Source organism: Nocardioides bruguierae (assembly GCF_023554635.1).
In the GTDB taxonomy this organism is placed as follows: domain Bacteria; phylum Actinomycetota; class Actinomycetes; order Propionibacteriales; family Nocardioidaceae; genus Nocardioides; species Nocardioides bruguierae.
Genome location: NZ_JAMJPH010000024.1, coordinates 110,495 through 202,301, shown reverse-complemented (window position 1 = coordinate 202,301; position 91,807 = coordinate 110,495). Strand labels below are relative to the sequence as shown.

Annotated in this window: 72 protein-coding genes and 1 pseudogene (1 of these 73 only partly in view); 31 read left to right on the top strand and 42 right to left on the bottom strand. The window is 73.6% G+C overall.

From position 1 onward, the window contains the following. A pseudogene (locus M8316_RS13775) lies at positions 1-284 on the top strand (IS3 family transposase); the annotation flags it as partial. Here the strand turns inward: M8316_RS13775 and M8316_RS13770 are convergent. The 3 genes from M8316_RS13770 to M8316_RS13760 form a co-directional block, all read right to left on the bottom strand. Beyond that, positions 260-892 carry a DUF6308 family protein gene (locus tag M8316_RS13770; RefSeq protein ID WP_250055437.1) on the bottom strand — a complete coding sequence of 211 codons (633 nt, stop codon included), beginning with the start codon at positions 890-892 and terminating at the stop codon, positions 260-262. The pseudogene M8316_RS13775 and the gene M8316_RS13770 sit on opposite strands and share 25 nt — an antisense overlap. A gap of 56 nt (positions 893-948) precedes the next feature. Further along, the gene (locus M8316_RS13765; protein ID WP_250055418.1) at positions 949-3,630 is read right to left on the bottom strand and encodes a hypothetical protein; all 2,682 of its coding nucleotides are present in this window, start codon (positions 3,628-3,630) and stop codon (positions 949-951) included. Positions 3,631-3,990: 360 nt separating this feature from the next. Next, positions 3,991-6,633 (bottom strand): Helicase associated domain protein, encoded by a 2,643-nt coding sequence (locus M8316_RS13760; protein ID WP_250055416.1) that lies wholly within the window; start codon positions 6,631-6,633, stop codon positions 3,991-3,993. Positions 6,634-6,838: 205 nt separating this feature from the next. On the opposite strand from M8316_RS13760, the gene M8316_RS13755 reads away from it, so the two are divergent. The 5 genes from M8316_RS13755 to M8316_RS13735 all read left to right on the top strand — a co-directional run bounded on the left by M8316_RS13755 (position 6,839) and on the right by M8316_RS13735 (position 12,966). After that, a complete protein-coding gene (locus M8316_RS13755) occupies positions 6,839-8,638 on the top strand; it encodes an ATP-dependent nuclease (RefSeq protein ID WP_250055414.1) in 1,800 nt (599 codons plus the stop codon). Positions 8,639-8,640: 2 nt separating this feature from the next. Beyond that, positions 8,641-10,113 carry a UvrD-helicase domain-containing protein gene (locus M8316_RS13750; protein ID WP_250055412.1) on the top strand — a complete coding sequence of 491 codons (1,473 nt, stop codon included), beginning with the start codon at positions 8,641-8,643 and terminating at the stop codon, positions 10,111-10,113. 614 nt (positions 10,114-10,727) lie between these two features. Then, the gene (locus M8316_RS13745; RefSeq protein WP_250055410.1) at positions 10,728-11,906 is read left to right on the top strand and encodes an MFS transporter; all 1,179 of its coding nucleotides are present in this window, start codon (positions 10,728-10,730) and stop codon (positions 11,904-11,906) included. Positions 11,907-12,009: 103 nt separating this feature from the next. After that, positions 12,010-12,327, top strand: coding sequence for a hypothetical protein (locus M8316_RS13740; protein ID WP_250055408.1), 318 nt, complete (start codon positions 12,010-12,012; stop codon positions 12,325-12,327). Positions 12,328-12,402: 75 nt separating this feature from the next. After that, positions 12,403-12,966, top strand: a complete 564-nt coding sequence (locus tag M8316_RS13735) for a cysteine hydrolase family protein (protein ID WP_250055406.1) — start codon at positions 12,403-12,405, stop codon at positions 12,964-12,966. Between the two features lie 2 nt (positions 12,967-12,968). Here the strand turns inward: M8316_RS13735 and M8316_RS13730 are convergent, their stop codons facing one another. The 4 genes from M8316_RS13730 to M8316_RS21165 all read right to left on the bottom strand — a co-directional run bounded on the left by M8316_RS13730 (position 12,969) and on the right by M8316_RS21165 (position 18,858). Further along, complete coding sequence (locus tag M8316_RS13730; RefSeq protein WP_250055404.1) at positions 12,969-14,342, bottom strand: ATP-binding protein; 1,374 nt, start codon at positions 14,340-14,342, stop codon at positions 12,969-12,971. 21 nt (positions 14,343-14,363) lie between these two features. Next, positions 14,364-15,737 carry a HupE/UreJ family protein gene (locus tag M8316_RS13725; RefSeq protein WP_250055402.1) on the bottom strand — a complete coding sequence of 458 codons (1,374 nt, stop codon included), beginning with the start codon at positions 15,735-15,737 and terminating at the stop codon, positions 14,364-14,366. Further along, positions 15,737-16,969: a DUF3500 domain-containing protein gene (locus M8316_RS13720; protein ID WP_250055401.1), complete on the bottom strand. Its 1,233-nt coding sequence runs from the start codon at positions 16,967-16,969 to the stop codon at positions 15,737-15,739. Before M8316_RS13720 ends, M8316_RS13725 begins: the two co-directional genes overlap by 1 nt. 101 nt (positions 16,970-17,070) lie before the next feature. Beyond that, positions 17,071-18,858 carry a M1 family metallopeptidase gene (locus tag M8316_RS21165; protein ID WP_250055399.1) on the bottom strand — a complete coding sequence of 596 codons (1,788 nt, stop codon included), beginning with the start codon at positions 18,856-18,858 and terminating at the stop codon, positions 17,071-17,073. Positions 18,859-18,948: 90 nt separating this feature from the next. Here M8316_RS21165 and M8316_RS13710 point away from each other — a divergent pair, with 90 nt between their 5' ends. From M8316_RS13710 to M8316_RS13700, 3 genes are all read left to right on the top strand, one after another. Beyond that, positions 18,949-20,079 carry a GTPase family protein gene (locus M8316_RS13710; protein ID WP_250055396.1) on the top strand — a complete coding sequence of 377 codons (1,131 nt, stop codon included), beginning with the start codon at positions 18,949-18,951 and terminating at the stop codon, positions 20,077-20,079. A 108-nt stretch (positions 20,080-20,187) separates the two neighbouring features. Further along, entirely contained in the window at positions 20,188-21,378 is a 1,191-nt protein-coding gene (locus tag M8316_RS13705) for a hypothetical protein (RefSeq protein ID WP_250055395.1), read from the top strand. Between the two features lie 277 nt (positions 21,379-21,655). Continuing rightward, on the top strand, positions 21,656-22,483 hold the full coding sequence (locus M8316_RS13700) for an aldo/keto reductase (protein ID WP_308196021.1): 828 nt from the start codon (positions 21,656-21,658) through the stop codon (positions 22,481-22,483). A gap of 1 nt (position 22,484) precedes the next feature. On the opposite strand, the gene M8316_RS13695 is transcribed toward M8316_RS13700, so the two are convergent. After that, positions 22,485-23,360 carry a matrixin family metalloprotease gene (locus tag M8316_RS13695; RefSeq protein ID WP_250055394.1) on the bottom strand — a complete coding sequence of 292 codons (876 nt, stop codon included), beginning with the start codon at positions 23,358-23,360 and terminating at the stop codon, positions 22,485-22,487. Between the two features lie 171 nt (positions 23,361-23,531). On the opposite strand from M8316_RS13695, the gene M8316_RS13690 reads away from it, so the two are divergent. Beyond that, positions 23,532-24,602, top strand: coding sequence for a 5'-3' exonuclease H3TH domain-containing protein (locus M8316_RS13690; protein ID WP_250055392.1), 1,071 nt, complete (start codon positions 23,532-23,534; stop codon positions 24,600-24,602). Between the two features lie 23 nt (positions 24,603-24,625). On the opposite strand, the gene M8316_RS13685 is transcribed toward M8316_RS13690, so the two are convergent. From M8316_RS13685 to M8316_RS13670, 4 genes are all read right to left on the bottom strand, one after another. After that, positions 24,626-25,465: an amidohydrolase family protein gene (locus tag M8316_RS13685; RefSeq protein ID WP_250055390.1), complete on the bottom strand. Its 840-nt coding sequence runs from the start codon at positions 25,463-25,465 to the stop codon at positions 24,626-24,628. Continuing rightward, positions 25,465-26,259, bottom strand: coding sequence for a meso-2,3-butanediol dehydrogenase (gene budC, locus M8316_RS13680; RefSeq protein ID WP_250055389.1), 795 nt, complete (start codon positions 26,257-26,259; stop codon positions 25,465-25,467). The genes M8316_RS13685 and budC overlap by 1 nt, the downstream gene beginning before the upstream one ends. Before the next feature lie 120 nt (positions 26,260-26,379). Then, entirely contained in the window at positions 26,380-27,837 is a 1,458-nt protein-coding gene (locus tag M8316_RS13675; RefSeq protein WP_250055388.1) for an MFS transporter, read from the bottom strand. A 115-nt stretch (positions 27,838-27,952) separates the two neighbouring features. Further along, positions 27,953-29,836, bottom strand: a complete 1,884-nt coding sequence (locus M8316_RS13670; protein WP_250055386.1) for a patatin-like phospholipase domain-containing protein — start codon at positions 29,834-29,836, stop codon at positions 27,953-27,955. Between the two features lie 195 nt (positions 29,837-30,031). On the opposite strand from M8316_RS13670, the gene M8316_RS13665 reads away from it, so the two are divergent. The 9 genes from M8316_RS13665 (at position 30,032) to M8316_RS13625 (ending at position 39,857) form a co-directional block, all read left to right on the top strand. Next, complete coding sequence (locus M8316_RS13665; RefSeq protein WP_250055384.1) at positions 30,032-30,259, top strand: hypothetical protein; 228 nt, start codon at positions 30,032-30,034, stop codon at positions 30,257-30,259. Between the two features lie 331 nt (positions 30,260-30,590). Continuing rightward, positions 30,591-33,620, top strand: a complete 3,030-nt coding sequence (locus M8316_RS13660; RefSeq protein ID WP_250055382.1) for an aminotransferase class III-fold pyridoxal phosphate-dependent enzyme — start codon at positions 30,591-30,593, stop codon at positions 33,618-33,620. Between the two features lie 2 nt (positions 33,621-33,622). Continuing rightward, positions 33,623-35,041: an NAD(P)/FAD-dependent oxidoreductase gene (locus M8316_RS13655; RefSeq protein ID WP_250055380.1), complete on the top strand. Its 1,419-nt coding sequence runs from the start codon at positions 33,623-33,625 to the stop codon at positions 35,039-35,041. Between the two features lie 24 nt (positions 35,042-35,065). Continuing rightward, entirely contained in the window at positions 35,066-35,878 is an 813-nt protein-coding gene (locus M8316_RS13650; RefSeq protein WP_372490178.1) for an amino acid ABC transporter ATP-binding protein, read from the top strand. 1 nt (position 35,879) lies between these two features. Then, positions 35,880-36,503, top strand: a complete 624-nt coding sequence (locus M8316_RS13645) for an amino acid ABC transporter permease (RefSeq protein ID WP_250055379.1) — start codon at positions 35,880-35,882, stop codon at positions 36,501-36,503. After that, positions 36,503-37,156, top strand: coding sequence for an amino acid ABC transporter permease (locus M8316_RS13640; protein ID WP_250055378.1), 654 nt, complete (start codon positions 36,503-36,505; stop codon positions 37,154-37,156). The genes M8316_RS13645 and M8316_RS13640 overlap by 1 nt, the downstream gene beginning before the upstream one ends. 189 nt (positions 37,157-37,345) lie before the next feature. Beyond that, on the top strand, positions 37,346-38,218 hold the full coding sequence (locus M8316_RS13635) for a substrate-binding periplasmic protein (protein WP_250055377.1): 873 nt from the start codon (positions 37,346-37,348) through the stop codon (positions 38,216-38,218). Positions 38,219-38,301: 83 nt separating this feature from the next. Beyond that, positions 38,302-38,808, top strand: coding sequence for an Lrp/AsnC family transcriptional regulator (locus tag M8316_RS13630; RefSeq protein ID WP_250055432.1), 507 nt, complete (start codon positions 38,302-38,304; stop codon positions 38,806-38,808). A 2-nt stretch (positions 38,809-38,810) separates the two neighbouring features. Further along, positions 38,811-39,857, top strand: a complete 1,047-nt coding sequence (locus tag M8316_RS13625) for a C-terminal binding protein (protein WP_250055376.1) — start codon at positions 38,811-38,813, stop codon at positions 39,855-39,857. A gap of 138 nt (positions 39,858-39,995) precedes the next feature. Here M8316_RS13625 and M8316_RS13620 read toward each other — a convergent pair whose 3' ends face one another. Next, a complete protein-coding gene (locus M8316_RS13620; protein WP_250055375.1) occupies positions 39,996-41,270 on the bottom strand; it encodes an SLC13 family permease in 1,275 nt (424 codons plus the stop codon). Positions 41,271-41,548: 278 nt separating this feature from the next. Between M8316_RS13620 and M8316_RS21160 the strand changes: the two genes are divergently transcribed. Beyond that, positions 41,549-42,913 (top strand): MBL fold metallo-hydrolase, encoded by a 1,365-nt coding sequence (locus tag M8316_RS21160; protein WP_250055374.1) that lies wholly within the window; start codon positions 41,549-41,551, stop codon positions 42,911-42,913. Between the two features lie 54 nt (positions 42,914-42,967). Continuing rightward, a complete protein-coding gene (locus M8316_RS13610) occupies positions 42,968-43,174 on the top strand; it encodes a YgaP family membrane protein (RefSeq protein WP_250055373.1) in 207 nt (68 codons plus the stop codon). A 13-nt stretch (positions 43,175-43,187) separates the two neighbouring features. On the opposite strand, the gene M8316_RS13605 is transcribed toward M8316_RS13610, so the two are convergent. Next, a complete protein-coding gene (locus M8316_RS13605) occupies positions 43,188-43,484 on the bottom strand; it encodes a hypothetical protein (protein ID WP_250055371.1) in 297 nt (98 codons plus the stop codon). A gap of 71 nt (positions 43,485-43,555) precedes the next feature. On the opposite strand from M8316_RS13605, the gene M8316_RS21155 reads away from it, so the two are divergent. Then, positions 43,556-44,530, top strand: a complete 975-nt coding sequence (locus M8316_RS21155) for a VOC family protein (RefSeq protein ID WP_250055369.1) — start codon at positions 43,556-43,558, stop codon at positions 44,528-44,530. 20 nt (positions 44,531-44,550) lie between these two features. On the opposite strand, the gene M8316_RS13595 is transcribed toward M8316_RS21155, so the two are convergent. From M8316_RS13595 to M8316_RS13565, 7 genes are all read right to left on the bottom strand, one after another. Continuing rightward, the gene (locus M8316_RS13595; RefSeq protein ID WP_250055367.1) at positions 44,551-45,918 is read right to left on the bottom strand and encodes an MFS transporter; all 1,368 of its coding nucleotides are present in this window, start codon (positions 45,916-45,918) and stop codon (positions 44,551-44,553) included. Positions 45,919-46,073: 155 nt separating this feature from the next. Continuing rightward, positions 46,074-47,993, bottom strand: coding sequence for a helix-turn-helix domain-containing protein (locus M8316_RS13590; protein ID WP_250055365.1), 1,920 nt, complete (start codon positions 47,991-47,993; stop codon positions 46,074-46,076). Between the two features lie 87 nt (positions 47,994-48,080). Beyond that, positions 48,081-49,070 (bottom strand): formylglycine-generating enzyme family protein, encoded by a 990-nt coding sequence (locus tag M8316_RS13585; RefSeq protein WP_443689935.1) that lies wholly within the window; start codon positions 49,068-49,070, stop codon positions 48,081-48,083. A gap of 64 nt (positions 49,071-49,134) precedes the next feature. Continuing rightward, the gene (locus M8316_RS13580; protein WP_250055363.1) at positions 49,135-49,605 is read right to left on the bottom strand and encodes a hypothetical protein; all 471 of its coding nucleotides are present in this window, start codon (positions 49,603-49,605) and stop codon (positions 49,135-49,137) included. An 87-nt stretch (positions 49,606-49,692) separates the two neighbouring features. Next, positions 49,693-50,091, bottom strand: coding sequence for a DUF7144 family membrane protein (locus M8316_RS13575; RefSeq protein WP_250055362.1), 399 nt, complete (start codon positions 50,089-50,091; stop codon positions 49,693-49,695). Between the two features lie 56 nt (positions 50,092-50,147). After that, on the bottom strand, positions 50,148-51,149 hold the full coding sequence (locus M8316_RS13570) for a DUF389 domain-containing protein (protein WP_250055361.1): 1,002 nt from the start codon (positions 51,147-51,149) through the stop codon (positions 50,148-50,150). Positions 51,150-51,152: 3 nt separating this feature from the next. Then, the gene (locus M8316_RS13565; protein WP_250055360.1) at positions 51,153-52,328 is read right to left on the bottom strand and encodes an AI-2E family transporter; all 1,176 of its coding nucleotides are present in this window, start codon (positions 52,326-52,328) and stop codon (positions 51,153-51,155) included. A 176-nt stretch (positions 52,329-52,504) separates the two neighbouring features. Here M8316_RS13565 and M8316_RS13560 point away from each other — a divergent pair, with 176 nt between their 5' ends. The 4 genes from M8316_RS13560 (at position 52,505) to M8316_RS13545 (ending at position 58,064) form a co-directional block, all read left to right on the top strand. Beyond that, complete coding sequence (locus M8316_RS13560; RefSeq protein ID WP_250055359.1) at positions 52,505-53,095, top strand: DUF308 domain-containing protein; 591 nt, start codon at positions 52,505-52,507, stop codon at positions 53,093-53,095. A 186-nt stretch (positions 53,096-53,281) separates the two neighbouring features. Continuing rightward, positions 53,282-55,654 carry an arylsulfatase gene (locus M8316_RS13555; RefSeq protein WP_250055358.1) on the top strand — a complete coding sequence of 791 codons (2,373 nt, stop codon included), beginning with the start codon at positions 53,282-53,284 and terminating at the stop codon, positions 55,652-55,654. Then, the gene (locus tag M8316_RS13550; RefSeq protein ID WP_250055357.1) at positions 55,651-56,388 is read left to right on the top strand and encodes a GAP family protein; all 738 of its coding nucleotides are present in this window, start codon (positions 55,651-55,653) and stop codon (positions 56,386-56,388) included. The genes M8316_RS13555 and M8316_RS13550 overlap by 4 nt, the downstream gene beginning before the upstream one ends. Positions 56,389-56,441: 53 nt before the next feature. Further along, positions 56,442-58,064, top strand: a complete 1,623-nt coding sequence (locus M8316_RS13545; protein WP_250055355.1) for a SulP family inorganic anion transporter — start codon at positions 56,442-56,444, stop codon at positions 58,062-58,064. Positions 58,065-58,248: 184 nt separating this feature from the next. Here M8316_RS13545 and M8316_RS13540 read toward each other — a convergent pair whose 3' ends face one another. The 5 genes from M8316_RS13540 to M8316_RS13520 all read right to left on the bottom strand — a co-directional run bounded on the left by M8316_RS13540 (position 58,249) and on the right by M8316_RS13520 (position 67,648). Beyond that, positions 58,249-58,629, bottom strand: a complete 381-nt coding sequence (locus M8316_RS13540; RefSeq protein ID WP_250055354.1) for an SHOCT domain-containing protein — start codon at positions 58,627-58,629, stop codon at positions 58,249-58,251. A 113-nt stretch (positions 58,630-58,742) separates the two neighbouring features. Then, a complete protein-coding gene (locus tag M8316_RS13535; RefSeq protein ID WP_250055352.1) occupies positions 58,743-61,442 on the bottom strand; it encodes a LuxR C-terminal-related transcriptional regulator in 2,700 nt (899 codons plus the stop codon). 253 nt (positions 61,443-61,695) lie between these two features. Next, positions 61,696-65,238, bottom strand: a complete 3,543-nt coding sequence (locus tag M8316_RS13530; protein WP_250055350.1) for an ATP-binding protein — start codon at positions 65,236-65,238, stop codon at positions 61,696-61,698. After that, positions 65,235-66,032, bottom strand: coding sequence for a DUF4194 domain-containing protein (locus tag M8316_RS13525; RefSeq protein ID WP_250055349.1), 798 nt, complete (start codon positions 66,030-66,032; stop codon positions 65,235-65,237). The genes M8316_RS13530 and M8316_RS13525 overlap by 4 nt, the downstream gene beginning before the upstream one ends. Next, positions 66,029-67,648 carry a DUF3375 domain-containing protein gene (locus M8316_RS13520; RefSeq protein ID WP_250055348.1) on the bottom strand — a complete coding sequence of 540 codons (1,620 nt, stop codon included), beginning with the start codon at positions 67,646-67,648 and terminating at the stop codon, positions 66,029-66,031. Before M8316_RS13520 ends, M8316_RS13525 begins: the two co-directional genes overlap by 4 nt. A 313-nt stretch (positions 67,649-67,961) precedes the next feature. On the opposite strand from M8316_RS13520, the gene M8316_RS13515 reads away from it, so the two are divergent. From M8316_RS13515 to M8316_RS13500, 4 genes are all read left to right on the top strand, one after another. Next, positions 67,962-68,258: a hypothetical protein gene (locus M8316_RS13515; RefSeq protein ID WP_250055347.1), complete on the top strand. Its 297-nt coding sequence runs from the start codon at positions 67,962-67,964 to the stop codon at positions 68,256-68,258. 63 nt (positions 68,259-68,321) lie between these two features. Continuing rightward, positions 68,322-69,128 (top strand): SDR family NAD(P)-dependent oxidoreductase, encoded by an 807-nt coding sequence (locus M8316_RS13510; RefSeq protein ID WP_250055346.1) that lies wholly within the window; start codon positions 68,322-68,324, stop codon positions 69,126-69,128. A gap of 80 nt (positions 69,129-69,208) precedes the next feature. Further along, on the top strand, positions 69,209-70,177 hold the full coding sequence (locus tag M8316_RS13505) for an aldo/keto reductase (protein WP_250055345.1): 969 nt from the start codon (positions 69,209-69,211) through the stop codon (positions 70,175-70,177). A gap of 1 nt (position 70,178) precedes the next feature. Then, on the top strand, positions 70,179-70,871 hold the full coding sequence (locus M8316_RS13500) for a DUF4396 domain-containing protein (protein ID WP_250055344.1): 693 nt from the start codon (positions 70,179-70,181) through the stop codon (positions 70,869-70,871). A gap of 60 nt (positions 70,872-70,931) precedes the next feature. Here M8316_RS13500 and M8316_RS13495 read toward each other — a convergent pair whose 3' ends face one another. Together M8316_RS13495 and M8316_RS13490 are read right to left on the bottom strand one after the other, a co-directional pair. Further along, positions 70,932-71,480, bottom strand: coding sequence for a type 1 glutamine amidotransferase domain-containing protein (locus M8316_RS13495; protein WP_250055343.1), 549 nt, complete (start codon positions 71,478-71,480; stop codon positions 70,932-70,934). Between the two features lie 90 nt (positions 71,481-71,570). Then, positions 71,571-71,840: a metal-sensitive transcriptional regulator gene (locus M8316_RS13490; RefSeq protein WP_250055341.1), complete on the bottom strand. Its 270-nt coding sequence runs from the start codon at positions 71,838-71,840 to the stop codon at positions 71,571-71,573. Positions 71,841-72,040: 200 nt separating this feature from the next. Here M8316_RS13490 and ilvD point away from each other — a divergent pair, with 200 nt between their 5' ends. Beyond that, entirely contained in the window at positions 72,041-73,891 is a 1,851-nt protein-coding gene (ilvD, locus tag M8316_RS13485) for a dihydroxy-acid dehydratase (RefSeq protein WP_250055339.1), read from the top strand. A gap of 118 nt (positions 73,892-74,009) precedes the next feature. Here the strand turns inward: ilvD and M8316_RS13480 are convergent, their stop codons facing one another. The 14 genes from M8316_RS13480 to galE form a co-directional block, all read right to left on the bottom strand. Then, positions 74,010-74,411, bottom strand: coding sequence for a pyridoxamine 5'-phosphate oxidase family protein (locus M8316_RS13480; protein WP_250055337.1), 402 nt, complete (start codon positions 74,409-74,411; stop codon positions 74,010-74,012). A gap of 176 nt (positions 74,412-74,587) precedes the next feature. After that, positions 74,588-75,397: an FAD:protein FMN transferase gene (locus M8316_RS13475; protein ID WP_308196019.1), complete on the bottom strand. Its 810-nt coding sequence runs from the start codon at positions 75,395-75,397 to the stop codon at positions 74,588-74,590. After that, positions 75,394-75,948 (bottom strand): FMN-binding protein, encoded by a 555-nt coding sequence (locus M8316_RS13470; protein ID WP_250055428.1) that lies wholly within the window; start codon positions 75,946-75,948, stop codon positions 75,394-75,396. Before M8316_RS13470 ends, M8316_RS13475 begins: the two co-directional genes overlap by 4 nt. Positions 75,949-75,953: 5 nt before the next feature. After that, positions 75,954-77,381, bottom strand: a complete 1,428-nt coding sequence (locus M8316_RS20705; RefSeq protein ID WP_250826288.1) for a ferredoxin reductase family protein — start codon at positions 77,379-77,381, stop codon at positions 75,954-75,956. Continuing rightward, positions 77,378-78,028, bottom strand: a complete 651-nt coding sequence (locus tag M8316_RS13460; RefSeq protein WP_250055335.1) for a hypothetical protein — start codon at positions 78,026-78,028, stop codon at positions 77,378-77,380. Before M8316_RS13460 ends, M8316_RS20705 begins: the two co-directional genes overlap by 4 nt. Before the next feature lie 547 nt (positions 78,029-78,575). After that, entirely contained in the window at positions 78,576-79,691 is a 1,116-nt protein-coding gene (locus tag M8316_RS13455; RefSeq protein ID WP_250055332.1) for a threonine aldolase family protein, read from the bottom strand. 41 nt (positions 79,692-79,732) lie between these two features. Beyond that, positions 79,733-82,645 (bottom strand): DEAD/DEAH box helicase family protein, encoded by a 2,913-nt coding sequence (locus M8316_RS13450; protein ID WP_250055330.1) that lies wholly within the window; start codon positions 82,643-82,645, stop codon positions 79,733-79,735. 4 nt (positions 82,646-82,649) lie between these two features. Continuing rightward, positions 82,650-85,670 (bottom strand): bifunctional [glutamine synthetase] adenylyltransferase/[glutamine synthetase]-adenylyl-L-tyrosine phosphorylase, encoded by a 3,021-nt coding sequence (locus M8316_RS13445; RefSeq protein WP_250055329.1) that lies wholly within the window; start codon positions 85,668-85,670, stop codon positions 82,650-82,652. A 2-nt stretch (positions 85,671-85,672) separates the two neighbouring features. Next, positions 85,673-86,461 (bottom strand): type 1 glutamine amidotransferase, encoded by a 789-nt coding sequence (locus tag M8316_RS13440; protein ID WP_250055327.1) that lies wholly within the window; start codon positions 86,459-86,461, stop codon positions 85,673-85,675. Further along, positions 86,461-87,801 carry a glutamine synthetase family protein gene (locus tag M8316_RS13435; RefSeq protein WP_250055325.1) on the bottom strand — a complete coding sequence of 447 codons (1,341 nt, stop codon included), beginning with the start codon at positions 87,799-87,801 and terminating at the stop codon, positions 86,461-86,463. The genes M8316_RS13440 and M8316_RS13435 overlap by 1 nt, the downstream gene beginning before the upstream one ends. Positions 87,802-87,882: 81 nt before the next feature. Further along, entirely contained in the window at positions 87,883-88,515 is a 633-nt protein-coding gene (locus tag M8316_RS13430) for a hypothetical protein (RefSeq protein WP_250055323.1), read from the bottom strand. A 129-nt stretch (positions 88,516-88,644) separates the two neighbouring features. Continuing rightward, on the bottom strand, positions 88,645-89,310 hold the full coding sequence (locus M8316_RS13425; RefSeq protein ID WP_250055321.1) for a hypothetical protein: 666 nt from the start codon (positions 89,308-89,310) through the stop codon (positions 88,645-88,647). A 110-nt stretch (positions 89,311-89,420) separates the two neighbouring features. Then, on the bottom strand, positions 89,421-91,499 hold the full coding sequence (locus M8316_RS13420) for an NAD(+) synthase (RefSeq protein WP_250055319.1): 2,079 nt from the start codon (positions 91,497-91,499) through the stop codon (positions 89,421-89,423). A 135-nt stretch (positions 91,500-91,634) separates the two neighbouring features. Beyond that, positions 91,635-91,807: the final stretch of a UDP-glucose 4-epimerase GalE gene (gene galE / locus M8316_RS13415; RefSeq protein ID WP_250055317.1), read on the bottom strand. Its footprint extends 865 nt past the window's final position; the window shows 173 of its 1,038 coding nt (coding positions 866-1,038); its start codon lies off the right edge, out of view; it ends in the stop codon at positions 91,635-91,637.

Here is a 91,807-nt window from a genome sequence, read left to right as displayed (position 1 = left end):
CGACTCCGCAACCGCGGCATCGACTCACTTCCCAGCGTTCGCACGCAGAAGACGGCAGACTGACACCACGCACCGGTGGCCCCATTTTCGACCGCCGGAACGGCTCCACTTTCGAGCGTCGTCGACAGCTCAACACCCAACGCTGGGACACCCGCGAGGACCTCCGCCTCGCGATCGTCACCTGGATCGAGACCAAGTACAACCGACGACGACGCCAACGTGCCCTCGGCAAGCTCACCCCGATCGAGTTTGAGATGATCTACACCACCGCAGAAGCGGCCTGACTACCGCAAGCACCGAGTATCAACCAGACCGGGGGCAGACCCGGGGACCGCTGGAGCTCCGCTCGCAGCGGCTCCCAGATGTTGTCGGAGCCGATGACCTTAGCGACGACAGTGTCGTACACCGGTCGGAGTCGGGGCCGCTTGCGGGCGTACAGCTTGCTCGCGATGGTCGCGCCGACCCCGGGCAGGCCCATCAGAGCCGTCCAAAGCAACCAACCCGGCCAATCAGCTGCCCATGGCTCCGTCTCGGTGGCGAGGTCGCGGTCGGGGCCAACCGCGATGAGTCGGGCGGCGAAGTGGTCGGCCCGGGTGTCGAGCAGCTCGACGGCAGCAAGCGGTGGGACCTCCACGGACAGGAACGAGACCGCGACTAGGTCATCGGCAGTGAACCGGTTGACGTCATCCGCTCGGGTGCCCGTGCTGTCCCAGGTGTCGAACCGAGCTCCTGTGAACGGCTTGTGTTCTCGGTGCAGTCCGAGCCCGTAGTAGCAGGCGAGCACACTCGCAGCCTGGTCGTGGCTGGCGGCGGCGAGCAGCTTGGCGTCTTCATGTGTTCGAGCTCTCCCATCACAGGCGTGCGGTGCCCTGCCGGTTGGTCCCAGGTACATGTTCAGCACGGACCCATTGCCGCGATGAACTGGCGGTGTCGCGTGGTGCAGCAGGCCTAGACGTCGACGTACGTCTCGGCGTGGTCGGCGGCACCGAGGTTGTTGATGAGGCGTAGCCGCGGTGTCCGGTCGGGCGCGAACGTTTCCTTTGCGATGGCGTCGGCGAGCTTGGTTCGCATCGCCTCGATGCTGCTTGCCTGCCAGGACGCCTCGGTCGAGGCCAGCACCACCTCGTCGGCCTGGAGGACGGCCGCCCAATGGAGTCGCTTGTTCGCGGCAGCCGTACGTTCAGCCGTCGAGTTGCCGATGTAGTCGCAGGTCTTCACCTCGGCGGTGAGCAAGTGACCGTCGGCGTAGGCAACGAGATCGACCTCGGCGATGGAAGTCCGAGTGCCCCGGAGGAGGAGGTTCATCTCCGCACAGTCGGCGTAGTTCCTGGCCTTCCTGGACAGGTGGTGGGCGAGTTGGGCCGGTGCGTGGCCATTGTCTCGCAGGAAGTCGCGCGCCACCTGGTGAAGATCGTAGTACCACTGCGGCTCGCCCGCTGGCGCACGCCAGACATCCAGCGTCAGGTCGTTCAGAGACCCGCACCGGGGGCAGCGGTTGACCTGAGCAACGTCGTCGACGGGCACGAAGCTGGGTGCCTCGCACATGCGACAACCAAGGATGAGCCCGCGGCGGATGATCCCGCGGGTGAGGTACGTGTCGAGCCGCTCTCGTGCCTCACGATCATGTTCGTCAAGCGTCTGCTGGCTCTTGCCGGCGGTAGCCGCGGCCGGGCAGAGGACGTCACGGACTGCGGGGAAGGTCAGGAAACCTCCGAGGCCGGTGAGGAGCACCCCGTCCCCATCCGGATACGCCTCTCTGCTGCTCTTGCCGGCCGGCGAGAAGGCGCGTGCGAGCTCAGTGAAGGCGCCGGCAAAGTCCGCCGTCATCAGCCTCCGGCTGCCCCACATCCGCTCGAGAAGCCGGGCGCGGCGGCCCGCGTCGGACCAGCCAACGTCGTATCCGACCTGGGCGGCGATGACACGGCACCACTCCTGCAAGGACAGCATGCGCAGACGGGGTCGTGCCAGTCGTTGCTCCGCGTTCGCGCCGGCTGCGACGAAGTCCCATCTGCGGCTTTCGTAGCTGACGCCGCGGTTGCCGGACCGGATCCACGTCTCGTACTTGGAGTCCTGGCTCGCAGCCAACTGCTCGCCGTCGAGGCCGCGCCCCAACGGCATGGCCGTGCCGTCGAGGCGGAGATCGACGTGCCACGCGACGTCGGATCCGACCAGTGCGGAATCTGATGAGCGCAGAGCCGGCGGGGTGGCGGTGAGGGCGACGGCCTTCTCGTCGCGAAGGACGGGAACGGTCAGGCGGGTCGAGTACTCGTCCGTCACGGCGAGGTTGAGCATCCCGCGGTCGGGAAACGGAGCCGGCAACTCGGCCCTCAGCGTGTCGGACCTGCGGCTGGCGCGCGGCGAAGCCGCACCCGGCTCGTTGTCCCGAGCGTTGCGCGCCATGATCTCGACGACCTCGTCTAGCGCCTGCGCACCCTCGGATGCCGAGGTCACAACAGCGTGGCCGAGCTGGCGCACCCGGTAGCCGAGCAGCGACAGTCGCGTCCGCGCCTTGCGGCCCACCATCCCGTCAGCCGTGGGCGACCAGGCGGAGTGGATCCAGAACGTGTTCGCGTACAACCTCTGGTAGATCAGCGCGAGGGCGAAGTCATCAGCGGTGTCGCCCACGACGACCGTGATGCGTCGGCGTGCGGAGGCATCGCCGACGGGCACCAGGGCTTGAGTCGTGCGGTCCCAGGCAGCCGGAAGGGTGCTGGCGTCGACCGCGAGCGTCAATCCATCGTGATGGTGGGCGAACCGCGCCGGCGGCTGCGGATCCACGACCCGTGAGCCGCGATCGAGGTAAGAGTAGAACCAGGCGGTGATCTCAGCCGCGTCCTTGAGGCTAGATGTCGCGGAACCGGTCGAGACCTCGAGTCCTGCCGCTGGGCTGTCCTCCATGGCGCCCTCAGCATCCACGTTGGTCAGACCAAGCGCGTCCGCTGTCTCGAGCACAGGCAGGTCAGGCTCGGCTACGGCGCCGATGAGCGCGGCGGTCCACGCACCCCACGGTCCCGCAAGGTCGGATGGCGTCGCCAGACACATGCCGTCGTCGACGCGGAAGACCGACGTCGCTGTGAGGTGCCCGCTGTCGTCGAGGTGGGTGTGGGACTCGTCAGGCTGGGACCAGGCTCGATCCCAGCGCACAAGCGTCTTGGGGTCCGGTGTCAACGGCTCGGGTTCGTGACGTCGTCGGTACACCTGACAGGCGACCGCCACCCTCCGTCTGGCTTCGGCTGTGAGCGGGTCGTCCGCGGGCGCCAGTTCGGCTGAGTCGTTGGCGTCGAACGTCTCGAGGGTGATCTTCTGGCCGTGCTGGTCGACGAACATGTCCCGCGCCTTCGGGTATGCCGTAAGGAGTTCCACCCAGCTCACCTGATGACCCACCACGTAGTCGGGGTCGTAGCTCGCCACCGCGCGCAACAGGGTCTCGGAGACGACACCGGCTTGGTGTGGCACGAGCACGAATCCCGCCCCGCCCCACAGCCGGTTCGCCCGCCACAGCGCCTTACGTGCGAAGAAGTCCCAGTGCGGCGTGTCGGCCGGGAAGACGATGGCGACCCTAGGGGCTCGAAGGCTGTAGTACGCGTCGGCGTAGTCCTGTTGTGGGCGTTCATCGGTGGGCTCGGGCACTCGGCGAGCCTAGAGGTTGCACCGAGATGCGGCCGGGAGGTCGAAACCGAGCGAGGCCGCCCCCGAGATCTTGTCGGCCCAGTGGAACAGGCTGACCGCGGCACTAGCGCCACGTCCAGTTCACGATGGCAAGCAGGTCGTTGCACCGTCGCACGAGTGAGACGCCAGCGTCTGGCGGGAACACTCTGCTGCGCGCTCCAGGAACGACTCCCGACCTCACGACTCCACGGTCCCCCGGCACGCGAGTGGGGTCAGACCGTCCGGTCCGCCACTCTCCGCGACTAGGTGACCTGCGGACCCCGCTCGGAGTGTCCGCAAATCCTTAGGGCCGTCCCGGAGTCGGTCGAGGCGAGCAAACGTTCAGGGCAGTGGGAACAGCCCCGGGTGATCGTCGAGGCCTAGCAGGGGCAGCAACCGTGCGGCCCTGTCGGCGCGCAGCGTTCCAGCCGCCAGCAGCCCGCGCTGGACCCCCAGCCACTGGCCGAGACGGTAATCGCCCTCGAGCCAGGCGCTTGGGGCGTGGCAGTGTCCGGTGCGTGCCTTGAACTGCTGCAACGCCGAGAAGCCGGCGTCCCAGGCGACGTCTCGCATGTCCCAGGCCCAGCCGGGCAAGGCCGCGAGCCTCCCTGCTCGTTCCTCGGCGAGCGCGCCCCTACGTCGGCCCTGCCGCTGGACGATGACCCAGCGTCCAAGCCGAAGGCGATCTTCCAGGTGAGGCTCGGGGACGCGTGCGTGTCCTTCGCGTTCGGTGTACCGGACCAGGGCGGCGAAGTGCTCTTCCCAGCGGGCCGCCAGCACGTCCCACGTCCAGCCCGGCAGCGCCTGCAGCCGGACCATCCGGTCTGCTGGCACCCTGCCGGCCTTGTAGTCCTGTCGATGCCGGATCACCCAGGACGCCAATGGTAGGCCCGCCTCGACGTGGTCGGTGGGAACCCGGGCGTGGCCCTCACGCGCCACGAAGCACTGCAGAGCTGCGAGGTGCCGATCCCAGGAGTCGGCGTGCGGGTCCCAGGTCCAACCCGGCAGCGCCTCGAGGCGATCGCGCCGCGTCGCCTCGAGGGTGCCGCGGGTGTGCCGGTTGCGCTGCTCCCCCACCCAGGCACCGAGGGGGAAGCTGTCGCGGACCTCGTCGCGGCGCACGGCGGCCGACCCGTGCTCGCCGACGTGCGCGGTCAGTGCCGCGACCCCCCGTTCCCAGGCGTCCTCCTGTGGCGACCACGACCACCCAGGCACCGCCTCGAGCCGCGCGACGCGGTCCGGCGCGAGCTCGTCGCGGTGGTACCTGGCCCGCTGCTGCTTCGACCAGGCATCGACGTTGATGCCGTCCTCGCGATGGTGACGCGGCGTGTAGCAACGCCCCTCCCGTGCCACGTACGCCTCGAACGCTACCGCGGCGCGTTCCCAGAAGACGTCCTTGACGGCGTCGTACGACCAGCCCGGCAGCGCCTCCAGGCGCGCCCGCTGCTCCTCGGTGATGGTGCGCCGGCCACCGCCGCTTCGCCGATGGGAGCGCACCCACACTCCTAACGGGTAGCCGTCGTCCTCGCGGTAGTGGGTCGGTACCCGGATGTGGCCCTCCCGGGCCTGGTAGGCCAACAGCCGCGTGTAGCCGACCTCCCAGGACTCCTCCACCGCATCCCACGTCCACCCCGGCAGCCCCTCAAGCATTTGCTCCCGCGTTGGCGTCATGCGTCCGCGCTGCCGCTGCGTGCGCTTACCGCTCACCCACTGACCGAGCGCGAAGCCGTCTTCGACGTGCTCGAACGGCACGTTGGCATGGCCTTCGCGCTCGATGTAGGCCAGCAGGACGGCCAGGCCGTCCTGCCATCGCTCGTGCCGGGTGAACGACACCGGCCCGGGTGCTCGCACCACCTTGCCGGGCCGCTCAGCCCGGACGTGCTCGAGCGCCTCCTCCTGGCGGCGCGGCTCGAGCTCCGCGAGGTACTCGACGGCGCCAGGCAGGTCGAGCCAGCCCAGACGCAGCAACTGCGTCAGGACCGCGTCCGTGGCCTGCTTGATGGTGGGGTCCTGCGGCACGCGCGCATCGTTCGGTGTGATGGGCCGCAGAGGCGCCTCGCGCAGACGCAGCACCCGGTAGCCCGCGTCGATGAGCAGCTGTGTCTTGCCGGCGTCGCGCTCATGCTGGACGTCGCCGTCGTGGCGGTAGCGGCCGTCGACCTCGATGACGACTGAATGCTGACGCAGCAGCAGGTCGACGTGCCGGACGACTCCGGCAACCACGACCTTGTCGTCGGCCAAGTCCAGCTCCGGGATGAGCGTCCGCAGCTCGAACGCCAGACCAACCTCGAGGATTGACCGCAGACTCTTGCGGCACATCGGGCAGGCCCGGCCACGAGTGCGGTTGGCGCCGGTGGCCTGCCACTCGTGGTCGGGGTTCTCCAGGCACCGCCACCACAGCTTCTTGCCCGTACCGGCGACCACGGCTGCCGGCGCGAGGTCCCCGTTGGCGGTCGGGTGCCACTCGGCGACGAGCTGCGGATGGTTGCTGAGCCGGTTGGTGACCGATGCTCGCTGGCCGGCGCAGAACGGGCAGCCCGTGTTGCCTCGGGCGATGCTGATCTTGCCGATGTGCAGCGGCGCTGCCTGCCACTCGTGATCGGGACCCGCCGGACACTGCCACCACACCGGGTCGGGTGAACCGCCGAGCACGCCGTCGGGCCGCAGCTCACCGTTGCGGGTGGGGTGCCACAGTGCGACACCGCCAGGGTGTCGGGCGGCGAAGCTGTTGGTCACCGACAGCTTGCGGCCGGCGCAGCACGGACAGCCGGTGAAACCTTTCTCCAGGGACTTCGAGATCGAGGACGGCCCGGCCTGCCATCGGTGGTCATCAGCCTCCTGACAACGCCAGAACCGTCGGCGGCTCGACCCGGCGCCAAGCGTGGCCGGGTCGACCCCAGAGTTCGCCTCCTCGTCCCACAGCGCCAACATGCGCGGGTTGTCAGCGACCACCCGCTCAAGTCGTCGTCTTGCCATGCTCGTCATCTCGCCACCCCCCCGGTCCATCAACGAGTTGCACCGTAGCGACCCCCGCCGACACCGAGCCCGAGCGGATGACCGCCTAATCACGTCCTCACCCCGACACCGACGCCAAACCGACGAGCCGGTCGGCGCCGTGTGATCGAATGCGACGCCACTCACAAACACCAGTCCTGGGCCGCAGCCCAGGTGAACCGAAGGAACAGCCAGCATGCAGATCCGGCGGATCGACATCGAGAACTTTCGCGGCGTGCGCGAGCTCTCCTGGAGGCTGCCGGCCGACCAGACCTTCTACGTGCTCATCGGCCCGGGAGACGCAACCAAGTCGACGATCCTGACCGCGCTCGAACGCGCCCTCAGCGACCGCTGGAACATCACTTTCACCGACACCGACTTCTACGACGCGAACATCGACACCCCGATCCGGATCCGCGTCGCGGTCACCGACCTGCCGCCCGACCTTCTCGCCATCGACGAGCTCGGACTGCACCTGGCCGGCATCGACAAGGACGGGGACTGGTCCCACGACGCGGCGGATGGTCACGACAAGTGCGTCATCGTCGAACTGCTCGTCGACGCCGACCTCGAGCCCCAGTGGACGCTGTACCGGCCCGATGCCGACGAGGGCGAGGAACAGCACACGTTGAAGACCCGGCACCGGGCCAGGTTCGGCGCATTCCGGGTCGACGAGCGTGTCGACGCGCACCTGCGCTGGTCACGGATGTCGGCACTCGGGAAGCTCACCGAGAAGAAGAGCGACACGAAGAGGACCCTCACCGAAGCAAGCCGAGCCGCTAGCAAGGCCGCGTCGAAGGCGGTCCCGGAGGACCTCCAGGAGCTCGCCGACGACATCGCCGTCGCCGTGCGGGCCATCGGAAGCGCCGAGTTCGACGACCTCAAGCCGGGACTCGACCTGTCGCTGAACAACGCGCAGGGCAACCTCGCCCTGTTCGACGGACCGGTTCCGCTCACGAACTTTGGGCTCGGTACCCGCCGGCTCGCGGGCGCGGCGACGCAGCAGCTCGCGCACGAGGACTCCACCATCCTGCTCGTCGACGAGGTTGAATACGGCCTCGAGCCGCACCGGCTCGTACACCTGCTCCGCCACCTGCAGAAGAAGGACGCGTTCGCCCAGGTGTTCGTCACCACCCACTCCCCAACCGCACTGCAGCACCTGCACCCGAACGACCTGATGATGGTCCGCTCGACCGGCGGGAAGACCGAGGTTCGGTCGCTCGGGGCCCCGGACACCCTCAAGCCGGTCATCAAGGCCAGCCCCGAAGCGTTCCTCGCACGCAGGGTCGTGCTGTGCGAGGGCAAAACCGAGTACGGCTTGCTCCTCGCTCTCCTCAACCAGTGGAACGACGAACGGGAGCGGAACGGCGCTCTTCCCGCCGCCGCCCTCGGTGTCGTCGGCGTTGAGGGAAACGGCGGGACCGGCACTGTCGCGTGGACCCGCGAGCTTCTTGCGGTCGGGTACGACGTGGTCGCGGTGCTCGACAGCGACGACGCCAGCACGAACGCGCTGGTACCCGCTGTGGTCGTGGCAGGTGGAAAGGTGGTCCAGTGGCCCGGTGACGTGTGCACCGAGCAGGCGCTGTGCGACCAGCTGGAGATCGACGGTCTCACCGCATTCGTGGCGGCAGCCGTCGCGGCCGCCGAGGATCCCGAGACTGCCGCGAGCTCTTACGCGAGTCAGTTGCAGTCCAAAGGGGCCCCAACGACCGGGGAGCCGCTAGAGGTCAAGTCGTGGCTCGACGTTGGCCTGAGCCTGACCGAGGCCCGGGGCGTCGTCGGGATGACGGCGAAGAAGTCCGGATGGTTCAAGAATGTCGACCGGGGCAAGGTTCTGGCCGAGTTCGTGCTCGGGCGACACGAGCTCCAGACCGGACCGGTCGCGACCGCCGTCGCCTCACTTCGGGAGCAGGTCTACCTGCGACACGAGACCGGCGTGGCGCACGAAGCCGAGACGGAAGCCAGGACCGCTACTGATCCCGCCGACGAGAGTTGAAAGTGAACGCCAAACTTCCTGACCTGGACCCGGCGTCAGCCGCGGCAGCCGCAGCGTTCGCGGCCGCGCTGCCGGCGTCGGTGACCCTTCCGGCCGGCGCCGGCAAGACACATCTGCTCGCGGCGACCGCCCGGCGCATCATCGACGAGGGCGGCACGGTCCTGGTCCTTACCCACACGAACGCCGGCGTGCACGCCATTCAGAGGCGCTTGCAGAAGTTCGGTGTCACCTCCAACGTCCGGGTCTCCACCCTGACGAGCTTCGCGTTTCTCCTCGCCCGCGCCTACCCGGTCCTCGGGCAGATGCGCGTGCCCGAGGTACCGAACTGGTCGGACTCGCCGGCGTACGTCACCGCGGCGCGCCGCATCGCAACCTCGAACCACATGCGAGAGGTACTCGTCGCGTCATTCACGCACATGCTTGTCGACGAGTACCAAGACTGCAGCGAAGACCAGCACGAGCTGGTGTGCGCTCTAGCCGAGGCCATCCCCGCGACTGGTGTCCTCGGCGACCCGATGCAGGCCATCTTCGGGTTCAAGGACACCAACCTGGTCACGTGGGACGCTGTCACGAATCGGTTCCCAGACCACCTCACCGACGTGAACCCGTGGCGGTGGGTCGGGCACAACGAGGCGCTCGGAGCGTGGCTTCTCGACCTGCGAACCCAGCTCGTCGCCGGTCGACAGCTCTCGTTCCATCAGCTCGACCCGGCGCTGCGCGTCAGCTACCGCAGTTCGGTCGGGAGCTACCAGGCCGTCCCCCAGGTCGTCCTGAACGGGCGGTGGCCCGCCGACGAGTCAGTCGTCGTGCTCACCGCGTTCAAGACCACCATCCGCTCGGTCGGCGGGAAGCTGAACGGCCGGTTCACGATCATGGAGGAGATCTCCGGGGACTTCATGATCAGAGCCCTCACCGAGCTCGCTGACCTCGACCTCGACGGGTATTCGGGCTGGCTGTACAAGCTGGTCAAGGACTGCACGTGCGGTCATGCGGGCCTGAACGATCCCGTGAAGAAGGGCCTCGCCAGGGGGCGGACCGTCGGGCACTTGTCCCGGCCAGGGCTCGAGCAGGCGCTTGCCGGCTTCGACGCTGCCGTGACTGAACCGTCATTCGGGACGCTCGTCGAGGCGATGGACACCGTCATGAAGTCACCCGCGCTGCGCCTTCACTCGCACGAGGCGTGGTTCGACATCCAAGCCGCGCTGGTCGGTGCCGTCGCCGCCGGGAACGACCCTTCAGCCCTCACCCAGGAGCTCGCACGGGCGCGGGACCGGATCCGGCACCAAGGGCGACGAGACCGGGGTCGTGTCGTGTCCCGCACGCTGCTGGTCAAGGGCCTGGAGTACGACCACGTCGTCATCGACAACATCGAGCGGACGACGGATGTGAACAACCTGTACGTGGCCCTCACGCGGGCCCGGAAATCCATCACCGTCATCGGCGACACCCACACCATCACGGTCACCGCGACCTGACCCGGTATGCGCGCTGGTCCGACTGCCCTTGGCTGAGGCGGCCGCGTGCAAGGCTTTGGGCGCGGACGTACTGGTAGACGCTGTGGTACGGGTGGTCGACCACCTCGGTGATGCCCTGCGGGTGACCTGTGACCTGAGTTGCTCGCGCACCTTCGTCACGTCCAAGAGCCGGCTCTGCGGCGCTCCGCCTCACCTGCGCCAGCCGAGCGATGACGCATGGCCTCTCGGTGTTCAAGGCCCCGGCGGCCGCTCCGGCCGTGCCAGCGTGACGGCTCCCAAGATTCCCCCGAGTTTCCCCCGAAACGGCTCCTCGGAGTTGTCGGTCAGATCGGTACCCCAAACAGCATTCGCGGGCATAATGTGGCTCTGACCTGCGAAGACGCTGCTGATCAAGCATTCACAAGGAACGGTTTTCGGTGCTACTACGACATCTGAGCGAAGCGAAGAGTGTCGTAGCGTTCAACGCAGCGACACCTGAGCCGACCGCCCAGGCTTGTCTCCCGAAGGCCCCCACCGCACCGCGGTGGGGGCCTCCGGCCGTTCGGGGGAACGACCGGTGCCCTGCCGCAGCCGTCAGTTCGTGGTCCTGCGTCTGACGGAGGTTGACTGCGCAGGTGCCTGACACTCACCTCGGCCCCGCCGCCACGAAGCAGAGCCGGACCGGCCGACTGCCGGGGTTGCTGGTGCTCGCCGCCGCGCAGTTCGTGGCCCTGACGACCGAGCTCCTGCCGGTGGGCCTCCTGCCCGACATCAGCGCCCGCTTCGACGTCTCCCCCGCGACCACCGGGCTCCTGGTCAGCGTCTACGCGCTCATGGTGGCTGCCTTCGCCGTCCCGCTGACCCTTCTGACCCGCCGGATCGGTGCCCGCACCCTGCTGCTGGGGACGCTGGCCGGCTACGTGGTGAGCAGCGTCCTCGTCGCCACCGCCCCGAGCTTCGCGATGGTCGCCGTCGGTCGCGCCGTGGGCGGCTTCGTGCACGCCCTGTTCTTCTCGGTCTGCATCGGGCTCGCCGCCCGCCTGGCTGCACCGGGACGGACCGGCGCCGCGCTCGCTCTCGTCTCGGCGGGCGCGTCGGCCGGGTTCGTGCTCGGCGTCCCCCTGGGCACGGCGCTCGGCCACGCCGTCGGCTGGCGGGTCACGTTCTCGGTGGTCGCCGTCCTGGCAGCCCTCCTGCTGGCACTGGCTGCCGTCGTCCTGCCGAGGGTCGAGCCGGACGCGCCGGCGGGCAGGCCCCGGGTCCTCGGTCGACGCCTGACGTCGGTGATCACGCTGAACCTGCTCTTCTTCGTGGGGCAGTACGTCCTCTACACGTACGTGAGCACGCTGCTGCTCGGCGCCGGAACCCCGGCCGCCGTCCTCGGTGCCGTCCTGCTGGTGTTCGGTGCCGCAGGGCTGGTCGGCCTGGCGATCGCGAGCCGGTTCATCGACGCCCACCTGCGGGCCACCCTGCTGGCCTGCGTCGGCGTGATCGCCACCGCGATGCTGCTCATCGGGGCGTCGTACCCGGCGCTCGTCCTCGTGCTCGTCCTCGGCCTGGCGTGGACCACCGCATTCGGGCCCGTGCCGACCCTGTTCCAGGCTGCGGCGGTGCGCACCCGCGACGTCAGCCCCGAGATGGCCGGCGCCTGGATCAACGCCACGTCCAACGGCGGGATCGCCCTGGGGGCCGCGCTGGGCGGTCTCGTCCTGGACACCAGTGACCTGCGGTGGGTGGCGGTCGTCGCAACCCTCGTCGTCGGGGTGAACGCGGCCGTGCTGGCGCTGCGACCCCAGGCGTTGCCGGTCGGCTGACGGGTCGCACGGGCCGGCGTCGGGCAGAACGCCGCACCGCCGGGGGGCGCCGGCGGCAACGCGCCTAGGCTGGGCAGCCCACCCCCGACGAGACGAGGTCATCGTGCCCGCCACCCGCTCCGCCCGGCAGAGGAAGGCCAGCGCCGAGGCCGGGCCGCTGGCCGTCGTCCGCATCGACGTGGAGCCGGACGACTCCTTCGCCTACAAGATCTCCTGCACGCAGTGCGAGGTCCCGCGCCCCGGCACCGGCACCCGTGCCTGGAGCACCCGGCGCAAGGGCGAGGACAACGGCTACATGGCGGCCATGGACCGCTGGATCTTCCACCTCAGCGGGCAGCACCCCGACGCCGAGGCGCCGTGCCTGGCCTACCTCGACCAGGCGCAGGCACGCGTGCAGGAGCGGCGCGAGGCCCGCGGCTGATCCCACGTCACACGAGCACCGCAGCGACCGAGGGTCGCTGCGGACCCGCGGGACGGGCGTCCTACGCTGCGGGACGTGAGCCTGGAGACGAACGCGGCACTGCTGGTCATCGACGTCCAGGAGGGGTTCAAGGACCCGTCCTGGGGCGAGCGCGACAACCCGGACGCCGAGGCCAACATCGGACGGCTGGTGCAGGCATGGCAGGCCTCCGACCGACCCGTGATCGTGGTCCGTCACGACTCCACCGACGCCGGGTCCACCCTGCGTCCGGGCCAGCCCGGCAACGACCTGGTGCCCGAGGTCGCGGCCATCGAGCCGGCCCTGTTCATCACCAAGGCGGTCAACTCGTGCTTCTACGGCACGCCGTCGCTGGAGGACTGGCTGCGTGAGCACGACGTGAGCCAGCTGGTGATCGTCGGCGGCACCACCAACCACTGCGTGGAGACCACCTCCCGGATGGCCGGCAACCTGGGCTTCGACACCACGCTCGCGCTCGACGCCACCTGGACCTACGACCTCGAGGGCCCCGGCGGGCTGCGCCTGAGCGCGCAGCAGCTCTCCGACGCCACCGCCGTCAACCTGCAGGGCGGGGAGTTCGCCCGCGTCCGCAGCACCGACGAGGTGCTCGCCGACCTCTGAGGTCAGCGCGTGGGGGCCGGCGGGACGGCGACGTCCGACCCGCCCTCGACCGTGAGCCGGTCCCCCATCCGCACCCGCATGGGGCACGGCGCGAACCGGCCGGCGGCCACGGCCTCGCCCTGACGGAACGACGGCGCCCGGGCGATCATCTCCGGCGGCGCGAACCCGAACAGGGTGGCGACGTCGGCGACGTCGGCCGGTGAGTTCATCCGCATCAGCATCAGGTTGTCGCACTGCGAGACGACCTGCTGGTGCACCTTCGAGGGCCGCTGCGTGGAGAGCAGGAGCCAGAGCCCGTACTTGCGGCCCTCGGCGGCGATCTGGATCAGCCGCTCCACGAGCCGCTCCTGCACCTCGCCGTGGGGTTCCGCGGGGCACACGTTGTGCGCCTCGTCGATGACGATCAGCATCGGCCGCCGCTCGTGCCGCGCGGCCCACAGGCGCTCCACCAGGTCCAGGCAGACGGCGGAGGCCTCGCGCGGGTCGGCCAGGCCGGCCAGGTCCACGACCGTGGCCCGCGCCCCGCCGAGGGCGACCTCGGCCGCCGAGGCCTGGTCCAGCGCCCACACCTCCCAGTCGGTGAGCCCGAGGTTCTGCACCCGCTGGCCCAGCGCCCGCTCGTCGTCGTGGCCGGCCAGCAGCGAGGTCACGTACGCGTCGACGCCGGCGGGCACCGGGCGGTCCCTGCCGAAGGAGGTGACGAAGAGGTTGTACTCGGCTCGGTCGCGCAACGGGTCCAGCCGCAGCACCGCGGCCTGCGCCGCGCGCGGCATCGTCGCGAACCGCATCCGCAGCGGCTCCTCGGGCGGGTTGCTGCCCAGCACCCGCACCTCGGTCCCCTCGATGATGGCGGCCCCGGTGGGCTCCGCGTCCGGGCGCGTCGTCCCCAGGTGCACGAAGTCCGCGTTCGGGTCGAGGATCACCATCGGCAGCCCCGTGCCGATCAGCAGCTGCTCGAGCAGCACGCCGAGCGCGTAGGTCTTGCCCGAGCCGCTCTGGCCGCACAGGAACGTGTGCCGGTTGAACCCCGACGAGCGCAGGGACGCGGCGGTGTCGGCGTCGCCGCAGTCCCACCGCCCGATCGGCAGGTCGGCGCGGGTCGTGGCCTGCAGGACCCCCACCTCGTCGCTGGAGGCGGGGCGCACCGCCACGTCCTCGAAGGGGGCCACGTCGGGTGCCAGCCGCGGCTCCCCCGGCGACCCGGCGGCGGGCAACGCCCCCAGCACCACGGCCGTGCTCGCGGTGACGGCCTGGAGCAGGACCGGGAGCGGGGCCTCGGCCACCAGCAGGTCCCCCGGTGTCACCCGCAGACCGGCGAGGTCGGCCGCGCGGCCGTCGGCCGACGTGGTGAGGGGGGCGGTGGGCTGCGTCGACATGTGTCCTCCGGGTCGGGTGGCTCAGCCTCCCGACCGGCTCGGACGCGCCGCCTCGCCCGCAGCGGGTGATCGCCGTGCCCCGCCGACCACCAGGGCCAGGAGGGCACCGAGCCAGAGGGCGGTCAGAGCCGGCAAGGACCAGTCCCCCAGCTGGTCAGCGCCGTCGGCGACCGGGTTCGCCCACCCCACCCGTGCGGCCAGCCAGCCGCATGCGGCCACGCCGGTGAGCGCGGCCGCGAGCAGGCGCAGGGGCTCGTAGGCACGCGAGCGCGAGAGCAGCACCAGTGGCGGCAGCACCAGCGCGACCACGACGAGCTGCATGACCTCGATGCCGATGTTGAACCCCAGCAGGGCGACGACGAGGTGCCACCCGCTCAGGTCGAGCGCACGCAGCGTCTCGGAGAAGGCCAGGCCGTGGACGAGTCCGAAGGCACCCGCGACGAGGGCCTCGCGCCCCGGGAACAGCGGCCGCACCGCGTGCACGGCCGCCACCAGGATCGAGGCGGCGATGGCGGCCTCGATCCACGTCTCGGCCACGGGCACGCCCAGCGTGCCGAGCGCGAGGGTGATCGAGTGGCCGAGGGTGAAGGCCAGGGTCGTGGCACCGATGCGCCGCCAGGCGGTGACGCCGCCGACACGGCCGGCCCACCGCCGTCCACGTGCCCTCACGCCCGCCGAGGGTGGCATCGCCAGCAGGGGCGCCGGCAGCAGGAGCGTCAGCAGGAACAGCTGATGGTCGGTGCCCTCGCGGATGTGGGAGATGCCGAGGGCGACCATGTCGAGGAAGGCCGCTGACGATGCGCCCGAGCCGGTCTCGACGTGCAGGCCCTCGACCTCGTTGGTGACGGTGTCGCGCTGGACGGTGCCGACCTCGTAGGTGCCGCTGAAGTCGGCGTCGGTGCTGTCGGAGGTGACGGTGACGATCACGGTGTGGGTGGCGACGGTGTCGACGATCGCGTCCCAGCCGAGGTCGAAGGAGTCGGTGCTCTCGCCGTCGGCGGGCGTGAGGGTGAACGTGGTCTCCAGCGCCGCGTAGACGCCGGTGGTGGTGGAGTCGCCGGTGCTGATGACGGTCAGGTCGCCCTCGCTGACGCTCCACTCGGTGCCGTCGTCGCTGGTCGGCTCGAAGTGCTCGAGCAGGTACGCCTCGATGGCGTCGGCGTTCTCGTCGACGTCGGCCTGGGTGTAGTCACCCAGGTCGAGACCGGTCGCCGCCTCGAGGTCCGAGAGGGGGATCTCGACGTCGGCGGTCACGTCGTCGTCGGTGACGGCGAGCGCGATGCTGGAGGTCGGCACGACGTGGGCGGACGCCGGCAGCGCGAACGTGCACGCCAGCACCCCGGCCGCAACCAGCGCCACCAGGGCGCCGGCCGCGGCGCGGAGGAGGCGGTGCATCAGGAGCTCGTCCCGCCGTAGTCGGTGACGCGGTCGCGCCACACCGAGTGCGGGTGGTTGCCGGAGAGCACGATGCCGCCCTGCATGGAGAACTCGATCCACACCGACGGGCCGTCGATGCGGACGTAGTCGTCGCGCTCGGTGAGCGCGGTCGTGCCGGACCAGGCGAGGTAGGTCTTGTTGATCTCGGACCGGTAGCGCTTCATGATCACCGCCGCGTCGGCGTCCGCGACGTCGTGGACGTAGGTGCCGATCGCGGCCAGCACCTTCTTCTTCTGCGCGGCGCTCAGCGTGCCAACACGCAGACCCTCGCGCGTGGTGGGGAACTGCCAGTCGTTGCCCGGGCCGAGCACCAGGTCGCTGTAGACGTCGGAGAGCTGGGCGGTCGACTGCTGAGCGGAGGTCAGGGAGGCGAGCATCGCGGTGAACGCGCGCTCCTTGCGGCGCATCACCTTCATCGTCTCCCCGTCCCAGGTGAACCGGCCGTTGGGCTCGATGCCGCGGAAGGAGGGCGTCGCTCCGACCAGCTCGCCGTCGGTGTAGGTGTTGGCCACCGCGAGGTGGTGGCCGCCGAACTGGAGCTCCCAGGTGCCCTTCGCACGAGGCTTGCCGAGGAAGGCGAGGTAGAAGTTCTCGCGACCGTAGGTGTCGCCCCCACCGTTCTCACCGAGGTAGTCGTCGGCGTCGAGGTGCATCGTGATCTCGTCCCAGCCGAGACCTGCCGACGAGCCCGTGGCCGCCTTCATGAGCGTGTTGAACTTCTTGAGCTGCGCCGAGGAGAGGTCGCCGAGGCTGATGCCGACACGACCGCCGCTGGAGCTGGTCGAGCCGCCCGGCCCGCCACCGCCGCCGATGAGGCCCTGCGGGAGGTTCGACCAGTTCTCGGCGTTGGTGAGCGAGTAGTCCTGCAGGACCGTCGCCTTCTGGTCGGCGTCGAGCGTGGCGAGGAACGCCCGCGCCAGCCTGGCGACGGTGCGGGCGTTCGCCCTCGCGGACGGCGTCGCGGCCGCCGTGGCCTCGGCGGCCGCCGAGGTGGTCGTGGACGCAGCCGACGAGGAGGTAGCCGCAGCGGCGGCCGAGGTCGTCGCACTGCTCGCGGCGCTGCTGCTCGTGGTCGTCGAGGCGGACGTGGCGGCGCAGCCGGTCACGACCAGGGCGGTGGTGGCGGACAGCCCGCCGAGCACCCAGCGACGCGAGACGGAGCGCTCGGAGAGCGTGTTCTGTGGGGTCATGCCGAGGAGGATGGAAGCGGAATCTCGTGCCCAGGCCTCCTCCACCTGTGCGACCTGTGTGTGGCTCGTGCCACTTTCGTGAGCCCCGCCACAGAGGCCTGTCAGACCCCCAGCACGCGCCCCACGACCGCGGCGGTCACCGAGTGGTAGCCGGGTCGGGCCTCGGTGAAGATCTCCCGCGCGCGGGCCAGGCCGGCGTCGGAGCCGGCCAGCGCGGTGTAGACGCGCCGCACGTAGAGCGCACGCCCGTGCCGGGTGAGGAACGAGTGCAGCGCCTCGTCCACCTGCGGGGCGGAGAACACCAGGCCGGACTGCGAGGCCAGCTCGAGCCACGCGGTGGCGATCTCGATGTTGCCACTGGCCGAGAGCCCGAAGGCGGCGTCGACGGCGAGCAGCACCTCGTGGGGAGTGTCGACGGGGATCTCGCGCACCAGGTGCACCCACTGGTGGCTGACCCATCCGTCGGTCTCCAGGTCGGACGCGGCGGCGCCGGCGAGCAGCCGCGCGACCTGGGCGTCCACGACCGCGAAGGCGTCGGAGGCGAACGCGGGAGCGTTCGCGGGCGCACCCGGGCCGTGCACCCACGCCTCGAGCTGGACGTCCTCGTCGCTCAGGCCGGCGGGTGCGAGGAGCTCGGCGCGCAGGTGCTCGAGGAAGGTGGGGGTGTCCATCGAGGTGAACGCGAAGCGGTCGAAGTAGTCGCGCAGGAACGCGTCGAACCGCTCGCGGCCCACCGTCTCCTCCAGCAGCCGCAGGAACAGCGAGCCCTTCTCGTAGGGGACCTTGGCGGGGCCGTCGTCGGGGTCGCGGCCGGCCATGTCGAGCTCGAGCCAGGTGTCGCGCGGCTGCTCGTCGCGCACGGCGCGGTCGAGGTCGTTGCGGCCCAGGCGCCACAGCATCGAGGTGTAGTCGGCGCCGAACACCTCCTCGTCGATGCGGCGCTCGAAGTAGGTGGTGAACCCCTCGTTGAGCCAGATGTCGTTCCAGGTGGAGTTGGTGACGAGGTTGCCCGACCAGGAGTGCGCCAGCTCGTGCGCGATCAGGCTGACCAGCGACCGGTCGCCGGCCAGCACGGTCGGCGTCGCGAAGGTCAGGCGCGGGTTCTCCATGCCGCCGTACGGGAAGCTCGGCGGCAGCACCAGGATGTCGTAGCGGCCCCACCGGTAGGGGCCGTAGAGCCGCTCGGCGGCGTCGATCATGGTCTCGGTGTCGGCGAACTCCCAGGCGGTCGCCTCCACGACACTCGGCTCGGCGTAGACGCCGGCGCGCTCGCCGATCGGCCGGAACTCGATGTCGCCCACCGCGAGCGCGATCAGGTACGACGGGATCGGCTCGGGCATCGCGAAGCGGTACGTGCCGTCGTCCGTGGTGCTCGTGGGGTTCTCCGCGCTCATCAGCGCCAGCAGGCCCGCCGGCGCGTGGACGACGGCCTCGTAGGTGGTCCGCACGGCCGGGCTGTCCTGGCACGGGATCCACGACCGGGCCAGGATCGGCTGGTTCTGGGAGAAGAGGAACGGCTTGCCCGAGGCCGTCTGCTCCGGCGAGAGCCACTGGAGCGCCTGGGCCTCCGGGCTCGTCGCGTAGCTGACCACGACGCGGTCGGCCGCGCCGACCTCGACCGTGAGCGGGCTGCCCAGCACCGGGTCCGGCTCGCCCAGGCTGAACGCCAGCGCCGCCCCGTCCCCGTCGGTGACGGAGGTGACCTCGAGGCGCCAGGTGTCGAGCACCAGCGTCGTGGCCGCGGCGTCGCGGTGCGCGAGGTCGAGCGCGGCGCTGCCGGTGAGGCGCTGGGCGTCGAGGTCGACGGTCAGGTCGAGCGCGAGGTGCGTGACCACGACCTCGTCGGGTCGGCCGTAGGAGTGCGGGTCGGGGTGCGTCTGGGGAGCCACCCCGTCAACCTATCCGTGGGTGCTGGGGCGTCCACACTAGGCTGACGACGGCACCGTCCGCCGCACGTCCGCCGCACCGAAGGAGCACCGATGCCCAACGTCTCGGAGGAGTGGTTCCGCCGCACCGTCGAGGAGAGCTGGCGGGCGCAGCAGGAGGAGATCGGCAGCTTCAACCTGGCGATCTTCGGCAAGACCGGCGTCGGCAAGAGCACGCTGGTCAACGCGATCTTCGGCGAGACGATCGCGGAGACGGGGATCGGCGAGCCGGTCACCCGTGGCCACCACCTCTACAAGCACGCGTCGGGCTCGCTGGGCGTCTTCGACACCGAGGGCCTGGAGATCGGCAAGGACGACGAGACGATCCTGGACGAGCTCGCGGGCCTGGTCACCGACCTGAAGAAGCGGCCGGTGCACGAGCAGATCCACGTCGCCTGGTACTGCGTCGGGGCGCGCAGCGGCCGGTTCGAGGCGGTGGAGGAGCACTTCGTGCGGCGCCTGCGCGAGCTCGGCCTGCCGGTGCTCGTGGTGCTGACGCAGGTGCCCTCGCGCGACGGCGTGCCGCACGGGCGGGCCGTGGAGCTCGCCGAGCACATCGCCTCGCTGGGGCTGCCGATCGCGGCGCCTCGTCCGTTCCTCACCATGGCGGAGCCGGACTCCTTCGACGGCCCCGCGCACGGGCTGGAGGCCCTGCTCGATGCCACCTTTCGCGTGGCTCCCGCGGCGGTCCACGAAGCCCTGATCCAGGCCCAGCGCATCGACCTGGCGCGCAAGCGCAAGAGCTGTCAGGCGCCCATCGCCGCCGCGGTGTCCGCTGCGGCCGCGGCCGGTGCCAGCCCGATCCCGTTCTCGGACGCGGCGCTGCTGATCCCGATCCAGCTCGGGATGCTCTCCAAGATCGCGCTGACCTACAACATCCCGTTCCAGCGGGCCACCGGCATGGCGTTCGCGATGACCGCAGCCGGCACGGGTGCCGGCCGCTCGGTCGTCACCAATCTGGTCAAGCTCGTGCCGGGCGGCGGCACCGTGGTGGGCGGCACGATCAGCGCCGGCGTCGCCTCGACCATCACCTACGCCATGGGGCACGCCTGGGTCGAGATCTGCGACCGGATCGCCCGGGGCGACCTCAGCCCCGCGATCCTGCTGGACTCCAGCGCCCTGCGGAACCTGTTCACCACCGAGTTCAAGACCCAGGCGCGCAAGCGGATCACCGGCAAGGGCTGAGCACCGCCGCGAGAGCCTGGTCATGGGCCAGGAGCTCGGACGCGTCGCGCCCGCTGTCCCCGGGCAGCCGTCGCTACGCTCCTGACGGACCACTACTCGGGAGGTGCCGTGGCCGTCGTCAGGACCGTGCTGTTCTACCCCTACTCCGGCTGGCGCGACCGACCGTGGCACGAGTCGCCGGCCGTCGACCTGCTCGCCCGGAGCGGGAGGCGCGTCAGCGAGGTCTACAGCCGGGAGGTCACTGCCCTCGGGCTGCAAGGACCCTCCTCCGAGGCCCGCGTCTTCCTGTCCCCGGCTGCCGCGGACTCCGACGAGGGCGTCGTGCAGGTCACCGTCCACCAGGACTTCGGCGGAACCTTCGAGGCCGTGCACGCGGAGATCCCACCGGGCGTGGCCGACCTCCACGACGCGCAGCGCGCGGCCCTCGCGTTCCGCATCCTGCGCGCAGCCGTCGAGACATTGGCGCCCGAGCGCGGCTGGTCGGCCGAGGCCCTGGGCCGGGCCGCCACGGCAGCGCAGGAGGCCGCACCGGCATGGGTCTTCGCCTGGCAGAGCCCTTGGAAGTCCGCCCCGAGCCGACGCTGGGAGGCACGCGGCGCGTTCCACCTCGTCGACCCCGATGCCTTCGGCCAGGCCTGGATCGAGGCGCGACCTCGTGGGGAGGAGGACGCGGACCCGGTCCGCTCCGACGTCGCCCCCTCGTTCGTCAGCCACGAAGGCTTCAAGCGCAGCGCCCGCACGCTGAGCTGGGACGGGCCCGTCGCCACCATGACGTCGTTCGGCCACATGGGGCTGACGGAGCCGACCGAGGTGCGGCTCGACCCGACGAGCCCCGGGCCGAGGGCCGCTGCGCCCAACCCGGTCACGGTGGACGAGTCGGCGGTGCCTCCGGTCGTCGTCACCGTGAAGGGCAGCGTGCCCGAGGAGCCGACCATCCGCTTCACCGGCGGCGGGCCGATGAACGGTGTCGCCGGCGCCTACAGCACTCCCCTCTTCGCCTACCTCAACAGCCTCGAGGAGCAGGGCCGCAACTGGTGGGCGGGCGCCGACCGCCTGCTCCTCCAGATCGACGTGTACTTCACCGACGAGCGACCCGGCATCAGCGTCCGACGGCTCGCGCACATGATGACCGCGACCGTACGCCGAGCAGCACCCACCACCCGCGGCGTTGACGGGGAGGCGCTGGCCCGCGCGGACGTCGAGGCCCTCGTCGCCAAGGTCGCCGACCGGATGGGCCTGCCTCCGCTCTCGCTGGACCTGCCCGATGTCCAGGAGTCGCAGCGGCCTGACGGCTGGTAGTAGCCACTCGACGAGACTCCGGTCACAGCCTGCCGGTGACGCGCGCGTTGCGCCGGTCTCAGCCGACGCACGCTCGAGGAGCGCCGGCGCCAGAACAGCGTTGACCTGCGAGGACAACGGCAGCGCGCCAGATCCCACCCGCATTGCGCGGCTGCCGCGACCGGCCTCGGTCCACCGCGGTCGAGGACGCGAGACGCAGCCTCGCGGCCGCGTCCTGGCCCGGACTAGGTTCGCCCGGCAACCCCCTGAGAAGAACTGAACGAGAGAAGGCTCCCCCGTGCAGGTCCCGCAGATCATGCTCCCCGGCGACGTCGCCATGCCCCAGCTCGGCTACGGCGTCTGGCAGATCGCCGACGACGAGGCCGAGACCGCGGTGGCGACCGCGATCGAGACCGGGTACCGCCACATCGACACCGCCTCGGCCTACGGCAACGAGAAGGGCGTGGGCCTGGGCCTGAAGAAGTCCGGCCTGCCGCGCGAGGACCTGTTCGTCGTCACCAAGCTGTGGAACGACGCCCAGGGCTACGAGTCCACGCTCGCCGCGTTCGAGGAGAGCCGCACCAAGCTGGCGACCGAGTACGTCGACCTGTACCTGATCCACTGGCCGATCCCGTCCAAGGCCCTCTTCGTCGACACCTGGAAGGCCTGCGAGAAGCTGCTGGCCGACGGCGTCGTCCGGGCGATCGGCGTCTCGAACTTCCAGCCCGCGCACCTGGAGACCCTCGCCCAGGAGACCGGCACCGTGCCGGCCGTCAACCAGGTCGAGAGCCACCCGATGTTCCGCGACACCGAGATCGACGCCTACGGCGCCGAGCACGGCATCGTCACGGAGGCGTGGAGCCCGCTGGGCCAGGGCGGCGTGCTCACCGACCCGACCCTCACCGCGATCGCGGCCGAGCACGGCCGCTCGGTCGCCCAGGTCGTGCTGCGCTGGCACCTGGACTCCGGCCGCGTCGCCATCCCGAAGTCCGTCACGCCCTCGCGGATCGCCGAGAACATCGACCTCGACTTCGTGCTGACCAGCGAGCAGCTCGCCGCGATCGACGGGATGAACACCGGCGAGCGCATCGGCCCCGACCCGCTGTTCTTCGGCTCGGACGCCTGAGTCACCCCGCGCAGGTGCCGGCGCCCGCGAGGGCGAGTCCCACGAGGTCGCCGGCGCCGAACGCGGTCTGCCCGTCGTTCTCGGCGCTCATGAGCTGGTCCGGGTCGTCGACGTGGCCGAGGCCCAGCACGTGGCCCAGCTCGTGCATGACCACCGCCTGCTGCTGCGCGGTCTCCCCGCGCCGGCTGGCGGCGACGAACCAGTCCTGACGCAGGGCGACGGCACCGGAGACGTAGTGCGGCAGGGCTGCGCCGTCCATCGTCATCACAAGGCTGCCTCCAACTCCCACCGCGTCGGCCCTGTCGGAGTCGAGCCGCTTCTCGAAGGAGATGAGGACCGAGCCCTGCTCCTGACTCTGCGTGTCCCAGGTGCGCTCACTCGTGCCCGCGTAGGTGAGTCGCAAGCCCGAGGCGTCCTGCACCTCGGCGAGCGCCGGGAGCACGAAGCGCAGGTAGTCGGCCGGTCCACCCTCGGGGTTGACCTCCACCAGGAGCGGCTCGCACGGGTCGTAGGTGACCGGGTCGCCGGCATCCGTCTCCTGCAGGAACCGGTAGGACTGGGACGTCACCCCCGGCTCGACCACCGGGAGCAGCCGGTCGGAGCCGCCGAGCCCGAGGGACCGGGTCAGCGGCGCGGCGGGACCGGCGTCGAACGTCAGGCCCGCCACCGCGACGACGCCGACCACGACGATCGCGGCCACCACGGCGAGTCCCGTCCCCCACTGCCTGCGCGGCTTGCGCGTCGGCGGGCTCCACGGGCGGAAGCGGGTGTCGACCGGGGCGCTGACGCCCCGTCTGACTCCGGTCCAGCGGGTCCCGTCGTGGTGGCGCTCGCCGTCGCCGCTCGGGTCCGGGTACCACCCCCGAGAGAGGGGCATCTGTCACACTCCTTCGACTGCCACGCAACTCTTGACGTGACGGCCGGAGGCTACCTGTGCGCCGTCGCCCTGCGAGGCGGAACTCGATGATCGTGGAGTCCTGCACGTACCCGGTACGTCCAGGACTCCACGATCACCGGTGGCCGCGGAACCCCTACGATGGCCAGCGCCATGCCGCCGTCCGACCTCGAGCCCCTCGCGGGCAGCGCCGACACCGAGACCTCCGCCCAGGCCGCGCTCTCGCGCACCAGCGAGAAGAAGCTGCTCCTGGTCGTTGACGCGCCCTCGCTGCTGCACCGCAACCACCACGCGCGGGCGTACACGCAGATGGTGGACCGGGCCAGCCGCCCGGTGTGGGCGCTGCACGGCATGCTGCGCCAGATCATCGAGTCGATCGACACCTTCGCGCCCGACGCGGTCGTCTTCGGCCTCGACGACAGGACGGCGTCCGCGCGCCGCGACTTCTACCCCGACTACAAGGCGGGGCGGGCCGAGAAGGCCCCGGAGCTCGTCGACCAGCTCGAGCGGGCGAAGTCGCTGCTCGACGCGCTGGGTCTGGCGACCGTCGTGCCGGCAGGCCTGGAGGCCGACGACGTCAACGCCTCGGGCGCGGCGTGGGCCGGTCGGCACGGCTGGGAGTGCGTCATCATCACCTCCGACCGCGACGCCTTCGCCCACATCAGCGACCACACCAAGGTGCTGCGGCTGATCGACGGCGGCATCCACGCCTCTCCCCTGCTCTCCCCGCGGGCGCTGCGGTCGATGTACGGCGTGGACGCCTCGAACTATCTCGCCTTCGCCGCGCTGCGGGGCGACGCCAGCGACAACCTGCCCGGCGTCACGGGCATCGGTGAGAAGGCCGCAGCGGCGCTGCTCGAGGTCGCCGGCTCGATGGACGAGGTGTGGGCCGACGTCGAGCACGACGAGGGCCGCACGCTCGCCGCCGCGCTCGACTCCTGGTCCCTCGAGCAGGGTGGACGACGGCTGGGCGCCCGCCTGGTCAAGGTGCTGAGCGCCGAGGGGGCACGGGATCGCTACGACTTCAACGTGCGGATCATGACCGGCCGCGAGGACCTCGACCTCGGCCTCACTCCTGATGTGCCTGGCTCCCCCGGCCTGCTGCCGCTCGACATCGCCCGGGTCGGCCGCGTCGTCGGCTTCCTGGGCAACGACTCCACCACCGACCTGGCTCTGCGGGTGCTCACCGGCGACCCCGCGTCCCTCGTGCGCAGCCGCGGCTGACCTGGCCTCGATAGTCCCGGTGGTCAGGCGCCGAGCAGACCCAGCAGGTTGCCGCCCATCACGGCGGCCAGGTCGTCGGGGGCCAGCCCGGCCAGCGCGCCCGGCGAGGCAGCCGTGTCGAGGTCGGTGTGGTCGGCCACCGGGCTGAAGTCCGAGCCCCACACCAGGTGCCGCGGCCCGAACGCCTCCAGCAGGACGTCGACGAACGGCCGCGCCTGCGGGTGCGCGGTCGAGCCGGCGTCCAGGGCCGTGGAGGTCTGGTAGAAGCCGGACGCCTTCACGTACGCGTTCGCCTCCCCGCCCAGCGCCAGCAGACCGGCGAGCCGCGCCCGCGCCTGGTCGTGGGTCGGGACCGACGCGTACGAGCCGGGCTCGCCGAGGTGCGCACAAAGGAACGTGCAGCCGGGCCGGGCGCGGACGACGGCGGCCAGACCGGGGTGCGCCGGCGGCGCACCGTTGATCGACACGATCGCCGCGGCGTCCTCCAGGGCCTGCCAGATCTCGTCGGGCCAGGAGGCCAGCCAGGCGGCGTCCTGCTCGGTGCGGCAGAGCACCGAGACGCCGCGGTGGCCCTCGTCGAGCAGCCGGCGCGCCTCGTCCGCCGTGGGGGTGCCGACCACGTGGGCGAGGGTGGTCATCCACGGACGGTCGAGCGCGAGGCCGCGGAGGTAGCCGTTGTTGGCCGGGTCGATGCCCTCCTCGACGTAGCCGACGACCAGGGCCGCCTCGACGCCGTGCTCGGCCCGGAACGCCTCGTACCGTGCGAGGTCGCTGCCGCCGGCCGAGCCCTGCTCGGGGTGGTACCCGCGTTGGAACAGGTGCATGTGGGCATCGGCCCGGCGCACCCCGGCCGGGAAGGACATCAGCTGGTCCGGGGCTTGAGCGGGCGCGGGGTGCCGGAGGAGGCGGTGGTGCCGCCGTCGACGGGCAGGATCACGCCGGTGACGTAGGCGGCGTCCGGGCTGGCCAGCCACAGGGCGGCCTTGGCAATGTCCTCGGGGACGGCAGGACGGTCCAGCGCGATGCGGTCGTGCAGCTTGGCGGAGAACTCGGGGTCGTCGAGCCGCTCCTGGGTCTGGGCCGTGGCGGTGAAGGCCGGGGCGATCGCGTTGACGCGGATGCCGTCGTGGCCGTGGTCGAGCGCCATCGCCTGGACGAACGCGTTCACCGCGCCCTTGGTCGCGTTGTAGCCGACCTGGTTCCAGTCGCCACCGACGCCGGCGACCGACGAGATCGCCAGGAACGTGCCCTTGCTCTCCCGCAGGGCGGCCACGCTGTGCCGGGCCAGCCGCACCATGCCGTCGACGTTCAGCTCGCGCATCGCGGCCCAGACCTGCTCGGTCATGGTCTCCACGGTGCCGGGGCTGGAGACGCCCGCGTTGGCCACGACGACGTCGAGCGTGCCCCAGCGCTCGAGCACGTCGGCGACGGCGGCCTGGATGTCGGCCTCGCCGGCCATGTCACCGGTCAGCACGCCGACCCGCTCGGCCGGGAACCCGGCGACGGTCTCCTCCAGCGGCTCGGCGCGACGACCGGTGACCAGCACGGAGGCGCCCTGCTCCAGGAACGCCCGGGCGATGGCTCGGCCGATGCCGGAGCCCCCGCCCGTCACCAGCACCGTCGTGCCCTCGTAGGGGTAGCTCGCCCAGGCGGTCATGTGCGGTTCCTCCGTGCTCGGCGCGGGCTCGCGGCCCATGCGGTTCGGGTGCCGCAGGCATGTCGCCTGCGTCACACGCAGCCTAGCGCTAGCACGTGCTATTCGGTCCAGCGGGGCCGCTCACGCCTCCTCCGTGGTCCGCGAGTCCGTGAGTGTCAGCGCACCGGCGGCCGCGACCAGCCCGACCACGACGGCGAGGACGCCGTACACGACCCGCTCCCCCGCGAAGTAGGACGCGACCAGGTCGCTGCTCCAGACCCCGCTGGGCAGCACGGTGGTGACCAGGACGGCGATCGCGGTGCCGACCACCGCGGTGCCGATGCTGGTGCCGACCTCCTGGGCAGTGTCGTTGAGCGCAGCGCCGACGGACGTGCGGTTCTCCGGCACGGCGTCGATGAGCGCGACGGCCCCGACCGCCATGAGGGTGCGCAGACCGATGGTCATCACGACCATCGAGCAGGCGATGGGCAGGTAGCCGTGCTCGACCCCCCAGGCCATGCCGGCCAGCCCGAGGAACAGCGAGGCCGCACCCACCAGGGACGCCCGACGGTGCCCGACCTTCGCGACGAGCGCGTCGGTGGCCGGCGAGACCAGCAGCATCGTGAGGATCATCGGCAGGTTGGCGAGGCCGGCGCGCACGGGGCTCCAGCCGTAGGCGTACTGGAAGTGTAGGATCAGGCCGAACATCACCGCGGCCACGGCCAGCGACGCGGCCACCTGGGCGAGCAGGGCGCCGCGCACGGTGCCACCGCGCAGCATCGCCAGGTCCAGCATCGGGGACGAGGCACGCCGCTCGCGCTGCCAGAAGCCGAGGCCCGCCAGCAGCGCCGCCAGCGCCGAGCCGAGGGTCAGCGGCGAGAGCCAGCCGTGGTCGACGCCGCTGGTCAGCGTCCAGCAGGCCAGTCCGATCGTGGCGATGGAGAGCAGGGCTCCCGGCACGTCCAGGCGGTCGTCAGTGAGGTCGTCGGGGTGGTCGGCGGGCACGCCGAGGCGCACCCCCACGACGGCGAGCAGCGCGATCGGGGCGTTGACGAGCAGCAGCCACTCCCAGCCGACGTGGGCCAGCGCCGTGCCGCCGAGCAGCGGGCCCAGCACGAAGCCCGACATCCCGACCACGATCATCACCGTGATCGCCCGCATCCGCAGCGCGGAGTCGTCGAAGAGCCGGAAGACCAGCGAGTTGGTGATCGGCGCCATCGCGGCCGCGGCGACGCCGAGCGCCGCCCGCAGTGCGATGAGCTCCCCGGTGCTGCCCACCAGGGCGGCGAGGAGGCTGAGCCCGCCGAAGGCCGTGAGCCCGACGAGCAGGACCCGGCGTCGGCCGAACCGGTCGGCCACCGAGCCGGCGGTCAGCAAGAGACCGCCGAAGGTGAGCGAGTACGCGCCGGTGACCCACTGCAGGGCCGTCGTCCCCGAGCCGAGGTCGCGGCCGATGGTGGGCAGCGCGATCGAGAGCAGGGTGTTGTCGACCATCTCGACGAAGAAGGCGAGCGCGAGCGCCGCCAGCGGGATCGCGGCGGCGCGGAGGGAGGGGTAGGTGCGGGGGCCGCTGAGCGGCGGGGAGCTGGTGGTCGTCATGGCGGCCTCCTGGGGCTCGGGTGCGTGGTTCGCACCGGACGACACCGAGCCTGTGGCCACCCGCTCTCACGCTGCTCTCACCGCGCTCTCACCGCCACCCCTCACGCAGCCCGGCTCAGCCGCCGGGCTCCTGCGGAGGCTCCGCGGGTCGGGTCGGTGGCAGCGGCTCCGCGGTGGTGTCCATGTCGGTGACCAGGCGCAGCTCCGGGGCCGGCCGGGGCGCGTGGCGATCGGCCAGGCCGTCGTCCCACTGCTGCTCCTCGGCGACGAACCGGCCGAGCCGCTGCGCGAGCAGCGCTCGGTCGGTGGCGCTGAGCCGGTACGGCAGGGCGACCTCGTCGGCGTGCGCGGCCAGCAGACCCGGGTAGTCCGGACGGCCGACGTCGGCGTCGCGGAACGACCGCGCGAACGCGCCCCACCAGTCCGCCAGCCCGGCCACCGAGATCCGCAGCCGGGTCCAGCGGTGCGCGGTCCACGCGGGCCCGTCGACGGAGCCCGGCTCCGGGCCGGCGAAGGCGTCCACCAGCTTGCGCCCGGCCCCGCGGCCCCGCGCACCCAGCGCCTCGACGACCTCGGCGGGCATGTCCAGGTTGAGGCCGCCCTCGCTGTCGCTGTGGAAGATCGTGACGACGCGGTTGCGGTAGCCGGGCATCGTGAGCTGCTGGTTGTCGACCCACGTCCGGGCGGTGCCCACGATCGCCCCGAGGAAGCCCAGCAGCCCGCCGACGCCCGCGGGGTCGAGGTGGCGGCGCGGGCGGTAGCGACCTGCCCCGGCGTCCAGCGGCAGGTAGGAGTTCTGCCCCTCGTCCTCGGCGTCCTGCCGGTGCACGTCACCGAACGCCTCCAGGTTGATCGCGAAGGTCGGGCGCCGCGGCAGCGGCGAGTCGAAGAGGTGGACGGGCAGGTTGGCGCAGATGCCTCCGTCGGAGAACCACACCGGACGCGGCGCGGCACCGTCCGCTCCCCCGACCCGCGCGTGGTCGACCGCGTGCAGCGGCACCGCCTGGATGAGCCCCGGGAAGCTCAGCGACATCCGCGTCGCCACGACCACCGGCAGGTCGTCGGGCTCCGGCCACGCCACCAGCCCGTCCTGCCGAACGCCGCCGCCGACCCGCACCAGGTGCTCCACCACGTCGGCCGGGAACAGCAGCGCCATCTCGTCCGGGTCGCACCAGTGCTCCCGGTTGGGCCACGGCATCGTCACCGGGTAGCCGCGGGTGAGGTCGGTGGTCATCACTCGCAGGCGCACCCCCGCTGCGCGCAGGTCCCCGAACGTCAGCACCGGGTCGCCGGGGCCGCGCCCGGCCAGGTCCTGCAGCCGCTCGTGCAACCAGGGGGTCAGGGCCTCGCCGCCGCCCGGGCCGGGCATGCCGGAGACGAGGCCGAACCGCTCGATGCGCCGCACGTCGGCCAGGAGCCCGCTCCCCACCGCCACGGCCGCCAGCCCCACCAGCAGCAGGAGCGCCGCCACCGGCACCAGGACGAGGCCCAGCACCCCACCCGCGAGCACGCCGGCCACCACCAGGCCGAGGGGCAGGACGGCCGCCAGCAGCAGCCGCAGCGCGTAGCCGCGTCCGACCGCCGCCGCAGTGGCCACCCACCGTGCCGCACCGGTGCGACCCAGCCCCGCGGTCAGCACGCCGAAGAGCCGCCGCTGCTCGGGCACCGGGCGGAACAGCCGGAACAGCAGGGACCGACCACCCGCTCCACGGGCGGTGAGCCGGCCGGCGAGGGCGTCCAGCTTCTCGAAGCCGCCCGAGGCCCGGCCGAGCTCGGCCGCCGCGGTCGCAGCCGCCGCGATGGCCCCGGCCGACGACCCGCCCACCGACCGGAAGCGGTAGACCCGCGCGAGCGTGCACGCGACGCCGGGGTAGATGACGCCGCTGGTCACCCCGCCCTTCATCACCAGGTCGCACTCGAGCCGCGGATCGCCGTAGGCATCCGACTCGGGGGTCTCGGCGTCGGTCTCGGTGTCGGTCTCGGTGTCCTGCGGGGCCACGGCGCCCTCCCTGGGTCTCGAGGTCTGGCTCACGGGGTCTGGATCACGGCGGTGCTCCTGTCTACCCCCGTGGGCATCCGCGCGACACCCCTCGCGGACGGGACCGATGGTTCAGAGTTAAATCTCCTCCCCCGGAGGCCGGAGGTCCCGCGAGTCCGAGACGTTGGTCCCGACCTGCTCCTAGGGTTCTGTGCCATGGACCTGGGGGGGACCTTCTTCGTGCCCGCGAGCGCACTCGCGCACGTCGTGCTGATCGCGGCCGGCGTCGGCTTCACCGGCATGGTGGCCACGACCCTGACCCGCGCGCTCGCCGCCCACGGCCGCACCACGCTCGGCCTCGTCGCCGGCAGCGTCACCCTCGGGCTCGCCGGCGTCCTGGCCGTCCAGGCCGGCGCCCTCGGCTGGGTCGGCACCCTGTCCTGATCCGACCTCCCCTCAGGGACGTCGGCACACCTCCTCGGGCAGACATCCCGGCACCACGGGTCGGCCCTGACGGACCGATCCGTCACCGATCGTCCAGGCAACAGTGACGATCCATCACCACTCACGCGACCCAGGTCACGAATCCGAGCCCGAATGTCACGGCTGCGTTAATTGCTGGTTCCAGGCGACATTCCTGAGTGACTTTTCGGCACAAGCCTTCCTACAGTCGAAGCACCACGTCACCAGATCGGCGCAGTGAGTCACCGAAGATCACTGCTAACCGAGGATCTGCACAGATCCGGTGACGGGTGATCACTCAGGAGGAACCACCATGCCGATGGCAGCCACCGAGGCCGCCTCGTACGGCCGCCCCGCCATCACGCCCGAGCTGGCCGCGACCCTCGTCGCCCAGCGCTACGGGCTCACCGGGGCCGTCACCGAGCTGGGCAGCCAGCAGGACCGCAACTTCCTCCTCCGTCCCGACACCGGCCCCTCGGGCGCCTCGGTCGGCGCCCTGGTCTTCAAGGTCTTCCACCCCGCCACCGACGCCGCCGTCGTCCACGACCAGGTGGCGGCGATGACCGCGCTCGCCTCGGCCGGCATCGAGGCCCCCGCCCCCGTGGCCGCCGCGGACGGCACGCTCGTGCAACGGGTCGCCCTGGACGGCGCGGACCACTTCGCGGTGGCCCTGCGCTTCGTCGAGGGCGAGCAGCTGGTCGACGAGCGGCACCTGCCGACCCACCTCGTCACCGGCCTGGCCTCGCTGGTCGCCCGGGTGAGCCGGGCCCTCGCCGACGTGCCGGCCACCGCCGACCGGGAGACCCAGTGGGACCTGCGGCACGCGGCCACCGTCGTCAGCGAGTTCGCCCCCGCCGTCCCCGAGGACCGCCGCGGGCGGCTCCTCGCCGTCACCGAGCGGGCCTGGGCACGGGTGCAGCAGGTGGCCGACGACCTGCCCGTGCAGCTGATCCACGGCGACATCACCGACGACAACGTGGTGGCCCGCACCGTGGACGCCCGCCCCCGGGTCGTCGGGGTCATCGACTTCGGCGACGTCGTCGGCTCGTGGCGGATCGGCGAGGTGGCGGTGACCCTCGCCTCGATGCTCCACCACGACCTCGACGACCACGGGGTGCTGCGCGCGATGACCGCCACGCTCGAGCAGGGCCTGGCCGCGGACGACGGCCTGCCGCTCACCCCGGCCGAGCGCTCGGCCCTCTGGCCGCTCGTGCAGCTGCGCTGCGCCGTGCTCGTGGCCTCCGGCTGGCAGCAGCTGGCCGTGGACCCGCACAACACCTACGCCACCACGCGGATGGCGCACGAGTGGCGCTCGTTCGAGACCGCGGCCGGGCTCGACGCCGACGCGATGGCGGCGCTGCTGCTCCCCCGCGAGGACGCGGACGCGAGCACCACCGAGGCCCCGGCCGCGCTGCTGGCGCTGCGCGGCGTCGACGGCGGCTCCCCCACGCCGCTCTCGTTCGCCCCCGACGGCGACGACGCCCCGTCCCGGCTGCTCCTGCGCCCCGACACCGAGGCGCTCGTCCTGCACCACGCCCTCGCCCGGCACCCCCTGGTCGTGGTGCCGCAGCGCGAGCCGCGGGTCACCTCGGCCCGGCCGGGCGTGCGCCCCGACCGCCAGCACACCTACCCGCTGGCCGCCGAGTCGGTCTCGCGCGGCGGCCACGAGCTGGTCACGCTGTCCGACGCCATCGTGCTGAGCGCCGGGCCCGGCACCCTGCACGTGCGGATCGGTGCCCACCGGCTCGAGGTCGCCGACGTGCAGCCCTCGCCCGCCTACGTGCCGGGTGCGCTCCTGACCGCGGGCGAGTCGCTGGGCCGCGCCACTCCCCTCGACCAGGTCAGCACCCACGCCGACGGCAGCACCACGACCCTCGAGCACGCCCGGCACCACCTGCGGCTGCGGCTGCTGCCGGCGTCCGCCGCGATCGACCTGCCCTGGGACTGCCCGGCCGACCTGGCCCCCGGGTACGGCGCGCTCGTCGCCGGCACGGACGCCGCCCTCGGCCTGGCCACCAGCGGCACCGACCACGCGGTCGACGCCGCGAGCGAGCAGGCCCGGCGCAACGCGTTCCTGCCCGACAACACCGAGCGCTACTACGCCCGCCCGCCGGTCTTCGTCCGCGGCTGGCGCAGCCACCTGCTCGACGCCGACGGCCGCGCCCACCTCGACATGGTCAACAACGTGGCCGCCATCGGGCACTCGCACCCGCGACTCCAGGCCGCCGTGACCCGCGCGCTGGGCAGGCTCAACACCAACAGCCGGTTCCTCTACCGCGACCTGGCGGACCTCTCCGAACGCATCCTCGAGACCACCCGCGGCGCCGACGGCACCTCCCCCTACGACTCGGTCGTGCTGGTCAACAGCGGCACCGAGGCGGTCGACCTCGCCCTGCGCATGGCCACCATCGCCACCGGCCGGCGCCAGGTCGTCACCCACGCCGAGGGCTACCACGGCTGGTCCACGGCCGCCGACGCGATCACCACCTCGGCCTACGACAACCCGCACGCGCTGGACTCGCGCCCCTCCTGGGTGACGGTGACGGACGTGCCCAACGCCTTCCGCGGCACCCACCGCGGCGAGGGCGCGGGCGCCGCCTACGCCGCCGACCTGAACGGCGTGCTCGACGGCCTCGTGGACGCCGGCACGGCACCCGCCGCGGTGATCATGGAGTCGATCCTCGGCAACTCCGGCGGCGTCGTGCCCGCCGCCGGCTACTCGGTGGCGATGCAGGAGGCCGCCCACCGGGTCGGTGCGCTGACCATCGCCGACGAGGTCCAGGTCGGCTACGCCCGCACCGGCGAGAGCTTCTGGGCCTTCCAGGCCGAGGGCGTCACCCCCGACGTCGTGGTCTGCGCCAAGGCCATGGGCAACGGCGTGCCCCTCGGCGCCGTGATCACCCGCAAGGAGATCAGCGACCAGCTCGGCCGCGAGGGCACCTTCTTCTCCACCACGGGCGGCTCCCCGGTCGCCTGCGCCGCCGGCCTGGCTGTGCTCGACGTCCTCGCCGACGAGGCCCTCCAGGCCAACGCCAAGGCCGTCGGCGACCACCTCGCCGGCCGCGTGGCCGAGCTGGCCGAGCGGCACGAGTCGATCGCCGCCGTCCACGGCCGCGGCCTCTACCGCGGCATCGAGCTCGTCACCGACCGCGACTCCCTCACCCCCGACGCCGCGCTCACCGCCGCGGTCTGCGAGGCCCTGCTGGCCCGCGGCGTCATCGACCAGGCCACCTCCGAGCGCCAGAACGTGCTCAAGGTGAAGCCGCCCCTCACCCTGACCGTCGAGGAGGCCGACTCCTACGTCGACGCCCTCGACGAGGTCCTCTCCAGGAAGTGGTTCTGAGCATGCCCACCCCCACCGCCGGACACGCGCTGCGCTGCAACGGCGACGTCTCCTTCTGGTACCGCGACGCCGGGCTCGGGCCCGTCCACCCGCCGCTGACCTCCTCCACCACCGCCGACGTCGTCGTGGTCGGCGGCGGGTACACCGGCCTGTGGACCGCCTACTACCTCGCCCAGGCGAAGCCCGAGTGGCGCATCGTCGTGCTCGAGGCCGAGACCGTCGGGTACGGCGCCTCCGGCCGCAACGGCGGCTGGCTGTCCTACGGCATGCCGGGCCTGAACCGGATGTACGCGGCCAGCCACGGCAAGCAGTCCGTCATCGACTTCCAGCGCCAGATCTTCGGGGCCATCGACGAGGTCGTGGCCGTCACCCGCGCCGAGGGCATCGAGGCCGACGTCGCCACGCAGGGCGAGATCGCCATCGCCACGACGCCGGCCCAGGCGGCGCGGCTGCGCGAGGAGCAGGAGTACTGCCTCGCGTGGGGCTTCGAGGACGAGGACCTGGAGCTGGTCAGCGGCGACGCCCTGACCGACCGCTTCGCGCACCTCGCCGGCGGCACCGTCGGCCTCTGGTCGCGCCGCGCCGCCCGCGTCCAGCCGGCCAAGCTCGTCTCCGGCCTGCGCGACGCCTGCCTGCGCCTCGGAGTGGTGGTGCACGAGCACACCCGCGTCACCGACATCGCCCCGCACCGGGTCACCACCGGCACCGGCGACACCGTGGACGCCCGCTGGGTCGTCCGCGGCACCGAGGCCTTCACCGCCGACCTGCCCGGCCAGCGCCGCACCTGGCTGCCCAAGCTCTCCAGCGTGCTGGCCACCGAGCCGCTCTCGCGCGCGCAGCTCGAGAGCGTCGGTTGGGCGGACAACGCGGTGCTCACCCGCGACGCGGCCCACTCCTTCTCCTACATCCAGAAGACCGCCGACGACCGGATCGTGCTCGGCGGGCCCGGCACCCCCTACTACTGGGGCTCGGGCCGCGACAGGCACGGCGAGACCCCGGTGGCCTCCGTCGAGGCGCTCACCGCCAGCTTCGACCGCCTGTTCCCTGCCCTGGCCGACGTCGCCTTCGACCACACCTGGACCGGCGTGCTGGGCATCCCCCGCGACTGGTCCGCCACGGTCGACGCCGACCCGGCCACCGGCCTCGCGGTCGCGGGCGGCTACGTGGGCGACGGCCTCTCCGCCAGCAACCTGGCCGGCCGGACCCTGCGCGACCTGATCCTGGGCGAGGACACCGCGATCACCCACCTGCCCTGGGTCGGCAAGAAGGTCCGCCCCTGGGAGCCCGAGCCCGCACGCTGGCTCGGCGTGCGCGGCATGTACCGCGTCTACAGCGCCGTCGACGCCCTCGAGCGCCGCAGCCAGAGCCCCGAGACCTCGCGCCTGGCCACCCTCGCCAACCGGATCTCCGGCCGTCACTGACCGGCAGCACTGACGCCAGATCGGATGAGCCTGTTGAACACCACCCCGTCCCCCGACGCCACCGCCGCCCCCGGCGGGCCGCTGCTCGTCGTCGACTCGCTGACGAAGTCGTTCGGCGACCACACCGTCCTGCGGGGCGTCGACCTGCACCTCGACAAGGGCGAGGTCGTCGCCCTCATCGGCCCCAGCGGCGGCGGCAAGTCCACGCTGCTGCGCTGCATCAACCAGCTCGAGCTGCCCACCAGCGGCCAGGTCACCCTCGACGGCACCCCGCTGGTCAGCACCCGGGGCGGCGCGGTCGTGGCCCCGTCCGCGAAGGCGCTGCTGAGGGTGCGGCGCCAGATCGGCATGGTCTTCCAGTCGTTCAACCTGTTCGCGAACATGACCGCCGAGCAGAACATCGTCTTCGCCCAGCGCGCCGCCCTCGGCACGGGCAAGGACGAGGCGCGCGAGCGTGCCCGCACCCTGCTGGAGCGCGTCGGGATGGGCCACAAGGCCGGCTCCCACCCCTCCCAGCTGTCCGGCGGCCAGCAGCAGCGCGTCGCGATCGCCCGCTCCCTGGCGCTCGACCCGCGCGTGATCCTCTTCGACGAGCCGACCTCGGCGATCGACCCCGAGATGCGCTCGGAGGTCCTCTCGGTCATGCGCGAGCTCGCCGAGGCCGGCATGACGATGCTCGTCTCCACCCACGAGATGGGTTTCGCCAAGCAGGTCTCGGACCGCACCGTGTTCCTCTGCGACGGCGGCATCCTCGAGGAGGGCCCCTCCCGCTCGCTGCTCGAGCAGCCCACCCACGACCGCACCCGGCAGTTCCTGCGGGCCATCGCGGAGGGCTGAGATGGACTTCTCCCTCCTCCCCGCCGCGCTCTGGCTGACCGCGCAGATCACGGTCCTCTCGGCGCTGATCGGCATGGCCGCCGGCGTCCTGGTCGTGCTCGCGCGCCGCAGCCGCGTCGCCCCGCTGCACTGGCTGGCCATCACCTGGACCGACGTCGTGCGCGGCGTCCCCCCGCTGGTGTGGCTGATGCTGGTCTTCCTCGGCGTCGGCGTCTTCACCCCGCTCGGGGCGGCCGTCATCGTGTTCGGCCTGGTCGCCTCCGCCTACTGCGCCGAGATCTACCGCTCCGGGCTGGAGGGCGTCGCGAAGGGTCAGTACGAGGCCCTCGACGCCCTGGGCATCCCGACCCGCACCGGCCGGCTGCGCGTCGTCGTGCCGCAGGCCGCGGTGATCTCCGCACCGGCGGTCGCCTCCTACGTGATCGGCATGGTCAAGGACACCTCGCTGGCCTCCGTGATCGGCGTCGCCGAGCTGACCTTCGTGGCGAACCGGGCCGCCAACCGCACCGGTGACGGGATCACCCCGTTCGTCACGGTCGGTGTCCTGTACCTGCTGCTCAGCCTCGTGCTGGCCCTCGTGGGCCGGGCCGCGGCGGCGAGGGCCGAGTCGGGGTGGGCCGCCTGATGAGCGACTTCCTCGCCGACGCCGTCTCCTGGCTGCCCGACCTGCTCCGCGGCCTGGGCCACAGCCTCTGGCTCACGTTCGTCTCGCTGCTGCTCGGCCTGCCGCTGGGCCTCGTCCTCGGCTACGTCACCGAGCGCACCACCTCGCGACCGCTGCGGTGGCTCCTGGTGGCCGTGATCGAGCTCGCCCGGGGCCTGCCCGCCCTGGTCGTCCTCTACCTCATCTACTACGGCCTGCCGAGCGTCGAGGTCGTGCTCAGCGCCTTCTGGTCGATCATCGCGGCGTTCACGTTCTCCAACGCCGGCTACGTCAGCGAGATCGTCCGTGGGGCCATCCGCGGCATCCCCGCCGGCCAGCTGGAGGCCTGCCAGGCCCTCGGCATCGGCCGCGCGCGGACCTTCGCCTCTGTGATCGCCCCGCAGGCGCTGAGGATCTCGACCCCGTCGCTGGTCGGCTACGCCGCCATCGTCTTCCAGAGCACCTCGCTGGCCGTCGCCGTCGCCGAGCCCGAGCTGCTCAACGCCGCCTACAACATCGGCTCGATCACCTTCCAGTACCTGCAGGTGTTCATCGTGGCCGGTGCGCTCTACGCCGTGGTCGTCATCGCCGCCTCCCGGTTCGCCGGCTGGCTGGCGACCCGCACCCAGTACTGAGCGGCCCGCCGCTCCCACCGACCGCCGTCGCCCCGCCCCCGACCGGGGCGGCGGCCCGCACCACCCGTCCCACCGCAGCACCCAGCACAGCACCCAGCACAGCCCGCACCGCAGGCGCAGCGTCGCGCCGCCGTCCTCTCGCCCGACCCCTCTCGCCCGACCCCTCTCGCCCGACCCTGAAGGATCGACATGACCCGCACGACCAGCACCAAGCGACGCGCCGCCCTGATCGCCGTCGCCCCGCTCCTCGCGCTCAGCATCTCCGCCTGCGCCGACAGCTCGACCAACACCACCGGCGAGGTCGAGGCCGACTGCACCCCGGCCCACCCGGACCTGACCACCGTCACCGAGGGCACGCTCACGGTCGCCGCCGACGTCTCCCTGCCCTACGTCGACGTGGACGACTCCACCGGCGAGCTCGGGGGCGTGGACGGCCTGGTGCTGAACCAGATCGCCGAGATGGAGTGCCTGACCATCACCAACGCGACGATCCACGGCTCCACCGCCATCGGCTCGGTGCAGCAGGGCCAGTCCGACCTGGCCGCCGGCGGCTGGTACTGGACCAAGGCCCACGGCAAGGTGCTCGGCCAGACCGACACCGTCTACTACGACTTCACCGCGGTCGCCTCGCAGGACGGCCAGTACTCCTCGCTCGACGACCTGGACGGCCTCACCGTCGGCGTCACCCAGGGCTCCCTCTACGTCGAGGAGCTCCAGGACGTCTTCGGCGCCGACAACGTCAAGCAGTACGAGACCCTCACCCAGGCGATGACCGACCTCACCAACGGCCGCATCGACGCCACCATCGCCGGCTCCGGCGAGACCGGCTACCAGCTCTCCCAGCTGGACGGCACCACGCTCTCGATGCAGCCCATCGAGGCCGACGACCGCCTCGAGGCGTCCCTGTCCTACGGCCAGGTCAACTTCCCCCACACCCTGGGCAACGACTCCCTCACCACGGCGCTGGACGAGGACATCGCGACGCTGCGCGAGGACGGCAGCGTGCAGGACGCGCTCGACACCTACGGCCTCACCGACGAGGCCAACTTCTCCGGCAACTGATCGGCACGCAGATCAGACCGACCACGACACGCCGGGCGGCGGGCGACCCCCGCCGCCCGGCGCGCCCCGAGGATGGAGGCGTGATGGACCTCGACGACGTCGACCGCAAGATCATCGGCGCGCTGGAGCGCGACGGCCGGACCGGCTACCGGGAGCTCGCCGACGTCGTCGGCCTGACCCCCGGCGGCGTCCGCAAGCGCGTGATGCGACTGATCGAGGAGGAGGTCCTCAAGGTCGTCGGCATCACCGACCCCCTCAAGATCGGCTTCGAGGCGATGGCGATGCTGGCGCTCACCGTCGAGGGCGACCCGTACGAGATCGCGGAGGCGCTCTCCGCGATCCCGCAGGTCGTCTACGTCGTCATCGGCGCCGGGCCGTTCGACGTGCTCGTGGAGGTGCTCGCCGAGGACACCCGTCACCTCTCCACCGTGATCAACCGCGAGGTCCGCGCCGTGCCCGGCGTCCGCAGCCTCACGACGTTCACCTACCACGACATCCACACCCACCGGTTCACGTGGGGCGAGCAGCAGGTCGACGGCGCACCCGTCGCCGCCGGCGAGCCCCACGAGGAGCCCGACCAGACGGACTGACGTTGACCGAGCACCGCCCCATCCCCTCCACCGCACCCGCCACAGGTGCCCCCGAGATCGCCGACCTACGGGTCGTCTACGCCGGGATCGGGGACGACCTCGCCCACGAGCGCGGCGTCCTGGAGGGCTGGGGCGTGGCCGGTCTCGAGCTCCTCGAGGCCGACCCCGGCGACGGGTCCGTCGACGCCCTCGTGGCCGCCTTCGCCGACGCCGACGCGATCGTGACCGAGGGCCTGGCCATCACCCGCGAGGTCCTCGAGCGTCTCCCGCGGCTGCGCGCCGTGGCCCTGCAGAGCATCGGCACCAACACCGTCGACCTCGCGGCCGCGGCCGAGCGCGGCGTCGCGGTCTCCCACGCCCCTGGCTTCTGCGTCGACGAGGTCGCCACGCACACCGTGGCGATGATCCTCGACCTGGCCCGCCACGTGACCCGGTTCGACCGCCGGGTCCGGGCCGGCGCGTGGGACCCCCTGGACGCCTCCCTGCCGATGCCGCGGCGGCTGCGCGGCCAACGGGTCGGGCTCGTCTTCTTCGGTGCGATCCCCCGGGCCGTCGCTCCGCTGCTGCACGCGTTCGGGCTCGAGGTCGCCGTGTGGGCGCCCACGTGGAGCGCCGAGGACCTGGCCGCTGCGGGCGTCACGCCGGTGGGCTCCCTCGACGAGCTGCTGGCGACGTCCGACGTCGTCTCGCTGCACTGCCCCCTGCTCCCCTCGACCCACCACCTCGTCGGCGAGCGCGAGCTGCGCCTGATGAGGCCGAGCGCCGCGCTGGTGAACACCGCGCGCGGTGAGGTCGTGGACGAGGCCGCGCTGGTCGCTGCCCTGCGCACCGGCACGATCGCCGCCGCCGCCATCGACGTGATCGAGGACGAGGACAGCGGCCGCACCGCGCTGGCCGAGCTGGACAACGTGGTGCTGACCCCGCACTCGGCCTTCCTGTCGGCCGAGTCGTTCGTGCAGGCGCGCGAGATGGCGCTGGCCTGCGTGGTCGACGTGCTCGTGCACGGGCGAAGCCCCCGGCACGAGGCGCCGCTCCCCCGCACCGTCTGAGGCACTGAGGCCGGTCTCGCCGGTCTCGAGGCTCCTCGCTGGCGCTCGTCGCACCTCGACCACCGAGGCCGGTGGTCGAGGTGCGAGGAGCCCCGGCGACGAGCCTCGAGGCCGCCGCACCCACCGCAGGCGCCCGTCTCAGACGGGCAGCAGCGAGAACGTCCAGGCTGCGAGCGGAGCCAGGCCGACGACGAGGCCGGCGTAGACGAGCATGCGGCGGTAGAAGTCGTCGCGGTGCTCGGCATCGACGTTGGCCAGCACCAGGGCGCCGTTCGTGGAGAACGGGCTGACGTCGACGACGGTGGCCGAGATCGAGAGCGCCGCCACGAACCCGACCGCACCCAGCTCGCCGGACTCCAGCATCGGCGCGGCGATCGCCAGCGCCACGCCGATCGTGCCGATCGAGGAGGCCAGCGCCGAGACGATGCCGGCGAGGTAGCACAGCAGCAGCGCGGCGACGAGCGGGACGCCGAGCGCGGCGATCCCGCCGCTGGCCCACTCGACGGTGCCGGCGGCCTCGAGCATCGCGATGTAGGTGAGCACGCCGCCCACGAGCACGACGGTGCTCCACGAGACGTTCGCCAGGCAGACGCGGGCGTCGTCGGGGCGCATGAGCGCGAGCACGGCCGCCGCGCTGAGGGACAGCACGCCGATGTCGAGCCCGAAGGCCGCCGTCCCGACCGCCATCACGGCCAGGCCGAGCAGGGTGACGCCCTGGTAGAGGTCGATCCCGGAGGTCTGCGCGGAGGTCTGCGCGGAGGCCTGACCTGGGGCCTCCGCCTCGGACGCGGGGGCGCCCGCGAGGTCCTCGGTGCGGCCGAGCAGGGAACGACCGCCCATGGTGAGGAACACGATCAGGGCGATGACGGTGTTGAACACGAAGCTGGCCAGGAACAGGCCGAGGCGGCTGCCGCCCAGGTCGTCGCCGGCGAGGAAGCTGTTGACGAAGAGCCCGTAGACGCTCAGCGGCGAGAACGCGCCGGCCATGCCGCCGTGCACGACCATCATGCCCATCATCAGCTGGTCGATCCGGTACCGCCGGGCGAAGGGCACCGCGAGCGGCGCGACGACGGCGATCGCGAAGATCGCGCCGACGGACATCAGCGCGCCGGTGAGGGCGAAGAAGATCCAGGGGGCCAGCGCCACCTGCCCCCGGACGAGGCGGAGCCCCGCGCGCAGCAGCAGGTCGATGGTGCCGTTGCGCTGGGCGAAGCCGAACAGGAACGTCAGTCCGGTCAGAGCCACGAACAGGTCGACCGGGAACCCGGCGAAGACCTCGTCGGTGCTCAGGCCCGCCGCGGCGCCGACGCCGAACGCCGCGACGAGGGCGAGGACGCCCAGGTTGACCGAGCGCGCGGTCGCGAGCACGAAGATCAGGGCGAGCACCAGGACGGTGACCAGCTCGAGGTTCACGGGGCTCCTTCAGGCCCGGCCCGGAGGCCGGTGGGTGTGCGGACGTGCACCCCCTTCCCTACATCAGTCGGACAGTGACGTCCGACCCCCGACCCGGGCGTGAGACCGCCTCGACGGCCACCGAAGGCTGTGCTGCGAGGCGCCGCGGCGGTCACGCCGTCGACAATCCGAGAAAAGGTCCGTACATTGTGGGAACAACCCCATGGGGGGTTACGTTCGGACCATCGACAGACCAGCCGCACGGCTGGCCCGCCCCCGTCCCACCACAGGAGGACCCGGTGCCCCTCACCGTCGAGATCATCGAGACCAGCGAGCTCGGAGACCGCAGCTACCTCGCCCACGACGGCGCCGTCGCCGTCGTGATCGACCCCCAGCGCGACACCGACCGGGTCACCGCCCGCGCCGCCGAGATCGGCGTCCGCGTCGTCGCGGTGGCCGAGACGCACATCCACAACGACTACGTCACCGGCGGCTACCACCTGGCGCAGGAGACCGGTGCCGACTACCTGGTCAACGCCGAGGACCCGGTCGCCTTCGAGCGCGTCGGCGTCAGCGACGGGGACGTCCGCACCTACGGCGACCTCGAGGTGACGGTCGTGTCCACGCCCGGCCACACCCACACCCACCTGGGCTTCGTGATCGCCACCCCGGGCACGGAGAACCCGGCGGCGTTCACCGGCGGCTCGCTGCTCTACGGCTCGGTGGGCCGCCCGGACCTGCTCGGCCCCGACTACACCGACACCCTCGCCCGCGCCCAGTACCGCACCGCGCACAAGCTGGCCGAGATGCTGCCCGACGAGGCCCCGCTCTACCCCACGCACGGCTTCGGCAGCTTCTGCTCGGCCGGCTCCGCGACCGGCGGCGACGGCTCGACGATCGGCACCGAGAAGGCGCGCAACGACGCCCTGACCACACCCGACGAGCAGAGCTTCGTCGACGGCCTCGTCGCGGCACTGGCGGCCTACCCCGCCTACTACGCCCACATGGCCCCGCGGAACCTCGAGGGCCCGGCCGAGCCGGACCTCAGCGCCCCCGAGAGCGTGGACGCCGCCGGCCTGCGCGCCGCCGTCGAGGCCGGCCACTGGGTCGTCGACCTGCGGGACCGGAAGCTCTACCCCGCCGCGCACGTGCCCGGGTCGATCTCGGTCGACATCTCCGGCGCCTTCTCCACCTACCTCGGCTGGATCCTCCCCTGGGGCACCCCGCTGACCCTGATCGCCGAGACGGCCGAGGACGTGGCCGCCGCCCAGCGCCAGCTCGTGCGCATCGGCATCGAGCGTCCGGCCGGTGCGGCCGTCGGCGCCATTGCCGACCTGACCGCGGGCGATGCCGCCTCCTACGAGACGGTCGACTTCGAGGCCCTGGCCACCCGGATCAAGGACGGCGAGGCCCCGCTCGTGCTCGACGTGCGGATGGACTCCGAGCACCTGGCCTCCGAGATCCCCGGCTCGGTGCACGTGCCGCTGCACGAGCTGCTCGACCGCCTCGACGACGTGCCCGCCGGCCAGGTCTGGGTCCACTGCCAGTCCGGCTTCCGCGCCTCGATCGCGGCCAGCCTGCTCGACCGCGCCGGCCGAGACGTCGTCCTGGTCGACGACGACTACGACCGCGCCGGCGAGCTCGGGCTCACCGCGTCAGCCTGATCCGTCACCAGCACTCCGTCGGCACCCCGCCGGCACCCGCGAAAGGTGCTCCACATGCGCAACATGGGTCTGCTCGACCGCCGCGTCCGCGGCTTCGTGATCGCTCCGCTCCTGCTCGTGACCGGCGTGCTCGTCGGTCCGGTGGGCGTCGCGTCGATCATTCTGTACGTCCTCGCGGCCGTGATGGCGGCGACGTCCGCCGTGGGCTTCTGCCCGCTCTACGCCCCGTTCCGCCTGAACACGGGCGCCGGCAAGCACTGACGCAGCAGCACCCTCAGCGAGGGTCGGGGACATCGGCGGACCACCGCGTCTCCCGCTCGGCCGGGCTCTGCTCCCACCAGGGCGTGCCGCGCTCCCCCAGCGCCACCTTGGCGGCCTGGACGCCGTCGCGCGCGGCTCGCTCCTCGTCCGTCCCGCGCGTCCGCCGGACCTCGCGGCGCCAGGCCATGAGGATCTTGGTCAGCTCGTCACGACGCGCCTCGGGGACGTCGGGGTCGGTCGCGCGCCAGCGACGCCCGTCGACCACGATCCAGCGCCCGTCGTCGGTCGGTTCCGCCGCTCTGCCTGCCACGGGAGCAGCCTGGCGCGCCAGGCCCTGGCGCACCCCGCCCGCGCGTTAGTTGAATCTTGTATCGTCGGGGCGTGACCACCCGCCAGCTTCGCCGCGCCGCCACCACGACCGCCGCCGCGGCCACCCTCGCCCTGCTCGCCGCGTGCGGCGAGGACGGCACCGGCGACCGGGCCGTCTCGGCCGACGGCACCCCGCCGACGTCCGCCCTGGCCGCCGGCACCCACCTGGGCGCGGTGGAGATCACCACCGCCGACGAGCCGGGGCTGCGGCGCTTCTACACGCGCGGGGTCGGCCTGGAGGTCCTCGAGCGCACGGACGAGGCGACGCTGCTCGGCAGCGACGGCACCGGGCTGCTGCGACTGGTGGTCGACGACGCCCCGGCCGACGACCCGTCGGAGGCCGGGCTCTACCACTCGGCCTTCCTCTACGACGAGGCCTCGGAGCTGGCGGCGGCGCTGCTGCGCTCCTCCCAGGTCGCCGGGGCGGCCTACCAGGGCTCGGCCGACCACACCGTCAGCCTGGCGTTCTACCTCGGCGACCCCGACGGCAACGGCGTGGAGCTGTACCTGGACCGCCCGGCCGAGGGCTGGGAGTGGACCGAGGAGGGGGTGACGATGGGCAGCGCACCGCTGGACCCGAACGCGTTCATCGGCGAGAACCTCGACGAGGCCGACCTCACCGCGACCCCCGACGGCGTGACGCTCGGTCACCTCCACCTGCGCGCCGGCGACCTCGAGGTGGCGCGCGCCTTCTACGAGGACGCGCTCGGGCTCGCCCTCACCGCCCGGACCGACGGCGCGATCTTCCTCTCGGCCGGTGGGTACCACCACCACCTCGGGGTGAACACCTGGACGGCCGCCGGCGCCGGGGACCGGCCCGACAGCCTCGGGCTGCGCGTCGTCCGCCTCGTGGTGCCGGACACCGGCGAGGTCGACGCCCTGGCGACGCGGCTGGAGGAGGCCGGCGTGGCCGCCGAGCGCGACGGCGACACCGTCACCACCACCGATCCCTGGGGGACGACGGTGGTGGTGACGGTGCAGGCCTGACCGACCCGGCGCGACAGGGGTCAGTCCAGCGCGCGGTCGTGCGCCAGCGACGTCTTCGCCGTCTCCTTGGCCGCGAGCACCGCGACCACGGTGATGACGGAGGCGGCGACCACGTAGAGGGCCACCGCGGTGGTGTTGTCCCCGTCGCCGGTGGTGAGCAGCTGCACCGCGATGATCGGCGCGAGGGCGCCGGCCACGATCGAGGCCAGCTGGTAGCCGACGGAGGCGCCGGTGTAGCGCACGGTGGTGCCGAACAGCTCGGAGAAGAACGCCGCCTGCGGCGAGTACATCAGCGAGTGGAAGAACAGGCCGACCGCCACGGCCAGCAGCACCTTGCCGGGCTCGCCGGAGGTCGCCAGGTGCAGGAACGGGAAGGCCCACACCGCGACGCCCACGGCCCCGATCAGGTAGAGCGGGCGCCGGCCGACGCGGTCGGAGAGGGCACCGACCGCGGGGATCAGGAAGAACTGCCCGGCAGCACCGATGAGGAGCATCTGGAGGATGAGGTCGGTGCCGACGTCCGCGAAGTCCTTGGCGTAGGTCAGGACCACGACGGTGAAGATGTAGTAGGAGATGTTCTCCGCCATCCGCATGCCCATGGCGACCAGGACCTCACGGGGGTACTGACGCAGCACCTGGACGATGGGCAGGGAGGGCGCCTTCTCGGTGCGCGCCTCCATCTCGGCCTTCGCGTCGCTGTAGACCTTCGACTCCTCCAGCTGCAGGCGCACCCACAGCCCGATGATGACCAGCACGGCCGAGAGCAGGAACGGGACGCGCCAGCCCCACGCCTCGAAGGTCTCGTCGCTCTGCACGGCCGCGAGGATGAACAGCACCGCCGTGGCCAGCAGGTTGCCCAGCGGCACGCCGGCCTGCGGCCACGAGGACCAGAACCCGCGACGCGCGGGGTCGCCGTGCTCGGCGGCCATCAGCACGGCACCGCCCCACTCGCCGCCGACGGCGAAGCCCTGGAGCAGCCGACAGGCGAGCAGCAGGATCGGCGCCCCCAGGCCGATCGAGGCGTAGGTCGGCAGCAGGCCGATCGCGAAGGTCGAGGCGCCCATCATCAGCAGGGCGACCACGAGCATCTTCTTGCGACCGACGCGGTCACCGAAGTGCCCGAACACCACGCCGCCCAGCGGCCGGGCGACGAAGCCCAGCGCGTAGGTGCCGAACGCGAGAAGGGTGCCGGTGACCGGGTCGGAGGAGGGGAAGAACAGGGTGCCGAAGACGAGGGCGGCCGCCGAGCCGTAGAGGAAGAAGTCGTACCACTCCACCGCGGTGCCGACGAGGGACGCGAACACCACCTTGACGATGGGGGTGCGGGAGCCGCCCTCGTCGCCTGGGGGTCGGGTGCCGGTCTGCGCCGTGGTCACGTCGCTGCTCATGGGGTTCCTCTCATCGCTCTGTCTCGACCGGCGCACGTGGCGTCGGTCACAGCCAGCCACGGTAGGAACGCCGTTGCCCCCGGGGCGAGGTGTGGCCGGCACACCGTTCGCACCGCTCGGTGTGCCGACGACACACCTCGCCGGGAGGGCGTCGGTCAGGTGCGCAGCCGCCGCACCCGCAGGGCGAGCTGCAGGTCCAGGGCGTGCTCCGGCTCGCGCCACCGCTCCCCCAGGAGCGCATCGACCCGGGCCAGCCGCTGGGCCACGGTGTTGGCGTGCACGTGCAGGCTGCGGGCTGCGGCGGGTGCCCGGCCGCCGGCCGCGAACCACGCCTCGAGGGTCGTGCGCAGGTCGCTGCCGCGGGCTTCGTCGTGGTCGAGGACGGGGCCCAGCACCCGGCTCACGAACGCGTCGAGCTCCTCGGGGCCGCTGCGCCCCAGCAGGAGCCGCACCACGCCGAGGCCCGCCGGGTCGACCACCGTCCCGGTGCGCCCCAGGGCCAGCTGGGCGCGCAGGCAGCCGTCCGCCTCGGCGACCGCCTCGGCGACCCCGGGCCCCACCGGGTCGGCCGGCCCCTCGACGACCCCCACGGTGACGCTGCCCTCCGGGTCGGTCAGGGCCGAGGCCAGCGCCTCGCGCAGCCGCTCCCCCACCCGCAGCGGTTCGAGCCCGGGCCCGGTGGCGAGCAGGACGAGGCGGCCGTGCTGCTCGCCGACCAGGCCGTGCAGGTCGCGGGCGACCCGGCCGGCGACCCGGGCCGTCGCGGCACGGTCGAGACCCTCGACGTCGGCCACCGCGACCACGCAGCCCTGGTCCAGCAGAACCCGGTGCCGTCGGGCCCGCTGACGGCGGCGGGCCCGGTCACCGTCGTGCTCCTCGGGCGCGGCAGCACCGGACCCACCGGTGGCGGGAGGGTCCAGGCCGGGGCCGGCGAGCACGTCGGCCAGCAGCGCCCAGCCCAGGCGTTCCTCGGCGGCCTCGGCCGCCCGGTCGCCGAGCAGCACGAGCGCCGCGGCCATCGCGCCGCGCTCGAGCGTGCGTGTGCCGGCCTCGGTGAGCTGCTCCGACACCTCCAGCACGAGGGTGGCCAGGTGGTCGGGGCCCGCCATCGCGGGCGCCACCACGACGGCCGGCGCGGGCACGACGACGGCACGGCCGGCCTGGCCGGCGCGGGCGACGAGGTCGGCCGAGGGCCAGTCCGCCGGGACGGGGCCGGACCCGGCGAGCAGTGCCCCGCCGTCGTCCAGGATGGTGAGGCGGCCGTCGAGCGCCTCGGCGAGCGTGGTGACCACGTCGGCCAGGTCGCCGCCGTGCAGCAGCACGCGCGTGAGCCGGTCGTGGGCGCGGGCCGCCTGCTCGACCCCGCGGGCGTGCTCGCGGAGACGGTGGTGGGCCTCGTCCAGCTCGACGAAGAGCCGCGCGTTCTCCAGCGCCACCGCCGCGTGCGCGGCGAAGGAGGTCAGCAGCGAGACCTCCTCGGGCGGGAAGCGTCGCACCGTGCGGTGGGTCGCGAGCAGCGTGCCGATGACGCGGCCGTCGACGAGCAGCGGGACGCCGAGGATGGCGCGGATCTGCTCCCCGCCGACCGCGTCGTCGATCTCGCGGCGGTGCACGAACCGCTCGTCGTGCTGGTAGTCGCTGGTGAAGTACGGCTGTCCCGTCTGCGCGACGAGGCCCAGCAACCCGGTGCCGAGCGGGAGCCGCAGCCGCCGGAACTCGGCGGTCAGCGCTCCGTCGGTGACCTTCATGTAGGAGGCTCCGCCGCCCTCGTCGGCCTCGTTGAGGGACAGGTACGTCATGTCGGCGTGCAGCAGCTGGCGGGCCCGTCGCACGATCGCGGCCAGGATGGTGTCGACGTCGCGGATGGCCGTGAGGTCGCCGGCCGTCTCGTACAGCGCCAGCAGCTCCGCCTCGCGCGCGCCACGACGGGCCATGAGGTCGCGCAGGGTGAGGGCGAGGTCGCGTCGGCGGCGGGTCTCGGGGTCGGGGTCGGTGCCCAGCAGCTCGTCGAAGCGGGACAGGGGCGCTCCGTCGACCAGCAGGTCGAGGAAGGTGGGGGCGGGCGTCACGAGCACCGGTGGAGCATGCCCGCCCGTGCCCTGCGTCACACCTGCGTCACACCCGGTTCACCCGGTTCACCCGGCTCATCCGGGTCATCCGGGTCATCCGGGCGGGGCCTCCGAGGAACCCGCGTCCAGGGCGACGACCCGGAACCCGACGTTGCCCGCACTGGAGTCCGGGGTGCTCGAGCTGCGGGCGTCGACGCGGTACCGGCGGCAGTAGCTGTCGTGGCAGAGGTAGGAGCCGCCCCGCAGCACCCGGGCCTCCCCCGTCGCCGGGCCGCGCGGGTCGCGCACGGCTGCCGCGGCCCGACGGCGGTAGGTGTCGTCGGCGAACCAGTCCGCGCACCACTCCCAGACGTTGCCCGTGACCTCGTGCAGCCCCAGCCCGTTGGCCGGGTAGGAGCCGACCGGGCAGGTGCCCACCCACCCGTCCGCTCCCGTGTCGTGCTGCGGGAAGGTGCCCTGGAAGACGTTCATCCGGTGCTCCCCCGCAGGTTCCCGCTCCTGCCCCCAGGGGAAGTGGTCGCCGTCGCGCCCGCCGCGGGCCGCGCGCTCCCACTCCGCCTCGGTCGGCAGCCGGGTCCCGCTCCAGGCGGCGAACGCCACGGCGTCGAGCCAGCTCACGTGGACGACGGGGTGGCGACCGCGGTCGCGCACGTGGCTGCCTGCGCCCTCGGGCTGCTGCCAGGAGGCTCCGGGGACCTCGCGCCACCAGGGTGCGGCGGCCACGCCCCGGGTGGGCGGGAAGTCGTCGGGCAGGAGGCCCGCGAACACGAACGAGGTGCCGATCTCCTCGGCGGTGGTCACGTGCCCGGTGGCGGCGACGAAGGCGGCGAACTGCTGGTTGGTGACCGTGTGCGCCGCGATGCGGTACGCACCGAGCACCACCTCGTGAGCCGGTGACTCGCCGTCCGCGGGGTAGCCGGGGTCGTCGGTGCCCATGCGGAACGGGCCCGCCCCGACCGGGCACCAGGCGCCCGCCGGGGCCGAGGACGGCGACGCGGGAGGAGCCTGCGGTGCCACCGGCGACGACGCACCGGGGACGGCGGTCCCACCGGCACCGCGCGCACCCGGGGAACAGCAGGACACTCCGCTCACCTCCGAGGGACGCCGGACGCGCCCTGCGGGCAACCTACCGGCCGGTGCCGCGACGTCAGCGGGACGGCTCGCTCGTGCCGGCCGCCAGCTCCTCGAGGAGGTCCTTGAGGGCCTCGTCGCCACCGGTGGCGTAGGCGTCCCACGCCGGGCCACGGGCCGCCAGCGGCGCCTGCTCTGCCCACCAGGCGTCCCGCACCTGCTCGACGACCACCAGCAGCGTCGTGTCCTCGGCCGGTGCCGCGAGACGACGACGCTGCTCGCGCAGCACGAGGCCGAGCACGGTCACCGCGCCCTCGTGGAACTTCGCCGCGGGCAACGGGTGGCCGGAGCGGGCCAGGTGGCACAGCGACTGCCCGCCCAACGCCTCGGTGAGAGCGTCCTGGGCGCACGCCCGGTGGGCACGCACCAGCGCCACGCACGCCGGCTCGTCCTGCTCCCGCTCGCTCGCGGCGTCCCGGCGCCCGTCGGTGACGGCCCCCGCCTCGGACGGGAGGCCGAGCGCGGCGCGGAGTCGGGAGAGAGGCATGGGCACACCGGAGGTCGCAGGAACGTGGGGTCCTCGGCACAACCGCGCCGGCGGCCCCGGATGTTCCCGGGTCCCGGGCCGCCAGGCTCAGAGGTTCTCCAGCTCCTCGCCGTGGACCAGGATCGCCCACACGACGACCACCTCGAGCGCGATGGTCACCATCGAGGCGTACGGGGTCGCCGGGAGCAGCACCAGCTGCGTGAGCAGGTTCAGCACCACCAGCGCCAGCGCGGCCAGCCGCGCCCAGAGCCGCCCGGCCAGCGTCATCACGCCGGTCGCCAGCAGGAGCACGCCGGTGACCAGGTGCACCCAGCCCCACGCGGTGACGTCCAGGACGAGGAGGGCCCGCGAGCCCGTCACGTACACGTCGTCGGTGGCGATCGCGGTGAGCCCGGTGAGCACGTTGAACAGGCCGGCCACGGCGATCATCACGGCGGCGAAGGCGATGGGGCCGACCCACAGGGTCGGGCGGGGCTTGCGGGGCACGGTTCCTCCTGGTGGCGGGGTGGGACGTGGCGAGCGGGTGGGTCAGGACGTGGTGGTCAGGTCGTGGCCGGCTGCAGCACCGAGTCGCCGGCGAGGAAGGTGACGTCGAGGTCGACGTCGGCCAGCCCCGCCTCGTCCAGCAGGGGGCGGAGCCCCGCGAGGTCGGGCCGGGCCTCCGGGCCGATCACGACGACGACGAGCGTGCCGTTGCGCAGCTCCACGTCGGTGAGCTCCCAGCCCTGGCCGTCGGCCCACGCACGCGCGACGGGCTCGGCGTCGGCCACGACCAGCTGCTCGCGCAGCACCGTGCGGCTGCCCACCGCCAGCGGCACGGAGACCACCAGCACGGAGGCGATCACGATGACCAGCGAGCGCCCGGCCAGTCGTCGGACGGGCACCCCGGCCTCCTGGGCCGCGTGCCGGAACCTGGCCACCAGCAGCACGAGGGTGCCGGTCGCGATGATCGCGGCGACGTTGGTGCCGAAGAGCAGCAGGGCACCCGCTGCCTGCCCGGGCTCGCCGGACTCCAGCGTGAGCCCCACGACGGCCAGCGGCGGCACCAGCGAGATCGCGATCGCCACGCCGGGCAGGCTGTCGGCGACGTCGGCCCTCGTCAGCGCGTACGCACCGACCACGCCGGTGGCCAGGGCCGCGACCAGGTCGATCAGCCGGGGGCTCACCCGGCCCGCGACCTGGCTGTTGGTGTCGGCGGTGACGGGCAGCTGCACGAGGGCGCCCAGGAGGTAGCCCACCAGCACCACGCTGGCCGCACCGGCCACCACGAGCAGCACGTTGAGCACGATCTGCCGGTGCCGCGCCAGCACCACGGCGCAGGCGGTGCCCAGGATCGGCCGCATCAGGGGCGCCACGATCATGGCGCCGATGACGGTCGCCACGGAGTCCGCGATGACGCCGGCGGCCGCGATCACCGCGGAGAGGACCAGCAGCACCCAGAAGGCGGAGAGGACGCGCCCGCGGTCGGGGCCCTCCAGGAAGAACGACCCGGTGATCCGGTGGACGTCGGCGTCGGTGAGCGGCGTGATCCCCGGGACCCGCACGGCTCAGGCCTGCTCGTCGCGACGGGCCGCCCCGGCGGCCGGGCCCGTCTCCTCGTCCGGGTCGACCAGGGCCTGCGCGGAGTCGGCGACGGCCGCCCCCGCCGAGGGCACGGACGCCGGCACGCCGATGAGACCGCCGAACCAGCGTGCCCCGGGGTCGACGTCGACGAACAGGCAGCGGACCAGCAGCGTGAGCGGCACGGCGAGCACGGCGCCCACCGGCCCGAGGATCCACGCCCACACGACGAGGGAGAGGAAGGTGATGCTGGCGGAGAGACCGACGGCGTCGCCGACGAGCTTGGGCTGGATGACCGACTGGATCACGACGTTGATCACCGAGTAGGCCACGATCACGCCCAGCATCAGCCCGGGGCCGCCCTCGAGCAGGCCGAGGATGGCCGGCGGCACCAGGCCGAGCACGAAGCCGATGTTCGGGATGTAGTTGGTGATGAAGGCCAGCAGGCCCCACAGCAGCGCGCCGGGGATGCCGAAGGCGTAGAGGACGCCGATGTCGATGACCGCGACCACCAGGCCGAAGATCGTGGAGACCACCAGGTAGGTGCGGGTCAGGCGGGCGAAGGAGTCCAGCGCCTCGACGAACTCGGGGCGGTCCCCGTGCAGCCGCTGGAGCTGCTCGCCGAACGAGCCCGCGTCCAGGCACACGAAGAGCACCAGCGTCACGACGAAGACCAGGTTCGTGGCCAGGGAGACGGTGCCCGAGAGCACCACGGTGACGATGTCGACCACGCGACCCAGGTCGAAGGAGGAGACGATCGCGCTGACCTGGAGGTTGTCGACGCCGAAGCGCCGCAGCAGGTCCGCGCCGTCCCCGACCAGCTCGGCGAACTGCGCCTGGTAGCCGGGCACCAGCTGGGCGAACTCGGCGGCCGCCAGGAGCATCGACCCGGCCAGCACCACGATGAGCACGTAGACCGCGAGGATCGAGAGCAGCGTGCCGAGCCACCGCGGGACGCCGATCTTGGCGAGCCCCGTCCGCACGGGGCTGGCGGCGATGGCCAGGACGACGGCGAGGAAGGCCGGGCCGGCGATCCCGCTGATGCTGCGGACGCCGGCGATGGTGATCACGGCGGCAGCCGCCCCCACGAGGATGAGGACCCCGCGGGGCAGGCCGCCCGCGCCCGTCCGCTGACTGGTCGCGGGTGCCGGTGAGCCGTCCATGGGTGCCTCCTGCGCGTCCGGCCGGGTCCGCCCCGGCTCGCGGCGAGCCTAGGGCCAGCGGTGCGTCGCGGGTGGGCGATCCCGTGCGCGTCGGGGCAACCTCACCCGGGCCGGACGGGCGCCTCACCCGTAGCGGGCGATCCCGCTCCCACGGCGGCCTCCCTAGCGTCGCCGCCATGAGCCACCCGCAGCACGGGGACAGCCCCGACATCATCATCGGCGAGGTCGTCGGCACCCGGACCTTCCCCCTGCCGTGGGGCCTGCTGGCCGCGCGCGGCGCCGTCGGCGTCGTCGCGGGTGTCCTGCTGCTGGCCTGGCCGCGCGCCTCGATCTCGGTCGTGCTGGTCCTCGTGGGCCTGTGGACCGCGGTGGACGGCGTGCTGACGATCGCGGGCGCACGGCACGAGGGCAGCGGACGCGGCGAGCGGGCCGTGCTGGCCCTGGGCGGGCTGCTGGCCGTGGTGATCGGCGCCATCGCCGTCGTCCGCCCCTTCGAGACCGCGGCGGCGCTGGCGTGGATGCTGGGTGCCTGGCTGCTGGTCCTCGGCCTGCTCCAGCTCGTGCTGACCGCCCTGCGGCCCAGCCTGCTCGGGCTGCTCACCGCGGCGGCGGTGGCCGCCGCCGGGTTCCTGCTGATCCTCGACCCGGGCCGCGCGACCACCGGTCTGACCATGCTGATCGGCCTGGCGCTCGTCGCCTGGGGTGCCCTGTTCGTGGTCGTGGGGCTGCTGGCCCGCCGCGCCTCGGTGAGCCTGCTGGAGACCTAGGCAGACACCTGGGCAGACACCTGGGCAGACACCTGGGCAGACACCTGGGCACGCGTCGGGCGCGAACGGCCTCACCCGCACCGGGTGACGCCCTGCTCCCGCGGGCGCACGAGCATGCACCGGGAGCGCCGGGCTCGCGCGTGGACGAGGTCCGCCACCCGGCGTCCTCGCACCTCGGGAGACGAGATGAACCAGCCGTCCGACGCCGACCGCACGCACCTGCCCCTCCGCCGGGCCCGCCGGGTCGACGCATCCCCCGCGGACCTGCCGGTGGACGTCCGGCACAGCACGCCGCCCCGGCCGGAGGCCCCGCTGCGTCCGCCCGCAGGGGCGCCGAACGTGCTCGTCGTGCTCATCGACGACATGGGGTTCGGCGCCAGCAGCGCCTTCGGCGGTCCCTGCGAGATGCCGACGGCCGAGCGGATGGCGGAGCAGGGGGTCCGGTTCACCCGCTTCCACACCACCGCCCTCTGCTCGCCCACCCGCCAGGCGCTGCTGACCGGCCGCAACCACCACACGGTGAACATGGGCGTCATCGCCGAGGTGGCGACCGCGGCCCGTGGCTACACCGGGGTCCGACCCGACGACTGCGCGACGCTGGCGCAGGTGCTGCGCATGAACGGGTACAGCACCGGGGCGTTCGGGAAGATGCACCAGACCCCGCCCTGGGAGACCAGCCCCGCCGGCCCGTTCGACCGCTGGCCGACCGGCGAGGGCTTCGACCGGTTCTACGGGTTCCTCGGTGGCGACACGCACCAGTTCACCCCGGCGCTGGTGGACGGCACGACGCCCATCGAGCCGCCCAGGACGCCGGAGGAGGGCTACCACCTCAGCGAGGACCTGGTGGACCAGGTGATCGGGTGGACCTCGACGCTGGGCGCGCTCACCCCGGACAAGCCGTGGTTCGCCTACCTCGCCTTCGGCGCCACGCACGCCCCGCACCACGCCCCGCAGTCCTACCTCGACTCCTACCGCGGCGCGTTCGACCACGGCTACGACGAGCAGCGGGCGCGGACCTTCGCCCGGCAGCAGGAGCTGGGGGTGGTCGGGCCGGACGCCGAGCTCACCGCGCCCAACCCCCACATCCCCCTCTACGCCGACCTCGACGAGGACAGCAGGCGCGTCGGGAACCGGCTCTTCGAGGCCTACGCCGCCATGGCCACCCACACCGACGACCAGGTCGACCGGCTCCTGCGGGCGCTGGAGGAGCAGGGCGTCCTCGACGACACGCTCGTGCTCTACGTCCTCGGCGACAACGGCGCCTCCGCGGAGGCCGGCGCCTACGGCACCTTCAACGAGATGGCCTACCAGAACGACGTGGCCATGACCACCGCCCAGATCCAGGAACGCCTGGACGAGGTCGGCGGCCCCACGGCCTTCAACCACGTCCCGGCGGGCTGGGCGCACGCGATGAACACCCCCTACCAGTGGAGCAAGATCGTCGCCTCGCACTGGGGCGGCACCCGCACCGGCATGATCGCCCGGCTGCCCGGCCGTGTCCCGGCCGGCGAGGTGCGCCACCAGTTCACGCACGTCATCGACGTGGTGCCCACCATCCTGGAGCTCGCCGGGCTGCCGGTGCCCACCTCGGTCAACGGCATCGACCAGGCACCGCTGGAGGGCACCTCGTTCCTGTACGCGCTGGACGACGCGGACGCGGCCGAGCGGCACCGCACCCAGTACTTCGAGATCGCCGGCAACCGAGGGATCTACCACGACGGCTGGACCGCGGTGACCCAGCACCTGCTGCCCTGGCCGGACCGCACCTACCCGGTCCCGGCGTTCGACGGTGACACCTGGGAGCTGTACGCCCCGGGTGACTGGACCCAGGCCCACGACGTCGCGGCCGAGATGCCCGAGAAGCTGCGCGAGCTGCAGGACCGGTTCCTGGTCGAGGCGGCGCGCTACCACGTCCTCCCGCTCGACGACCGTCAGCGCGAGCGGTTCGACCCCCGGGTCGCCGGCCGCCAGGACCTGGTGGGCGACCGCACCCGCATGGTGCTGCGACCCGGGATGACCCGCCTGAACGAGAACACGGTGCTCAACGTCAAGAACACCAGCTTCCGGGCCACGGCCTCGCTCACCCTGCCCGAGGACGCCCCGGCCTCGGGCGTCGTCCTCGCCCAAGGCGGCGGGTTCGGCGGCTGGGTGATCTACCTGGACGCCGGGGTCCCGGTCTACGTCCACAACTTCGTGGGCCTGGAGCTCTTCACCGTGCGCGGCACGTCCGCCCTCCCGGCGGGCGAGCAGACCCTCGTCCTCGACTTCGTCTACGACGGCGGCGGGGCGGGCCGCGGCGGCACCGCCACGTTCCGGCTCGGGTCCGGCGAGGACGCCCCGGTCCTGGGCAGCGGCCGGGTCGAGCGGACCGTCCCCGCCCTGTTCTCCTTCGACGAGGGCCTGGACGTCGGCCTCGACAGCCTCGACCCGGTCGTGGCGGGCTACCCCACGCCCCAGGGACGGTTCACCGGGACCGTCCACCAGGTCGTGCTCGACATCGACCCCGGCGCCGAGCACGACGAGGAGATGGTCGTGCGCGCGCGGTACCGCCGACAGTGAGCACCGCCCTGGAGGTCCTCGGCGCGGTGCTCGCCCCGGCCACGGGGGTCGCGCTGAGCCCGCTGCCGCTGCTGGGGCTGCTGCTGGTGCTCGGCTCGCCCGGCGCCCGCGCGGGTGGGGTGGCCTTCGCCGTCGGCTGGGCCGCGGGCCTGGCGGCGCTGATGAGTCTCGTCGTCGTCGCGGGGAGCGGCTGGTTCGATCCCGGTCCTGGTTCCGGTGCTGGTGCCGGCGTGGACGGCAGCGGGCCCGGGGTGGCCGTGGGCCTGGTCACGACCGTGGTCGGCGTGCTCTTCTGGGTCCTCGCCGCCCGGCAGCTGCAGCACCGCCCCCGGCCGGGGCACCCGGCGGAGCTGCCCGCGGCCCTGCGCGGCCTGGCCTCCCTGCCCCCGCCACGGGTGGCGCTGGTGGCGGCGGTCCTCGGGACCGTGAACCCGAAGAACCTGGGGCTGACGATCTCGGCCGGACTCGGCCTGGCCGACGCGCTCGCTCCCCCCGCCGGGCCCGGTGGGGCGGGTGCGGTCCTCGGGACCGGCGTGTTCGTGCTGGTGGGGTCCCTGACCGTCCTGGTGCCGGTCACCGCGCTGGTGGTGACCGGTGAGGCCGCGCAGCCCGCCCTCCGCGCGCTGCAGGCGTGGCTGGACGCGCACGGTTGGGTGGTCATGCTGGTGCTGTTCCTCGTGCTCGGCGCCCAGCTCGTGGGTGACGGCCTCCGCGCCCTGGCGGTCGCCTGGTGAGCCGGACAGCCGGCGCCGGCCGCACACCGACTCGGCGCCTCCGTGCGCCCGGCATGGCGGGCGGTGCCTGGCGCCCCGACCTACTGGCCGGCCTGACGGTGTGGGCGGTGCTCGTGCCCGAGTCGCTGGCCTACGCCACGATCGCCGGCCTCCCCCCGGTGGTGGGCCTCTACGCGGCCGTCCCGGCGCTGCTGGTCTACGCCCTGCTGGGCACGTCCCGGCACCTGGTCGTGGGCCCCATGTCCGCCACCGCCGCGCTCAGCGCCGGCATCGCGCTGACGCACGGCGACGGCACCGCGGCCGGCACCCTCGCGGTGGCCCTCACGCTGGCGCTCGTGACGGGCGCCCTGGGCTTCGTGGCGGGGGCGTGCCGGCTGGGCTTCCTGGCGGCGTTCATCTCCGAGCCCGTGCTCAAGGGGTTCGTCGTCGGCCTCGCGCTGACCATCCTCGTCGGCCAGGTGCCGGCCCTGGTGGGCGTGGAGAAGGCGGACGGTGGGTTCCTCGCCCGCGTCGCCGGCCTGGCACGCTCGCTCGGTGACCTGGACGCCGCCACCGCGGTGGTGGGGCTCAGCGCCCTCGCGGTGGTCCTGGTGCTGCGCCGCACGGCGCCGCGGGTCCCGAGCTCGCTGGTCGTGGTGGTGCTGGGCGTCGCCGCCGCCCTGCTGCTCGCGCTGGAGGACCACGGCGTGGCCGTGGTCGGGGCGATCGAGCCAGGACTGCCCGGGCCGGCGCTGCCGAGCACGGACCCCCGCGACTACCTGGACCTGCTCGGCCCCGCCGCCGGCGTCCTGCTCGTCGGCTTCGTCGAGGGTCTGGCCGCGGGCTCGACCTACGCCGCCAGGGACGGCTACCGGGTCGACCCCGACCGGGAGCTGACCGCGCTGGGCGGCGCCAACCTCGGTGCGGGGCTGCTGGGCGGCATGGTCGTCAACGGCAGCCTGTCCAAGACGGCGGTGAACGCTGCGGCGGGAGCCCGGAGCCAGCGCTCCGGCGTGACCGCGGCCGTGCTGACCATCGTCACGCTGCTGGCGCTGACCCCGCTGTTCGAGCCTCTGCCGGAGGCGGTGCTCGCCGCGGTGGTGATCACCGCCGTCGTCGACCTCGTCGACGTCGCTGCTCTCAGGCGGCTGTGGGCCGCCGGCGCAGCCAGCACGGCCACCGCAGCACGTGCCGACTTCGCGGGTGCCGCCGCCGCGCTGGTGGGCGTGCTGCTGCTGGACACCCTCCCGGGGCTGCTCGTCGGGGTCGGGGTCTCGCTCGTCCTGCTCCTCTCCCGCGCCTCCCGCCCTCATCTGGTCCCCCTCGTACGTCTGCCGGGCGGCACCTGGGCGGACGCGGGACGCCACCCCTCGCTCGAGGAGCCGGTCGGAGCCCTGGTGCTCCGGGTGGAGGGCCCCCTCTCCTTCGCCAACGCCGCGCACGTGCGGGACGGCGTGCGCGCGCTGAGCGAGCAGCGAGGAGACCCACCCCTCGTGGTGCTCGACGCCCGGTCCGTGGCCACGATCGACGTCACCGCCGCCGCCATGCTCGACCGACTGGCGGAGGACCTGACGCGGACCGGTGTCGGTCTGCGGATCGCCGGCGACCTCGGGCAGGTCCGCGACACGGCGCTGGGCGCCGGGCACGGTCACGGCCTGCTCGGCCGCTACCCGGACCCCGACGCTGCCCTGCGCTGACCCCGCCGGACGGGACACGACACCGCCCCCGGGCGCGAGTGTCGTTGCTCGGCTCCGGGGGCGGTGTGGCAGGTGGCCCGGGGATCGGTATCCGAAGGGGGACGGAGGGGGTCGGTCCCCGGGCCGGTCGGTGGTGTGCCGGTCGGTGGTGTGCCGGTCGGTGGTGTGCCCGTCGGCGGCGCGGTCAGGCTGCCAGCACGCGCGCCTTGAGCGCGTCGAACTCCGACTGGTCGATGGCGCCCGACTCCAGCAGGCGGTGGGCCTGCGCGATCTCGTCGGCCGCGCCGCCCGTGCCCGCGACGCTGCGGATGTAGGTCTCGGCCTCCTCCTGGGCCGCGCGGGAGGCGGTGACGGTGCGCTCCGCCATCCCCGATCCGCGGGAGATGAGGTAGACCAGCGAGGTGATCAGCGGGAACAGGATCAGGCAGACGACCCACACCGCCTTCACCCAGCCCTTGGTCTGCCGGTCACGGAACAGGTCGGTGATGATCGAGAACATCACCATCAGGTAGGCGACGAGGCCGAATGCGATGAACATGGCCCAGAGGACGTCCAGGAACGACATGGTCTCTACTCCTCCTGTCGGTGGCCACGGTGGCTCGTCCGACACGACTCACCTTCGTGAGCGGCGCCCGCGGGTGGACTCACCCGCCGCGGGTGAACCGTGTGCCCGCGCGCTCAGAGCAGACCGGCCCGACGCGCCTCCTGCACCGCGTCGCGCCGCGAGGACACCCCCAGCTTGCGGTAGACGCCGCGCAGGTGGGTCTTCACGGTGTTGACCGAGACCACCAGCGCGTCGGCCATCTCCTCCACGGTGGCGAGGGTGGGCAGCTCGCGCAGGACGTCCAGCTCGCGCTCGGTGAGGGGCACCACCGGCCCCACCAGCGGGCCGGAGCGGGCGAGCAGGCTCCCGACGAAGCCCTCGCGGGCACCCCAGCCGCCACGGCCCTCGCGGAGCAGCCCCAGGAGCAGCGGGCCCCCGAGGTCGAGCAGCGGACGCGGCAGGCCGAGGCGGTCGGCGACCTCGAGCAGCGCCCGGCAGCGTTCCCGGGCTCGGGCGTGGTTGTCGTCCTCGAGCTCCAGCCGGACCAGCAGCGCGGCGGCCTCGACCTGGGTGCCGGGCACCGCGCACGCCCGGGTGCCGCCGGCCACCGGGCCCAGCGCCGCGTGGGCGCGGCGACGCTGGCCGCGCAGCAGGTCGGCGGCCGCCACCGCGACGTCCACCTCCCCCACGTCGCCGAGGCGGTCGCGCAGCACCCCGATCGCCTCGCGGACGCGCTCGGGGCGGTTGGTGGCCAGCGAGACGTAGACCGACGCCATGGCGACGTAGACCACCGCCTCGGGGGCGACCACCTCGTCGAGCAGCGACTCCCACACGCGGTGCAGCCGCTCGGCGTCCACGGGCCCCCCGGCGTCGCCGTCCAGGCCCGTGACGGCCGCCAGCGCCGCGACGCAGAGCCGCACGGTGGCGTCGTGCCCGTCGTCCAGCATCTCCACGGCCAGCCCGGCGTGCACCCGCGCCGCGTCCTCGTCGAGGCGCGAACGGGCGGCCCACCCGGCCAGCAGGTGCAGGTGGGCGGTGCGCCGGTGCCGGGACCAGCCGTGCCGGGACGCCACGGTCAGCCCCTCCCGCGCCGCCGCGGCGGCGCCCCGCGCATCCGAGCGGGCCGCGGCCAGCAGCGCGATGGTCTCCTCGGCCGCCACCCGGGCCCCGGCCCGGTCGAGGCCCAGGGCCTGACGGCGCACGCCCACCAGCGCCCGCTCCGCCTCGTCGAGCCGCCCGGCGCGCAGCAGCGCGTTGACGCGGGCCAGGTCGTGCTGGAGCCGGACGTCGGGTCGCGAGCCCAGCGGCGCCACCGCCGGCGCGCTCACGCGGACGCCGACGACGCGCTCGAGGTCGGTGCGCAGCGCCTCGGTGAGCACCGCGAGGTCGTGGTCGTCACCGACGTCCGCGAGGTCGAGGCCGTCGAGCAGCACCCGGGCCTCGGCGGCGTGCCCCTCCTCGAGCAGGGCACGCGCCCGCACGCAGTGGGCCAGCGGCCCCGGCGTCTCCGCCGGCAGCACGGTCAGCAGGTCCTCGGAGCGCCCCTCGTTGACCAGCCGCGGGCCGATCTCCCGCAGCACCTCGCCCACCAGGTCGTGCTCGCCGGAGCGGACCGCGTGCCGCAGCGCCGCGAGGCCGGCACCGGGGTCGGCGGGGCCCGCGACACCGTCCGCGCCGTCGGGGCCGTCGGCGAACCACCGGGCCGCGACCGCGTGCCGACGGCGCAGGTCCGCGAGGTCGGCGCAGGCGTGCTCGGCCTCCACGTGCGACCGGACCGCGGCGTGCAGGCGGTACCGCGGCATCGAGCCCACGCCACGGGAGACCAGGCAGCAGTGCGCGCTCAGCCGGTCGAGCAGCGCGCCGGCGTCGGCCCGGCCCGAGACCGCGACGAGCAGCGCGAGCGGCACCTCCTCGTCCACGGCCGCGGCGCGCAGGACGTCGCGCACCGGCTCCGCCAGCGGCTCGGGCCCGAGCCAGTCCGCCAGCGACGCGGTCACCACGTCGCGCCCGAGCAGCCGCCAGGCGTCGCCCGTCGGCTCCGGCAGGCTGCGGGCGGCCGCCTCGGTGCGCGCGAGCACCGGCCAGCCCTGGGTCTCCGCGAGGACCTCGTCGACCTGCTCGGGCCCCAGCGTCGGGCAGACGGCCGCGAGCTCCTCGGGCGTGAACGCCAGGTCGTGCGCCGAGAGCTGCTGCAACCGACCGGCGACCGCCAGGTCGAGCACCGCGGGCAGGTCGGCCGGGCGGCGGCCCAGCAGCACGAAGCGCACCGAGCGGGGTGCCAGTCGCAGCAGGAGGTCGACCTGCCGGGTCGCCCCGTCGCAGGCCAGCCGGTGCAGGCCGTCGAGGACGAGGAGCAGCCCGGGGGCGGTGAGGGGGTCCTCCGCGCCGTCGGCCTCGCCCAGATCGGTACCGGTGACGCTGCCGATGGTCACGGCGTGCGCCCGCTCCAGGGCCCCGACGAGCCCCACCACCCAGGCGGTGTCGTCCTCGCCGGTGGGCAGGCCGAGGTCGGTGACGGCGGCCCGGTAGGCGGGCCCGGCCTCGGCGACCGCGACGAGGAGCCGTCTGGCCAGCAGCGAGGTCTCCCCCTGGGCGGCACCCAGGTCGAGCAGCGCGACGCTCCACCCGGCGCGACGGGCGCGGGCGGCCCACGCGCGGGCCAGCACCGACTTGCCGCTGCCCTGGGGCGCGGTGACGTGCAGCGCGCGGCACCGGGTGGCCCAGGACGCCCCACCGGCCAGCAGCACGTCGACGCGCGCCTCCAGCCGCGGGCGCGGCACCGTCCAGCCCAGGTCGACGGCCCCGGTCACCGTCCGCTCCGCCACCGACGTCATGCAGGCCCCCGTTCCGGGGCCGGTGCACCGCGGGGGCGATGGCACCACGGACCCCTCCTGGGCAGGAAGGTAAAGGACGCGGGCGCATACCCCGGCCCCCATTTCAGCCACCGGCGGTCCGCGGGAAGACCCTGCCGCTGGGCCCTGCCGCTGGGCCCTGCCGCTGGGCCCTGCCGCTGGACCCTGCCCCTGGGCCTGCCGCTGGACCGAGGCTTCCTGCTCTCGGCCGCGGCCGGCCGGGCTCCGGTCCGCCTCAGTCCGTGCCGGGCGAGACCGGGGTGATCCAGGAGCGGTGCGTGGTGGGGTTCTTGGTGATCGCCAGCAGCTCGTCCATGTGCGGCTCCAGGCCCGTCACCTTGTCCAGCGGGACGCCGATGACGAGCTGGAAGCCGAGACCCTTCCAGGCCCGCACGGCGCGGCCGGCGAACTCCGAGTCGGCCTTCACGAAGCCCTCGTCGAGGAACACCGGGGCGAAGCGGGGCCGCGAGCGCAGCTCGTCGCCCAGCCGGAAGCGCAGGGCCGAGCCGACGATGAACGCCACCAGCTCCTGGCTCTCGCCGCCGGACTTCTCCCCCAGCGTCCGGTACGTCGCGCGCAGCTCGCCGGTGGCCGCGTCGAACCGCTCCGCGGAGATCTCCACGTGCCGACGCACGTCGAGCAGCCGGTCGCGGTCGCTGGTCTCCCCCGGCACCGCGGAGGGCCGCAGCTGGGTCATGAACCGCGCGAGGTCGGTGAACCGCTTCTCCAGGCCCGCCTCGTCCAGCTGGCCGGGGTCTCCGGCGGCCAGGGCCCGCAGGTCCTTGAGGAAGGCCCCCACGTGGGCCGGGGATAGCCGGCGCAGGCGGATGCGCAGGCGGTCGCCCGCGCCGCCGAACTCCAGCCGCCGCAGGATCGTGTTGATCGGCTCGAGCCGGTCCTCGATGTCCTCGACCGAGGAGCTCATGGCCCCCAGGAGCGGCACGAGGTCCTGGCCGGACCACTCGGTGAGGCGACGACGCCACTCGGCGCGGCGCTCGGCGAGACCGGTGCCACGCACCTGCTCGAGGATGCGGGCGTAGTCGGCGTACGAGGCGGCGCCGGAGCCGAGGTTCGGGCTGGGCCAGCGGGCCTGGTAGAGGCGGAACACCGCCGCGAGCTCGTCCTCGGCCCGCGACATCTCCGTCTCCGCCTCGGCCACGGCGTCGCGCAGCCGGGCGGCCAGGCGCTGGCTGTTCTCGGTGAAGCGCGCGAGGTCGTCGGGGTCGGCCGGGGCCACCGCCGCGGTCATCTCCTCGCGCAGCGCCGCGTCCTGCTCCCCCGTGAGCACGATGCGACCCGAGCGCTCGGTCGCCTCCAGCCGGTCGGCCACCAGGTCCTGCGCGTCGACCAGCTCGGCGTGCTCCTCGGCCAGCGCCCGGCGGCGCTGCTCGAGGGCGAAGCGGTGCTGGCGGGCCTCGTCGAGCCGCTGCTCGAGCTCCCCCACCTGCGCCTGGCGCACCTGGAGGTCGTCGTCGGAGCCGAGGATGTCGGCGCGGCGCTGCTCCAGCTCGGCGATGCGACGCGCCGACGACGCCACGTCCAGGTCGTCGAAGCGGGCGGCCACGAGGGCGTCGGACGCGGCCCGGCGCTGCTCGGTGCGGGCGGCCCGGCGGTCGATGAGCTCGACGTCGGCGTCGACGTCGCGCAGCTGCGCCTCCAGCGAGGTCAGCTCGGCGTCGAGGTCACCGAGGGCGTCACCGTTGGAGAAGCCGATGATCGGGCGCGGGTCGCTGCGCCCGTGGGTGCCGCGGCGACCGCTGCGGGTCTGCCCCGCCAGCGTCACCCGCAGGCCGGAGCCGGCGAGGCCGGAGGCCTGCTCGACGCACAGGGCGTTGCGGCTCGGCTCGCGCACGTGCCGTGCCACCCAGCCCGCGAACGGGGTGTCGGCGAGCACGACCTTGCCGGCCACGCGGTCGGGGTCGGCCTCGCCCGGCACGGGCAGGTCGAGCTCGGCGCCCTCGAAGACCAGGCGGCCGCGCAGGTGCAGCCCGTCGATGGCGCGGGAGAAGTCCGAGAGCCGCTCCAGCGGGACGAGCATCATCCGGGCCGTGCCGCCGAGCACCGTCTCCACGGCGGTGCGCCAGCGGCTGTGCTCGGGGGCGACGTCGAGCAGCTCCGCGACGTAGGGCAGGTCGCTCGGGTCGAGCCCGCAGGCGGCCGCCACCTCGTCACGCATCTCGTGCATGCGGGCGGGCACGCGTCCGCCGCGCACCTCCAGCGAGGCACGCTCGGCGCGCAGCTCGGACTGCCGCGCCTGGAGGGGGTAGCGGCGGTCGCGGACGGCGTCGCGCTCGACGCGCAGCGCCTCGGACTCCTGCTCGGCGCCGGCGAGGCGGGCGCGGGCGTCGGACTGGAGCCGGGCGAAGGCCGCGGCGTCGTCCAGGGCGGCCAGGGGGTCCTCCCCGGAGCCGGTCTCCAGCGCCTCGGTGGCCAGCGGGCGCAGCCGCTCGGCCAGGGCGTCGCGCCGGGTCTCGCGGGTGGCGAGCACGGCCTGCTCCTGCTCGAGCGCGCCGGCCAGCTGCTGCAGCGTCCCGCCGCCTGCCCCGGTGTGGGCCTCCTTGGCGGCCTCGAGGTCGGCGGCCAGCGTGGCCTCGGCCGAGCCCGCCGTGGCGAGCTCGTCGGCGACCCGGGTGCGGGCCTCGCGGTTGGCCGCCACGCCGGCGTCCAGCAGACGGGCGTGCGTGCGCAGCAGCCACAGCCGCAGCGGGCTGTCGCCGGTGGCGGTGACGCCGTAGGCGTCGAGGTCGGCGCGGCGGCTGGTGGCTGCCTTGCGGCGCGACTCCAGCTCGGTGATGGGGCCCAGCAGCTCGAGCTTGGCCTCCTCGGTGCGCATCGCGTCGTAGGCGGCGTCGAGGTCGTCGAAGTGGGCGACGGCCCGGTCGGCGGCCGCGTAGGTCGCGGGCCGCTCCAGGACCATGTCCTTGTACAGCTCGTCGACGCTGCGCACCTGGTTGCCGGCCTGGATGCGGGCGAGCAGCCGCAGCGCCTTGGCGCCGTCCCCGCTCGCGCCGATGCCGAGGCGGGCGTGCAGGACAGCGGAGAACTCCGCGTAGGTGCGGTGCACCCGGACGCCGGGGTAGAGCTTCTTGAGGCTGTTGGCGTGGAAGCGGTCGCCCACCGCGTGCTCGAGCGTGGCCAGCGAGAGCGGCGCCTCGAGGGTCAGCAGCTGCATGGACACGTCGGCCGAGCGGGTCGCGCGGCGACCGACGTAGTAGGTGCGGGCCACGGTGAAGCGGCCGCCGGAGTCGTTGCGGAACGTCATCGCCACCGCGCCCCAGGTGTCCACGCCCTGGCCGCGCAGCAGCCGCTCGACCGGCTTGCCGGTGCGCGGGTCGTCGACCACGTCGACGGCGCCGCGCAGGTAGGAGAGCAGGTTGCGCTGGCCGACGCCGCGGGCGCGGCCGGAGACCGCGTCGTTGGAGGCCCCGTTGAACTTCGTGTCCGAGGGCATCATCAGCGCCGTGTAGGCGTCGAGGATGGTGCTCTTGCCGACGCCGGAGGCGCCGGAGATCATCGTCGCCGCCGCGCCCAGCGGCACCCGGGTCAGGCCGGTGAAGCCGCCCCAGTTGACCAGCTGGAGCTCCTCGGCGCGCCACTGGGCGGTGTCGTCGCTGGGCGCCAGCACCACCTGGGAGTCGAAGAGGCCGTCGGTGGGCGGCGGGTCGCCCTCGCCGGCATCCAGGGGCTCGCTGAGCGCGGGCTCGGCGGGGGCCGTGCCCGGCGCGGTGTCGTCGAGCGACTCCTCGGCCGTGCGCTCCTCGATGGTCTCGCGGGTCACGCCTGCTCCTCCCCGTCCTGGGTGGTCTCGCCGGTCTCCCGGCTCTCCCCGGCGTCCGCCGGGACCTCGTCGGACTGCTCCTCGGCGGCCGGCTCCTCGAAGAGGTCGACGTCCTCCGGCGTCTCGAGCTGGGTGCCGTTGGCCTCGCGCAGCGCGTCGAGCAGGTCACGCAGCAGGTCGAGCGGGAGCAACGGCTCGACGGCCTCGCTGACCTCGAACCGCTCGTCCGAGCCGGTGGGGATCAAGAGCCCGGCCTTGGCCACGGCCAGCACCGCGTTGCGGGCACGGCGCTCGTCGCCGGCCACGTCGGTGGCGTGGGCGGGCCGGAAGCCCGCCACGTAGCGCAGCAGGTCCTCGCGGTCGACGTACACGCGGGCCTCGCCGCCGGTGGTGCCGGCGCGCAGCCGGTCCCGCAGGTGGACGAGGACGAGGGTCTCCTCCCGCGTCCAGGCGGCGTCGTGCAGCAGCGTGGGGAACCGGCTGCCGGTCTCGGAGACCGCCTGCCGCTTCCAGGCGACCTCGCGGTCGCGGTCGATGGCCAGCTCCAGGAAGAGGTCGGCCAGACGACCGCGGATGACCTGCTCGTTCTCCACCAGCACCGGCCAGTCGCGGGCGTGGGTGCGCGCCGAGACGAAGCGGTTCTTCAGCAGCGCCACCAGGCAGTGCCGCTGGGCGTACTCCAGCCCGCCCTCGTCGCCCTCCCACAGCGACACCGACGCCGTGTCCCGCTCGGCCTCCGGCTCGGCGTCGTCCCAGGCCTCCGCGCCGACCACGTCGGTCTCCGTGCTGGTCATCGGGCCTCCTCGGGCTGGCCGGGCTGGTGGGGCTGGTCGGGCTGGTCGGGTGCGTCGTGGTGGTGGCCCAGGTCGGGGTCGGGCAGGTCCAGCAGCGGCACCTCGAAGGTGCGGGCCGTCCCGTCCGGCCGGACGGCGGCGTAGCGCTCGACCTGCACCGGTACCGGCACCGGCGGCTCGTCGACGCCGCCGTCGCTTCCTGCGCCCGGCGGCAGCGACGGGGGCCGCTCGGGCTCCCAGTCGTGCTCGGCGGCCAGGTGCAGCAGGCCGAAGATCTCCACCGGACGACGCAGGTCCTCCTCGAGGCCGGCGAAGACCTCGCCGAGCGTGCCGGCCGGGGTCAGGCCGCTCATCACGGCGTCGAGGCGCTCGCGCAGGCCGGCGATGCGGGGGCCGCCCTGGGCGACGAGCTCGGCCATGGTCACCGGCTCGGTGTCGGCGTCCTGCGCGACCAGGCGCTCGGGAGCCACGTCGTCGGCGGGGTCGAAGAACCGCTCGCGCAGGTGCTCGACGCCGACCCGGGAGGGCAGGAGCGGCACCTCGTGGGTGGCCCGGGGGCCGGTGGCGCCCATCCAGGTCGTCAGCTCGGCCTCGAGGTGCCGCAGCGTCTGCTCGAGCTCGCGGTCGCGCTCGGCGTCGTGGCTGACGATGTACTCCTTCAGCGTCGCGGTGACCCGCGAGCGCTGGGCCAGCACCCGGTCGAGGCCGTCGCGCACGAGGCGGACGGTGCCGCGCAGCTCCGCGCGCTCGGCGTCGCCGAGGATGCCGTGGGCCAGCGGGTGCTCGAGCAGCGCGGCGATGTCCTCGCGCAGCTGGGAGACGGTCTGGTCGTCGCGCAGCAGCGCGAAGGCGCCCTCGAACGCACGCCCCTCGTGGGTGGCGGTCATGAGGGCGTCGGCCCGGGTCAGGTAGTCGTCGATCACCTCGCCCGCGGGGCGCTCCTCGGCGCGGAAGGCGGCCAGGATCTCGGTGCGGATCGTGGCGAAGCGCTCCTCGACCCGGGCGAAGTCGGACGGCAGCGCCGAGACCAGGCTCAGGAGCTCGGTGAACCCCTCCGACATGTAGTCGCCGTCGGCGCCGGCCAGGTCGCCGCCGTCCACGAGCCGGTCGCGCTCGGCGGTGAGCCGCGCGATCTCCTCGTTGAGCAGCCCCACGCGGGCGCCCCGGTCGGGGTTCGCCTCGGAGTTGAATCGGCGCGTGGTCGACAGGATGGTGGCGATCCGGTGCTCGCTGAGCGTGGCCCGGTCGCGGGTCAGGGTGGTGACCAGCTCGAGGGCCTGCTGGGCGTGGCTGGTGAGCGTGTAGACCTCGCGGCCCCGCTCGTCGAGGGCACGCACCAGCCAGCGGCCGCGCATCCAGCGCTGGCACAGCTCTCGGCCCGAGCCCGGCGGCAGCAGCTCGGCGGCGAGGTCGTCGCCGAGGGCGGTGCGGACCGCGGCCAGGTGCTCCTCGACCTGCGTGTGCAGCCGCGCGGTCTCGACCGGCCGGTTCTGGCGTCCGAACGCCTCACGGAAGAGCGTGATCACGACGGGGGCCTGCCGCTGGTGCAGGAGCGTCAGCGTGGGCTGCGCGAACGCGTGCTGGACCCGTGCCAGCTCCGACGCCACGTCGCTCATCCGCGCTCCTCCCCTGCCGGGCCGCCCTGTCGAGCCGCCGCCGGGCCCTGCGCCCGGCCGATCAGCGGCCCAGCATCCCAGCACCCCTCGTCCCGGGCGAAACCCGCCTGGCCGTCACCTGACCCGCGTGAACCGGGGTGGGGGTCCTGGACCATCGGCCAGGGTCGCGTGACCTGCACGGACGGGACTCGCGGCGGACGCGGCGGGGCCCGCCGGCCCTCCCCGCAGGGGCCGACCCGGCGCGAGGGTGGCTGCAGTGAGCCGGCCGCCAGGAGGCGGCCGACGGACCACCCTCGACGAGCAGGAGCACACCATGGAGAGCGCCGGCGCCCTCGGCATGTACGACCACGTCCTCGCCCACTCCTCGACCTGGTGGGCCGTCTACCTCCTGGTCGTCGCCCTGGGGACCTTCGGGCTGATGGGCGCGTACCTCGCCGTCGCGACCCGCGTGTACACGAGCCAGACGCCCCGCACCGACGCGACCGCCGCCGACGCGACCGCCGCGGTCGCCGCCGCGGACGAGGCCGCGCTGCCCACCGCCACGCCCACCGCCACGCCCACCGCCACGCCCACCGCCACGCCCACCGTGGAAGAGCTGCAGCCGGTCTGAGCCCGCAGGGGGCACGCTCGCCTGCGAGGAGCCGTCGGTCCGGCACCGGTGAGGAGCAACGTCATGGACATCGTGGGAGCGACCGTCGTGGTGACCGGCGGTGCGGACGGCATCGGCCGCCGCGTCGTCGAGGCGCTGCTGGAGGGCGGGGCACGGGTGGCCGCGGTGGACCGCGGCGCCGACGGCCTCGCGCGGCTGGAGACGGACCTCGGGGTCGGTGACCGGCTCAGCACGCACGTCGTGGACGTGACCGACCGCGCCGCCGTCCTCGCCCTGCCGGAGCAGGTGGCCGACGCGCTCGGCCCCGCGGACGCCCTGGTCAACGTCGCCGGTGTCGTGCACGACTTCACCCCCGTCGCCGATCTCTCCTTCGAGGCGATGGAACGGGTGATGGACGTGAACTACTGGGGCACCGTGAACACCACCAAGGCCTTCCTGCCGGTGCTGGAGTCGCGGCCGGCCGCCGCCCTGGTCAACGTGGCCTCCCTCGGTGGGCTGGTGCCCTTCCCCGGGCAGACCGCGTACGGCGCGAGCAAGGCGGCCGTGCGGCTGTTCACGGAGGGCGTGCGTGCCGAGCACCAGGGCACCGGCCTCCACGTGGCCGTCGTGCTCCCCGGCGGCACGGCCACCGACATCACCACGAACTCGGGGGTCACCAGCGGCCCGACGGCGGACGCGGCCGACAGCCGCGCAGCGCGCTACCTGACCTCCCCCGAGGCGGCCGCGGCGAGGATCGTCGGGGCGATCACCCACGAGCGGCCCCGCGTGACGATCGGCAAGGACGCCGCGCTGGTCGACCTGCTCGGTCGGGTGGCACCGGCCACCGCGGTCGGTCTCGTGGCGAGGCTCATGCGCTCGATGCTGAAGTGACCCTCCGGCCGGGTGAACGGTCGCCTCTCCCGCGTAGCAGGATGACGAGGACAACCGTTCGTCACCTGTGAGGAGACATCGTGGAGACCACCCACCTCGGCAGCACCGGCCTGCGGATCAGCCGGCTGGCGCTCGGCTGCATGAGCTTCGGCGACAGCTCGCGCGGCGGGCATCCGTGGGTGCTCGACGAGGTCGCGGCCGGCGAGTACTTCCGCCAGGCCGTCGAGCTCGGCATCACCTTCTGGGACACCGCGAACGTGTACTCGGCCGGCTCGTCGGAGGAGTTCGTGGGTCGCGCGATCCGCGAGTACTCGCGGCGCGAGGACGTCGTCCTGGCCACGAAGCTGCACGGCAGGATGCACGAGGGCCCCGGCGGCTCCGGCCTCTCCCGCAAGGCCGTGATGGAGCAGGTGGACGCCTCGCTCACCCGGCTGGGCACCGACTACGTCGACCTCTACCAGATCCACCGCTTCGACCCGCTCACGCCGGTCGAGGAGACGATGGAGGCCCTCCACGACGTCGTGAAGGCCGGCAAGGTCCGCTACCTCGGCGCCTCCTCCATGTGGACGTGGCAGCTCGCCAAGCTCCAGACCGCCGCGCTGCTCGGCGGCTGGACGCCCTTCGTCACCATGCAGGACCAGTACTCCCTGCTCATGCGCGAGGAGGAGCGCGAGATGTTCGGCTACCTCGCCGACACCGGCATGGGCTCGCTCCCCTGGTCACCCCTGGCCCGCGGACACCTGACCCGCCCCTGGGGCGAGCAGACCTCCCGGTCGGAGAGCGACGCGTTCGGCAAGACCCTCTACGCCGAGGACGACGCCCGCATCGTCGGTGCCGTCGAGAAGGTCGCCGAGGGTCGCGGCGTGCCGATGGCGCAGGTCGCCCTCGCCTGGGTGCTGCGCAACCCCGTCGTGGACGCCCCGATCGTGGGCGCCACCAAGCCCCACCACCTCGCCGACGCCGCGGCCGCCCTGGACATCGACCTCACCGACGACGAGGTCGCCCTGCTCGAGGAGCACTACACCCCGCGCCTCCCCACCGGCTTCTGAGGTGGGCGCCCCCACCTGGCTCGAGGCCGTCGCCTGGGTCCTGCTGGCCGGCGGTGTCGTCTCGGCGGCGGCGATCGCGGCCGACGTCGCGCGGGGCTATCGGCAGCACATGGCGATCATGGAGCTGGTCTGGCCGATCACCGGCCTGTACGCCGGTCCGCTCGCCGTGCTCGCCTACGCACGCTGGGGCCGACCGACGTCGATGCGCTGGCAGCACGAGCACGGCGTCGACGGCCCACCGGAGAAACCCTTCTGGGCGAGCGTCCTGACCGGGGTGAGCCACTGCGGCGCCGGGTGCACCCTGGGTGACGGGGTGGCCATCGTCGCCGTCTTCGCCCTGGGCCTCAGCGTCGCCGGGCAGGAGATCTTCGCCGAGTGGATCGCCAGCTTCGTCCTGGCGCTCGCCGCCGGCATCTGGTTCCAGTACCGGGCCATCGCGCCCATGCAGGGGTTGGGCGTGAAGGACGGCCTCGTGGCCGCGGCCAAGGCGGACGTGCTCAGCCTGACGGCGTTCGAGGTGGGGATGATCGCCTGGATGGCCCTCGTCCACTTCGTGCTCGTGCCGGGCTGGGACCTGCGCCCCGACTCCCCGGTCTACTGGGCGAGCATGCAGGTCGCCATGCTCATCGGCTTCGCCACCGCCTGGCCGGCCAACGTCCTGCTGATCCGGCGCGGGATCAAGGAGGCCATGTAGGCCTCTCGCGACGACGCCCCCGGCACCACGTGAGTGCCGGGGGCGTCCGAGGATCGGGGATCAGGCGCCCGTGCTGCCGGCCCCGTGCGCGACGGCCTCGAGCAGGGCGTTGATGAACGCCGGCAGGTCATCGGGGTTGCGGCTGGTGATGAGGTTGCCGTCGGTGACGACCTTCTCGTCGGTCCAGGTGCCGCCGGCGTTGCGGACGTCGGTGGCCAGGCTAGGGAAGGACGTGAGGGTCCGACCCTCCAGGACGCCGGCCTCCACGAGGGTCCAGGGGGCGTGGCAGATGGCGGCGACGGGCTTGCCCGAGGCGACGAAGTCGCGGATGAAGTCGACTGCCGCGGTGTCGAGGCGCAGGGCGTCGGGGTTGGCGACGCCGCCAGGCAGGACGAGGGCCGCGTAGTCGTCGACGGACGCCTGCGAGACGGTGCGGTCGACGGTCTGCTCGCTCGATCGGTCGAGGTGCTCGAACAAGGAGACGGTGCCGGCCTCGGGCGCCAGCAGCTCGGGGGCGTGGCCGGCGTCGGCGGCGGCCTTCCACGGGTCGGTCAGCTCGACGGACTCGATGCCCTCGTTGGCGGTCAGGAACGCGATACGGGTGGTCATGACCGCAACGCTAGGCACGACGTCGGGGCACGCCGCAGGTCCGCGCGGGTGTCCTCGCGCGGGTGAGGGCTCCTCGGACGGGCCGGGGCCTCAGGTGAGCGAGAGGAAGAGCTTCTCCATCTTCGCCGCGTCCATCTCCGGCTCCTCGCCGTTGGCCTCGGCGGCCATGCACTGGCGCATGCCCGTGGCGACCAGGGCGAAGCCCGCTCGCTCCAGCGCCTTCAGCACCGCGGCGTACTGCGTGACGATGTCCTCGCAGTCGCGGCCCTCCTCCATCATGGAGACGACCTTGGCCAGGTGACCGTGGGCTCGCTTGACCCGGTTCAGCACCGGGACGATCTCCACCGGGTCGAGCTGCATGGCGGTTCCTCTTCGATCTGGCGTTTCCTCGGGCCAGGGCAGGTCATGCCCATCCCCCCATCAGGTCCCATTGTGCGCCACCACGTCAAGCCGCGCACACCACTCGCCGGGCCGCACGAGGCGTGTCACGGCGGCGCCCCGCACGTCCGCGATGCGACCACGGGTGGCCAGACCTTGACCGGAGGCGGAGACTGGGTCTCATGGCACGTCCCCTGCGCTCCGCCACGTCCACCATGGGCCGCAACATGGCCGGTGCCCGCGCCCTCTGGCGCGCGACCGGCATGACCGACGGCGACTTCGGCAAGCCGATCGTCGCGGTAGCCAACTCGTTCACCGAGTTCGTGCCCGGGCACGTCCACCTCCGCAACATGGGCGCCCTCGTCGCCGGTGCGGTCGAGGAGGCCGGTGGCGTCGCCAAGGAGTTCAACACCATCGCCGTGGACGACGGCATCGCGATGGGCCACGGCGGCATGCTCTACAGCCTGCCGAGCCGCGAACTCATCGCCGACGCGGTCGAGTACATGGTGCAGGCGCACTGCGCCGACGCCCTGGTGTGCATCTCCAACTGCGACAAGATCACCCCCGGCATGCTGCTGGCGGCCCTGCGCCTGAACATCCCGACCGTCTTCGTCTCCGGCGGCCCCATGGAGGCCGGCAAGACGACCGCGATCGAGGGCGTCGTCCACGAGAAGCTGGACCTCGTCGACGCGATGGTCGCCTCGGCGAACGACGCCGTCGACGACAAGACCCTGGACACCATCGAGCGGTCGGCCTGCCCGACCTGCGGCTCCTGCTCGGGCATGTTCACCGCCAACTCGATGAACTGCCTGACCGAGGCCATCGGCCTCTCGCTGCCCGGCAACGGCTCCACGCTGGCCACCCACGCCGCCCGCCGCGACCTGTTCCTGGAGGCCGGCCGACTCGTGGTCGACCTGGCCAAGAGCTACTACGAGGACGACGACGAGAGCGTCCTGCCCCGCGCCATCGCCTCGCGCCCCGCGTTCGAGAACGCCGTGGCCCTCGACGTGGCGATGGGCGGCTCGACCAACACGGTGCTGCACCTGCTGGCCGCCGCCCGCGAGGCCGAGCTGGACTTCACCGTCTCCGACATCGACGCGATCTCCCGCCGGGTGCCGTGCCTGTCCAAGGTGGCGCCCAACAGCCCGAAGTTCCACATGGAGGACGTCCACCGCGCCGGCGGCATCCCCGCGCTGCTGGGCGAGCTGAACCGCGGCGGCGTGCTCAAGACCGACGTCCGCTCGGTCCACTCCCCCGACCTCGAGTCGTGGCTGGACGCGTGGGACGTGCGCGGCGGCAAGGCCTCGGAGAAGGCCGAGAAGCTCTTCCACGCCGCGCCGGGCGGGGTCCGCACCACCGAGGCGTTCTCCACCGAGAACGTCTGGGCGAGCCTCGACACCGACGCCGCCGAGGGCTGCATCCGCGACATGGAGCACGCCTACTCCGCCGACGGCGGCCTGGCCGTCCTGCACGGCAACCTCGCCGTGGACGGCTGCGTCGTCAAGACCGCCGGCGTGCCCGACAACTGCCTCGTCTTCCACGGCACCGCGCGCGTCTACGAGTCCCAGGACGACGCCGTGGCGGGCATCCTCGCCAAGGAGGTCGTCGAGGGCGACGTCGTCGTCATCCGCTACGAGGGCCCCAAGGGCGGCCCGGGCATGCAGGAGATGCTGTACCCGACGTCCTTCCTCAAGGGCCGCGGCCTCGGCCAGAAGTGCGCGCTGATCACCGACGGACGCTTCTCCGGCGGTACCAGCGGCCTGTCGATCGGGCACGTCTCGCCCGAGGCGGCCGGCGGCGGGCTCATCGCGCTGGTGGAGACCGGCGACCCGATCGAGATCAACATCCCCGAGCGGACGATCAACCTGGCTGTCGACGACGACGTGCTCGACGAGCGCCGCATCGCCCAGGAGAAGCGCGACCGGCCGTTCACGCCGGAGAACCGCGAGCGCTACGTCTCCGCCGCGCTGCGCGCCTACGCGTCGATGACCACCGCGGCCTCGGACGGCGCGTACCGCAACGTGCCGCTCTGATCGACAGCACCGCCCGCAGCACCCGGACGCCGGGTCGGCCTGACGCCCAGGCCGGCCCGGCGTCCGCCGTTCGTGGGGCGTCCGCCGTTCGTGGAGCGTCCGGTGGGCGTCGTCCGGCTCAGCCGGGCTGGTCGGTGACGCCGAGGAACCGTCCGGTGATCGAGCGCGGACGCACCGTCACGGTGACGGGGCGCGCCCCCTCCAGCCACGGCTCGGCGGACGTGACGGCGCCGGCGTCGAAGGACGCGCTGGCCGTGCCGCGCACCAGCACGCTCCACCCCGTCCGGTAGCCCTCGTCGATCGCGTCGACCTCGAGGGCCACCGGGCTGTCGTCCACCTGGGCGGTCAGCGAGGAGGTGGAGGCCGTGCGGAAGGTGATCGAGGTGCCGTCGACGGCGATGTTGACCGGCAGCACGGTCGGGCCGTCCGGGGCGTTCCAGGCCAGGCGTCCGACCTGTGTGCCCTCGATCAGCCTCCAGCACTCCTCGGCGTCCATCTCCACCAGCACGTGCTTGCCCATGCGCCTGCTCCTCCGTGGTCGCTGCGTCTGCTCGTCCACGGCCAGTCTGCTCCTCGACGGGTCCTGCGGCACGGGGTCGCAGGTCGCCGGAGGACCCGGCCCAGGACGGTCGGCCTCGGGACCTTCGCCCCTCCCCACCCTGCTGGTCGCGGCCCCTGCTGGTCGGGCCGGTGGGGTCAGCAGCCGTAGGGCTCCACGGTGCCGTCGCGCCAGATCACGACGCCCCGGCGGGCACGTTCGGTGAGCCAGGCGGGAGCGGCGGCGTCGGCGACGAAGCCCGCCGTGGCGTCGATGTCGGCCCAGGTGAGGCTCTCGGCCACCACGGTCACGGAGCCGAGCGAGGCCGGTACCGCGCCGGTGCGGGGGTCGACGAGGTGGGCACCGCGCCGGGAGAGCCCCGACGTGGCCAGGGCGCCGTCGCGCAGCGTGAGCACGACCTTCACGCGGCTCGGGTCCGCCGGGTCCTCGATGCCGATGCGCCAGCCGGGGCGCTGGGGGTCGCGGACCCGGCAGACCATGTCCCCGCCGGCCGACAGGCACAGGTCGGTGTCGGCGAGCTCGAGCAGGGGCCGCACGGCCCGCTCCACCGCCCAGCCCTTCACGACACCGGTCGGGTCGAGCCGGCCGAAGCGCTGGACGTCGAAGCGTCCCCCGGTGGAGACGCGCGCCCGCTCGCCGAGGTCGAGCACGTCGGCGACCTCGGCCGGGCACTCCGCGAGGGTGACCTCGCGTCGGTCGAGCCTGCTGATCCAGGAGTCCGCCTTCCACGTGGAGAAGACCTGGTCGGCCCAGCGCAGCTCGTGGACGGCCTCGCGCCAGGCCTGGTGGCCGGCCTCGGTGCCGGCCTCGCGGCCGCGCAGCGCCAGTGAGATCGGCATGCCCATCACCTGCTCGTTGGCGCGCCAGGTGGGCGGGCCGGCGGGGGCGGCCGGGGCGGGCTGGGCGAAGGGCTGGTGGGAGTGCTGGGGAGCGGGGGTGGTGGTCACAGGTTGGCCTCGTCGATCGCGGACTGGAGGGAGCCGATGTAGCCCTGGGAGGTCACGGTGGCTCCGGAGACCATGTCGATGTCGGCGCTCTGCGCGTCGACGGTCTCCTGGATGAGGATGGGCAGTGCGTAGCTGTTGATCTCGACGTCGTGGTGGTCACCGGCCGGGTACTGCGGCACCGACACCTCGGTGATCTCGCCGCTCTCCACGGTGATCTCGACCTGCACGTAGCCGTAGCGGGTCATGGTCGCCTCACCGGTGAAGGTTCCGGAGACGGACGAGCCTGAGCCGGTGTCGGAGCCGGTGTCGGAGCCGGTGTCGGTGGACTCCGACGGTTCGGTGGAGTCGTCGGTGGAGTCGTCGGAGGAGTCGTCGGAGGGCGGGGCGCCGGAGGAGTCCGACGAGACCCCCGGGTCGGTGCTGGAGGTGCCACCGCTGATGGTCGCGGCGTCGGAGGACGCGCTCAGCGAGCCGGCGGTGGAGGTGCGGTAGCCGAAGAGCAGCACCACCACGGTCAGCGTGGACAGCAGGGTCAGGACGATGCGGCGCATCGAGGTCACCACCGGAAGGTCTCGAGATGGATCTGGGACGCCGGGAGGCCGGCCTGCTCGGCCACCTCCCGGACGCGGCCCACCCAGGCGTCGGGGCCGCAGAGGTACAGGTCTCGCTCCAGCAGGTCGGGCACCCACGAGAGCAGCGCGGTGACGTCGTCCACCGCGCCGACCCCGACGGGCAGCCAGGAGTCGTCGTCGCGGCGACGCCCGGCGAGCGTCAGCACCTGGAGCCCGCGCTCGCGGGAGAGCACGTCCAGCTCGGCGGCGAACAGCGGTGCCTGGGTGCAGCGCTGCACGAGCATCGCCTCGCCGGGGGCGTACGACAGCCCCTCGGCGAGCGCCCGCAGCGGCGTGATGCCGACGCCTGCACCCATCAGCAGCACCTTGCGCCTCGTCCGCGGGCGAGCGGTGAGCCGGCCGTAGGGCCCCTCGACCATGACGCGGGTCCCGGGGCGGGCAGAGGCGATCGCCCGGCCGCCGTCCCCCTCGACCTTCACGGTGAAGCGCAGGCTGCGGCCGTCGGGGGCGGCCGAGAGGGAGTAGGGGTGGGTGCGGCTCCAGCCGCGGCCGGTGAGCAGACGCAGGCTCAGGAACTGGCCGGCCTCGACGGGCAGCCGGTCCATCCGGCGCCCGGTCAGGTAGAGCGAGACCAGCCACTCCCCCGCCCCTGCGGGCTCGCGGACCACCGAGGTGACCACCAGCCGGTGCCGCAGGGTGCGGTAGGCGGGCAGCCCGAGGCGCCACACCAGGACGGCGGCGGCGCCGGCGATCCACCAGCCCCAGAAGAAGACCTGGCGACCGGTCGACGCGAGCAGCTCCTGCCCGGTCCACAGCTGGTGCGGCAGCGCGAGGCCCGCGCCGAGGTAGGCGTAGAGGTGCAGCAGGTGCCACGACTCGTAGCGCAGGCGCCGACGGGCGAACCGCATGCTCGTGACCACGACCATGACCAGCGCGAGCGTGCCGGCGTCGGCCAGCAGGATGCCTGGGTAGTCGACCGTGAGGTCCCACAGCATCAGCGGGGTGGCCAGCAGGTCGCCCAGCGCGTAGCCCCAGGTGATGAGGACGACGTGGGCGAGCATCAGCGTGAAGGACGTGAACCCGACGACGCGGTGGATGCGCGCCAGCCGGTCCTGCCCGTAGGCGTGCTCGAGCCACGGCACGCGGGCCATGAGCACGACCTGGGCGAGCAGGAGGACGCTGGCCACGAGACCGGTCTCCCGGCCGAGCGAGACCAGGGCCTGCGTCGGCTCGGCCAGGTCGGAGACCCCGCCCCCCGCCACCCACCAGTAGGTGACGAGCAGCAGGCTCAGCCACAGGGCGGCCACGCCGGCGAGCCGCACCGCCTCGTCGAGGCGGGCGCGGCTGCCGGGAGGGACGACCAGCCGAGGGGTCTCCTCGACTGGTCGCTGGGGGGCGGGGGCGAGGCTCACGTGTCCGAGCCGTCCTCGGTGCTGCCGTCGGAGCCACCGAAGGAGCCGCCGGCGTCGCCGCCGGGGTAGCCCTCGCCGTCGGAGAAGTCCGGCCGCTCGCCGGGCTCGCCGCGGTCACCACGCTCACCCGTCGGGCGCTGGCCCCAGTCGCTGCTCGGGACGACGCCGGAGTCCTCGGCGGTCTCGTGACCGATCGCGAAGCCGACGCCACCGGAGGCGAGGACGACCGCCGCTGCGCCGCCGGCCAGGGCCGCCCTACGGGTGCGGGGGCCACGGTTCGACCAGCCCGTGCGGACGCGGTCGCGCCCCGCCCCGAGGCGTGCTCGGCCGGCACCGAGGCGCCCGCGCAGGCCCGCCGAGCGGGACGCGTGCTCCTCGGTCGACGCCTCGGACGCCGCAGCGCCGGCGGCCGCACCCGCCGCGGTGCCGGTCACGGGGCCGGCCCAGGTGACGGGCTGGACGGTGGTGGGCTGCTCGGTGGCGGGGGCAGCCGCCACGGGCTGGTCCTGCTCGGCGACCGGCTCGTCCACGGTGGGCTCCACAGCCGGCTGCTCCGGCTCGTGCGAGGCGCCGGCCGGGGCCGCAGGCTCCCAGCGGGAGCCGCTGGACAGCGGGCGGGTCTCGTCGGGGTCGGCAGGGTTGGTCACGGCGCTCTCCTTGATCGGGGACGCGCCCACTGTCGTGCGCCCACCTGAGCGCTGCGACCAGGAGGCCTGTGCCGGACCTGTGCGATCCCGGTGCCGCCCCACACGCCAGATATCGGAACGATCACGAAGGTCACGAAACGATCACGGCCAGGTCACTCTTCGTGACCTGGCCGGGCAGGGCGCCGTCCGACAGCGCCGATCACCACTCCCCAGGGCGCGCCAGGGCAGGAGGACAGGATCGCGTCGACCCCCGCAGGGGTGGGACAGCGGTGCGACCTTAGGTGGCTCGTATGTCAGCCATGTTTCACGGCCGGACGATGGTTTCAGCCTCCGCCCCGGCGAGCACCACCACGGCACGTCGACGCAGGTCAGCCCCTCCGGCATCGTGCCCTGTCGCTCCTGTCACCGCAGGTCAGCGACGCGCGGGAGCGGAGCCCGATCCTGGTTTACGCCGCCGCGGCGCCGGAGATGAGAGGTAGGACACGTCCGCCTCGCGGGGTCGGGCCGGTCCGCGTCCCGGGGGCGTGCCGGCCCGTCGGGGCGTGCCTCAGAGACCCACGCTCTCCGCGAGCCACCCGGCGGCCCGCGCCGGCTCCACCTCCAGCAGCGCCTCTCCCGCCGTCACCTCCGAGACGACCCAGCCAGGCACGTCCGCCGCGCCCCAGGGCCAGCACAGCGCGACCCGCTCCCGGGCCGCGACCCGGGCCCAGCCGGCCCGGGCGACCTCGACGTCCTCGGCAGGGGCGAAGACCTGGAAGGCCGCGGTCTGCACCGGTCGTGGGGCGACCCGCAGGCCCCGTGCCTCCAGCTCCTCGCCGACCGCGCGGGCCCACGCGACGCACTGCGGCACCAGGGGCAGCCGGTCGCGCAGGCCCACGAGGGCCTCGAGCGCGACCGGGGTCAGCCGGTAGAGGGTCCCGCCGAGCCGGTGCCGCCAGACCCGCAGCTCCTCCGCCACGTTCTCGGAGGCCGCGACCGCGGCGCCGGAGGTCGCGCCGAGGGCCTTGTAGAAGGAGACGTAGACGGAGTCCACGAGACCCACCACCTCGGGCAGCGGCCGGTCGTAGAACGGCTGGCTCTCCCAGAGCCGCGCGCCGTCGGCGTGCAGGGCGACGCCGAGGTCCCGCGCCGCCGCCGAGAGCCCCTCCAGGTCCTCCCAGGACGGCAGGGTGCAGCCCGCGTCGCGCAGCGGCAGCTCGACCAGCACCGCGCCCAGGCTCGCGGGGTCCGGCAGCGCCCGCAGGTCGGCGGCCGTCGGCGTGCGCCGGCCCACGGTCAGGTGCTCCACACGGACGCCGTGCAGCACCCGCAGGGCGTCGTCCTCGTGCGTGAGCAGGTGGGAGAGGTCGGGCATGGCGACCCGCTGGGAGCCTGCCCGGTCGCACCAGGTCCGCAGGGCGGCCTGCTGCCCCATCGTCCCCGAGGGCAGCAGGACGGCGCCCTCGGTGCCCAGCAGCCCGGCGACCTCCTCCTCCGCGCGCTGCACGGCGCCCTTCGCGCCGTAGGTGTCCCAGGAGTCCCACGCGTCCAGGCCCAGCTCGTCGGCGGCACGCGCGAGCCCCGCGAGGTGCTCCGCCGGGGTGACCCGGCGACGACCGCCGACCACCTCGCACGCGGCCATGGCCTCGGCGACGGGATCAGGGGTCTGCGGCTTCTCGTCCATGGCCGCAGTCAAGCACCCTGGTCGACCTTCCCTGGGCCGGGTCACTCCCAGCGGCGGCGGACGACGGTGGTCACGTCGAACGGGTCGGCGCCGCCCTGGGCGGCCAGCTCGCCGTGCACGGCCGGGTCGGCGCGGGCGAGGAAGACGGGCGGCTCGCAGCCGACCCAGCGCTCGAGGGCGTCCCCGTAGGCCCGGGCGAGCTCTCCGCGGACGCCGAGGTCGGTGGGCACCGGGTGCCACACCGTCCCGGTGGGGACGGGGTGCCCGCGTCGTCCGGCCGAGCGCTCCGCGACCGCCTCGTCCGCGTCCGGCGAGCCCGGCGCGAGCACGTGGCGCCGCAGCGCGTAGCGGTGCCCGGAGACCGGGCCGAGAGCGTCGGCGAGCGCGCGTGTGAACACCTCGCTCCCGGCCTCGTCGGCCCCGCCGAGCACGCACCGGTAGGTGCCGTCCGGGTCCACGTCGGCGCTCACCCGCTCGGCCGAAGCACCGGGCACGAGCCCCGTGCTCCCCAGGGCGTCCGCCACGGCGGCGGCCACCCGGGGCACGGTGGAGGCGGTGCCGTCGACGGCACCGAGGAGCGCGGCACCCCGCCGACGGCGGTGGGTGCGGAGACCGACACCGGCGCCCGTGACTCCTGCAGCCGCCGCCAGCGACACGATCACGGGAGCGAGCCCACTGGGAGCACCGGCGGCCGACGCGGCCGCGGTGAGCCCCACCGTCGCGGCCGTGCCGGCCGACAGCCCGCCGCCGAGCGCCTGCCCGAACCTCGTCGTGGCCCGTCTGGCCTCGGCCTGCACGCGCGCGGACCTCGGCTCCAGCCGCCCCGCACGCACCGCCACCGCGGCCGGCTGGGGCCGCCCGTGGCGGTCGAGGTCGTCCTGCTCCGCCGACCGGACGACGGTGCGGCCGGGCAGCACGCGCAGCGTCCTGCCGACCCGGTCGGCGTAGGGCTCCCCGACCCGCCAGCGCTCCCGGACGTCGGCCCGACCCTCCGCGGCCACGAGCATCCGCGCGTTGACGGCCTCGTGCTCGGCGACCGGTGGCGGCGCGAACGGGCTGAAGACGGGGTCGAGGTGCGCGACGCCGTCCACGACCTCGCCCTCCGCGTCGACGCCGAAGAAGCCGGTGTGCTTGCGCACGAGGCGCTGCCAGTCCGCGTCGCCGCGGGGGTGCTCGGGGTCGACGCAGACGACCGTCCAGGTCAGCGCCACCTTCTCGGGACGCTGCGGGTCGGTGCGCAGCGCCCGGCCGCGCGTCTGCACCACGGCCGTCGTGGTCGTGACGGCGGTGAGGTCGACCAGCGTCGTGAGGCAGCGGGCGTCCCAGCCCTCCCCCAGCAGGCCGCGCGTGCCGACGAGGACGTGGGTGCCGCCGGCCTCCAGGAAGGTGGTGACGTGCCGGACCCAGCGGCGGCTGCTCCAGCGACCCTCCAGGCTCGCGGCACGGCCCCCGCCCGCCACGGCCGGCACGACCTCGAGGGCGCCGGCCAGACGGAGGTCCTGCGCGGCCGCGTGCTCCGCCAACGCGGTGAGCGTCGCCGGGGCCCCGGCCACCGCGGACCCGGAGACCAGCAGCACGTCCTCGGTCGCCGGGTCGGCCAGCAGTGCCTCGAGCACCGCCCACGCCGAGCCGGACTGCTGGTCGAGCACGCCCTCGAGGTCGGCCGGCAGCGTCGCGCTGGCGCGCTCGTGGTCGCACAGCACCAGCACCCGGGCGTCGTCGCCGAGGTTCGCCCTCTCGTGCCGGGCGATGGTGACGCAGGCGGTGGTCTTGGCCTCCGAGCGGGCCAGGACGCGGTCCACCGGGGTGCGGCCGCGGCGCACGCCGTGCCGGGTGAGGGTGTGGCCGACCGCGGGCAGGGCGGCGCGGATGCGGTCCAGCAGGGCGGCGTCCTCCGCGGCGTCGCTGCGGCGCAGGTGGCCGCGCACCCAGTCGTCGAGCAGCACCACCCAGTCCTCGGCCGCCGGCTCGCGGCGGTGCTCCTCCCCCGGCCGGGCGCCCTCGGGCAGCGCCAGCAGCCCGGCGTGGTGCAGGCGCAGCCCGGCACGGGCGAGGTCGGGCTCGCGGCGGGCCAGCGCCGGCCACGCCGGGCCGGGACGTCCGTCGGCGTCCTCGCGCGTGACCAGGCGCCGGTCGAGCCACGTCAGGAACGGCACCGTGCCGAGCGTGGGATCGACCAGGGCGGTGGTCAGCTCGGTGAAGCGCAGCGCGTCCCCGGCCAGCCAGTCCCGCTCCGCCGCGGTGGGCTGCACGAGCTGCACGAGCTCGGCGAACGGCGCCAGGTCGCCCTCGCGCACCACGGCCGGGATCGAGGTGGCGTAGGCGATGTCCCCGAACAGGTCGGCCACGAGGTCCGCCTGGTCGCGGGTCAAGGTCTCCGGCGGCGTCGCCGTCAGCCCCAGCACGCGCGCCCGGGGCAGCAGCGCCAGCAGCTCGGCGAGCAGCCGGCCCCACACCTCCAGCAGGTGGTGGCACTCGTCGAGGACCAGCAGCAGCGGGCCCGCCTCGCGCAGCGCCTCGACCAGCGCGCGGCCGTGCGGGTGCAGCCGCTCGAGCAGGGCCTCGTCGCGGCTCTCGGGCTCGGGCTCGTCCACCCCCTCGACGGGCTCCGCGTCGGCGTCGAAGACCGCGACCGACTGGTACGTCAGCGCCGTCAGCGCAGCGCCCAGGTCCCGGTCGTCGGAGGCGTCCAGGCCCATCGCCCGCGCCTGGGCCAGCCACTGCGCCTGGATCGCCGTGTTCGGCCCCAGGACGACGGCGCGGTGCCCCTCCGCCACGGCCGCCAGCGCCGTCTCCAGCCCCACGCGCGTCTTGCCGGCGCCCGGCGGCAGCACCACCCAGGCCCGGGTCGCCCCGGCCGCCCAGCGCACCGCCAGCGCGTCCAGCGCGAGCCGCTGGTGGCGCCGCAGCGGCGGTGGGACCGGGATCGGCGCGGGGACGGGCTCGGCGGTCACCGGCTCAGTCCTCCCAGAACACCCGGTCGACGACCTGCCGGGCGGTGCGCGTGCGCCGCAGGTGGTCCTCGATCAGCTCCTCGGAGGAGCCGTCCTCGTAGCCGAGCAGCGCCGCCACGGCGTGCCGGTCGTGGGCGTCCTTGGGCAGCTGGTCGCTGGGCTTGCCGCGCACCAGGGTCACCGCGTTGCGCACCCGGCTGACCCAGCGCCACGTGTCGGCCAGCACCTCGGCGTCGTGCCCGTCCACCAGGCCGGCCTCGGCAGCGGCGGCCAGGGCCGGCAGGGTGCGGCACCGCCGCAGGCCCTCGACCTCGTGGCCGTGGCGCATCTGGATCAGCTGGACCGTCCACTCCACGTCCGCCAGGCCGCCGCGTCCGAGCTTGAGGTGGGTGGCGGGGTCGGCCCCGCGCGGCAGCCGCTCCTTGTCGACCCGACCCTTGATCCGCCGCACCTCCAGGACGTCGTCCTCGGTGAGTCCGGCCTCGGGGAAGCGCAGGGGGTCCACGAGCGCGGTGAAGGCGGCGCGCAGGTCGGGGTCGCCGACGACGGCGTCGGCGCGCAGCAGCGCCTGCGCCTCCCACACCATCGACCAGCGCTCGTAGTAGGCCGCGTAGGACTCCAGCGTGCGCACGAGCGGCCCGCTGCGTCCCTCGGGGCGCAGGTCGGCGTCGATCACCAGGGGCGGGTCGCCACCGGGCAGGCCGAGCAGCCGGCGCAGCTCGTGCGCCAGCGCCTGCGCGTAGGCGGCCGCCTCCTGGTGGTCCGCGCCCTCCACGGGCTCGTGCACGAAGAGGACGTCGGCGTCGCTGCCGTAGGACAGCTCGAACCCGCCGTAGCGACCCATGGCGATCACGGCGAACCGGGTGGGTGCCGTCTCCAGGCCCCGCGCGGCGAGCACGGCCCGCTCGACCACCGTCAGCGCCGTCTCGAGCGTGGCGTCGGTGAGTCGGGACAGCGCGGCCCCGACCTGCTCGACGTCGACCAGGCCCAGGCTGTCCGCGGCCGCCAGCCGGAACAGCTCGCGGCGACGCACCGCGCGCAGCGCCCGCACCGCGGCCTCGGGCTCCTCGCGGCGCGCCGCGGCCGCCCGCATCTCCTCGAGCATCGGCTCCAGGGGGCGCGGGCCCAGGTCGGTGTCGGCCAGGACGCGCAGGCCCTGGGGCTCGTGCTCGAGCAGCGAGGTGGCGTACTTCGAGGTCGCCAGCACCCGGGCCAGCCGCTCGGCCACCTGCCCCTCGTCCCGCAGCAGAGCCAGGTACCAGGGCGTCTGCCCGAGCGACTCGCTGATGCGGCGGAAGCCGAAGAGCCCGCCGTCGGGGTCGCCGCAGTCGGCGAACCACTGGAGCATCGCGGGCAGCAGCGTGCGTTGGATGGCGGCCGCCCGGCCCACGCCGGCGGTGAGCGCCTCCAGGTGCCGCAGGGCGGCGGTCGGCTCGCGGTAGCCCAGGGCCGCCAGACGGGTGGCGGCCGCCGCGGGCGTCAGGCGGGCGTCCGGCCCGGGGATGGCGGCGACGGCGGTGAGCAGCGGTCGGTAGAACACCTTCTGGTGCAGGCGGCTGACCTCGCGGCGCACCCGCCCCCACTCGGCCTCCAGCGCGGCCGCCGGCTCCTTCATCAGGCCCAGCGACCGGCCCAGGCGCCGCAGCGACGCCTCGTCGTCGGGCACCACGTGCGTGCGCCGCAGCCGGAAGAGCTGGATGCGGTGCTCGAGGCGGCGCAGGAACTCGTAGGCGCGGCTGAGGTCCTCGCCGTCCTCGCGGCCCAGGTAGCCGCCCTCGGTGAGGTGGTGCAGCGCCGAGAGGGTGGCGGTGCAGCGGATCGTCTCGTCGGCCCGCCCGTGCACCAGCTGGAGCATCTGGACGGCGAACTCGACGTCGCGCAGGCCGCCCTCGCCGAGCTTCAGCTGGCGGTCAGCGTCCTTGCCGCTGAGGTGCTCCACGACGCGGCGTCGCATCGCCTGGGTCTGCTCCACGAAGCCGTCTCGCTCCGCCGCCGTCCACACCAGGGGGTCGAGCATCTCCGACCACTCCCGGCCCAGGGCCAGGTCGCCCGCGACCGGGCGGCGCTTGAGCAGCGCCTGGAACTCCCAGGTGCTGGCCCAGCGCTCGTAGTAGCCGAGGAAGCCGTCCAGCGTCCGGGTCAGCGGCCCCGCCTTGCCCTCGGGCCGCAGCGCCGCGTCGACCTCCCAGATCTCTCCCTCGCGCGTGGGGTCCGAGCACACCCGGATGAGGTGGCTGGCCAGCTGGGTGGCGGTGCGCCGCACCCGCTCGGGGTCCGGTGCCGGGGTGTCGGGGTCCTCGGGCACCACCGGCTCGTGCACGAAGACGACGTCCACGTCGGAGACGTAGTTGAGCTCGCGGGCGCCGCACTTGCCCATCGCGATGACGGCCAGGCGGACGTCGGCGGCGGCGGCGCCGACCCGCTGCCGGGCCACGGCCAGGCCGGCCTCCAGCGTGGCGGCCGCCAGGTCGGAGAGCTCCGCGGCGACGTCGTCGACCCCGACGCCGTGCGCCAGGTCGCGGGAGGTGAGGAGCAGCAGGTGCCGTCGGTACTCCACCCGCATGGCGAGCATCGCCTGGGCGTCGGGCAGCGTCGCCACGGGCGCGGGGTCGCTCGGGTCCGCGCCGACGGCACCGAGCAGGCAGGCCCGCAGCCAGAACGCCGGCGGCCGGGTGGAGCCCAGGAGCGGGTGGCGCAGGTCCTCCCACTGCTCGGGATGACGCACCAGGTGGTCGGTGAGCGCCAGGCTGGTGCCGAGCACCGAGAGCAGCCGCATGGCGGTGCCGTCCTCGTCGACGAGGGTGGCGAGCAGGCGGGCGCGCCCGGGGCCGGCGGGGTCCTCGTCGATCGCCTCGAGCAGGCGGACGAGGCCCGCCAGCGCGAGGTCGGGGTCGGCCGTGCCCGCGAGGATCCACAGCAGCGGGTCGGCGCCCTCGCCGAGCAGCGCGAGGTTCGCCTCGGCCACGTCGACGTCGGTGAAGCCGTGCCCCAGCAGGGCCGTGCGGGAGGAGAGCGGTCGCGACATGCTCACACCTCCGACAGGGGCGCCCCGGTCCGCTGGGGCTCGGTGTCGCGCAGGGCGGCGCGCGCCCGGCGACGCGCGGTCGCCAGCGCAGCGAACCGGGCCCCGGCCGGGCCCCACGTGGCGGCGAGCTCGTCGGCGGCGGCACGGACCTGCGGCACGGCCTCCTCGGTGTCCGGCCAGCCGGCCACGATCGCGTCGTCGACCTCGGGGTGGCACTGCACGCCCCACGCCGCCGGCGCGTAGCGGGCGGCCTGGACGTCGCCCAGCGGCGAGCTGGCCAGCCGCACGGCCGCGTCGGGCAGCGCGAGGACCACGTCGTTGTTCCAGTGCATCGCCCGCGCGGTGCCGAGCCCGCCCAGCAGCGCGTCGCCCTCGGCCGCGTCGGTCCAGCCGACCGGGGTCAGGCCGAGTGTGCGGCCGCGGGGGTTGACCCCGACCTCGCCGCCCAGCGCGGCGGCGATCACCTGGTGCCCCAGGCAGACGCCGAGCGTGGGCACCCCGTCGGCCACGGCGGTCCGCACGAGGGCCTTGAGCCCGACCAGCCAGGGGTGCTCCGCCTCGTCCCCCGCGCCCATCTCGCCGCCCAGCACCACGAGGGCGTCGTGGCCGTCGAGGTCGGCGGGCAGCGGGTCGCCGGCGAACATGCGTCGCTCGTCGAGCACGCAGCCGCCGGCCAGCAGCCAGGCCCCGAGCAGGCCCGGCGGGTCGTCCTCGTCCGGGCGGACGAGGAGGACGAGGGGCCGGTCTGCCCCGGGATCGGCGGCGGGGTCGACCGCTGGGTCGGGCGTCATCAGATGACCGGGAGCATCCGGTCGCGCTCGAACGCCGAGACCTGGCCGCGGTACTCGTCCCACTCGGCGCGCTTGTTCTTGAGCAGGAACTCGAAGACCTGCTCGCCGAGGGTCTCGGCCAGCAGCTCGGACTCCTCGGCGACGGCGATGGCCTCGTTGAGGCTCTTCGGCAGCGGCTTGATGCCCAGGGCGGTGCGCTCGCGCTCGGAGAGCGCCCACACGTCGTCCTCGGCCTCGCGGGGCAGCCTGTACTCGCCCTCGATGCCCTTGAGGCCGGCCGCGAGCACGGCGGCGTAGGCGAGGTAGGGGTTGCACGCCGCGTCCAGGGACCGCAGCTCGACGCGGGTCGACTGGCCCTTGTTCGGCTTGTACATCGGCACGCGGATCATCGCGGAGCGGTTGTTGTGGCCCCAGCAGACGTAGGACGGCGCCTCGGAGCCGACCATCATCCGCTTGTAGGAGTTCACCCACTGGTTGGTGACCACGGAGATCTCGGGGGCGTGCGCCAGGACGCCGGCGATGAAGTGCCGCGCCGCCGGGCTGAGCGAGTACTCGGAGCCGGCCTCGAAGAAGGCGTTCTCGTCGCCGTCGAAGAGGCTGACGTGGGTGTGCATGCCGGAGCCGGGCTGGTCGGTGAACGGCTTGGGCATGAACGAGGCCCAGATGCCCTGGCTCAGCGCCACCTCCCGGATGACGGTGCGGAAGGTCATGATGTTGTCGGCCGTGGAGAGCGCGTCGGCGTAGCGCAGGTCGATCTCCTGCTGGCCGGGGCCGCCCTCGTGGTGGCTGAACTCCACCGAGATGCCCATCGCCTCGAGCATGCCGATCGCCTCGCGGCGGAAGTCGGCGCCCTGGGACTGGGCGGTGTGGTCGAAGAACCCGCTGCGGTCGACCGGCACGGGCTTGCGGCCGGGGCTCGGCAGCTCCTTGAACAGGTAGAACTCGATCTCGGGGTGGGTGTAGAAGGTGTAGCCCTGGTCGGCGGCGCGCGAGAGCGTCCGCTTGAGGACGTGGCGGGGATCCGCGTAGGACGGGCTGTTGTCCGGCATCTCGATGTCGCAGAACATGCGACCGGTGGCGGGGCCCTCGCCGCTGCGCCACGGCAGGATCTGGAACGTCGAGGCGTCCGGCTTCAGCAGCATGTCGGACTCGAAGACGCGGGCGAAGCCCTCGATCGCCGAGCCGTCGAACCCGATGCCCTCCTCGAACGCGCCCTCCAGCTCGGCCGGCGCGACGGCCACGGACTTCAACGCCCCCAGCACGTCGGTGAACCACAGCCGCACGAAGCGGACGTCGCGCTCCTCGAGCGCCCGGAGCACGAAGTCTTCCTGCTTGCCCATGGTGGTGAGCCTAGTGCTCCGCGTGGCCCTGGACGTCAGCCGGGCCGCTGCGCCGGACACCGCGTCGCGCGGACCGTTCGCTCAGGTGGCGACGGGCGCCTCGCACTCCATCACCGACTGGGTGCCCAGGACGCCGTGCGTGGTGCCGTAGCGCGGGTCCAGCCACGCCTGGGTCCGACGCGTCCACGCGAGCGCGGCGGTGGCGGTGCCGTCCGGCGTCTCGACCTCCTGCTTGCGCACGACCACCCGCAGCCGGGCCGTGTCCTGGCCGGTGCCCGCCCAGCACCCGCTCGCCCGCTTCTTCTGCCGCGCCTCGGACGCGTCGACGAGGCTGCCGGCAGCCTCGTGGGCGTAGCGGACGGCGGTGACGGTCTGGAACGAGGTCTGGTCGACCCACGGTGCCCGCACCATGATCGTCAGCCCGACCGTGCGCCAGGTGGGCACGGAGAACTGCACCTCGCCGTCCTCGACCGCGCGGTACCGGGTGCTCCACGTGGTGTCGCTGCGGTCGGTGTCCGAGGCCAGGGCCAGGCGGCAGCTGCCGCAGCCGGTGGCGATCGTCAGCGTGGTGGTGCTCCTGCGGTCGAGGGACGAGGTCTGGCTGGCGGCCGCACCCTCACGCCCCTGGGTCGCGAGGAGGACGCCGACGAGGGCGGCCAGCGCGACCACGAGGACGGCGGTGCGGACGGGACGGCGGTCGAGCAGGGAGGTCACGAGTGGCTCCGTGGTCGGGGGGGGTGGTCGGGTCGGGTGCAGGTACCGGACCGGCAGGGCCCGGCATCGTCCTGGTACCCGCTGGGGCGCCGCCCACACCCTCACCGGGGTGGGGCGGCGGCGCGAGGGTCAGCCGCACTCGGGCACGGCCTGGCTCGCCAGGTAGCCCCGACGAGCGTGCTGCATCGCTCCGGTCCAGGGCTGGGTCCGGGCCGACCACGCCCGCAGGACCCGCACCCGACCGTCACCGTCGGCCGACGGCACCCGGAGGTGGGACGAGCGGACGCGGAGGTCCAGCCGGCCCGCCGCCGTCCCGGCGAAGCAGGCCGTCGCACGGTGCTTGCCGGCAGCGGCGCGGCGGCCGACGAGGCCACCGACCCGCTCCTGCCCGTAGCGCATCGCCACGAGGGTGGTGCCGGGTGCGGCGTCGTCGGTGTCGGCATCGGAGGCGTCGGGCTCGGTGACGCTGACGCTGAGGCCGCGGGTGCGCCACGTCGGGGCCCAGAAGGCGACCGTGCCGTCGGCGACCGTCTTGGCGGGCTTGCTCCAGGCGTGCGCGGCCTCGTCGGTGTCGCTGGCCAGGGCGACCGCACACCCCTCGCAGCCGGGCAGGTGGACGACGACGCGCGTGTGCGACTGGTCGGAGGCCCGGGCGTCGGTGGTGCCGGCGGCGCCGGCCGGGGTCAGCGGCGCGGCCAGCGCCAACAGGGCGGTGACGGCCACCCCTGCGCGGCCCAGAGTTCGGCCCAGGATGCGGGAGCGGGTGACGGTGCGGGTGGTCTGGCGGGTGTGCACGGGATTCCTCCACGTCAGTTGGTTGCCTTGCACACCTACTGACGAGGTCGGCCGTCCCGATGGTTCGGCCGTCCGCCGAGAAACTTCCGGGCGGCGCCGTCCTGGGCTGCTCAGTCCTGCGGCACGTGCGCCTCGAGCTCGGCCAGCCACGCAGTGGGTGCCGCGTCCGAGGGCATCCGCCAGTCACCGCGGGGGCTCATCGTGCCGCCGGCGGAGACCTTGGGACCGTTGGGCAGGGCCGAGCGCTTGAACTGGCTGGTGAAGAAGCGGCGGTGGAAGACGGTGAGCCAGTGCCTGATCGTGGCCAGGTCGTAGGTCTGGCGCGAGGCCTCCGGGAAGCCCGGCGGCCAGGCCCCCTCGGCCGCGTCGCGCCAGGCGTGCCAGGCGAGGAAGGCGATCTTGGACGGCTTGTAGCCCAGGCGCAGCACGTGGTGAAGCGTGAAGTCCTGGAGCGCGTAGGGCCCGACGAAGTCCTCGGTGGCCTGCGGTCGTCCGCCCTCGTCGGCCGGCACCAGCTCGGGGCTGATCTCCTGGTCGAGGATCTCGCGCAGGATCTCGCCGGTGGTCTCGTCGAACTGGCCGGAGTCGGCGACCCAGCGGATGAGGTGCTGGATGAGGGTCTTCGGCACGCCGGCGTTGACGTTGTAGTGCGACATCTGGTCGCCGACGCCGTAGGTGCACCAGCCGAGCGCCAGCTCGGAGAGGTCGCCGGTGCCGACCACCAGCCCACCGCGCTGGTTGGCGAGGCGGAACAGGTAGTCGTAGCGCAGCCCGGCCTGCACGTTCTCGAAGGTGACGTCGTAGACCGGCTCGCCACCGGCGAACGGGTGGCCCAGGTCGGCGAGCATCTGCGTGGCGGCGGGGCGGATGTCGAGCTCCTCGAACGTCACGCCGAGGGCGGCGCCGAGGCGGTGCGCCAGCGAGCGCGACGTCTCGCCGGTCGCGAACCCGGGCATGGTGAAGGCGAGGATGTCGCTGCGGGGACGCCCGAGGCGGTCCATGGCGCGGGCCGCGACGATGAGGGCGTGGGTGGAGTCGAGGCCACCGGAGACGCCGATGACCGCGGCAGGCTGCCAGGTGTCGGTGCTCATCGCGGCCATCCGCTGCTCCAGCCCGAAGACCTGGATGTTGTAGGCCTCGTAGCAGTCCAGCGCGAGCCGCTCGGCGTCCGCGGGCACGAAGGGGAAGCGCGCGACCTCGCGCTGCAGACCGAGGTCGCCGGTCGGCGCCCCCAGCTCGAACCGGACGGTGCGCCAGCCCTCGACCCGCTCGCCCAGGGCGCGCCGGTTGTCGTCGAAGCTGCCCTGGCGCTGTCGCTCCTGGCGCAGCCGGTCGAGGTCGACGTCGGCCACCGTGCGCACGACCGCGTCGGGGAACCGCTCGCCGTCGGCCAGCAGGTCACCGCACTCGTAGATCATCGTCTGCCCGTCCCAGGAGAGGTCGGTGGACGACTCCCCCGGCCCGGCCGCCGCGTAGACCGACGCCGCCAGGCAGCGGGCGCTGGCCGAGCGGACCAGCAGGCGCCGGTCCTCGGCGCGCGCCACGGTGATCGGGCTGCCGGAGAGGTTGGCCAGCACGGTGGCGCCGGCGAGCGCGGCCTCGGCGTGCGGCGGGACCGGGACCCACATGTCCTCGCAGATCTCGGCGTGCAGCACGAGGCCGGGCACGTCGGTGACCTCGAAGAGCAGGTCGACCCCGAACGGCACCTCGTGCCCGGCCACCGTGACGGTCGCCGGGCCGCCGTCCGCACCGGACTGCCCCCGCCTGTCGTCCCCGGCGGCGAAGTGCCGCTTCTCGTAGAACTCGCGGTAGTTCGGCAGGTAGGACTTCGGCGAGACGCCGAGCACGCGACCGCGGTGCACGACGAGCGCGCAGTTCAGCAGCCGGTGGCCGACCCGCAGCGGCGCCCCGACGACCAGCACTGGGGTCAGCGCCCGGGTGCCCTCCAGCAGCGTCGCGACCGCCTCGTCCACCGCGTCGAGCAGGACGTCGGCGAGGAACAGGTCCTCCACGGAGTAGCCGGAGAGGCAGAGCTCACCGAACACGGCCACCGCCACGCCGTCCTCGTGGCAGGCGCGGGCCTGGTCGAGGACGGCAGCGACGTTGGCGGCCGGGTCGGCGAGGGTCACCGGCACCGTGCACGCCGCGACGCGGGCAAAGCCCTGGTCGTAGGCGTTGTAGAAGTCCACGTCGCGAGTCTAGGGACGCCGCCGGTTCCCCCGGCCCTCCGGCCACCCGCCGGAAGCCGATAGTGCGCGACGAAAGGCACCACCCGCGAAGCGAATCGGGTGCTTTTCGTCGCGCACTATCGGCGCAGGGGTGTCTCAGGCGACGGGGGCGGACCCGTCCGGGTAGCCGTGCGGGTTCTGCGACTGCCAGCGCCAGGTGTCGGCGCACATGTCCTCGATGGTGCGGGTGGCGCGCCAGCCGAGCTCGGCCTCGGCGCGGGTCGGGTCGGCCCAGAAGGCAGTGAGGTCGCCGGCGCGGCGCGGGGCGA

Excerpts from the sequence above, each read along its gene's own strand:
- ilvD (WP_250055339.1), top strand. The coding sequence starts at position 72,041 with ATGGCACGTCCCCTGCGCTCCGCCACGTCCACCATGGGCCGCAACATG.
- M8316_RS13470 (WP_250055428.1), bottom strand. The coding sequence starts at position 75,948 with ATGCGCCGCATCGTCCTGACCCTGCTGTCCACGCTGACCGTGGTGGTG.
- M8316_RS13525 (WP_250055349.1), bottom strand. The coding sequence starts at position 66,032 with ATGACCAGCACGGAGACCGACGTGGTCGGCGCGGAGGCCTGGGACGAC.
- M8316_RS13690 (WP_250055392.1), top strand. The coding sequence starts at position 23,532 with ATGCCGCCGTCCGACCTCGAGCCCCTCGCGGGCAGCGCCGACACCGAG.
- M8316_RS13440 (WP_250055327.1), bottom strand. The coding sequence starts at position 86,461 with ATGACGCCCGACCCAGCGGTCGACCCCGCCGCCGATCCCGGGGCAGAC.
- M8316_RS13510 (WP_250055346.1), top strand. The coding sequence starts at position 68,322 with ATGGACATCGTGGGAGCGACCGTCGTGGTGACCGGCGGTGCGGACGGC.
- budC (WP_250055389.1), bottom strand. The coding sequence starts at position 26,259 with ATGACCGCCTGGGCGAGCTACCCCTACGAGGGCACGACGGTGCTGGTG.
- M8316_RS13635 (WP_250055377.1), top strand. The coding sequence starts at position 37,346 with ATGACCCGCACGACCAGCACCAAGCGACGCGCCGCCCTGATCGCCGTC.
- M8316_RS13495 (WP_250055343.1), bottom strand. The coding sequence starts at position 71,480 with ATGACCACCCGTATCGCGTTCCTGACCGCCAACGAGGGCATCGAGTCC.
- M8316_RS13710 (WP_250055396.1), top strand. The coding sequence starts at position 18,949 with ATGCCCAACGTCTCGGAGGAGTGGTTCCGCCGCACCGTCGAGGAGAGC.
- M8316_RS13560 (WP_250055359.1), top strand. The coding sequence starts at position 52,505 with ATGAGCCACCCGCAGCACGGGGACAGCCCCGACATCATCATCGGCGAG.
- M8316_RS13660 (WP_250055382.1), top strand. The coding sequence starts at position 30,591 with ATGCCGATGGCAGCCACCGAGGCCGCCTCGTACGGCCGCCCCGCCATC.
- M8316_RS13535 (WP_250055352.1), bottom strand. The coding sequence starts at position 61,442 with ATGACGTCGGTGGCGGAGCGGACGGTGACCGGGGCCGTCGACCTGGGC.
- M8316_RS13565 (WP_250055360.1), bottom strand. The coding sequence starts at position 52,328 with ATGGACGGCTCACCGGCACCCGCGACCAGTCAGCGGACGGGCGCGGGC.
- M8316_RS13540 (WP_250055354.1), bottom strand. The coding sequence starts at position 58,629 with ATGTCGTTCCTGGACGTCCTCTGGGCCATGTTCATCGCATTCGGCCTC.
- M8316_RS13445 (WP_250055329.1), bottom strand. The coding sequence starts at position 85,670 with ATGTCGCGACCGCTCTCCTCCCGCACGGCCCTGCTGGGGCACGGCTTC.
- M8316_RS13480 (WP_250055337.1), bottom strand. The coding sequence starts at position 74,411 with ATGGGCAAGCACGTGCTGGTGGAGATGGACGCCGAGGAGTGCTGGAGG.
- M8316_RS13490 (WP_250055341.1), bottom strand. The coding sequence starts at position 71,840 with ATGCAGCTCGACCCGGTGGAGATCGTCCCGGTGCTGAACCGGGTCAAG.
- M8316_RS13720 (WP_250055401.1), bottom strand. The coding sequence starts at position 16,969 with ATGACCCCACAGAACACGCTCTCCGAGCGCTCCGTCTCGCGTCGCTGG.
- M8316_RS13610 (WP_250055373.1), top strand. The coding sequence starts at position 42,968 with ATGCGCAACATGGGTCTGCTCGACCGCCGCGTCCGCGGCTTCGTGATC.
- M8316_RS13730 (WP_250055404.1), bottom strand. The coding sequence starts at position 14,342 with ATGTCGACGCAGCCCACCGCCCCCCTCACCACGTCGGCCGACGGCCGC.
- M8316_RS13630 (WP_250055432.1), top strand. The coding sequence starts at position 38,302 with ATGGACCTCGACGACGTCGACCGCAAGATCATCGGCGCGCTGGAGCGC.
- M8316_RS13515 (WP_250055347.1), top strand. The coding sequence starts at position 67,962 with ATGGAGAGCGCCGGCGCCCTCGGCATGTACGACCACGTCCTCGCCCAC.
- M8316_RS13595 (WP_250055367.1), bottom strand. The coding sequence starts at position 45,918 with ATGAGCAGCGACGTGACCACGGCGCAGACCGGCACCCGACCCCCAGGC.
- M8316_RS13520 (WP_250055348.1), bottom strand. The coding sequence starts at position 67,648 with ATGAGCGACGTGGCGTCGGAGCTGGCACGGGTCCAGCACGCGTTCGCG.
- M8316_RS13675 (WP_250055388.1), bottom strand. The coding sequence starts at position 27,837 with ATGACGACCACCAGCTCCCCGCCGCTCAGCGGCCCCCGCACCTACCCC.
- M8316_RS13455 (WP_250055332.1), bottom strand. The coding sequence starts at position 79,691 with ATGGACGAGAAGCCGCAGACCCCTGATCCCGTCGCCGAGGCCATGGCC.
- M8316_RS13435 (WP_250055325.1), bottom strand. The coding sequence starts at position 87,801 with ATGGGCAAGCAGGAAGACTTCGTGCTCCGGGCGCTCGAGGAGCGCGAC.
- M8316_RS13555 (WP_250055358.1), top strand. The coding sequence starts at position 53,282 with ATGAACCAGCCGTCCGACGCCGACCGCACGCACCTGCCCCTCCGCCGG.
- M8316_RS13755 (WP_250055414.1), top strand. The coding sequence starts at position 6,839 with ATGCAGATCCGGCGGATCGACATCGAGAACTTTCGCGGCGTGCGCGAG.
- M8316_RS13645 (WP_250055379.1), top strand. The coding sequence starts at position 35,880 with ATGGACTTCTCCCTCCTCCCCGCCGCGCTCTGGCTGACCGCGCAGATC.
- M8316_RS13725 (WP_250055402.1), bottom strand. The coding sequence starts at position 15,737 with ATGCACCGCCTCCTCCGCGCCGCGGCCGGCGCCCTGGTGGCGCTGGTT.
- M8316_RS13580 (WP_250055363.1), bottom strand. The coding sequence starts at position 49,605 with ATGCCTCTCTCCCGACTCCGCGCCGCGCTCGGCCTCCCGTCCGAGGCG.
- M8316_RS13650 (WP_372490178.1), top strand. The coding sequence starts at position 35,066 with ATGAGCCTGTTGAACACCACCCCGTCCCCCGACGCCACCGCCGCCCCC.
- M8316_RS13760 (WP_250055416.1), bottom strand. The coding sequence starts at position 6,633 with ATGACGAGCATGGCAAGACGACGACTTGAGCGGGTGGTCGCTGACAAC.
- M8316_RS13685 (WP_250055390.1), bottom strand. The coding sequence starts at position 25,465 with ATGTCCTTCCCGGCCGGGGTGCGCCGGGCCGATGCCCACATGCACCTG.
- M8316_RS13640 (WP_250055378.1), top strand. The coding sequence starts at position 36,503 with ATGAGCGACTTCCTCGCCGACGCCGTCTCCTGGCTGCCCGACCTGCTC.
- M8316_RS13655 (WP_250055380.1), top strand. The coding sequence starts at position 33,623 with ATGCCCACCCCCACCGCCGGACACGCGCTGCGCTGCAACGGCGACGTC.
- M8316_RS13770 (WP_250055437.1), bottom strand. The coding sequence starts at position 892 with ATGTACCTGGGACCAACCGGCAGGGCACCGCACGCCTGTGATGGGAGA.
- M8316_RS13695 (WP_250055394.1), bottom strand. The coding sequence starts at position 23,360 with ATGCCCCTCTCTCGGGGGTGGTACCCGGACCCGAGCGGCGACGGCGAG.
- M8316_RS13545 (WP_250055355.1), top strand. The coding sequence starts at position 56,442 with ATGGCGGGCGGTGCCTGGCGCCCCGACCTACTGGCCGGCCTGACGGTG.
- M8316_RS13665 (WP_250055384.1), top strand. The coding sequence starts at position 30,032 with ATGGACCTGGGGGGGACCTTCTTCGTGCCCGCGAGCGCACTCGCGCAC.